General features: G+C 66.9%; 100 protein-coding genes and 3 pseudogenes (1 of these 103 running past the window's edge). 59 read left to right on the forward strand and 44 right to left on the reverse strand.

Annotated features, from left to right (window positions below):
- Positions 1-67: 67 nt before the first annotated feature.
- Both IEW98_RS16165 and IEW98_RS10050 read left to right on the forward strand, forming a co-directional pair.
- Entirely contained in the window at positions 68-418 is a 351-nt protein-coding gene (locus IEW98_RS16165) for an NAD(P)/FAD-dependent oxidoreductase (protein WP_207792551.1), read from the forward strand.
- Positions 349-1587, forward strand: coding sequence for an NAD(P)/FAD-dependent oxidoreductase (locus tag IEW98_RS10050; RefSeq protein WP_207792552.1), 1239 nt, complete (start codon positions 349-351; stop codon positions 1585-1587). Before IEW98_RS16165 ends, IEW98_RS10050 begins: the two co-directional genes overlap by 70 nt.
- A 35-nt stretch (positions 1588-1622) precedes the next feature.
- Here IEW98_RS10050 and IEW98_RS10055 read toward each other — a convergent pair whose 3' ends face one another.
- Both IEW98_RS10055 and IEW98_RS10060 read right to left on the reverse strand, forming a co-directional pair.
- Positions 1623-2438, reverse strand: coding sequence for an SDR family oxidoreductase (locus tag IEW98_RS10055; protein ID WP_188762813.1), 816 nt, complete (start codon positions 2436-2438; stop codon positions 1623-1625).
- The gene (locus IEW98_RS10060; protein ID WP_188762814.1) at positions 2435-3649 is read right to left on the reverse strand and encodes an LLM class flavin-dependent oxidoreductase; all 1215 of its coding nucleotides are present in this window, start codon (positions 3647-3649) and stop codon (positions 2435-2437) included. Before IEW98_RS10060 ends, IEW98_RS10055 begins: the two co-directional genes overlap by 4 nt.
- Before the next feature lie 186 nt (positions 3650-3835).
- Between IEW98_RS10060 and IEW98_RS10065 the strand changes: the two genes are divergently transcribed.
- A complete protein-coding gene (locus IEW98_RS10065) occupies positions 3836-4504 on the forward strand; it encodes a TetR/AcrR family transcriptional regulator (RefSeq protein WP_188762815.1) in 669 nt (222 codons plus the stop codon).
- A gap of 73 nt (positions 4505-4577) precedes the next feature.
- Here IEW98_RS10065 and IEW98_RS10070 read toward each other — a convergent pair whose 3' ends face one another.
- The 4 genes from IEW98_RS10070 to IEW98_RS10085 all read right to left on the reverse strand — a co-directional run bounded on the left by IEW98_RS10070 (position 4578) and on the right by IEW98_RS10085 (position 11226).
- The gene (locus IEW98_RS10070; RefSeq protein ID WP_243450682.1) at positions 4578-7541 is read right to left on the reverse strand and encodes a TonB-dependent receptor; all 2964 of its coding nucleotides are present in this window, start codon (positions 7539-7541) and stop codon (positions 4578-4580) included.
- 466 nt (positions 7542-8007) lie between these two features.
- Positions 8008-9225 (reverse strand): amidohydrolase family protein, encoded by a 1218-nt coding sequence (locus IEW98_RS10075; protein ID WP_188762817.1) that lies wholly within the window; start codon positions 9223-9225, stop codon positions 8008-8010.
- A gap of 20 nt (positions 9226-9245) precedes the next feature.
- The gene (locus IEW98_RS10080; RefSeq protein WP_188762818.1) at positions 9246-9707 is read right to left on the reverse strand and encodes a DUF2147 domain-containing protein; all 462 of its coding nucleotides are present in this window, start codon (positions 9705-9707) and stop codon (positions 9246-9248) included.
- Positions 9708-9726: 19 nt separating this feature from the next.
- Entirely contained in the window at positions 9727-11226 is a 1500-nt protein-coding gene (locus IEW98_RS10085; protein WP_188762819.1) for an ABC transporter substrate-binding protein, read from the reverse strand.
- Between the two features lie 79 nt (positions 11227-11305).
- Here IEW98_RS10085 and IEW98_RS10090 point away from each other — a divergent pair, with 79 nt between their 5' ends.
- The 18 genes from IEW98_RS10090 to ftsZ all read left to right on the forward strand — a co-directional run bounded on the left by IEW98_RS10090 (position 11306) and on the right by ftsZ (position 31703).
- Complete coding sequence (locus IEW98_RS10090) at positions 11306-12271, forward strand: cysteine synthase A (protein WP_188762820.1); 966 nt, start codon at positions 11306-11308, stop codon at positions 12269-12271.
- Between the two features lie 172 nt (positions 12272-12443).
- Positions 12444-12755 carry a hypothetical protein gene (locus IEW98_RS10095; RefSeq protein ID WP_188762821.1) on the forward strand — a complete coding sequence of 104 codons (312 nt, stop codon included), beginning with the start codon at positions 12444-12446 and terminating at the stop codon, positions 12753-12755.
- A gap of 509 nt (positions 12756-13264) precedes the next feature.
- Entirely contained in the window at positions 13265-13753 is a 489-nt protein-coding gene (locus IEW98_RS10100) for a division/cell wall cluster transcriptional repressor MraZ (protein ID WP_188762822.1), read from the forward strand.
- Positions 13750-14745 carry a 16S rRNA (cytosine(1402)-N(4))-methyltransferase RsmH gene (gene rsmH, locus IEW98_RS10105; RefSeq protein WP_188762823.1) on the forward strand — a complete coding sequence of 332 codons (996 nt, stop codon included), beginning with the start codon at positions 13750-13752 and terminating at the stop codon, positions 14743-14745. Before IEW98_RS10100 ends, rsmH begins: the two co-directional genes overlap by 4 nt.
- Complete coding sequence (locus IEW98_RS10110; RefSeq protein WP_188762824.1) at positions 14742-15461, forward strand: hypothetical protein; 720 nt, start codon at positions 14742-14744, stop codon at positions 15459-15461. The genes rsmH and IEW98_RS10110 overlap by 4 nt, the downstream gene beginning before the upstream one ends.
- A 9-nt stretch (positions 15462-15470) precedes the next feature.
- Positions 15471-17219 carry a peptidoglycan D,D-transpeptidase FtsI family protein gene (locus IEW98_RS10115; RefSeq protein ID WP_188762825.1) on the forward strand — a complete coding sequence of 583 codons (1749 nt, stop codon included), beginning with the start codon at positions 15471-15473 and terminating at the stop codon, positions 17217-17219.
- 4 nt (positions 17220-17223) lie between these two features.
- Positions 17224-18633 (forward strand): UDP-N-acetylmuramoyl-L-alanyl-D-glutamate--2,6-diaminopimelate ligase, encoded by a 1410-nt coding sequence (locus tag IEW98_RS10120; protein ID WP_243450683.1) that lies wholly within the window; start codon positions 17224-17226, stop codon positions 18631-18633.
- Positions 18630-20015, forward strand: a complete 1386-nt coding sequence (locus IEW98_RS10125; RefSeq protein WP_188762827.1) for a UDP-N-acetylmuramoyl-tripeptide--D-alanyl-D-alanine ligase — start codon at positions 18630-18632, stop codon at positions 20013-20015. The genes IEW98_RS10120 and IEW98_RS10125 overlap by 4 nt, the downstream gene beginning before the upstream one ends.
- A 71-nt stretch (positions 20016-20086) precedes the next feature.
- Positions 20087-21085, forward strand: a complete 999-nt coding sequence (gene mraY, locus IEW98_RS10130; RefSeq protein WP_243450695.1) for a phospho-N-acetylmuramoyl-pentapeptide-transferase — start codon at positions 20087-20089, stop codon at positions 21083-21085.
- Between the two features lie 103 nt (positions 21086-21188).
- A complete protein-coding gene (gene murD, locus IEW98_RS10135) occupies positions 21189-22445 on the forward strand; it encodes a UDP-N-acetylmuramoyl-L-alanine--D-glutamate ligase (RefSeq protein ID WP_188762829.1) in 1257 nt (418 codons plus the stop codon).
- Positions 22442-23644 carry an FtsW/RodA/SpoVE family cell cycle protein gene (locus IEW98_RS10140; RefSeq protein ID WP_188762830.1) on the forward strand — a complete coding sequence of 401 codons (1203 nt, stop codon included), beginning with the start codon at positions 22442-22444 and terminating at the stop codon, positions 23642-23644. Before murD ends, IEW98_RS10140 begins: the two co-directional genes overlap by 4 nt.
- Positions 23641-24738 carry an undecaprenyldiphospho-muramoylpentapeptide beta-N-acetylglucosaminyltransferase gene (gene murG / locus IEW98_RS10145; RefSeq protein ID WP_188762831.1) on the forward strand — a complete coding sequence of 366 codons (1098 nt, stop codon included), beginning with the start codon at positions 23641-23643 and terminating at the stop codon, positions 24736-24738. Before IEW98_RS10140 ends, murG begins: the two co-directional genes overlap by 4 nt.
- A complete protein-coding gene (gene murC / locus IEW98_RS10150; RefSeq protein ID WP_188762832.1) occupies positions 24735-26171 on the forward strand; it encodes a UDP-N-acetylmuramate--L-alanine ligase in 1437 nt (478 codons plus the stop codon). Before murG ends, murC begins: the two co-directional genes overlap by 4 nt.
- The gene (gene murB, locus IEW98_RS10155; RefSeq protein WP_243450684.1) at positions 26168-27076 is read left to right on the forward strand and encodes a UDP-N-acetylmuramate dehydrogenase; all 909 of its coding nucleotides are present in this window, start codon (positions 26168-26170) and stop codon (positions 27074-27076) included. The genes murC and murB overlap by 4 nt, the downstream gene beginning before the upstream one ends.
- 2 nt (positions 27077-27078) lie before the next feature.
- Entirely contained in the window at positions 27079-27990 is a 912-nt protein-coding gene (locus IEW98_RS10160; RefSeq protein ID WP_371870770.1) for a D-alanine--D-alanine ligase, read from the forward strand.
- Positions 27987-28910, forward strand: a complete 924-nt coding sequence (locus IEW98_RS10165) for a cell division protein FtsQ/DivIB (RefSeq protein WP_188762834.1) — start codon at positions 27987-27989, stop codon at positions 28908-28910. The genes IEW98_RS10160 and IEW98_RS10165 overlap by 4 nt, the downstream gene beginning before the upstream one ends.
- Positions 28910-30181: a cell division protein FtsA gene (gene ftsA / locus IEW98_RS10170; RefSeq protein ID WP_243450685.1), complete on the forward strand. Its 1272-nt coding sequence runs from the start codon at positions 28910-28912 to the stop codon at positions 30179-30181. The genes IEW98_RS10165 and ftsA overlap by 1 nt, the downstream gene beginning before the upstream one ends.
- A 58-nt stretch (positions 30182-30239) precedes the next feature.
- A complete protein-coding gene (ftsZ, locus tag IEW98_RS10175; RefSeq protein ID WP_188762835.1) occupies positions 30240-31703 on the forward strand; it encodes a cell division protein FtsZ in 1464 nt (487 codons plus the stop codon).
- Between the two features lie 268 nt (positions 31704-31971).
- Here the strand turns inward: ftsZ and IEW98_RS10180 are convergent, their stop codons facing one another.
- Complete coding sequence (locus IEW98_RS10180; RefSeq protein ID WP_188762836.1) at positions 31972-32340, reverse strand: ArsC/Spx/MgsR family protein; 369 nt, start codon at positions 32338-32340, stop codon at positions 31972-31974.
- 102 nt (positions 32341-32442) lie between these two features.
- Here IEW98_RS10180 and IEW98_RS10185 point away from each other — a divergent pair, with 102 nt between their 5' ends.
- From IEW98_RS10185 to IEW98_RS10200, 4 genes are all read left to right on the forward strand, one after another.
- Positions 32443-33501, forward strand: a complete 1059-nt coding sequence (locus IEW98_RS10185) for a CaiB/BaiF CoA transferase family protein (RefSeq protein WP_188762837.1) — start codon at positions 32443-32445, stop codon at positions 33499-33501.
- Between the two features lie 93 nt (positions 33502-33594).
- Positions 33595-34767 (forward strand): deoxyguanosinetriphosphate triphosphohydrolase, encoded by a 1173-nt coding sequence (locus IEW98_RS10190; RefSeq protein ID WP_279380367.1) that lies wholly within the window; start codon positions 33595-33597, stop codon positions 34765-34767.
- Between the two features lie 10 nt (positions 34768-34777).
- Complete coding sequence (locus IEW98_RS10195; protein WP_188762839.1) at positions 34778-35911, forward strand: serine hydrolase domain-containing protein; 1134 nt, start codon at positions 34778-34780, stop codon at positions 35909-35911.
- Positions 35908-37293: a serine hydrolase domain-containing protein gene (locus IEW98_RS10200; protein WP_188762840.1), complete on the forward strand. Its 1386-nt coding sequence runs from the start codon at positions 35908-35910 to the stop codon at positions 37291-37293. The genes IEW98_RS10195 and IEW98_RS10200 overlap by 4 nt, the downstream gene beginning before the upstream one ends.
- Positions 37294-37363: 70 nt before the next feature.
- On the opposite strand, the gene IEW98_RS10205 is transcribed toward IEW98_RS10200, so the two are convergent.
- Entirely contained in the window at positions 37364-37699 is a 336-nt protein-coding gene (locus IEW98_RS10205) for a GntR family transcriptional regulator (RefSeq protein ID WP_188762841.1), read from the reverse strand.
- Between the two features lie 42 nt (positions 37700-37741).
- Positions 37742-38572, reverse strand: a complete 831-nt coding sequence (locus IEW98_RS10210) for a TauD/TfdA dioxygenase family protein (RefSeq protein WP_243450686.1) — start codon at positions 38570-38572, stop codon at positions 37742-37744.
- A 446-nt stretch (positions 38573-39018) separates the two neighbouring features.
- Between IEW98_RS10210 and bfr the strand changes: the two genes are divergently transcribed.
- The 6 genes from bfr (at position 39019) to IEW98_RS10240 (ending at position 44904) form a co-directional block, all read left to right on the forward strand.
- Positions 39019-39498 (forward strand): bacterioferritin, encoded by a 480-nt coding sequence (gene bfr / locus IEW98_RS10215; RefSeq protein ID WP_188762842.1) that lies wholly within the window; start codon positions 39019-39021, stop codon positions 39496-39498.
- Positions 39499-39668: 170 nt separating this feature from the next.
- The gene (locus IEW98_RS10220) at positions 39669-40118 is read left to right on the forward strand and encodes a hypothetical protein (RefSeq protein ID WP_188762843.1); all 450 of its coding nucleotides are present in this window, start codon (positions 39669-39671) and stop codon (positions 40116-40118) included.
- A 107-nt stretch (positions 40119-40225) separates the two neighbouring features.
- Positions 40226-41413, forward strand: coding sequence for a glycosyltransferase (locus IEW98_RS16435; protein WP_243450688.1), 1188 nt, complete (start codon positions 40226-40228; stop codon positions 41411-41413).
- A complete protein-coding gene (glf, locus tag IEW98_RS16440; protein WP_188762844.1) occupies positions 41403-42560 on the forward strand; it encodes a UDP-galactopyranose mutase in 1158 nt (385 codons plus the stop codon). The genes IEW98_RS16435 and glf overlap by 11 nt, the downstream gene beginning before the upstream one ends.
- Positions 42557-43804, forward strand: coding sequence for a glycoside hydrolase family 1 protein (locus tag IEW98_RS10235; RefSeq protein ID WP_188762845.1), 1248 nt, complete (start codon positions 42557-42559; stop codon positions 43802-43804). Before glf ends, IEW98_RS10235 begins: the two co-directional genes overlap by 4 nt.
- On the forward strand, positions 43801-44904 hold the full coding sequence (locus IEW98_RS10240) for a glycosyltransferase family 2 protein (RefSeq protein ID WP_188762846.1): 1104 nt from the start codon (positions 43801-43803) through the stop codon (positions 44902-44904). The genes IEW98_RS10235 and IEW98_RS10240 overlap by 4 nt, the downstream gene beginning before the upstream one ends.
- On the opposite strand, the gene IEW98_RS10245 is transcribed toward IEW98_RS10240, so the two are convergent.
- Together IEW98_RS10245 and IEW98_RS10250 are read right to left on the reverse strand one after the other, a co-directional pair.
- Positions 44819-45406 carry an SAM-dependent methyltransferase gene (locus tag IEW98_RS10245; RefSeq protein WP_188762847.1) on the reverse strand — a complete coding sequence of 196 codons (588 nt, stop codon included), beginning with the start codon at positions 45404-45406 and terminating at the stop codon, positions 44819-44821. The two genes, IEW98_RS10240 and IEW98_RS10245, sit on opposite strands and share 86 nt — an antisense overlap.
- On the reverse strand, positions 45406-46590 hold the full coding sequence (locus IEW98_RS10250; RefSeq protein ID WP_188762848.1) for an acyl-CoA dehydrogenase family protein: 1185 nt from the start codon (positions 46588-46590) through the stop codon (positions 45406-45408). Before IEW98_RS10250 ends, IEW98_RS10245 begins: the two co-directional genes overlap by 1 nt.
- 2 nt (positions 46591-46592) lie before the next feature.
- Here IEW98_RS10250 and IEW98_RS16445 point away from each other — a divergent pair, with 2 nt between their 5' ends.
- Positions 46593-47333 carry a PIG-L deacetylase family protein gene (locus IEW98_RS16445; RefSeq protein ID WP_243450689.1) on the forward strand — a complete coding sequence of 247 codons (741 nt, stop codon included), beginning with the start codon at positions 46593-46595 and terminating at the stop codon, positions 47331-47333.
- Positions 47334-47360: 27 nt separating this feature from the next.
- On the opposite strand, the pseudogene galE reads toward IEW98_RS16445, so the two are convergent.
- Both galE and IEW98_RS10260 read right to left on the reverse strand, forming a co-directional pair.
- A pseudogene (gene galE, locus IEW98_RS10255) lies at positions 47361-48338 on the reverse strand (UDP-glucose 4-epimerase GalE); the annotation flags it as partial.
- 141 nt (positions 48339-48479) lie between these two features.
- Complete coding sequence (locus IEW98_RS10260) at positions 48480-49655, reverse strand: tetratricopeptide repeat protein (RefSeq protein WP_188762850.1); 1176 nt, start codon at positions 49653-49655, stop codon at positions 48480-48482.
- 272 nt (positions 49656-49927) lie between these two features.
- Between IEW98_RS10260 and fabD the strand changes: the two genes are divergently transcribed.
- From fabD to IEW98_RS10300, 8 genes are all read left to right on the forward strand, one after another.
- Positions 49928-50866, forward strand: a complete 939-nt coding sequence (gene fabD, locus IEW98_RS10265; RefSeq protein ID WP_188762933.1) for an ACP S-malonyltransferase — start codon at positions 49928-49930, stop codon at positions 50864-50866.
- A gap of 88 nt (positions 50867-50954) precedes the next feature.
- Positions 50955-51695 (forward strand): 3-oxoacyl-[acyl-carrier-protein] reductase, encoded by a 741-nt coding sequence (fabG, locus tag IEW98_RS10270; protein WP_188762851.1) that lies wholly within the window; start codon positions 50955-50957, stop codon positions 51693-51695.
- Between the two features lie 132 nt (positions 51696-51827).
- On the forward strand, positions 51828-52067 hold the full coding sequence (locus IEW98_RS10275; RefSeq protein WP_188762852.1) for an acyl carrier protein: 240 nt from the start codon (positions 51828-51830) through the stop codon (positions 52065-52067).
- Between the two features lie 206 nt (positions 52068-52273).
- Positions 52274-53536 (forward strand): beta-ketoacyl-ACP synthase II, encoded by a 1263-nt coding sequence (gene fabF / locus IEW98_RS10280; RefSeq protein ID WP_188762853.1) that lies wholly within the window; start codon positions 52274-52276, stop codon positions 53534-53536.
- Positions 53537-53543: 7 nt separating this feature from the next.
- A complete protein-coding gene (gene mltG, locus IEW98_RS10285; RefSeq protein ID WP_188762854.1) occupies positions 53544-54512 on the forward strand; it encodes an endolytic transglycosylase MltG in 969 nt (322 codons plus the stop codon).
- Between the two features lie 23 nt (positions 54513-54535).
- Positions 54536-55135, forward strand: coding sequence for a YdcF family protein (locus IEW98_RS10290; RefSeq protein ID WP_243450690.1), 600 nt, complete (start codon positions 54536-54538; stop codon positions 55133-55135).
- 100 nt (positions 55136-55235) lie between these two features.
- Positions 55236-55946, forward strand: coding sequence for a lysophospholipid acyltransferase family protein (locus tag IEW98_RS10295; protein WP_188762855.1), 711 nt, complete (start codon positions 55236-55238; stop codon positions 55944-55946).
- On the forward strand, positions 55943-56914 hold the full coding sequence (locus tag IEW98_RS10300) for a hypothetical protein (protein ID WP_188762856.1): 972 nt from the start codon (positions 55943-55945) through the stop codon (positions 56912-56914). The genes IEW98_RS10295 and IEW98_RS10300 overlap by 4 nt, the downstream gene beginning before the upstream one ends.
- 170 nt (positions 56915-57084) lie before the next feature.
- On the opposite strand, the gene IEW98_RS10305 is transcribed toward IEW98_RS10300, so the two are convergent.
- Positions 57085-58272: a CaiB/BaiF CoA transferase family protein gene (locus IEW98_RS10305; RefSeq protein ID WP_207792553.1), complete on the reverse strand. Its 1188-nt coding sequence runs from the start codon at positions 58270-58272 to the stop codon at positions 57085-57087.
- 276 nt (positions 58273-58548) lie between these two features.
- On the opposite strand from IEW98_RS10305, the gene IEW98_RS10310 reads away from it, so the two are divergent.
- The 4 genes from IEW98_RS10310 (at position 58549) to IEW98_RS10325 (ending at position 62252) form a co-directional block, all read left to right on the forward strand.
- The gene (locus IEW98_RS10310; RefSeq protein ID WP_188762857.1) at positions 58549-58755 is read left to right on the forward strand and encodes a cold-shock protein; all 207 of its coding nucleotides are present in this window, start codon (positions 58549-58551) and stop codon (positions 58753-58755) included.
- Positions 58756-58763: 8 nt separating this feature from the next.
- On the forward strand, positions 58764-59024 hold the full coding sequence (infA, locus tag IEW98_RS10315; protein ID WP_152576140.1) for a translation initiation factor IF-1: 261 nt from the start codon (positions 58764-58766) through the stop codon (positions 59022-59024).
- 295 nt (positions 59025-59319) lie between these two features.
- Positions 59320-61758: an ATP-dependent helicase HrpB gene (gene hrpB / locus IEW98_RS10320; protein WP_188762858.1), complete on the forward strand. Its 2439-nt coding sequence runs from the start codon at positions 59320-59322 to the stop codon at positions 61756-61758.
- 65 nt (positions 61759-61823) lie between these two features.
- Complete coding sequence (locus IEW98_RS10325) at positions 61824-62252, forward strand: OsmC family protein (protein WP_188762859.1); 429 nt, start codon at positions 61824-61826, stop codon at positions 62250-62252.
- Here the strand turns inward: IEW98_RS10325 and IEW98_RS10330 are convergent.
- From IEW98_RS10330 to IEW98_RS10350, 5 genes are read right to left on the reverse strand one after another with little or no spacing between them, the layout of a single operon-like run.
- Positions 62233-62466: a hypothetical protein gene (locus IEW98_RS10330; RefSeq protein ID WP_188762860.1), complete on the reverse strand. Its 234-nt coding sequence runs from the start codon at positions 62464-62466 to the stop codon at positions 62233-62235. The genes IEW98_RS10325 and IEW98_RS10330 overlap by 20 nt on opposite strands.
- A complete protein-coding gene (locus tag IEW98_RS10335) occupies positions 62466-63407 on the reverse strand; it encodes an autotransporter outer membrane beta-barrel domain-containing protein (RefSeq protein ID WP_188762861.1) in 942 nt (313 codons plus the stop codon). The genes IEW98_RS10330 and IEW98_RS10335 overlap by 1 nt, the downstream gene beginning before the upstream one ends.
- A gap of 51 nt (positions 63408-63458) precedes the next feature.
- On the reverse strand, positions 63459-65807 hold the full coding sequence (locus IEW98_RS10340; RefSeq protein ID WP_188762862.1) for a TonB-dependent receptor: 2349 nt from the start codon (positions 65805-65807) through the stop codon (positions 63459-63461).
- Complete coding sequence (locus IEW98_RS10345) at positions 65804-66757, reverse strand: FecR family protein (protein ID WP_188762863.1); 954 nt, start codon at positions 66755-66757, stop codon at positions 65804-65806. Before IEW98_RS10345 ends, IEW98_RS10340 begins: the two co-directional genes overlap by 4 nt.
- Before the next feature lie 33 nt (positions 66758-66790).
- A complete protein-coding gene (locus IEW98_RS10350; protein ID WP_188762864.1) occupies positions 66791-67306 on the reverse strand; it encodes an RNA polymerase sigma factor in 516 nt (171 codons plus the stop codon).
- A gap of 211 nt (positions 67307-67517) precedes the next feature.
- Between IEW98_RS10350 and IEW98_RS10355 the strand changes: the two genes are divergently transcribed.
- From IEW98_RS10355 to IEW98_RS10370, 4 genes are read left to right on the forward strand one after another with little or no spacing between them, the layout of a single operon-like run.
- Entirely contained in the window at positions 67518-69251 is a 1734-nt protein-coding gene (locus tag IEW98_RS10355; protein ID WP_308785502.1) for an N-acyl-D-amino-acid deacylase family protein, read from the forward strand.
- Positions 69251-70135: a beta-keto acid cleavage family enzyme gene (locus IEW98_RS10360; RefSeq protein ID WP_188762866.1), complete on the forward strand. Its 885-nt coding sequence runs from the start codon at positions 69251-69253 to the stop codon at positions 70133-70135. The genes IEW98_RS10355 and IEW98_RS10360 overlap by 1 nt, the downstream gene beginning before the upstream one ends.
- Complete coding sequence (locus IEW98_RS10365; protein ID WP_188762867.1) at positions 70132-70896, forward strand: IclR family transcriptional regulator; 765 nt, start codon at positions 70132-70134, stop codon at positions 70894-70896. The genes IEW98_RS10360 and IEW98_RS10365 overlap by 4 nt, the downstream gene beginning before the upstream one ends.
- A gap of 11 nt (positions 70897-70907) precedes the next feature.
- On the forward strand, positions 70908-72653 hold the full coding sequence (locus IEW98_RS10370; protein ID WP_188762868.1) for an N-acyl-D-amino-acid deacylase family protein: 1746 nt from the start codon (positions 70908-70910) through the stop codon (positions 72651-72653).
- A 116-nt stretch (positions 72654-72769) separates the two neighbouring features.
- On the opposite strand, the gene IEW98_RS10375 is transcribed toward IEW98_RS10370, so the two are convergent.
- The 17 genes and pseudogenes from IEW98_RS10375 to IEW98_RS16935 form a co-directional block, all read right to left on the reverse strand.
- A complete protein-coding gene (locus tag IEW98_RS10375) occupies positions 72770-75379 on the reverse strand; it encodes an HWE histidine kinase domain-containing protein (RefSeq protein WP_188762869.1) in 2610 nt (869 codons plus the stop codon).
- Between the two features lie 100 nt (positions 75380-75479).
- Positions 75480-75923 (reverse strand): type 2 periplasmic-binding domain-containing protein, encoded by a 444-nt coding sequence (locus IEW98_RS10380; RefSeq protein WP_188762870.1) that lies wholly within the window; start codon positions 75921-75923, stop codon positions 75480-75482.
- A 128-nt stretch (positions 75924-76051) separates the two neighbouring features.
- On the reverse strand, positions 76052-76672 hold the full coding sequence (locus IEW98_RS10385; protein ID WP_188762871.1) for a PEPxxWA-CTERM sorting domain-containing protein: 621 nt from the start codon (positions 76670-76672) through the stop codon (positions 76052-76054).
- Positions 76673-77410: 738 nt separating this feature from the next.
- A pseudogene (locus IEW98_RS10390) lies at positions 77411-78448 on the reverse strand (rhodanese-like domain-containing protein); the annotation flags it as partial.
- Positions 78445-79026, reverse strand: a complete 582-nt coding sequence (locus tag IEW98_RS10395) for a cysteine dioxygenase family protein (protein WP_188762873.1) — start codon at positions 79024-79026, stop codon at positions 78445-78447. The pseudogene IEW98_RS10390 and the gene IEW98_RS10395, both read right to left, overlap by 4 nt.
- A complete protein-coding gene (locus tag IEW98_RS10400) occupies positions 79026-79973 on the reverse strand; it encodes an ABC transporter substrate-binding protein (protein WP_188762874.1) in 948 nt (315 codons plus the stop codon). Before IEW98_RS10400 ends, IEW98_RS10395 begins: the two co-directional genes overlap by 1 nt.
- Positions 79973-80818, reverse strand: coding sequence for a class II aldolase/adducin family protein (locus IEW98_RS10405; RefSeq protein ID WP_188762875.1), 846 nt, complete (start codon positions 80816-80818; stop codon positions 79973-79975). Before IEW98_RS10405 ends, IEW98_RS10400 begins: the two co-directional genes overlap by 1 nt.
- 11 nt (positions 80819-80829) lie before the next feature.
- Entirely contained in the window at positions 80830-81768 is a 939-nt protein-coding gene (locus IEW98_RS10410) for a D-isomer specific 2-hydroxyacid dehydrogenase family protein (protein ID WP_188762876.1), read from the reverse strand.
- On the reverse strand, positions 81765-82913 hold the full coding sequence (locus IEW98_RS10415) for an acyl-CoA dehydrogenase family protein (RefSeq protein ID WP_188762877.1): 1149 nt from the start codon (positions 82911-82913) through the stop codon (positions 81765-81767). The genes IEW98_RS10410 and IEW98_RS10415 overlap by 4 nt, the downstream gene beginning before the upstream one ends.
- A complete protein-coding gene (locus tag IEW98_RS10420; RefSeq protein WP_188762878.1) occupies positions 82910-83686 on the reverse strand; it encodes an ABC transporter ATP-binding protein in 777 nt (258 codons plus the stop codon). Before IEW98_RS10420 ends, IEW98_RS10415 begins: the two co-directional genes overlap by 4 nt.
- A 6-nt stretch (positions 83687-83692) precedes the next feature.
- The gene (locus IEW98_RS10425) at positions 83693-84487 is read right to left on the reverse strand and encodes an ABC transporter permease (RefSeq protein ID WP_188762879.1); all 795 of its coding nucleotides are present in this window, start codon (positions 84485-84487) and stop codon (positions 83693-83695) included.
- Positions 84488-84591: 104 nt separating this feature from the next.
- Positions 84592-85428: a LysR substrate-binding domain-containing protein gene (locus IEW98_RS10430; RefSeq protein ID WP_188762880.1), complete on the reverse strand. Its 837-nt coding sequence runs from the start codon at positions 85426-85428 to the stop codon at positions 84592-84594.
- A gap of 130 nt (positions 85429-85558) precedes the next feature.
- On the reverse strand, positions 85559-86803 hold the full coding sequence (locus IEW98_RS16765) for a peroxiredoxin family protein (protein ID WP_188762881.1): 1245 nt from the start codon (positions 86801-86803) through the stop codon (positions 85559-85561).
- A 302-nt stretch (positions 86804-87105) separates the two neighbouring features.
- On the reverse strand, positions 87106-89343 hold the full coding sequence (locus tag IEW98_RS10440) for a TonB-dependent receptor (protein WP_188762882.1): 2238 nt from the start codon (positions 89341-89343) through the stop codon (positions 87106-87108).
- Between the two features lie 208 nt (positions 89344-89551).
- On the reverse strand, positions 89552-90658 hold the full coding sequence (locus IEW98_RS10445; RefSeq protein WP_188762883.1) for an LLM class flavin-dependent oxidoreductase: 1107 nt from the start codon (positions 90656-90658) through the stop codon (positions 89552-89554).
- Positions 90659-90727: 69 nt separating this feature from the next.
- Positions 90728-91195, reverse strand: a complete 468-nt coding sequence (locus tag IEW98_RS16175; RefSeq protein WP_207792554.1) for a 2OG-Fe(II) oxygenase family protein — start codon at positions 91193-91195, stop codon at positions 90728-90730.
- A 205-nt stretch (positions 91196-91400) separates the two neighbouring features.
- Positions 91401-91724: pseudogene (locus IEW98_RS16935) on the reverse strand (2-oxoglutarate and iron-dependent oxygenase domain-containing protein); the annotation flags it as partial.
- A 396-nt stretch (positions 91725-92120) separates the two neighbouring features.
- Here IEW98_RS16935 and IEW98_RS10455 point away from each other — a divergent pair.
- The 3 genes from IEW98_RS10455 (at position 92121) to lov (ending at position 94836) form a co-directional block, all read left to right on the forward strand.
- Positions 92121-92786 (forward strand): RBBP9/YdeN family alpha/beta hydrolase, encoded by a 666-nt coding sequence (locus tag IEW98_RS10455; protein ID WP_188762884.1) that lies wholly within the window; start codon positions 92121-92123, stop codon positions 92784-92786.
- A 145-nt stretch (positions 92787-92931) separates the two neighbouring features.
- The gene (locus tag IEW98_RS10460) at positions 92932-93708 is read left to right on the forward strand and encodes an SDR family NAD(P)-dependent oxidoreductase (protein WP_188762885.1); all 777 of its coding nucleotides are present in this window, start codon (positions 92932-92934) and stop codon (positions 93706-93708) included.
- Positions 93709-93810: 102 nt separating this feature from the next.
- Complete coding sequence (lov, locus tag IEW98_RS10465; protein ID WP_188762886.1) at positions 93811-94836, forward strand: blue-light-activated histidine kinase; 1026 nt, start codon at positions 93811-93813, stop codon at positions 94834-94836.
- Positions 94837-94958: 122 nt separating this feature from the next.
- On the opposite strand, the gene IEW98_RS10470 is transcribed toward lov, so the two are convergent.
- The 4 genes from IEW98_RS10470 to IEW98_RS10485 all read right to left on the reverse strand — a co-directional run bounded on the left by IEW98_RS10470 (position 94959) and on the right by IEW98_RS10485 (position 100786).
- Positions 94959-96881, reverse strand: coding sequence for a hypothetical protein (locus IEW98_RS10470; RefSeq protein ID WP_188762887.1), 1923 nt, complete (start codon positions 96879-96881; stop codon positions 94959-94961).
- A 90-nt stretch (positions 96882-96971) separates the two neighbouring features.
- Positions 96972-99191: a hypothetical protein gene (locus IEW98_RS10475; protein WP_188762888.1), complete on the reverse strand. Its 2220-nt coding sequence runs from the start codon at positions 99189-99191 to the stop codon at positions 96972-96974.
- 48 nt (positions 99192-99239) lie between these two features.
- On the reverse strand, positions 99240-99452 hold the full coding sequence (locus IEW98_RS10480) for a hypothetical protein (RefSeq protein WP_188762889.1): 213 nt from the start codon (positions 99450-99452) through the stop codon (positions 99240-99242).
- A complete protein-coding gene (locus IEW98_RS10485) occupies positions 99449-100786 on the reverse strand; it encodes a patatin-like phospholipase family protein (RefSeq protein ID WP_188762890.1) in 1338 nt (445 codons plus the stop codon). Before IEW98_RS10485 ends, IEW98_RS10480 begins: the two co-directional genes overlap by 4 nt.
- A 355-nt stretch (positions 100787-101141) precedes the next feature.
- On the opposite strand from IEW98_RS10485, the gene rfbF reads away from it, so the two are divergent.
- From rfbF to IEW98_RS10515, 6 genes are read left to right on the forward strand one after another with little or no spacing between them, the layout of a single operon-like run.
- The gene (gene rfbF, locus IEW98_RS10490; protein ID WP_188762891.1) at positions 101142-101954 is read left to right on the forward strand and encodes a glucose-1-phosphate cytidylyltransferase; all 813 of its coding nucleotides are present in this window, start codon (positions 101142-101144) and stop codon (positions 101952-101954) included.
- Positions 101947-103113 (forward strand): CDP-glucose 4,6-dehydratase, encoded by a 1167-nt coding sequence (gene rfbG, locus IEW98_RS10495; protein WP_188762892.1) that lies wholly within the window; start codon positions 101947-101949, stop codon positions 103111-103113. The genes rfbF and rfbG overlap by 8 nt, the downstream gene beginning before the upstream one ends.
- Positions 103104-104321, forward strand: coding sequence for a DegT/DnrJ/EryC1/StrS family aminotransferase (locus IEW98_RS10500; protein ID WP_188762893.1), 1218 nt, complete (start codon positions 103104-103106; stop codon positions 104319-104321). Before rfbG ends, IEW98_RS10500 begins: the two co-directional genes overlap by 10 nt.
- 18 nt (positions 104322-104339) lie before the next feature.
- Positions 104340-105575, forward strand: a complete 1236-nt coding sequence (locus IEW98_RS10505) for a class I SAM-dependent methyltransferase (protein WP_188762894.1) — start codon at positions 104340-104342, stop codon at positions 105573-105575.
- 26 nt (positions 105576-105601) lie between these two features.
- Positions 105602-106543: an NAD-dependent epimerase/dehydratase family protein gene (locus IEW98_RS10510; protein ID WP_188762895.1), complete on the forward strand. Its 942-nt coding sequence runs from the start codon at positions 105602-105604 to the stop codon at positions 106541-106543.
- Positions 106537-107586 carry a glycosyltransferase family 2 protein gene (locus IEW98_RS10515; protein ID WP_188762896.1) on the forward strand — a complete coding sequence of 350 codons (1050 nt, stop codon included), beginning with the start codon at positions 106537-106539 and terminating at the stop codon, positions 107584-107586. Before IEW98_RS10510 ends, IEW98_RS10515 begins: the two co-directional genes overlap by 7 nt.
- Here IEW98_RS10515 and IEW98_RS16770 read toward each other — a convergent pair.
- Genes IEW98_RS16770 through IEW98_RS10530 form a run of 3 tightly spaced genes read right to left on the reverse strand, consistent with a single transcriptional unit; the run spans position 107477 to position 111401 of the window.
- Positions 107477-108826 (reverse strand): pectate lyase, encoded by a 1350-nt coding sequence (locus IEW98_RS16770; protein ID WP_188762897.1) that lies wholly within the window; start codon positions 108824-108826, stop codon positions 107477-107479. The two genes, IEW98_RS10515 and IEW98_RS16770, sit on opposite strands and share 110 nt — an antisense overlap.
- The gene (locus IEW98_RS10525) at positions 108823-110175 is read right to left on the reverse strand and encodes a lipopolysaccharide biosynthesis protein (protein ID WP_188762898.1); all 1353 of its coding nucleotides are present in this window, start codon (positions 110173-110175) and stop codon (positions 108823-108825) included. The genes IEW98_RS16770 and IEW98_RS10525 overlap by 4 nt, the downstream gene beginning before the upstream one ends.
- Positions 110172-111401: an outer membrane beta-barrel protein gene (locus tag IEW98_RS10530; protein ID WP_188762899.1), complete on the reverse strand. Its 1230-nt coding sequence runs from the start codon at positions 111399-111401 to the stop codon at positions 110172-110174. The genes IEW98_RS10525 and IEW98_RS10530 overlap by 4 nt, the downstream gene beginning before the upstream one ends.
- A 219-nt stretch (positions 111402-111620) precedes the next feature.
- Here IEW98_RS10530 and IEW98_RS10535 point away from each other — a divergent pair, with 219 nt between their 5' ends.
- Entirely contained in the window at positions 111621-112784 is a 1164-nt protein-coding gene (locus IEW98_RS10535) for a glycosyltransferase family 4 protein (protein ID WP_188762900.1), read from the forward strand.
- Positions 112784-113644 carry a hypothetical protein gene (locus IEW98_RS10540; RefSeq protein WP_188762901.1) on the forward strand — a complete coding sequence of 287 codons (861 nt, stop codon included), beginning with the start codon at positions 112784-112786 and terminating at the stop codon, positions 113642-113644. The genes IEW98_RS10535 and IEW98_RS10540 overlap by 1 nt, the downstream gene beginning before the upstream one ends.
- Here the strand turns inward: IEW98_RS10540 and IEW98_RS10545 are convergent.
- On the reverse strand, positions 113641-114795 hold the 3' portion of the coding sequence (locus IEW98_RS10545) for a glycosyltransferase family protein (protein ID WP_188762902.1). The gene runs 270 nt beyond the window's last position; only the last 1155 of its 1425 coding nucleotides appear in the window; its start codon lies off the right edge, out of view — the gene reads right to left on this strand; the stop codon is at positions 113641-113643. The two genes, IEW98_RS10540 and IEW98_RS10545, sit on opposite strands and share 4 nt — an antisense overlap.

The raw sequence follows: 114795 nt of genomic DNA on the forward strand, positions 1-114795 counted from the left end.
AATCTCTTTTATGTTTGCCTCAAGATGCGCTATGCCGGTGACACAAGGCGAAGATCGGGACCGGGCGATGGCAGACGAAAACGCGAGCACGGTATTCGTGGTGGGGGCCGGGATCGCCGGCCTGTGCACGGCGCTGTCGCTGGCGCCGATGGGGCGCCGGGTCGTCATCCTCGAACGCGACGCCGGGCCGCCCGAAGGCACCGCCGACGAAGCATTTCGCGACTGGCAGCGCCCCGGCGTCAGCCACCTCCGCCAAAGCCACGCCTTTCTCGCCCGCCTGCGCAACATCATCCGCGACAACCACCCGGAATTGCTCGCCGAACTTACGCCGCCGGCTGCCGCGACATCGTGTTCAAGGACTTCCTGCCCGCAGCGCAGATGGCGAGCTACGCGCCGCTGCCCGCCGACGACGATTTGACGATCATCACCAGCCGCCGCATCACCCTCGAACTGATCATCCGCCGCCACGTCGAGCGCCAGCCCAACACCGAGATCCGCTCGGGCACCGTTGTCCGCGAACTGCTCACGTCCCGCGAACCCGACGGCACCATCCGCGTCACCGGACTGACCATCGAGGACGCCGATGGCCGGCGCGACATCGCCACCGGCCTCGTCGTCGACGCCGGCGGCAAGGGCGCCCGCCTGCTCGAAAAACTGATCAAGATCGGCGTGCCCATCACCGAGGAATTGGAATCGGCCGGCGTGCTCTATTTCACCCGCCACTACCGCCTGCTCCCCGGCGTCACCGAGCCGCCGCGGCAGGAAGTCCCCGCCTCGGGCGACCTCGGCTATCTCAAGTTCGGGGTCTTCCCGGCCGATGGCGGCTGCTTCTCGATCACGCTCTGCGTTCCCGAAATCGAGCTCGAACTGCGCAAGGCGGTCAAGGAACAGGCCAGCTTCCACGCCATCTGCCTCGAGCTTCCCGGCCTGGTGCCGTGGCTCCGACCGGACGTCTCCGAGCCGGTGTCCAAGGTCATCGGCATGGGCGACCTCAGCAGCCGCTGGCGCGCCTTGATGGCGGACGGCAAGCCCTGCGTGCTCGGCTATATCCCGCTCGGCGACGCGCTGATCCGCACCAATCCGCTCTATGGCCGCGGCTGTTCGTTCGCCGCCGTCAGCGCCGGCATCCTGGGCGATGCGCTTGCGGCCAGCGACGATCCGGCGACGCAGTTCAGGCTGTTCGCCACCGGCATCGACACCGGGCTACGGCCGTTCTTCGATCATATGCGCGAGCAGGACCGCACCGCCATCCGCCGCGCCCAGGCCGTCCTCACTCTCGATTATCGCCCCCGCCTCAAGGCCCGGCTGGCCAAAAGCTTCGTCGACGACGGCATCACCATCGCGCTGCGCTCGGACATCGGCCTGATGCGCCAGGCGCTGCGCGGCTTCCACATGCTCGAACACCCGTCGGCGTGGCTGAACAAGCCCGGCAACATGCTGCGGGTCCTCGGCTATTGGGCGCGCGGCAAGAAAGCCAACGCCGCCGCCTACTCACCCAAGCCCGGCCCCGATCGCGCCGAGATGATGCACGCCATCGGCATCTCGCCCGACACCGACATGCGGACCGACTGGAAACAGGCCGCCTGACGCGCCTTCCCAAAGCGCCGACGCGGCGCCGGCGATCAGCCGGCGTCGCGCCCCTCGGTCTCGAGAAACGCCAGAATCCCCCCGCTCGCCAAGCTGTCCCGGGTCTTCTCCGGCTCCAGCGTCGCCATCCGGTCAAGCGCCGCGATTTCGGGCGGCACATACCAGTGCAGCTTGTCCGAATGATACGCCTCCCAGACCGCCTGCGCGACTTCGATCGGCGGGATCGGCCGGAACATGCCCTCCTTCGACGCCGCGCCGATCGCCTCGCGCGGGATGATCGGCGTGTCGATCAACCCCGGCAACACGTCGGCAACCCGAATGCCGAGCGCCTTGAACTCGATCGACAGCGCCTCGCTCAACCCCTTTACCGCATGCTTGGTCGCCGAATAGACCGCGATCCCCGGCATGCCGAAGGTCGCCGACGACGACGATGTCGTGAAGCACATCGAGTTTTCCGTCGCCTTCAAAAGCGGCACCGCGAGATGGATGCCGTTCAATACCCCGACGAAATTGACCTGCACCAACGCCAGCACATCCTCGAACGGCTGGTCGGCGAACGGCCCGCCCTTGCCGATGCCGGCGTTGTTGTGGAGCATGTCCATCCGGCCGCCCGTCGCCGCCGAAAACGCCGCGATCGCCGCCGCATAATCAACCCGGTCGGTGACATCGAGCCGGCGCACCAGGCAATTCTCGGCGCCGATCTCGCCCGCCAGCTTGGCTAGCAGATCCTCCTGCACATCGAAGCCCCCGACGAACCAGCCTTTGCCGGCGAACAACAGCGCCACCTGCCGCCCGATGCCCGACGCGGCGCCGGTGATGAATATCGATTTACGCCCGTTTGCAGTACTCATTCGGCTGCCTTTGCCTTCCCGATGCCCATCGCCTCGAGGATCTCGGGCCGGATATTCTCGGTGCCCTCAGCCTGGATATGCTGCGCGATCCGCACCCCCACCGCCGTCCGCGCCTCGCCGATGAAGCGGTCGCGATTGCCCGCCGCCCATTCCAGCGACGACTTGCGACCGGCGTTGAGCTGCTGGAACTGCGGCGCCACATACCGCGCGATCAGCTCATAGGATTTCTTCTTGTTGTCCCATTCGGCCCAGTTGGTGTCCATCGACAGGAACGCCCCGAATCCGCCCGATTCGTGCTGCAACCGCTCGATCTGCGCAATCGCATCGTCGGGCGTGCCGATCACCGCCATCCCCGAAGCAATCAGCGATTTAACCGGGTCGCTGCCGTCCTCGGGCGCGAGCGGCAATGCCGCCACCTCGCGGAAATAATAGAGCCATTTCTCCAGCCCAAAGCGCACCTGCGCCCGCGCTTCCTCGCGCGTCGCCGCGATGTGCATCGGCCCCACCAGCCGCCACTGGCTGCGGTCCATCACATGCCCATTGGTCGCCGCATTCTTCTCGGCAATCGCCCAGTTCGACGCCAGCGCGTTGAACCCGCCCGCCGAGGTCGCCCCGATCGACAACAGCCCCAGCCCATGCTTGCCGGCCGCGGTCGCGCCGCTCGGCGACACCTGGCTGGCGACCGAGAACTGCACCGATGGCCGGCTGAACGGCATCATCTGCAGCCGCGCTTCATTCAGCTCGAACCAGTCGGTCTTCTTCGTCACCACCTCGCCGCGCAGCAGCGGGATCAGCACCTCCAGCGCCTGGTCCATCCGGTCGCGCTGCGCCGAAACCGGGATGCCCATCATGAACGCATCGGAGGGCAGGGCGCCCGGCCCGACGCCGAGCATGACCCGCCCGCGCGTGATATGATCGAGCTGGTTGATCCGCCCCGCCAGCATCAGCGGATGGTGATACGGCAGCGAGCTCACCCCGGTGCCGAAGCGGATCGTCCGCGTCCGCTCGGCGGCGGTCGCGATGAACAGCTCGGGGCTCGATATCAGCTCGTAACCCGCCGAATGATGCTCGCCGATCCAGGCTTCCTCGAACCCCAGCCGGTCCATGTGCTGGACCAGCTCGAGATCACGCTCGAGCGCCTGCGTCGGATTCTCCTCGAGCGGGTGGAACGGCGCAATGAACGCCCCGAAACGCAATTTCTCGACTGCCACGGACTCGACTCCCCAGAAACCTGTCTCTTCGCTTGGCGGAAAGTCTATGCGAGGTTGCACGCCTGTTCCACACATTATTCATACGTGTTATGATTATAGGGAGGATGGCGACCAACCGCGCCAGCCTTGCTTTTGCCCGATATTACCTCGATGCGAAGCCGGCGAACCAACCACCGAAAGCCCTGAATGAGCCAGCGCGAAGATGCCAAGGCCGAACGCAGACGACGCATCGTCGCCGCCGCCCGCGACCTGATCCGCGAAACCGGCGACGCCGGCCTGTCGATGCGCGCCATCGCCGCCCGCGCCCATGTCTCGCTGACGACGCCCTACAATTTGTTCGGCTCCAAGCGCGCCATCGTCATCGCGGTGCTCGAGGACGTCCGCGAGTTCCACGACCGCTTCTCGAACCTGCGCCACACCGACCCCATCGACCGCATCTTCCACGCGCTGCGCCTGTCGCTCGGCTATTATGCCGAGGATCCCGATTTCTACCGCACCCTGTGGAGCGAGGCGCTCAATCCCGGCGGCAAGGAGTTGCGCAGCGAACTCATCACGCCGCAGCGCTATGCCTTCTGGTGGGCGTTGCTGGTCGAGGCGCAGCGCGACGGTGCCCTGCTCGCCGACCTCGATCTCGACCTGCTGCTGCGCAGTCTCGATCTCGTCTTCGGCGCCACCATGCTCGCCTGGGTCTTGGGCGGCCTGCAGGTCGACGAGCTCGAGGCGTCGGTCGGCTTCGGCTATGCGCTGGCGCTGCGCGGTGCCGCCAACCCCGATAGCCAGCCCGGCATCGAAAAGCGTTTGAAGACCTACCAGCGCCAACTCGTCCGCTCGCGCAAAAAGGCCCAGGCCGCCTGAACCCCGCGCCAACCCCGCATAAAAAGAGGGCGGGGGACACGCCCCCGCCCTCAGGTATCGCTCCTGGTGCGACCTAGAACCGGAAACCGATGGCGCCGCCATAGCGCCGCGGTTCAAGCGTGAAAATGTTGGAGAACAGTCCCGACGACTGGTCGGTCACGTACAGTCCGGTGATCGCGTTGTTGGCGAACAGGTTCTGCACGAAGGCCCGGGCGTACCAGCGGTCGTTGTTGCCGTTGACCTGGATCTGGCCGTTGACGACGGTATAGCTCGGCACCCGGTTGATGAAGGTGTTGTGGATGCTGCCATAGCTTTCGCCGGTAAAGGCGAGGTCGAGCCGCGGCGTGACCGACAGGCCGCTGGCCAGCTCGATGACATATTGCGCACCCGCCGAGAATTTGTACGTCGGCGCCTGCGGTACGTTGTTGTCCTTAACGTTCGTCCGGACGCCGTTATAGGCGACCGATACCCCGGCTGCCGCCGCAGAGGCGGCTAGCGAATTACAGATGCTGTAGGCACCGGTAACGCCGGTCGGGATGCCGTGGCCCGACGGGAAAGCGACGGGTGACCGCAGGTCGGTGCCGGTCGCGGCATTGATGCCGGAATTGACCGCGGCGACATAGCCGTTGGCGAGCGCCGAATTGCCCCGGACGTTTGGTACCACGGCGCAGTTGGCGGCGTTGGTGATATCCTTGATGATCACCACATCGTCGCGGCCGCCCGATGGATCGGCGGGGTTGATCAGGAAAGTGTCGTCGGCGACCGCGGTGTGAAGGTAGCTGGCGTTCAGGTTGACGGTGAACTCCCTGGTCGGCTGGATGATGAACTCGCCTTCGACGCCGTAGATGGTGGCGTTGATGTTCTGGTTGACCGAGGTCCGCTCCTGGATGCTGCTCAGCTGCAAGCCTTTGTACTTGTAATAGAATGCCGTGAGGTTGGCGCGGAAAGTACCATCGAGGAAGGTGTTTTTGCTGCCGACTTCAAAGGCATCGACGAATTCGGGCGAAAAGTTTGTCGGGATCGACGAGTTCGGGCTGAGCGGCGGGTTGATGCCGCCCGATTTATAGCCGCGCGAGTAGAAGGCATAGAGAAGGTTCTCGTCGGTGATCTTGTAGTCGACGACAAAACGCCCGGTGAACTCGCTGAACTTCACTTTCTGGCGGGCAAAGTCCTGCTTGCCGGGGGTGTTCTGGTCGAAATCGGCGCAGCCGAGATTGGCGACCGCGGTTCCGATGGCGTTGGGGCAATTGAACAGCGTGGTCCGCGCCGTCACCGACTTGTCGTCGTTGTTGTAGCGCAGCCCGGCGGTGAACTTGAGCCTGTCGTTGACCTCGAAATAGGCCTCACCGAAGAGGCCGTAGGACTTGAGGCGGTATTCCGGCGTATTGCTGCGGAAGAACGGTGCGGCGAGGAAGGCCGGGGTTCCGCCAATCGAGCCGAGCACGCCGGCGGCATAATCGAGCGCGAAGGTGTTGACGTAGTAAGCGACGTCATTGGCCTTGGTGTCGATGTAGATACCACCCAGCAGGAAGTTGAACTTGCTGTCGAAGTTGCTGGTGATGATGCCTTCACCTGTAAACGACCGGCTGCCGCCGCTCGAACGATCGAAGCCGAGTGGCACGGAGGCGCAGATGCCGTTGCCGGCGGCGCCAAAGATGCCGCTGTTATTCGGCTCGGGCTGCGAGCTGCAATAGGGACCATTGGGGCCGTTCGGGATCAACAGGTTGGCGACCGGCTTGAGCGATGGAACGCCATTGTTGGCGAGGAACTGCAGGCCGGTCAGACCGGCGACATAGGCCTTGGGGTTCGACGCCTGGCTGTTATAGTCCTGCTGCGAACGGGTCGAGTTTTTCTGATACATTCCAGAAACTTGCGCGGTTATTGAGCCGAAATCATGCCGCACGCGCGCCATGTATTGCTGCTCTTCGGACTGAAACTGCGGTTCGTAACCGGTGTTGACCGTCCGCAGGTCGGCCGGGTTGACCTCGCCGGTGAACATGTTGCTCGTGCCGTTTAGATTGTTCAGTGCGAGGAGACCGGCAGCCGGACCAAAGCCGTTGAGAGCGAGGAACTGCTTCGAGGTCAGGATGGAGCCCAATGTCGAGTTGCCGTTGGTGATGCCGTTTCGCAACTGGCCGGGAAGGCAGCCGAGGACGCCGGTCGGATCGGTGTCGCAAAGCTGCTTCTGGATACGGGCGCGATTGTCCTTCTCATGGAAATAATAGCCCATGAGGTCGACGGTCGTATTATCGGTAGGTTCCCACCGGACCGAGCCGCGGAACGAATACAGGTTGCGGTTATCGAAGCTGGTGTCGTCGTAGGTGTTGTTGGTGAAGCCGTCGCGGTTGAGATAGACGCCGGCCAACCGCACGGCGAGCGTATCGGTCAGCGGCATGTTGATCATGCCCTTGACCTTGATCGAGTTGTAATTGCCGTATTCGCCTTCGCCGGCCGCGTGGATGCCACTGGAATCGGGCTTGGCGGTAATGAAGTTGATGACACCCGAGGTGGCGTTGCGGCCATATAGCGTACCCTGCGGCCCGCGCAGGACTTCGACGCGCTCGAGATCGTAGAACTCGGTTTCAAACAGCCGGGTGCCCAACAGCGGCATCTCGTTGAGCGCGATGCCGGTGGCGGCATCGCAGGTCGTGCCGACGCACAGATTGCCGATGCCTCGGATGGTAAAGCTCGGCGACCCGAAATTGGTCTGGGTAAAGGTGATGTTGGGCAGGGTCAGCTGCAGGTCCGAGGTGTTGTTGATCTGCTGCTTCTGCAGCGCCTCGGCGGAAAATGCCGTCAGCGCGATCGGCACGTCCTGCAGGCTCTGCGCGGTGCGCTGCGCCGTGACGACGATTTCCTCGAGGCTGCCGCCGGTCGATGCAACCGGTACCGGGCCCGTATTCGCCGGCCCGGCGAGTGCGGCCGAAGGCGCTCCGGCCGGCGCGGGCGTCGATCCGGCGGTCTGTGCGGACAACGGCGCTGCAAACAGGCCGAGCAACGAGACGCCGCCGATCAAGCCCGCACGGTATTGTGACATGGTGTTCATTGTAGCCCTCCCCACATATCCGCCGCGCTCCTCTTGTTCGGGGAGTCAAGGCAGTCACAAAGGCATATTGCCCGGGTGATTTGTGCAGTTGGACGTAGTTTTTCCGACTTGTCTAGCTCCCAACATGCCCGTAACGGGCCGCCGCCGGACCTCTCCCCTTGTGATTATTCCACAACACTATCAAAACTATGGTGTCGGTCACACATTCGCAGCCAGGCTGCTTGAGTCTTCTACTAATCAACTCGCTAGGGTGCCCGCCACCCGCGGCGATACCGTCGTTGTCGCACGCAACGATGTCCGGCGTTGCCTGGGCGTGGATCGAACCGACTCGCCTCACGCTCTTTCCCGTCACCCCCTTTTTCCCCGTCACCCCGGCGAAGGCCGGGGCCCATCTCGCACTCTCTCAAAACAAAACCACCACGCAACCACCCGAGCTCACCCCCCCCGCACCCACCCCTCAAGGCCGCACAAAAATCACCCGCCCCCCGCGCATCACCAGCTGCACATCCGCCAAATTCTCCACCCCCACCGCCGGGTCACCACCCACTACAACCAGATCAGCGACATATCCCCTGGCCACCCGCCCGCGCCGATCCGCCTCGCCGAATGTCGCCGCCGGCGCCGTCGTCATCGCCGCCAGCACCCCGCGCCAATCCAGCGCCTTGCCCATCAGCCGCAACTCAGGCGCCGTATCGAACAATTCGGTAAAACCCGCATCGGTGCCGAACAAAATCGTCCCGCCCGCCTTGTGCAGCGCCGCCGTCTGCTGGACCGCCGCGCTGGTCGGCGTGCGCGCGTCCGGCGACGCATCGAACAGCGACAGCGTCGGCACCATCGCCACCTTTCGCGCCGCGATCGACGCCGCGTATTCCGCCGTCCAGTCCTCCATCAACGGCGCCGAATGCGCCAGGATATCGACGCCATTGGCCACCGCCAGGTCGGTCCCCTCGCGGTCGGTGCCATGCGCAAACACCGGCTTGCCGAGCCTGTGCGCCGCGTCCGCCAGCGCGCGGATCGTCGCTGCCGGCATGTGCACCACGCCTTGCGGCCCGCCGACGATCGATCCGGTGAACAGCTTGATCCCCGCCGCCCCCGCCGCCACCTGCGCCCGCACCCGCCGCTCGGCATCCGCCACCAAGACGATCTCCGCCGACGGCAGCTTGAAGACGCTGTAGAATTCCCGCGCATATATCGGCGTCGCGCCGGTCGGATAAAACGGCTCGCCGACGCTCAACACGCGCGGCCCGGCGATTTTGCCGGTCGACACCCGCCCGCGAACATTCGCCGAAACCGCCGTCGTCGACGCAAGATCGAAGATCGTCGTGAACCCCCAGCGGGTAAAATTCTTCTCGAGCTCGGCCCCAAGCGCCGCATCGGTCGTGGTCACGGCATTCAGCAGCACCGGCGTCGTCAGATGGACATGGTTGTTCCAGAATCCCGCCACCAGGTACCGCCCCGCCTGGTCGATCACCCGATAGCCCTTGGGCACCGGCGTCGACGCGCGCGTCCCGACGCGCGTTACCCGGCCATCGACGACCAGCACCACCGCATCGCGGATCACCGCCGCATCGGGCGACGCATAAACCGCCGCCCCGATGATCGCCGTATTTTCGGCCGCAGCCGGTCCCGCCGCCAACGCCAGCGCAGCGACAACCGCGCGTGCTATCCCGATCATCGGCAAGCTCCCCAATCGTCTCAGCCCCTGATCCGCGTCCACACCTGGTTACGGCAGATCACCTGCGCCGCACAGCCTTCGACCCGGATGCTGTTGCCATCCTCGAGCAATCGCGCCGTCCCCGTCACCCGCCGGTTCATGTCGGGCACGAACACCCGCCCCCGCCACTCGCGCGGCCCACGCGCCGTGAATTCCTCGAACAATTGCGTACCGACCAGCGGATCGGTGCCGCCCCGCCGCGCATCGCCCCGCGCCTTTTCATCGGCATATACGATCGTGCCGCAGACCAGCTTGCCGCACCTTGCCGCCCGGATATGCACCGATCCCGACGGGTTCTGCCACGTCCCCAGATACGCGCCATCGGGCAATCTCGCCACCGCCGCCGCCGGATCGGGGCTGTTCGCCGGGCTGTTTGCGGGGCTCTGGGCCATCGCCGAACCCGCCAGCAACCCCAGCGCGATAATCCCCAGTCGCATCTTCATCCCAACCCCCATATCGACCCTAGCGCCGCCGCACCCCCACCGTCAGCCGCGCCAACGGATGACTTGCCCCGGCATTCGGCACCCAGCCATCGACGTTACGCCCCACCAGCGTCCATTGCACCGGCGTTATCAGCGGGATCATCGGCGGCGCCGTCATCATCCGCGCCTCGACCGCCGCCAGCATCGGCGCGCGCCCCGCTGCCGGTGCCCTGCGGGCGGCTGCCAGCATCGTATCGGCTTCCGGGTTGCAATAGGCGCCCGCCCCGCACCGCCACCGCATCAGCAACGCCGCGCTGTCGGGCACCGGCACGCTCGCCTCGGTCACCGCCAGGTCGAAATCGCCCCGCGCCAGCAGCTTGTCGCGCTCCACCGCGCTCACCTCGGTCACCGCCAGCAACACCCCGACCTGCGCCCAGTCGTCGGCAACCCGCTCGGCGATACTGCGATGCTCGCGCCCCGGCGGTAGCAACAGCACCAGCCGCAGCGGCTGGTCCAATGTCCACCCCGCGCCCGCCAGCAGCCGCCGCGCCTCTGCCACCCGCGCCGCCGCACCCAGCCGGCGCCAGTCGCCTTCCTCCAGCACCGCACCACCCGCCAGCAGCGGCGGCAACAGCCCGTCGGCAGCGACGATCGCCCCGATGCCCATCGCCGCCGCCAGCCGCCCCCGGTCGACCGCCATCGCCAGCGCCCGCCGTATCGCCGGATCCGCCACCGGCCCGCGCAAGCCATTGGCGACATAGCCATAAATGCCCCACAGCGGATCGACTTGCAGCATTTCGGGCCGCACCGAGGCCCGCACCTCGCCCAGCCCCGCCAGCCCGTCGCCGAACACCAGATTGGCTTCGCCCCGCATGAACCCGGCGATCGCCGCGCGCAGATCCGGGCTCGTCGCCACGCTGATCTGCGCCGGCCGCGCCGCCGGGCTCGCCGCCATGCTCTTGCGCTGCAAAACCCGCCGCTCGGCGGTCCCACCGACGCGATACCGGGCCAGCGACACGTCCGCCTTGTCCGAAACCAGCCCCAGCGCCGGCTCCGCCAGCCACCCGAGCAACAGCGGCGACGGGCTCTCCAGCCGCAACTCCACCACCCGTGCGATCGGCGCCGACACCCCCAGCTTGCTCGCCGGCGCGCGCTTCGCCGTCACCGCTTCGGACCCTACAATGCCCGCCATCACAAGCACCGGGTCGCGCCGACTACCAGCGCGGCGAAAGGCTGCCACCACGTCGCGCGCCACCAGCGTCTCGCCATTGCTCCACTGCGCCGGCCGCAACCGCAGTATAAGACTGCGCCCGTCATCGACGAACCGCCAGCTCGATGCCAGCCCCGCCACCGTCTGCCCGGCCTCGTCACGCGCCACCAGCCCCGGCTGCACCGCCTCTGCCACCAGCCGCTGCGCCAGTCCCTCCGGCTGCTCGGAATCGCCGATCACCACCACCGACAGCTTCGCCCCCTCGGGCGCGTCCGGAGAGCAGGCCGCCGCCGCCAGCGCCAACAGGCACACCAGGTTTCGCCATATCACCGCCAACCTCTAACCCGGCTTCCCCTCCACAAACCAGAGCTTCCTTGCCCACGCCCCCGCACATCGGTAAGTCCGCCCCATGGCAATCGCCCCCGACATCATCGCCCTGATCGGCAACACGCCCCTGGTAAAGCTGCGCGGCCCCAGCGCCGAAACCGGCTGCACCATCCTCGGCAAGGCCGAATTCCTCAATCCCGGCGGCAGCGTCAAGGATCGCGCCGCGCTGTTCATCATCGACGATGCGGAGGCGCAAGGCTTGCTCAAGCCCGGCGGCACCATCGTCGAGGGCACCGCCGGCAACACCGGCATCGGCCTCGCCGTCGTCGGCGCCGCGCGCGGCTACAAGACCATCATCGTCATGCCCGACACCCAAAGCCGCGAAAAACAGGACACATTGCGCGCGCTCGGCGCCGAACTCGTCCTCGTCCCCGCCGCGCCCTATTCGAATCCCTGCCACTATGTCCATAATTCGCGCCGCATCGCCGGCGAGACTCCCGGCGCCGTCTGGGCCAACCAGTTCGACAACATCGCCAACCGCCGCGCCCATATCCAGACGACGGCACCCGAAATCTGGGCGCAAACGGACGGCAAGGTCACCGGCTTCACCTGCGCCGTCGGCACCGGCGGCACGCTGGCCGGCGTCGCCATGGGCCTTCGCGCCGAAAACCCCGCCATCCGCATCGCGCTCAGCGACCCCGAAGGCGCCGCGCTCTACAACTGGTTCGCGCACGGCGAGCTCAGCAGCGAGGGATCGAGCGTCTCCGAAGGCATCGGCCAAAGCCGAATCACCGCCAACCTCGAAGGCCTCGCTGTCGATGCGCAGTTCCGCATTCCGGACACCGAAGGGCTCGGCTGGGTCCGCCGGCTCAATGCCGAGGAGGGCCTGTGCCTTGGCCTGTCGTCGGGAATAAATGTCGCAGGTGCCGTCCGCCTGGCCCGTGAAATGGGCCCTGGCAACACCATCGTCACCATCCTCTGCGACAGCGGCCTGCGTTATCTTTCAACGATTTACAACGACGACTGGCTTGCCGCCAAGGGCCTCTGACCGGGTAAAATGACACCGGCTGCGCAACTATGTCGACACGGACGCTGTTAACGATTATATCGTTCCCCTTACGCGCAAACGTCACGCGCCGTGTGTAGCCCAGTGTCCCGGGCCGCATCGGCGCACCACCCCGGCAACGACCGGCGGCGGAACAACGGAAAAGCGAGGGTCAATGTTATTGCTGAGACAGACGTTCGGCAAACAGGATGACGGCACGGCTGCGGAAGCGTCCCGCTGCGAGGGCCTTCTGCGCCAGTCCGCGGCGCATCGCATCCGGCTCGGTCTGACCGGGCTCGCGGCAATCTTCCTGGTTGTCATGATCGCCGCTGCCGGCTTGCGTCCGACCGCATCGGTCGCCGCCACCGGCCCCCAGGCCGAACCGCTCGCCGTTCTCGGCGTCGCGCCCGGCGCGCCCGCCAGCATGGCGGTATCGAGCAGCCAGCCCCGGCCAGCCGAGCTGCCACGCCAGCGCGCCCGCATCTAGGCGCGTGCTCTTACCGGAGCGCAACTCCGAGTCATTTTTTAACGAATCGCAAATCGCGCCCGGCAATCAGCGCCGCGCGCGGCAGCTCGATTCGGCTGATATGCCCGAACTGGTTCTTTCTCCAGCGCCCTGCCAAATTTGGCCCAACCCCCGCAACGCATTAACCTTTGTTTGATTTGGCAACCCAGGCAGGCCCGATCCATCGCCTTCCAGGCCCTCGAAACAGCAAATATCCCGTCCGCCACGCAAGTTCATCACAGACTTATCCACAGGCAAGTAACAATAGAACAAGCCAAGAACACATTAAGTTGTCCGGTTGTTTTACCATGGATATCCCCATGAATTGGACCCTTCGACCATGATTACCCATTGAGGCCCATGATATCCCATGGTAGATACTGTCCACAACATGGGCGGTAACGTCGCTGCATGGTCAGGTCGAAGCGTCCATCCGGATTAGCCGGTAACGTTGCAGCCAGGCCACCGCCCGCGTTGAGGGGACAGCACGGGTGGCCGACGATTTTTTCCATGGCTATGCGCTGAATGCGGTCGACGCCAAGAGCCGGCTGTCGATCCCCGCCGAATTTCGCGATGCCATCATGGCCCGCTCGGGCACCAAGGACGTCTTCATCGGCCCGGCGCCCGGCATCGATTGCCTGCTCGGCTATGACAAGTCGCACGCCGCCAAGCTCCAAGCCCGCCTCGATCGCCTCGATCATGACGAGGACACCGCCGAAGGCGCCTTCAAGTCGACCTTCCTGTTCGGCTCGGCGACGCCGCTCAAAATCGACGAAGCCGGCCGCATCGTGCTCACCGCCGGCTTGCGCGATCTCGGCGACATCACCTCGCACGTCTGGTTCGTCGCCGGCGGCAACTGGTTCCAGATGTGGAACCCCTACCGCTACCTCGAACAGACCGGCATCGACGCCCGCATGTTCCGCATCCTGCGCCGCGAAATGGAAGCCAAGGGTCTTCCTGTCACGGAGGCAGCACGATGAACGCCGCCCCGCATAACCCCGTCCTTCTCGCCGAAGTCCTCGCCGCGCTGCGTCTCGCGCCCGGCGACATCTACGTCGACGCCACGCTGGGGGCAGGGGGCTATCTCCGCGCCGCCCGCACCGCAGCGCGGCTCGGCCACGCCTATGGCTTCGACCGCGACGGCACCGCCATCGCGCTCAATTCCGACATCGCCGGCGCCGACGACGTCACCCTGATTGCCCGGCCCTTCGCCGAAATGGAGGCCGGGCTCGCCGATCACGACTGCAGCCCAGTACTCGGCGGCGTCGATGCCATCGCCTTCGACATCGGCGTCTCCTCGATGCAGATCGACCAGCCCGAGCGCGGCTTTTCCTTTCAGTCCGACGGCCCGCTCGACATGCGAATGGGCCAGGACGGCATGACCGCCGCCGATTTCATCAATTCGGCATCGGAAGCTGAAATCGCCGACGTGCTGTTCCAGCTCGGCGACGAGCCCGGCGCGCGCCGCATCGCCCGCGCCATCGTCAACGACCGCCCGCTGACCCGCACTTCGGAACTGGCCCGCCTCGTCCGCTCGGTGCTCGGCCACCAGCCCGCCAAGAAAAGCGACCCCGCCACCCGCAGCTTCCAGGCGCTGCGCATCCACGTCAACGACGAACTCGGCCAGCTCGATGCCGGGCTCGAAGCCGCCGAACGCCTGCTGCGTCCCGGCGGGCGTCTCGCCGTGGTCAGCTTCCATTCGGCCGAGGACCGCCGGGTCAAGACCTTCCTGCGCGACCGTGCCGGCGGTGCCCCTGCCGGCTCGCGCCACATGCCCGCCATCGCCCGCCCGCGCGATCCCAGCTTCGAACGCCCGGCGCGCGCCATCCGCGCCTCCGAAGCCGAGATCGCCGCCAACCCGCGCGCCCGCTCGGCAACGCTGCGCGCCGCTGTCCGCACCGCCGCAACGGCATGGGCAGCAACCCCCTCCTTTTCCACCGCCCCCTCCTTTTCCACCACGAGGTCCGCATGAGGAACTATTCCAGCTCGGCGCTGATGCTGTTCGTCACCATGGCGGCGGTCATCGGCAGCTATACCGTCAACCTCAAGGTGTCGGGCGAACGCGCCGCCGTCCGCAAGCTCGAGCGCCAGCTCGTCGCCGACGCCCATGACATGCGGATGCTCGAGGTCGAGCTCCGCACCCGCGCCCGCCTGCCCGAAATGCAGCGCTGGAACGACAGCGTCCTGCAGATGTCGGCCCCCGCCGCCGGCCAGTATCTCAATTCCGCCGTCCAGCTCGTCGCCTATGCCGCTGTCCCGGCCGGCGAAGCTGCCGCACTGCCCGGCGCGATTGTCGCTGCCAATCCCGCCGTGCGTTTCGCCGTCGCCGGCGACGCTGCCCAGCCGGCCCCCGCCGCCGCCCGTATCGTGCAGGTAACCTACAGCGAGCCGGCACGAGCCCTGGTTCGCGCCGCCCAGCCGGTGGAGCATATCGTGCGCGCCGCCCGGCCGGAGCGGGCCATTTCCGCACCCCCGGCGCCGATGACCGCCCGCATTATCCGCGCCGGTTATTCGCCTGGCGCAATGTCCTCGTCGTCCGGGGCGTCGCAGCGCCGCATTGTCGACGCCATCCGCCGTCCCGCGCCGCAAGTCGCGATGCGGTCGATCGTCGACACCCTCGTCATCCCGGTCGGCGTGCCGTCATCCGGCGCCGCGCCGATCGACCTTCTGCCCGAAGGCGGACAGTAAAACACAAAAATGGCAGGGCCGCTGATCCTTCCCACCGCCGCCGCCGCTGCCGCGGCGCGTCCGTCGGCAACCGTGGTAAACCGGCCGCCGGCCCTTGAAGGCCAGCGCCTGACCGCGCAAAGTGTCGCGCGCCAACGCCTCGTCGTCCTGTTGCTGCTGTTCCTCGCCGTGCCGCCGCTGCTGGCGCTGCGGCTGACCGATCTGGCGATTTTCGAAGCCCGGCCCGAAGCCAGCCGCACCGTCACCGGTTCAGCGCCGCCGCGCGCCGACATCGTCGATCGCAACGGCGTCGAACTCGCCCGAACCATCGAGGCCTATGCGGTCTCGGTCGAACCGCGCAAGCTTGCCTCCAATCCCGCCGTCCTGGCGCACCGCATCGCCGCCGTGCTGCCCGAAACGACCGAGGCCGAAATCCTCGCCGAACTGACCCACAAGGGCCAGTTCCGCTACATCTCGCGCCGCGTGCTGCCGTCCGAAGCGAAACGCATCAACGATATCGGCGAACCCGCCATCTACCTGCGCCGCGAAGCCGAACGACTTTATCCCAATATCAGCCTCGCCGCTCACGCCATCGGCTATGCCGACGACAAGGGCATCGGCAAGGTCGGCATGGAAAAGGCCTTCGACACCCGCCTCGGCGGCAAGGACACCCGCGAGCAGCCGCTGCAACTGGCGCTCGATGTCCGCGTCCAGCAGGCACTCGAACATGAATTGCGGGCGCTTTATCTCGATCAGAGCGCCAAGGGCGCCGCGGGTGTTGTCCTCGACGTCGACACCGGCGAAATCGTCGCGATGACGTCGCTGCCCGATTTCAACCCCAACCGTCCGGGCCAATCCGACGACGACAGCCGCTACAACAAGGTCACGTTCGCCGGCTACGAGCTGGGCAGCACCTTCAAGGCGCTGACCATCGCCAGCGCGCTCAACGCCGGCACCATCAAGTCGATGCAGCAGAAATACGACGCCACCCGGCCGATCTACATGGGCGGTTTCCGGATCCGCGACGACCATGCCAAGAATCGCTGGCTGACCGTGCCCGAGATCTTCATCCACTCGTCGAACATCGGCACGGCGCGCATCGCCATGGAGGCCGGCCGCGACACCCAGCGCGCCATGCTCGAATCGCTGGGCTTCTTCAAGCAGGTCGAAGTCGAGCTGCCCGAACGTGCCCGCCCGCAATACCCGCCGCTGTCGAACTGGGGCGACCTCGCCACCATGACCATCGCCTATGGCCATGGCATCACCGTCACGCCGCTCCACCTTGCCAACGCCTATGCCACCGTCGTCAACGGCGGCATCTACCGCGCCCCGACACTGCTCAAGCGCGCCCCCGGCGACGTGCCCGAAGGCCGGCGCGTGTTCACCTCGGCAACGTCGGACACGATGCGCGCGCTGCTCCGCCTCGTCGTCACCAACGGCACCGGCCGCAAGGCGAATGCGCCGGGCTACCGCGTCGGCGGCAAGACCGGCACCGCCGAAAAGATCGCCAACGGCCGCTACGTCCGCGGCGCCAACGTCTCGACCTTCGCCGCTGCCTTCCCGATGGACAAGCCGCGCTACGTCATCGTCGCCATGGTCGACGATCCGCGCGGCTCCAAATCGACCTATGGTTTCAAGACCGCCGGCATGGTCGTCGCCCCCGCCATTTCCCGCCTCGTGCAGCGCATCGGACCGATACTCGGCGTGCAGCCCGATGCGTCGAAGGACATCGACGTCGCCAGCCTGCTGGCGAACGCCAACGACGCTCCGACGGAATAGCGGCGTGCGCCTGGGGGACCTTGTGGACGGCGGAAGCGCCGAAACCGTGACCGGATTCGCACTCGATCACCGCAAGGTCGCCCCCGGCACGATCTTCGGCGCCTTCCGCGGCGCCCGCGTCAACGGCGAGGACTATATCCCGCAAGCCATCGCTAACGGCGCGATCGCAATCGTCACCCGCGCCGGCGTCCCCGTGACGGGCGCGCAGGCGATCACCGCCGACGAACCCCGCGCCGTCTTCGCCCACCTCGCCGCCCGCTATTTCGCGCCGTTCCCATCGACCGTCGTCGCCATTACCGGCACCAACGGCAAGACTTCGACCGCGGAACTGACCCGGCAGCTCTGGCACCAGGCCGGCCACGTCGCCGCCAGCATCGGCACGCTCGGCGTCACCACCGCCCACGATCAGGTCAGCACGGGCCTTACCACCCCCGACGTCGTCACCTTCCTCGCCAACATGGCCGGGCTGCAGCGCGAGGGCGTCACCCACGCCAGTTTCGAAGCCAGCAGCCACGGTCTCGACCAATTCCGCACCGAGGGCCTGCCCGTCGCCGCCGCCGCCTTCACCAACCTGTCCCGCGACCACCTCGATTACCACAGCACGATGGAGGCCTATTTCGCCGCCAAGCTGCGCCTGTTCACCGAAGTCGTCGACCCGGCCGGAACCGCGGTAATCTGGGCCGACGACGAATGGTCGGACCTGGTCATCGCCGCCTGCCAGGAACGCCATCTCCGCACATATACCGTCGGCACCCGCGGCGAGGGTTTGAAACTCCTCTCGCGCACCCCCACCATGCTCGGCCAGACCCTGCGCCTGACCGCCGGCGGGTCCGAAATCACCGTGAATCTCCCGCTCATCGGCGCCTATCAAGCCGCCAACGCGCTTTTGGCGGCCGGCCTCGTCATCGCCGTCGGCGGCGACGTCGCCACCACGATTTCGAACCTGTCCCGCCTGCAACCCGTCCGCGGCCGCCTCGAACGCGCTGTAATCGCTCGCTCCGGCGCCGCCGTCTATGTCGACTACGCCCACACCCCCGACGCCCTCGAGGCCGCTGCCGCCGCCCTCCGCCCCCACACAAAGGGCCGCCTCATCCTGGTCTTCGGCGCCGGCGGCGACCGCGACCAGGGCAAGCGCCCCCTGATGGGCCAAGCCGCTGCAAACATTGCGGATTACGTCATCGTCACCGACGACAACCCGCGCTCCGAAGACCCCGCCACCATCCGCGCCGCCATCGCATCCCCCGGCGCCACCGAAATCGCCGACCGCCGCCAGGCCATCGCCGCCGCCATCGCCGCCAGCGGTCCCCAAGACATTGTTCTGATTGCCGGAAAGGGCCATGAACAAGGCCAGATCGTCGGCGACCAGGTCCTGCCTTTCGACGACGTCCAGGTCGCCCGCGAGTCCGCGCAATGACTCCGCTATGGACCGCCGCCGAAATCGCAACCGCCTGTAACGGCACGCAGAATGGCGACTTCAGCGTCGCCAACGTAACCTTCGACAGCCGCGAAGTCATCGGCGGCGAACTCTTCATCGCCCTCAAAGGCGAGGCCATGGACGGCCACCGCTTCCTCCCCCAGGCTATCGAACGCGGCGCCGCCGGGCTGCTCGTCTCGCAACCCACTGAAATCCCGCACGTCCTCGTCGCCGACACCACCGCCGCCCTGACCGCCCTCGCCATGGCCGCCCGCGACCGCGCCCCCGCGCTCCGCATCGGCGTCACCGGCTCGGTCGGAAAAACCGGCGTAAAAGAAGCCCTTCGCCTCGCCCTGACGCGCTTCGCCCCCGACGCCGTCCATGCGTCGGTAAAAAGCTACAACAACCACACCGGCGTCCCCCTCAGCCTCGCCCGCATGCCCCGCGAAACCCGCTTCGGCGTGTTCGAGATGGGCATGAACCACAGCGGTGAGCTCAACGCCCTGACATCGTTCGTCAAACCCGACATCGCCATCGTCACCTGGGTCGCCTCCGCCCACCGCGAATTCTTCGCCGCCGAAACCGACATCGCCGACGCCAAGGGCGAGATCTTCGCCGGCCTTCAAACCGGCGGCACCGCGATCATCCCCCACGACAGCCGGCACCGCGACCGCCTCCTGTCGCACGCGAAAAACGCCAGTAACATCATCACCTTCGGCCTCGAACCCGGCGCCGATGTCCACGCCGAAACCTTCGTCCTCCATCCCGATTGCTCGTGCGTCACCGCCCGCATCGGCGACCACCGCCTGACCTTCAAGATCGGCATGGCGGGCCGCCACTGGGTCAACAACGCCCTCGCCGTCCTCGCCGCCGTCCACGCCGCCGGCGCCGACCTTGCCCTCGCCGGTCTCGCCCTCGCCGAACTCTCCGACCTCCCCGGTCGCGGGCAACGGTTGCGCGTCGAAGCCGGCAAGGGCCACGCCATCGTCATCGACGAAAGCTACAACGCCAACCCCGCCTCGATGGCCGCCGCGCTCGCCGTCCTCGGTGAAATCGCCCCGGCAGGGCAGGGGCGCCGCGTCGCCATGCTCGGCGCCATGCGCGAACTGGGCAGGCTTTCGGACCAGTTCCACGCCGAACTGGCACCACATATAGTGGCCGCCGGCATCGAAAGCATAATTCTTGTGGGTAACGAGATGAAACCGCTGGCGGCGGCCCTGTCGCGGCGGCTAGATGTCCGCCACGTCGCAGACGCGCCTGCCGCCGAGTCCGAGATCGCTCGATTGCTCGCTCCGAACGATGTCTTGCTGGTCAAGGGCTCGAACAGCCTGCGGCTCGGCGATGTTGTATCGGCGCTACGCGGCGGGGAGGGCTCGAGTTGATCAACGCTTTGGCCAATCTGGCCGGTTTCGAAGGCATTTTCAATGTCTTCCGCTACATCACCTTCCGCTCGATGGGCGCATTGGTAACCGCGCTGATCATCGCCTTGCTCATCGGGCCACGCTTCATCGGCTTCCTTCGCTCGCGCCAGGGCAAGGGCCAGCCGATCCGCGAGGACGGCCCCGCCTCGCACCTGCTCACCAAAAAGGGCACCCCGACAATGGGTGGCCTGATGATCCTGATCGCGCTGACGATTTCAACGCTGATCTGGATGGACATGGGCAACGGCTTCGTCTGGGCCAGCCTGTTCGTGACGCTGGGTTTCGGCGCGATCGGCTTCATGGACGACTATGACAAGGTCACCAAAAGCAGCCACAAGGGCGTCTCCGGCCGCACCCGCCTGCTCATCGAGTTCCTCATCGCCGGCCTCGCCTGCACCTGGATCGCCAGCCAGACCGGCACCCTCCTGTATTTCCCCTTCCTCAAGGACGTCGGCGTCGATCTCGGCTATGTCTATATCCTGTTCGCCGCCTTCATCATCACCGGCTTCGGCAACGCGGTAAACCTCACCGACGGCCTCGACGGCCTCGCTTCGATGCCCGTCGCCATCGCCGCCGCCTCGTTCGCCGTCATCGCCTATCTCGTTGGCAACATTCGCTTTGCCGATTACCTCGGCGTCCACCACGTCCCCGGTTCGGGCGAACTCGCGGTCTTCGCCTCTGCCCTCATCGGCGCCTGCCTCGGCTTCCTCTGGTACAACGCCCCGCCCGCTGCGGTGTTCATGGGCGACACCGGCAGCCTGGCGCTCGGCGGCGCCCTCGGCAGCATCGCCGTCATCACCAACCACGAGATCGTGCTCCTCGTGGTCGGCGGGCTATTCGTGCTCGAAACCGTCAGCGTCATCGTCCAGGTCGCAAGCTTCAAGACGACGGGCAAACGCGTCTTCCGAATGGCCCCCCTCCACCATCATTTCGAGCAAAAAGGCTGGGCCGAATCCACCGTCGTCATCCGCTTCTGGATCGTCTCCATCGTCCTGGCCCTGGCCGGCCTAGCCACCCTAAAACTGAGATGAGCACAACCCCCTTTTCCTCCCCCTCAAGGGGGGAGGCGAGAGGCGCCGCTCTTGCGGTGCCCCGGGTGGGGGTGTCTCCCTGCGCCAAAAACAGCGCCCAAAAATGATCACCTCCCCCACCTTCGCCAACAAAACCTACGGCGTCTTCGGCCTCGCCCGCAGCGGCAAAGCCACAGTCGCAGCCCTGACCACATCCGGCGCCGCCACCCTCAACTGGGACGACAGCGAACCCGCGCGCACCGCCTTCACCGGCCCCGTCACCAACCTCCACCAGACGGACCTCACCACCCTCGACGCCATAATCGTCTCCCCCGGCGTCCCCCATTCCGCGCCGCTGTTCGTCGCCGCCGTCGCCGCCAACATCCCGGTAATCGGCGACATCGAACTCTTCGCCCAGGCCCGCCCCAGCCTCCCATCCCACAAGGTGGTCGGCATCACCGGCACCAACGGCAAATCGACCACCACCGCCCTCATCCACCACATCCTCATCCACGCCGGCCGCCCCGCCACCATGGCCGGCAACATCGGCCTCCCCATCCTCTCGCAGGACCCCCTCCCCGAAAACGGCGTCTATGTCCTCGAGCTCAGCAGCTACCAGCTCGACCTGACCTTCAGCCTCGATTGCGACATCGCCATCCTGCTCAACATCACCCCCGACCATCTCGAGCGCCACGGCACCGTCGAAGCCTATGCCGCTGCAAAAGCGCGGCTCTTCGCCATGCAGTCGTCCGGCCAGATCGCCATCATCGGCACCGCCGCCCAGACCGAATTCGCCATGGTCACCGACCCCCAGCTCATCGAGGACACCGACGCCGGCGACCAGTCCGCCTGGCCCGCCCTCCAGGGCCCCCACAACCTCCAGAACGCCCGCGCCGCCGTCGCCGCCTGCGCCGCGCTCGGCCTCACCCCCGCAGAAATCGCCACAGGCCTCGCCACCTACGCGGGCCTCCCGCACCGCATGGAGCGCATCGCCGAAAAATCCGGCGTGCTCTGGGTCAACGATTCCAAGGCCACCAACCCCGACAGCAGCGCCCCCGCGCTCGCCGCCTTCCCGCGCACCCACTGGATCGCCGGTGGCCGCGCAAAGGGCGACGACCTGTCCGCGGTGCTGCCCTATCTTTCCGGCGTCCGCGCCGCCTACCTCATCGGCGAGGCCGCCCCCATCTTCGCCCCCATCCTCGCGCCCCATATTCCCGTCACCCAATCCGGCACCCTCCAACAGGCCGTCGCCGCCGCCGCCGCCGCTGCCATCCCGGGCGACACCGTGCTCCTTTCCCCCGCCTGCGCCAGCTTCGATCAGTTCCGTGATTTCGAAGCCCGCGGCGACGCATTCCGTACCCTTGTCGAGGCGCTGGCATGACCGACACCATCCGCGCCCGCCCCTGGGTTTCCGCCACCAGCGCGCCGTTCTCGCGCGGCGACAAATCGTGGCTCGGCCGCTGGTTCTGGACCATCGACAAGCTGCTGCTGACCTTCGTCTTCGCGCTCATCGGTTGCGGCATCATCGCCGTCGCCGCCGCATCCCCCGCCGCGGCCCAGCGGCTGTCGGGCGCCGCCTTCAAATACGGCGACCTGTATTTCCTCAAGCGCCAGGTCTTCTGGGTCGCCATCGGCCTGCCGGTGATGTTCGGCGTCTCGATGCTGCCGGTGTCCTGGGCCAAGCGCGCCGCCCTGATCGGCACCGCGGTCTTCCTCGCCGCGCTCATCCTCGTGCCCTCCTTCGGTGCCGCCAAGAATGGCGCCGAGCGCTGGCTGTCGATCGCCGGCTTCGAGGTCCAGCCTTCGGAATTCCTCAAACCGATGTTCGTCGTCACCACCGCCTGGCTGCTGGCGCTGCGTTTCGAGGACCGCAGCCTGCCGACGATGCAGCTCAGCTTCGGCGTGCTGGTCCTGATCGCCTTCCTGCTCGTCAAGCAACCCGATTTCGGCCAGACCGCGCTCATCATGACGGTCTGGCTCGTCCAGGCCGTCCTCGCCGGCATGTCGCTGTGGATGCTCGGTATTCTCGCCGGCATCGCGACTTTGGGCCTCGGCCTCGCCTATCTCACCGTCGATCACGTCAGCCAGCGCATCGACAAGTTCCTGACCGGCGGCGGCGACACCTACCAGATCGACAAGGCGCTCGACTGTTTCCGCGCCGGCGGCCTCTTCGGCGTCGGCCCCGGCGAAGGCCAGATGAAATTCCGCCTGCCGGAACCGCACACCGACTATATCTTCTCGGTCATCGGCGAGGAATTCGGCATGATCGCCTGCCTTGTCATCGCCGGGCTGTATATCGCCATCGTCGTCCGCGTCTTCCTGATGATGCTCGATGAAGACGACCCCTTCATCATGCTCGCCAGCGTCGGCCTCGCCACCCAGTTCGGCCTCCAGGCGACGATCAACATGGCGGTCAATATCAAGCTGTTGCCCTCCAAAGGCATGACCCTGCCGTTCATCAGCCACGGCGGTTCGTCGTTCCTCGCGCTGTGCCTCGGCATGGGGCTGCTGCTGTCGCTGACCCGGCGCAATCCGTTCCTCAAGGCCTCGCCCTACGTCGAACGCTGGCGCGCCGGATGACGGCAAATCGGCCTTATATCCTCGCGGCAGGCGGCACCGGCGGCCACATGGTCCCGGCGCACGTCCTCGCGCTCGAGCTCAAGGCGCGCGGCCACGCTGTCCACCTCGTCACCGACACCCGCGGGCTGCGTTTTCCCGGCCTGTTCGAAGGCGTCCCGCGCACCGTCGTCGACAGCGGTTCTCCCGGCCGCTCCGGCTGGAAATCCGCGCCCGGCGTCGCGCTCAGCATCTGGCGCGGGCGCTCGGCAGCGCGGAAACTGTTCCGTGATCTCAAACCCCGCGCCGTCATCGGCTTCGGCGGCTATCCGGCGCTGCCCTCGCTGCTCGCCGCCGTGTCATTGAAGCTGCCGACGCTCATCCACGAACAGAACGCCGTCCTCGGCCGGGTCAACCGCTTCCTCGCGCCGCGCGTCCGCGCCATCGGCACCAGCTACGCCAGCGTCCGCCGTTTGATCCCCGGCTGGGCTGCAAAGACCACCCTGACCGGCAACCCGGTCCGCGCCGAAATCATCGCCGCTCGCGCTATCGCCTTCGACGCCGACGCCCCGCGCCTGCTCCTGCTCGTCACCGGCGGCAGCCAGGGCGCCGCCATCCTCAACACGGTCGTTCCCGCCGCCGTGGCGCTGCTCCCCGAAACCCTGCGCGCCCGGCTCTCGGTCGTCCACCAGGGCCGCGACGAGGATGCCGCGCACATCGGCGAGACCTACCGCGCTGCCGGAGTCGCCGCCCAGACCCAGGCCTATTTCACCGATCTCCCCGCCCAGATCGCCGCCGCACACATCGTCGTCGCCCGCTCCGGCGCCTCGACCGTCGCGGAGCTCGCCGTCGCCGGCCGCCCGGCGATTCTGGTGCCGCTGCCGATCGCGACCGACGACCACCAGACCGATAATGCGCAAGGTTTGGCGGCCGCTGGCGGTGCTATCGTCATCCCGCAACCACGATTTAACGCAGAGGTCGTCGCACAGGCCTTGACCGCGTGGCTATCCGACCCGAAAGCGCTCGCAGCAGCGGCGGCAGGCGCCCGCAGCGCCGGCCACCCCGACGCAGCAGCCCGCCTCGCCGACCTCGTAATCTCGACCGGATACCCCTCATGAGTCCCGCCACCCGCACGTCCGGTTTCCGCACCGATATCGGCGTCATCCACTTCATCGGCATCGGCGGCATCGGCATGTCGGGCATCGCCGAAGTCATGGCCAACCTCGGATTCACCGTCCAGGGCAGCGACAGCGCCGAGGGCTATGTCATTGCCGGCCTTCGCGAAAAAGGCATCAAGGTCTTCATCGGCCAGGATGCGGCGAACGTCGCCGATGCCGCCGTCGTCGTCACCTCGACCGCCATCAAGCGCGACAATCCCGAAGTCGTCGCCGCCAAGGCCAAGCGCATCCCCATCGTCCGCCGCGCCGAAATGCTCGCCGAGCTGATGCGTCTCAAGTCCTGCGTCGCCGTCGCCGGCACCCACGGCAAGACCACCACCACCTCGATGGTCGCCGCATTGCTCGACGCCGGCGGGCTCGACCCGACGGTCATCAACGGCGGCATCATCAACACCTATGGCTCGAACGCCCGGCTCGGCGAAGGCGAATGGATGGTCGTCGAGGCCGACGAATCGGACGGCAGCTTCCTGCGCCTCGGCGGCACCATCGGCATCGTCACCAACATCGACCCCGAGCATCTCGATCACTGGGGCGACTTCGAAAAAGTCCGCGACGCCTTCGCCCAGTTCATCCACCACATCCCGTTCTACGGCGCCGGCGTGCTCTGCATCGACCACCCCGAAGTCCAGGCGCTGCTGCCCAAGGTCCAGGATCGCCGGATCATCACCTACGGCTTTTCGGCAACCGCCGACATCCGCGGCGAAAACGTGCGGCCCGTACCCGGCGGCAATAACTTTTCGGTCATCGTCCGCACCCGTGACGGCGAACGCACGATCGAAAACCTGACCCTGCCGATGCCCGGCCGCCACAACGTCCTCAACGCCCTTGCCGCCGTCGCCGTCGCCGTCGAACTCGGCATGGCCGACGACGAAATCCGCACCGGCTTCGCCCGCTTCGGCGGGGTAAAACGCCGCTTCACAAAAGTCGGCGAAGTCGACGGCATCACCATCATCGACGACTACGGCCACCATCCCGTCGAGATCAAAGCCGTCCTCGCCGCCGCCCGCGAAGGCATTGCCACGAGTTCTGGGGCCCGCGTCCTCGCCGTCGTCCAGCCCCACCGCTTCACCCGCCTCCGCGACCTGATGCCCGAGTTCCAGGCCGCCTTCAACGACGCCGACGCCGTCTATGTCGCGCCCGTCTACGCCGCCGGCGAATCCCCCATCCCCGGCACCGACGCCGAAGCCCTCGTCACCGGCCTCCGCAACGCCGGCCACCGCGTCGCCCAATCGGTCACCGGCCCCGAAGACCTCGCCCAGCAACTCGCCGCCGACGCAAAACCCGGCGACATGGTCGTCTGCCTCGGCGCCGGCGACATCACCAAATGGGCTGCCGGTTTGGCGGACGCGATCGCAAAGATCCGCGCCGAATGATGCCGGCTCACGCCTCGACACCTGCTGCACTTCCCCCCCTCGCCGGCAGCCTCGAAACAAACGCGTCCTACGCCGATTTCATCTGGTTCCGCACCGGCGGCGCCGCCCAATACCTCGCCCGCCCCAAAGACCCCGCCGACCTGGCCCAGTTCCTCGCCGCACTCCCCCCCAAAACCCCGGTTTTCCCCGTCGGCGTCGGCTCGAACCTCATCGTCCGCGACGGCGGCCTCCCCGGCGTCACCATCCGCCTCCCCAAATCCTTCGCCCGCGTCACCACTGAGGGCAACCTGATCCGCGCCGGCGCCGCCGCCATGGGCATCACCGTCGCCTCCGCCGCCCGCGACGCCTCGCTTTCCGGCCTCGAATTCCTGCGCGGCATCCCCGGCACCACCGGCGGCGCCGTCCGCATGAACGCCGGCGCCTATGGCCGGGACATCGCCGACATCCTCGTCGAAGCGACCGTCATCCGCCGCAACGGCACCACCGAAACCCTCCCCGCCGCGGCCTTCGGCTTCAGCTACCGCCACTCCGCGCTCCCCCAAGGCGACATCGTCATCGAAGCCGTCTTCCGTGCAACCCCCGGCGACAAGACCGTCATCACCGCCGAAATGGACCGCATCGCCGCCGAACGTGAAGCCTCGCAGCCGCTCCGCTCACGCACCGGCGGCTCGACCTTCAAGAACCCCCCCGGCCACAAGGCCTGGCAACTCGTCGACCAGGCCGGCTGCCGCGGCCTGACCATCGGCGGTGCCCAGGTCAGCGAAAAACACACCAACTTCCTCATCAACACCGGCACCGCCACCAGCGCCGACATCGAGGCGCTCGGCGACGAAGTCCGGTCCCGCGTCCTCGCCCACAGCGGCATTGCGCTCGAATGGGAGATCGAAAGGGTGGGCCACAAGTGACTCTGCACGTCGTCGTCCTGATGGGCGGCTGGTCCGCCGAGCGCGAAGTCTCGCTAACCTCGGGCAAGGGCATCGCAGCCGCGTGCCGCGCACTCGGCCACCGCGTCACCGAAATCGACATGGACCGCGACATCGCCGCGCGCCTCGCCGAAGCCGCGCCGGACGTGGTCTTCAACGCCCTCCACGGCACCCCCGGCGAAGACGGCAGCGTCCAGGGCCTGCTCGACCTGATGGGCCTCAAATACACCCATTCCGGCGTCAGCACCTCGGCGATCGCCATCGACAAGGAACTGACCAAGCTCGTCCTCGCCCCGCACGGCATCCGCATGCCCGCCGGCACTATCGTCGCCTCCGAAACCCTCTACGCCGGCGACCCCCTGCCGCGCCCCTACGTCCTCAAGCCCGTCAACGAAGGCTCCTCGGTCGGCGTCGCCATCGTCACCGACGCCTCCAACTACGGCAACCCGATCTCGGCACAGGCCAGCGGTCCGTGGCAAGTGTTCCCGTCATTGCTCGCCGAACCGTTCATCGCCGGCAAGGAACTCACCGTCGCCGTTCTCGATGACGAAGCCCTGGCTGTGACCGAACTTCAGACAGACACCGGCTTCTATGACTATGAGGCCAAATATACCGAAGGCCGCACGCTCCACATCTGCCCCGCCGACCTGCCGCCCGAAATCACCGCAGCCTGCCTCAAAATGGCCCTCGACGCCCACCGCGCCCTCGGCTGCAAGGGCACGTCGCGCTCCGATTTCCGCTATGACCCGGCGCAAGGGGAGGGCGGTCTCTATCTTCTCGAAGTCAACACCCAGCCCGGCATGACCCCGCTCAGCCTCGTCCCCGAACAGGCCCGCTACCGCGGCATCGACTATGAATCCCTTGTCCAACGCCTCATCGATGCAGCCCTGAAATGACCACCTCGACCCTCAAGCGCGGCGCCGCCCCCCCCAAACGCAAACCCACCCCCGCGCGCAAGCGCGAACCCGCGACCGTCGCCCTGCCGGTCAATGCCGCCGTCCTGCGCCGCAACGTCATCCGCATCAGCCTCGTTGCCGCGGTCAGCCTCGTCGCCCTCACCCTCGCCGGCATCCCGCAGCGCCTATGGACGCAGTTCATCCATAACACCGCCGACGCCGGCTTCGAAATCCGCCACGTCGAAGTCACCGGCGCCAAGGAAAGCGATCGCCTGCCGATATACGAAGCCGTCCTCTCGGGCGACACCAACGCCATGCTGACCGCCGATCTCGGGGCCATCCGCGCCCGCCTGCTGGCGCTGCCCTGGGTCGCCGACGTCAGCGTCGCCCGCCGCCTGCCCGATACCCTCGCCATCCAAGTTACCGAGCGCCGTCCCGTCGCCCTCTGGCAGCATCGCCGCCGCTTCACCGCCATCGACATCACCGGGCAATCGCTGACCGGCACCGATCTCAAGCGCTTCGCCAGCCTGCCCGTCGTCGTCGGCGCCGGCGCCAACACCCGCGTCCGCGAAGTCCTCGCGCTCACCGCCTCGGCCCCCACGCTGGCGCCCCAGGTCGATGCCGCCGTCCTCGTCGGCGGGCGCCGCTGGGACCTGAAATTCAAGACCGGCGAGACCCTGGCGCTGCCCGACACACCCGCCGCCGCCCGCGCCGCCTATCGCAAGTTCGCCCGCATGGAGGCAGCGCTCGCCGACGACCAGAAACTCCTCGGTGGCCGTTTCGAGCGCTTCGACATGCGTCTCCCCGGCCAGATGACGGTGCGTGGCCCGGCCGTTGCACAGGCCCTTGAATCCGCTGCCAAGGCTGCTGCAACCGCCGCCGCCGCCGCCGCCAAAGCGCAGAAGCCGACGACAATCTGATGGTCAACAAGATCCCCCTCACCCCCAAGGGCGCCGAGCGCATCATCGCCGTGCTCGATGTCGGCACCTCCAAGGTCGCCGCGCTCATCGCCCTTGTCGGCGCCGACGGCGAACCCCGCGTCATCGGCACCGGCCAGAAACCCTGCGCCGGGCTCCGGCGGGGCCTCGTCACCGATTTCGAAAAGACCGAGGCCGCCATCCGCGGTGCCATGGACCAGGCCGAACGCGCCGCCGGCACCCAGGTCGAATTCGTCCACGCCTCGATCTCGGCGGGCAACCTCGGCTCCGACGTCGCCACCGCCGAAATCGATATCGCCGGCGCCAGCATCACCGGCGCCGACATGACGCTGCTGCGCGAGGCCGGCCGCACCCGCATCGATCCGCGCGGCCGCACCGTCGTCCACGCCCAGCCGGCGCTCTACGCCCTCGATGGCCAGCCCGGCGTCGAAAGCCCGGTCGGCTTCCACGCCGATCGCCTCGGCATGGATATCCATGTCGTCACCGCCGATACGCCGCCATTGAAGAATCTCGATCGCGCCATCAAGCAGGCGCATATCGGCCTGCGCAGCCTCGTCGCCTCGCCGCTCGCCGCCAGCCTGTCGACGCTCGAACGCGAGGAACGCGAACTCGGCGTCGCCCTCATCGAGATCGGCGCCGGCGTCACCACCATCGCCGTCCACAGCATGGGCATGCTGGTCGGTGTCGCCGCGATCCCGATGGGTGCCGACGACATCACCTATGATCTCGCCGCTGCCTTTGCCACCCGCCGCAGCCATGCCGAACGGCTCAAGGCGCTCGACGGCGCGGCGGTCGCCGTTCCCAAGGACAATCACGAAGCCGTCGAGATCCCGCCGATGAGCGACGACGGCCTCGCCGAACCCTTGCGCGTGCCAAAGGCGCAGATCATCGGCGTCATCCGCCACCGCCTCGACCTCCTGTTCCGCGAAATCGCCCTCAAGCTCGATTCGCTGGGCTTCACCGGCCCGCAGGCGCGACAGGTCGTTTTGACCGGCGGCGGCGCCGAATTGCGCTCGATTGCCGATTTTGCACAGGGGTCGCTGGGCCGCAATGTCCGCATCGGCCGGCCTCGCGGTCTGACCGGCTTGCCGCCTGCACAGTCTGGCCCGGCCTTTGCCACACTCGCCGGTTTGGTGCTGTTCGCGGCGCACGAAGTGCCCGATATCTGGCACATGACGGCGCCGGCCAAGAAACACGGCGGAAATGGTGGTCGCCTCGCCACCATGATCGAAAAACTTCGAGGTAGTCTGTGATGCGACTTGCGGCGTCGCATAGCTTATATAGTATGAATCCTTGAAGGGGAGACACGAAATGCTGGAATTCGAACGTCCCGAACTGACCGAGCTGAAGCCCCGCATCACGGTCATCGGAGTCGGTGGTGCGGGCTGCAACGCCGTCACCAACATGATCAACGCCGATCTCCAGGGCGTCGAGTTCATCGTCGCCAATACCGACGCGCAATCGCTTGCCTCGAGCAAGGCGGAAACCCGCATTCAGCTCGGCATGAAGATCACCCAGGGGCTCGGCGCCGGCGCCCGTCCCGAGATCGGCCGCGCTGCCGCCGAAGAAACCCTCGACCAGCTCGAAGCCAGCCTCGAAGGCGCCCACATGTGCTTCATCGCCGCCGGCATGGGCGGCGGCACCGGCACCGGGGCAGCCCCCGTCGTTGCCCGCGCCGCGCGTGAAAAGGGCATCCTGACCGTCGGTGTCGTCACCAAGCCGTTCACCTTCGAAGGCAACAAGCGCATGCGCGCCGCCGAGGAAGGCATCGCCGAGTTGCAGAAGGTCGTCGACACCCTCATCATCATTCCGAACCAGAATCTGTTCCTCATCGCCAACGCCAACACCACGTTCAAGGAAGCGTTCGCGATGGCCGACCAGGTCCTCCACCAGGGCGTCCGCGGCATCACCGATCTCATGATCATGCCTGGCCTGATCAACCTCGATTTCGCCGATATCCGCACCGTCATGTCCGAAATGGGCAAGGCGATGATGGGCACCGGCGAAGCGACGGGCGAGCGCCGCGCCATCGAGGCCGCCGAAAAGGCCATCGCCAACCCGCTGCTCGACGAAGTCTCGATGCGCGGTGCCAAGGGCGTCATCATCAACATCACCGGCGGCGACGATCTCCGCCTGATGGAAGTCGATGAAGCCGCGACGCACATCCGCGACATGGTCGATCCCGACGCCAACATCATCGTCGGCTCGGCCTTCAACAAGGACCTCGACGGCGTCATGCGCGTCTCGGTCGTCGCCACCGGCATCGATGCCGCGACGCGTCCGTCCGCCGCCGCGCCGCGCCCACGCCCAAGCAACAGCTTCGCCAGCCAGCCGAGCATCTTCACGACCGCACCGATCACTGCGCCGCAGCCGGTCCCCGAAGCCGCGGCAACCGTGCCGATCCTCGAGGACCTGCCGGTAGCCGCGATGGTTGCCGCCGATGCCGACCTGCCCGAAATCGAGCCCGAAGCCGAAGACATCGACCTCGCCATCGCAGCGGAACGCATCCCCGACATGTCGCCGGCCGAAACCTTCCGCTTTACCCCGAGCGAGACGCCGGCCGCAGCTGTTCACGTGCCCGCACCCGCCCCCGTCGCCGCGCCGCCGGTCGAGGAAGAGCGCCCGATGACACTGTTCGAAAAGATGATGAACCTGTCGCGCGGCCCCCGCAACAAGCCCAGCGCCCCGAACCCGACCAACCTGGCGCCCGAGCCCCAACCCGGCTCCCCCGAAGTCGACATCCCGCCGTTCTTCAAGCGGCAGGTCAACAACTAGAACTTGACTAAAGCAACCAAACAGGTTAACAAGGCGCGCCTCCCTCCCCCCTGCGGGGAGGGCGACTCGCGCCCTTGCGCGAGCGGGGCGGGGGTCCCGCCCAACCCGATGAAGCCTCCACAAAAACCTACAAAATTCGCGTCCCAGTGAACTTGACGGGGTCAACCCACCGCAATCACTCAACTATTCCGCAAACCACCCGACGCCACTTTTTTTCGCGCGCCGAGATCGCCCAATAACAAGCTAACCGACTGACAACACCCACAAACTACCCGGAAACCGGCACCCCGCCGCCCAAAACAGCCACCACCGTCTCCGCCGGCCGCGCCAGCACAATCCCCCCCGGCGCAATCACCACCGGCCGCTCGATCAACCCCGGGTCCGCCGCCATAGCCGCCAAGATCGCCCCATCCTCCGCCCCAACCAACCCCAGCGCCTCGGCCCGCGTCCCGCGCACCCGCAGCAGCTTCGCCGCGCCGACCGCCGCCGCGACCCGCGCCAGCACCGCCGCATCCGGCGGCGTCTTCAGATACTCAATCACCACCGGCTCGATCCCCGCCGCCCGGATCATCGCCAGCACAGTCCGCGATGTCCCACAGGCGGGATTGTGCCAGATCGTCGTTTCGGCTGTTTGCATCGCACCACCATATCGCCGTGACCCTCCCGTCTGCAACAGCTTGACGCTCGCCGCCAAGCTGGCAGGGATGGCGAAACATACATCGCAACGGGGATCATCATCATGGCCGGACCACTCGCGGGCCTTCGCATCATCGAGCTCGCCGGCATCGGCCCCGGCCCGTTCGCCGCCATGATGCTCGCCGACCACGGCGCCGAAGTCATCCGCGTCGACCGCCCCGGCGCGCGTATCGATGCACGCGATCCGCTGCTCCGCTCGCGCCGCCTGATCGGCGTCGATCTCAAGTCCGACGAAGGCAAGGCCAGGGTCCGCGAGCTGGTCAAATCCGCCGACGGCCTCATCGAAGGCTTCCGCCCCGGCGTCACCGAACGCCTCGGTCTCGGACCCGAAGTGCTGCTCGCTGACAACCCCAAGCTGGTCTATGGCCGCATGACCGGCTGGGGCCAGACCGGGCCGTACGCTGCCGCGGCAGGCCATGATATCAACTACATCGCCCTTGCCGGCGCCCTCCACGCCTATGGCCGCGCCGGCGAAAAACCGACGCCGCCGATCAACATGGTCGGCGACTTCGGCGGCGGCGGCATGATGCTGGCTTTCGGCATGGTCGCGGCGCTCCTCCACGCCCAGAAAACCGGCCAGGGCCAGGTCATCGACACCGCCATGACCGACGGCGCCGCCGTCCTCATGAGCATGATCTGGGGCTTTCGCGCCAACGGCATCTGGACCGACGAGCGCGGCACCAACATGCTCGATACCGGCGCGCATTTCTACGACACGTATGAAACCTCCGACGGCAAATGGATCTCGATCGGCAGCATCGAGCCGCAGTTCTATGCCGAACTCCGCCGCCTCGCCGGGCTGGCCGACGACAAGGATTTCGACGCCCAGATGGACCGCGCCGCCTGGGGCCCGTTGAAGGACAAGCTGACGGGCTTGTTCCTGTCGAAAACCCGCAACCAGTGGTGCGCGCTGATGGAAATGACCGACGTCTGCTTCGCCCCGGTCCTCAGCATGGCCGAGGCGCCATCGCACCCCCACAACGCCGCCCGCCAGACCTACATCGAAATCGGCGGCGTCATGCAACCCGCCCCCGCACCGCGCTACTCGGTCACCACCACCGACACCCCCCGCATGACCACCGCCTTCGACAAGGACCTATAATGCCCTTGTCCTCCCCCTCGAGGGGGGAGGCGAGAGACGCGCATCTTCGCGCGGCCCGGGTGGGGGTGTTCGCCCCACAAGCAAAACCATGCCATTGAATCGCAAATGACCCCCTACGCCACCAACCCCGCCCAATCCCGCGGCCGCCGCCACCAAGAATCCCCCTCCGCCACGCGCACCGCCTTCCAGCGCGACCGCGACCGCATCGTCCACAGCAGCGCCTTCCGCCGCCTGCGCTACAAGACCCAGGTCTTCGTAGCCCCCGATGGCGACCATTTCCGCGTCCGCCTCACCCACAGCCTCGAAGTCGCGCAGATCGCCCGCACCCTCGCCCGCGCCCTCGGCCTGAATGACGACCTGACCGAAGCCCTGGCCCTCGCCCACGACCTCGGCCACCCGCCCTTCGGCCACTCCGGCGAGGACGCTCTCGAAGCGGCGCTCGCCCCCTATGGCGGCTTCGACCACAATGCCCAGACGCTGCGCATCGTCACCAAACTTGAAACCCGCTACCCCGGCTGGGACGGCCTAAACCTGTCATGGGAGACCCTCGAAGGCCTCGCCAAGCACAACGGCCCGATCCACCTGCCGACCTGGGCCATGGCCCAGGCCGACGCCGACTACCCCCTCGATCTCGCCAGCCACGCCGGCCTCGAGGCGCAGGTCGCCGCGCTCGCTGACGACATCGCCTATGACAACCACGATCTCGACGACGGCATCCGCGCCGGGCTTTTCACCCCGGAGGACGTCGCCGCCGCCGTCCCCTTCACCGCGCAAAGCTGGAGCGCCGTCATCGCCCGTTGGCCCGCGATCACCGCGCGCCGGCGATTGGTGCCCGAACTCATCCGCGACCAGATCGGCCGCATGACGGACGACCTGCTCACCGAAACCCGCCGCCGCCTCGCCGAGGCAACTCCGCAATCGGTCGCCGATATCCGCGCCGCCGGTCGACCTCTCGCCGGCTTCTCCCCCGAAATGGCCGCGCAAACCGCCGCCCTCAAAACCTTCCTGCGCAACAGCATGTACCGCCACCCCCACGTCGCCGCACTCCGGGATCCCTCCAAGCTCGTCGTCGCCGGGCTGTTCGCCGCGCTCCAGGCAGACCCCGCCGCGATGCCCGCCGACTGGGCCGCCGCCACGCCCGCCGAACAACCAGGCCGCGCCCGGCATATCGCCGATTTCATCGCCGGCATGACCGATCGCTTCGCCCTGAACACCTACCAGCGCCTCGTCGGCGCATCGCCATTACCCGCTGAAATCATCATCTAAGGAACATTCGATGACCGAAATCCATGGCACCACCCACCCCCGCTTCGCCGCCGTTCGCGACGCCTTCGCCGCGAACTTCACCAATGGCTCCGACATCGGCGCCAGCTTCGCCGCCACCCTCGAAGGCGAACCCATCGTCGACCTCTGGGCCGGCCACGCCGACGAAGCCCGGACCCGCCCCTGGGAAAAGGACACCATCGTCAACGTCTATTCGACCACCAAGACGATGACCGCGCTCACCGCCCTCCTGCTCGCCGACCGCGGCGAACTCGATTTCGCCCAGAAGGTTGCGCATTACTGGCCCGAATTCGCTGCCGCCGGCAAACAGGACGTCACCGTCGCCCACCTCATGGCGCACAGCGCCGGCCTGTCGGGCTTCCACGAAAAAATGACCAAATCCGACCTCTACGACTGGGAAAAGGTGACCACCTTGCTCGCCGCGCAGGCGCCGTTCTGGACCCCCGGCACCGCGCCCGGCTATCACGGCATCACCCAGGGCTATCTCGTCGGCGAAGTCATCCGCCGCATCACCGGCCAAAGCCTCGGCACGGTCTTCAAGACCGAAATTGCCGAGCCCTTGGGAGCCGATTTCCATATCGGCCTCGATGCCAGCGAGGATCACCGCGTCGCGGATCTCATTCCGCCGCCGCCCGGTGGCGGCATCACCGATTCCGCCACGTCCGAGTTGGCGAAAAACATGTCGACCAACCCCGCCATCAATCCGCTCGAGACCCGCACCCGCGAATGGCGCGCCGCCGAAATCCCCGCCGCCAACGGCCATGGCAATGCCCGTTCGGTCGCCCGGATCCAGACCCTCGTCGCCAACGGCGGTTTCGCCAATGGCAAGCAGATCCTTTCCGAAGCCGGCGTCCGCCGCGCTCTCGAACCCCAGATCAAGGGCGACGATCTCGTCCTCGGCATGCCGATCAGCTACGGCCTCGGCTATGGCCTGCCCGGCGCCGCCCTGCCGCTGCCCAACGCCGACAGCGTCTATTGGGGCGGCTATGGCGGCTCGCTGGTCATCGCCGACATGAAATCCCGCCTCTGCCTGTCCTATGTGATGAACAAGATGGCGCCCACCACCGTCGGCGACACCCGCGCCGGCGGCATCGCCGCTGCCCTGTGGCAGGCCCTCGCCGCATGAAGGCGCTGCTGGTTGCGCTGCTACTTGCGGCAGTCCCCGCTGCTGCGGCGGATACGCAGCGCGATCGCGCCTTAGCGGCGGGCTACAAGGCCGCCTTTCTCTGCTCGGGCATCTTCAACGCCGGGCAGACCGAGGCGCAAGTCACCGCCGACGACCTCAACGGCATCTACCCCGAATACCAGTCGCTCATCGCCGCGCTTCCCGCCAAGATCGACCGAACCGCCCGCACCGTCAGCGTCACCTTCGACCCAGCGCTGCCGCCGCGCATCGCCGCCTGGCGCCCGCTCCTCGGCTGCGCCAGCCTGCCCATCGGCGGCACGAACACCGAGGTCATTCCGCGTCTAACTCCCGATTTCCGCAAGCCCGACCTCGCCGCCGTCGACGCCGCGCGCTGGCCGCTCGGCGACCGGGGCGCCGCCGTCCGCCCACCTCGCGCGGCGGCCAAGGCCCTTGCCGCCGTCGTCGCCCGCGCCTTCGACCCGGCAGCCTTTGGCGGCAAGAACAACGACACCAGCGCCACCACCGCCGTCATCATCCTCCACAATGGCAAGATCGTCGCCGAACGCTACCGCCCGGGCTTCGATAGCCACACCCCGCAGCGCACCTGGAGCGTCGCCAAAAGCTTGACCGCCGCCCTCATCGGCCGCGCCGCCGAACTCGGCCGCATCGACATCGCCGCGCCCGCCGCCATCCCCACCTGGTCCGCCTCCGGCGACCCGCGCGCCGCCATCACCACCGAGCAACTGCTGCGCATGAACTCAGGCCTGTGGACCGCCGGCCCCGGCAACCGAACCGACGCCATTTACATCGGCGGCGCCACCGTCCCGCAAGCCGCCGCAACCATGCCGCTCGAATACGCCCCCGGCGCCCATTTCAACTATTCGAACAACGACATCATGCTCGCCGCCCTCGGCCTCGAAGCCCGCGTCGCCGATCCGCTCGGCTTCCCGTTCACCGAACTCCTGTGGCCGCTCGGCATGACACGCACGACGCCCGAAACCGATTGGCAGGGCCATTTCATCCTATCGAGCCAGGTCTGGATGACCGGCCGCGACCTCGCCCGCCTCGCGCTCCTCTACAGCCGTGACGGCATCGCCCCCGACGGCCGCCGCCTGCTCCCCGCCGGCTGGATCGCCAGAAGCACCACCCCCAGCGGCATCCAGCCACCCCCGGGACGCGGCGGCTACGGCCTCGGCATCTGGCTATACGGTCCCGCCGACGGCTTGCCCGCCGGCACCTATGGCTTCATCGGCAACCGCGGCCAGTTCGCCATCATCGTCCCCGCCCGCGACCTGATCATAATCCGCCGCGGCTTCGACGCCAGCGGCGCAGCGTTCAACCCGTTGGCGTTCACAAAGGAAGTTCTAAACCTGCCCCTCTAACCTCCTGCCCCTCTCCCGCTTGCGGGAGAGGCGAGAGACGCCGAAGGCGGCCCGGGTGAGGGTGACCGGCCTACACTGTCTCGAGCAAATCCCGGGCCGTCAACCCCAGCCGCTCGATCCGCGCTTGCACCCGCGGCCATTCCTCATCGAGAAACCGCGACCGCTCGGCCTTGAGCAACGCCCGCGCCGCGCCCTCGGCAGCAAACAGCCCGACGCCCTTCTTGGCGACCACCAGCCCGCTCGCCTGCAACTCGTGATACGCCTTGGCCACCGTCAACGGGTTGACGCCCGCCTCGGCAGCCAGCGCGCGCACCGAAGGCAGCAGCGCGCCATCGCCGGACCCAAGGATCCGTTCGACGATCACATCGCGAATCTGGCGATAAATGGGGCGTTCGGTCGAAAACATGACTGTCTTATGGCGATGGGACACCGGCAGGTCAACTGTACGTTAGAACGCTGTCCCGCCGATCGTCGTCCGGTGCAGCAACCGCGCCTCGCCATCATAACCGCCGGTCGCCTTGTGCAACACGGCGCGGTTGTCCCACATCACCAGCATCCGCGGGCGCCATTGGTGTCGATAGACGAAGCGCTCCTGCGTCTGCCATGCATATAATTCCATCATCAGCCCCTGCGGGTCGTCGACTCCTTCAAGCGCCACGATATAGCCCGGCGCGCCATAGATCGCCGGCACGCCGGTCTCCGGATGCCGCCGGATCAGCGGATGCCGCTGCAATGCCAGTGCCGATTCGGACGGCCGGATGTCCATCGTCCGGCCCTTGTCGTTCGCCCCGTACATCCCGTCCGGCGCATAGCCCGCCCGCGCCGAATGCACGGCGACCGCGTCCCTGACCCGGTCGAGCAGGGCAGGGGGCATCGCCGCCAGCGCCGCCTGCTGGTTGGCGAACAGCGTGTCACCGCCGCGCCCCGGTATCGTGATCCCGTACAGGCAGGTCCCATCCGGCGGCACCACCTGGAAACTCCAGTCGGTATGCCAGGCCTCGGCAAAGATCGGCGCCGTCTCATCCGCCCCGCGCGCCACCGCGATCACATGCTCGCGCCCGGCAATCGGCGCGATGAACGGGTCCTCGCCGAACGCCCCGAATGCCAGCGTAAACCGCTCGAGCGCGTCGTCGTCCAGGTCCTGGTCCGGGAATGCCAGCACCAGGTGCCGCGTCCATGCCGCCCGCAGCGCCGCGACGTCCCCGGGCGCCAACGGCTGCGCCAGGTCGATCCCCGTCACCTCGGCCCCGCAGGCCATGCCGCTCGGCTCGATCCGCATCGCGATACTCCCCGACCTGTTCGCTAGCCCGGTCGCAAATTTGCGACAAGCTGGTCTTTCTGCGTCTGCGAACGACTTGCATTAGCTTCGCGGATGCGCGATAGCGATTCGCGATAACAGTCCGTGCCGTGGGGTGAATCTCTTGATCGTCTGCGTTTGCAATGCCCTTCGCGAAAACCAGGTTCGCGAGGCCGTGCGCGTCACGCGCAGTGATTGCCCGGTCACGGCCTTTGCCCAGCTCGGCTGCAAGCCAAAATGCGGGCAATGCCTGCCCTTCGCCCGTGAAGTCGCGCGCAGCGAATCGGTTTTCGCCTAGCCCGTCCAAAGCCGCAACTGATAGCCATACTCAATTTCAACAGACTGTTTTCATTCGGCTTTTCTTGCCCGGCCATTGACCGCGGGCGATTCCCGGTGCATCCGCCCCTGGCAAGTTTCAGGAGGCCCTTATGCGCGGCGACACCAAGGTCATCGAATTTCTCAACGCCGTGCTCAAGGGCGAACTGACTGCAGTCAATCAATATTGGCTGCACTACCGCCTTCTCGACAACCTCGGCATCAAGAAGCTTGCCGCCTATGAGCGCAAGGAATCGATCGAGGAGATGCAGCATGCCGACCGGCTGATGGAGCGCATCTTCTTCCTCGATGGCCTGCCCGGCATGCAGGCGCTCAACCGCCTTCGCATCGGCGAAAACGTCCCCGAAATTCTTGACGCCGACCTGGCCCTCGAATACGAGGCGACCGGCTTGCTCCGCGATGCCATCGCATATTGCGAAACCGTCCGCGACTATCCCAGCCGCGATCTGTTCGCCGAAATCCTCCGCGCCGAGGAGGAGCATATCGACTTCATCGAAACCCAGAAAACCATGATCGCCCAGATGGGCCTGCAGAACTACATCCAGCTCCAGTCCGAACCAGCCGGCAGCTGACCAATCCTTGTCCTCCCCCTGTAGGGGGGAGGCGAGAGACGCGTCTTCGCGGCCCGGGTGGGGGTGTCTCCCTTGCCAAATGAAGCCCACCCCGCGGCATAATGCCCAACGCGCCCCCGGAACCCACCCCCGCTCCATAGGTTGACCTCAAAGGCCAATAGGGGTGCCCCATGTCCGAAGACCCCGAGACCCCCTCCGACGACAATGTGTTGGGCGTGCGCAAGGGTTCTGGGCCAGACCAGTACGGCGGCAGTTTCGCCGGCGGTCAGTCCGGCGGCGGCGCCTACGCCAACCCTCACATACCCGGCGAAAAATCCGACAAACCCTCCCCCGGCGGCCAAAGCCAACAAGGCTATTATGGCGGCGGCCAGGCCGGCGAAGACGGCGCTGCCGAATACGACCACCATGCCGCCAGCGTCCGCAACTCGCCCAGCGACGACACCGGCAAATACACCGATCACCCCAGCCAGAAATCCGGCTCCGACCGCGCCGACTTTGACAAGGCCGTCACCCGCAAACCGGGCAACCCTGATCATGGCCCGGACCATGCCGAAGAAGCCGCCGCCCCCGGCGATCTCGTCCAGGGCAGCGACGGCGAGCAGGTCACCGGAAAACCCTAGCAGAGCGGCACCACATACCCCTTCCGGGAACCGCCGGCCCCGTAACGCATTCACCAATATAGTTTCTGCCAAATCGCTGTAACCTGCCCTCCAACTGAGGAAACGCCATGAGCGTAATGCCGAGGCACGACCACATTCCGGCTGCCAGGCCATTACTTATTGTTTTTTCGCATTTGCGTTGGGATTTTGTCTATCAGCGTCCGCAGCATTTGCTTGGCCGCGCAGCCCGAGACTTCGACATCTGCTTCATCGAAGAGCCCTTGTTCGACAGCAATGCCAGCGGCTTCCGCGAAATCGGCACGCCCGAAGGCGTTTGCGTCATTCAGCCATTGCTCGCCGACGGCGTCGACCACCAAGCTGCGATCGAGCACCAGTGCATGGTCGCGAGGACCATCGCCGCGCGCGCCGGCACGCGGCCGCTTTACCTGTGGTTCTACACCCCGATGGCGCTCGCCTTCGCCCGCGATATTTCCGCCGACCTCATCCTGTTCGACAAGATGGACGAGCTTTCGGCCTTCGATTTCGCACCGCCCGAACTCCACGCCGCCGAGGCCGATCTCATGGCCCGCGCCGACCTCGTCTTCACCGGCGGCGCCTCGCTCCAGCGTGTTGCCGAAGGCCGCAATCCCGAAGTCCATTGCTTCCCCTCGAGCATCGACGCCGCCCATTTCGGCCAAGCTCGTACCGCCGGTCCAGCCGACCCTCATCTCGAAAATATCCCTCATCCGCGCATCGGCTTCTTCGGCGTCATCGACGAGCGCATCGACCAGCCGCTGATCGCCGCCGTCGCCGCGCTGCGTCCGGACTGGCAGTTCATCATGATCGGCCCAACCGCGAAGATCGATCCGGCGCAACTGCCGAACGCTCCCAACATTCATTGGCTCGGCATGCGGGGCTATGCCGAACTGCCGTCGTACATGGCGCATTGGGACCTCGGCTGGATGCCCTTTGCCCGTAATAGCGCGACGCGCTTCATCTCGCCGACCAAGACCCCTGAGTTCCTCGCCGCCGGCCTGCCGCTGATGTCGACCTCGATCACCGATGTCGTCGAACCCTATGGCCGTCTCGGCCTCGTCCAGATCGCCGACGAAGCCGCTGCCATGGTCGCCGCCGGCGACCGCCTGCTTGCTGCAAATGATCGCACCGCGCGCCTCGCTGCCGTCGATGCACGGCTCGAAGGCAATAGCTGGGACACCACCTGGGCCGCGATGCGCGCCCTTATCCACAACGCCGCGGCGCCTTCGGCGCGAAGCGCCGCCGCGCCTGCCACCAGGGAGGTCATGAATGCCAACTAGTCCCAAGAAGTTCGACTGGCTGATCGTCGGTGCCGGGTTCGCCGGCGCAGTCCTCGCCGAGCGCCTCGCCAGCCAGCGCGGCGACCGCGTCCTCGTCGTCGATCGCCGCAATCACATCGGCGGCAATGCCTATGACCGCCACGACGACGCCGGTGTCCTCATCCACCAATACGGCCCGCACATCTTCCACACCAATTCCGACATGGTCTTCGATCACCTGTCGAACTTCACCGATTGGCGGCCCTATGAACATCGCGTCCTCGGCATGGTCGACGACATGCTGGTGCCGATCCCGATCAACCTCGATACCGTCAACAAGCTCTATGACCTGTCTTTGACCAGCGAGGAGTTGACCGAGTGGTTCGCCGCGCGCGCCGAGCCCGTCGAGACCATCCGCACCTCCGAGGACGTCGTCGTCTCGGTCGTCGGCCGCGAGCTGTATGAGAAATTCTTTCAGGGCTATACCCGCAAGCAATGGGGCCTCGACCCGTCGCAGCTCGACAAGTCGATCACCGCGCGGGTGCCGATCCGCACCGACCGCGACGACCGATATTTCACCGACAAGCACCAGGCCATGCCGGCGCAGGGCTACACCCGCATGTTCGAGGCGATGCTCGACCACCCCAACATCTCGGTCATGCTCGGCACCGACTTCCGCGACATCCGCGAGCTGATCCCGCACGACCGCGTTATCTACACCGGCCCCATCGATGAATATTTCGATTATCGCTTCGGCGAGCTGCCCTATCGCTCGCTGCGTTTCGAACACGAGACCATCGACAAGGAATTTGCCTTGCCGACCGGAACGGTCAATTATCCGCAGACCGAGGCCTTCACGCGGATAAGCGAATACAAGCACATGACCGGCCAACTCCATTCGCGCACGGCGATCACCCGCGAATATCCGTCGGCGGAGGGGGACCCCTATTACCCCATCCTCAATCCTGACAGCGCCGAGCTCTTCAAGCGCTACGAGGCACTTGCCATGCAGACTCCCGATGTCTGGTTCGTCGGCCGGCTGGCAACCTTTCGCTACTACAACATGGACCAGGTCACCGGCCAGGCGCTCGCCACCTTCCGCCGCATCGACGAGATGCTGCCGCGCGCGATGCCGACCCTGGCAACTGCGGCCGTCGCTGCCGAATGACGATTGCCGGGCATCCGGACGCGAGTGCACAAGCCGAGCAGGGGGCGTTTCGCCCCCTGCTCGGTTCGATGCTGCTCGGCGGCTTCGAATGTTCGGCGCATAAACTGCGCAGCGGTCGCCGGCTCGATCTCATCGCCTCCACCGGCCACGACCTGCGCGCCGCCGACGATTATGCGCTTCTGCAACATCACGGCATGGCCGGCGGCCGCGATGGCCTGCGCTGGCACCGCATCGAGCAACGCCCCGGCCGCTACGACTGGTCGAGCTTCCTGCCGATGCTCCACGCCGCGCGCGACAGCGGCTTCACCGTGGCTTGGGATCTTCTTCACTACGGCCTGCCCAACGGCCTCGACGTCTTCTCGCCGGCGTTCATCACGCGCTTTGCCGCCTTCGCCCGCGTCGCCGCCGTGCTGGTCCGCGCCGAAACCGACGAACCCCCGACCTGGACGCCGATCAACGAAATCAGCTTCTGGGCGTTTGCCGGCGGCGAAAAAGGCGGCCTCAACCCCTTCGCCCGCAATCGTGGCCCCGCCCTCAAAAAACAGCTCGCCCGCGCCGCGCTGGCCGCCATCGACGCCGTGCGCAGCGTCGATCCCCGCGCGCGAATCGCCGTCGCCGAACCCCTCATCCACATCTTCCCCGCCGACGATACGCCCCGGTCGGCGGAGCTGGTCCGCATCCACAACGCCAGCCAGTTCGAGGCGCTCGACATGCTGCTCGGCCGGCGGGCGCCCGAACTCGGCGGCTTCGCCGGCGCCGTCGATATCATCGGGCTCAACTATTACAACAACAACCAATGGGTCGATCACGGCCGCCCGGTCCACCTCGGCGACCATCTCTACCTCCCGCTACGCACCCTCCTTGCCGGCGTCGCCGCCCGCTACGACCAACCGCTCTACATCGCCGAAACCGGCACCGAGGGCATCTTCCGGCCCTATTGGTTGCGCTATGTCTGCGACGAAGTCCGCGCCGCCATCGCCGCCGTCGCCAATATCGGCGGCATCTGCCTTTACCCCATCGTCAGCCACCTCGGCTGGGACGACGACCGCCATTGCCACAACGGCCTGTTCGAAGGCCATGGCCCCGATTGCGCCCGCAGCGTCGACGCCGCCCTTGCCGCCGAACTCGCGCTCCAGGTCGCCGCCTTCGGCGGTGTCCAGCCGGCCGCCGCCCCGGCGCACATTCCCCTGTCGCCGCGCGCGCCCTGGCCCCGTTACGCACCCGCGCTGACCTTGTCGGCATGACCGGTCCGGTCTTCGCCGTCGCCATCCCCGCGCACGACGAGGCCGAGCGCATCGCCGCCTGCATCGCCGCTCTCGCCGCCCAGCCGCGCGCCGCCGACCGCATCGCCGGGGTGATCGTCTATGCCAACAACTGCCGCGACGACACCGCCGCCATCGCCCGCGCCTGCCCGGCGCCATTTCCGCTGATCGTCGTCGAAGCCGAGCACCCCCCCGAACGCGCCCATATCGGCTGGGCCCGGCGCGGCGCCACCGATGCCGCCATCGCCCGCCTGACCGAAATCGGCCGCCCCGATGGCATCGTCGCCGGTACCGACGCCGACTCGCGCGTCGCTACCGGCTGGCTTGCCGCAATGCACGCCGCCTTCGCGGCCGGCGCCGACGCCGTCGCCGGCGCCATCGACATCGATCCCGACGATGACGCCTCGCTCGGAGGCGTCGCCCGCCGCCGCGACGAGGCCGCCTATGCCAACGCCGTCGCCCGCGTCGCCGCCCACCTCGATCCGCTCCCCCATGATCCCTACCCCAACCATATCTGGGCATGGGGCGCCAATCTGGCCGTCCGCGCCCCAGTCCTCGCTGCCGTCGGCGGCATACCCCTCGTCGATCTCGCCGAGGACCACGCCCTCCACCGTGCCTTGCTCCACCACGATGCCCGCATCCGTCACACTCTCGATGCCCGCGTCTGGACGTCGGGCCGCAGCGACGGTCGCGCCCCCGGCGGCTTTGCCGACCTGCTGACCAGCTACGCCGTCGAACCCGGCGCCCTCGCCGATTTCGAGCTCGAACCCGCCGCCATCGCCTGGCGCCGCGCCCGCCTCCGCGGCACCGCCCGCCGACTATGGCAGGGCGGTGAACTCGCGCCCCTTGCCGCCCGCCTCGGTGCCGAAGCCGCCACCACCTTCGGCGCCGCCTGGGATTCCTTCTGCGAAACCTGCACCTTGCTGCAAAAATCGCGTGTCCCGGTAACCGCGCTCGCCGCCCAGACTAGCCTGCTGAACAGCCGCCTTACCGCAATCAAACCCGCCGCAGGCGATCGATCCGATACTGCGGCGTCGCTGCATGAAATTCCGGTTCGGCAATTCCATTCAGCGCAGCCATGAAGCCTTCCGCCGCCTCGTTGCCATTGAGCGGATAATCCGGCGTCTCGCCCAGCCAATGCACCAGCACGATATCCGCGCCCGGCCGCGCCATCCCGACCGTGACGGCCGCCGCCTGCTCCAGCGTCGGCGCATCGAGATAATACAGCACTTCGGAAAACACCATCAGGTCGAAATCGCCCCTCAAACCGTCGCCCGACACCTCGCAGGGAAACTGCCGCAGTTCGAACCGCACCTGCGGCTGGTCGGCATTCAGCGCCCGCGCTTCGTCCAGCGCCGCCGCCGCCACATCGGTCGCCAGCAAGTCGTCGCACCGCGCCGCCAGCATCCGCGTCAACATCCCGATCGAGCAGCCGATCTCCAGCCCGGCCGCATACCGGCCCCGGGGTATCGCATCCAGGGTCGCTGCATATTTTGCCGCTTCATATTCGCTGCCGCGAAACTTCCACGGGTCGATGTCCTGCTTATACAAATCGTCGAAGTAGGCCGGCGGCAGGCTGTCCATCAATAATCTCCTATGTCGGTATGCATGTCGCCACCCGCAGCCATCGACCACCCCGACGCCGCATCGAGCGCCGCATCCGGAAACGGCTGCCGCAGGTACGTCGACAGGTCGCGCACGATCCGCTCCACCGGCGACGGCCGCAGCATCGCCGACAGGCCGATGCCCCGCTGCACCCGCTCGATCACCTCCAGCGCCGCGCGCTCGAATCCATGCCGCGCCAGATTGACGAACGCATCGACCGCGGCCGCATCGCGCGCCGGGTCCTCGGCGATCGCTGCCGCCCGCGCCGTCCACAACCGCGCCGCCTCGCAGCGCGCCAGCGCCTCGCCGAATCGCGCCCGCTGCACCGGGTCGCCGCTCCGCCCGCGAACATTCATCGCCTCGCGGTGCAGCCCGACCAGCCGCTCGACGGCACCCAACTGCACCGCCAGCACCCGCCACGCACCACCGGCAAACAACGGCGTCCGGTAATAATCGCCCGGTGCCCCGACGATCTCGCTCGCCGCCACCACGATCCCGGTCATCTCGGTGCCGCCCGTCGCCGACGCCGCGATCCCCGTCGGCAACCATTCCGACAAATCGCCCACCGCGCCGCTGATGTCGGGAATCGCCATCACCATGCCCGCGGGCGTCATCGCCGTTACCAGCGGCCGCCGCACCATCCCGGTCCCCGACGTGTAGCGTTTCGCCCCGACCAGCCGGCCGCCGGTCAGCACCAGTCCCGGTGGACTCTCGGCATTCCACACCGCCGAGATCCGCCCGGCGTTGCACTCGGCCGCGAGCAGCGCCATCTGCGCCGCAGCGCCGCATCGCCGCATCGCCGCATCGCCGCATCGCCGCATCGCCGCATCGCCGCATCGCCGCATCGCCGCATCGCCGTATCGCGCCGTCAGCCGCACCGCATTGACATGCCCCTCGTACAGCCGCCCCAGCGGCAGCGACGCCCCGCCGATGATCCGCAGCACATCGCGCAGCACCGGCGCCGTCGCCGCGTTCAGCCCCGTCGCGGCACCGCCCAGCCGCAGCGGCAGCGGCGCGTGCAGCAATCCGTACCGGTGCAACGCGGCGACCTCGGTGTTCGGCAGGCTGGCATCGTGATCGCGCCGCGCCGCCAGCCGGTCGGCAACACGCGCCGCCCGCCGCGCCGCTGCGGGAACCAGATGCGGAACGGGCAGGTTGCGCATCCATGACAAACTCGCCAGCCGCGCCGCTGTTCCAACCCCGCAACAGTCCGTCGCCGCATGCAGAAACGCTGTCCCGCTGGCACGCCGCCGCCGCGCCCGTCACCATCGACGCACTACTCGGCAACGCTCGCTCGCTGGGTGTCGTGGTGCCCCATGCCGATGATGAAACCCTTGGTTGTGGCGGGCTGATCGCCGCCGCCGCCGATCGCGGCCTCGCCGTCCATGTCACGGTCCTGACCGACGGCGCCGCTTCGCACCCCGGCTCGGTGCAATGGCCGCCGGCCCGCCTCCGTGCGCACCGCCGCACCGAAGCGGCCGCCGTCGCCATCCTGACGCGCGGCCGCGGCACCATGGGTTTCGCCGACGCCCCGGACGGCGCGCTCGCCGACTATCCCGAAACCGCCGACAAGATCCTTGGTGCCGACCTGCTGGTGACCCGCTGGCAGGGCGATCCACACCCCGACCACCAGGCCGCCTTTCGCATCGCGCGCGCCGCCGCCGAGCGCCTCGGCGCCCAGCTCATCGCCTTTCCCTTATGGGTTCTCACCACCGTTGACGGTCCGCCGGCCCATCGACTTGTAGCTTGCGACGTCGATGCCGCGCTGGCGCTCAAGCGCGCTGCGCTTGCTGCTCATCGCAGTCAGCTCGGAAACCTCGTCGAGGATTGTCGCGGCTTCGTCCTCGACGACGAGCTTCAGGCGCTGTTCGTCCGCGCCGAAGAGCTTTATCTGGTCATTCGCTGACGCCATCGCGGCGATCCGCGTCCGCTCCCACGCCAGGGCATGGCCGACGATCGTCTCGAGGTCATCGTATTGCGGCGTCCAGCCCAGCGATTTCGCCGCATCGGCATTGGCCACCAGCCGTGCCGGATCGCCCGCCCGCCGTGGTCCCATGACCCGCGGCACCGCGCCGCCCGACACCCGCTCGAGCGCATCGATGACCTCGATGACGCTGTTGCCCTGCCCATAACCAAGGTTGAACAACCGGCTGCACCCGCGCTCTTCCAGGCACGCCCGCAGCAGCAGCACATGCGCCTCGGCGATATCGCTGACATGCACATAGTCCCGCACCCCGGTGCCGTCGTGCGTCGCATAATCGTCGCCATAGACGGTAAAGCTGCCGCGCTTGCCGGTGACAACCTGCGTCGCGATCTCGATGAGGTGATGCGCGTGGCGGCTGTTCTGCCCTGAACGCCCCTTGGGATCCGCCCCGGCAACGTTGAAATAACGCAATATGCCCAGCGACAACCGGCCGTCCGCTGCCGCCAGGTCGCGCAGCATCTGTTCCGCCATCATCTTCGACCAGCCATAGGGGTTGATCGGCTGCAGCGGCGCTTTTTCCTCCAGCGCCGCGCCGTCGTTCTCGGCATAAACCGCCGCGGTCGATGAAAACACCATCGCCGACACACCCGATGAAATCGCCGTTTCGGCCAATGCCAGCGTCTCGACGAAATTGTTCCGGTAATAGTCGCCCGGCTGGGTCACCGAATCGCCAACGCTGATCGACGCGGCAAAATGCATGATTGCCTCGATGCCGTGGCTGGCGATCACCCGGGCGACCAGCGCCCGGTCGCCGGCGCGGCCCCGAACGAATATCGCGCCCTTGGGGATGAGCAGTTCCGATCCGGTCGACAGATCGTCGATGATAACCACCTTGCATCCGCGATCGAGCAGCGCGAGCGCCGCGTGACTGCCGATATAACCAGCGCCGCCGGTTACGAGGACGGGAGGTAGGTCAGTCTCGCGCATGATCGGCTCCTGATGTTGCCGACTGCAAACGACGCCGCGCGCCGATCCGTTCCTGCACCATCGCGGCAGCGACGATTTGCCCTCATCTCCCGTTCATGTTGAAACCCCGGCTGCGCCATTTCGCGCAGCCGGGGCCCATTATCAGACGGCCTTGGCTACAGCCGGTGCCGCCACCGGCGCCTTCACCGCACCCGGCGTGCCGGCATACAACGCCCACAGATCGGCGATATCGCGCAGGCCGCCACTGGCGCTCACTGCGGCAAAGCTGGTCTTGGCCACTGCCGCATTGCCGCCCTTCAAAGCCGCGATGCCCTTGAACAACCGTGCCTGGTCGGCATCGGCGCCATTGGTCGCGATCGCCTTGTCATACGCCGCGACCGCCTGCGGATAGCGGCCCAGTCCGAAATAGGCCTGCCCGCCCTTGAAGGCCGTCGCCGGATTGGCGGCCAGTTTCGGCGCGTCGGTAGCGGCCTTGGCATTCATCTGCCCTGCCGCCTGCAGCAACCGCATCGACATCGCATCGGTGCCGGTCACGCCGCCCTTGGTCAGTGCCTGTTCGGCCGTGCCGGCCTGTCCGGACACCAGTGCCAGCTTGGCGAACTCCTGGAAATCGGCCGGGCGATCGATGGTGTTGGTCGCGCTCATCAGGTGGAACAGCGCCAGCTTGGCTTCGGGACGCATCTGGTTCTGGCGCAGATTGACCAACAGCGTCTGCCAGCGTGCCGGCGATGAATCGATCTTGATCAGCTTCTGCGTGGTCGCCAGGTAACCCTTCTTGTCGCCCGACCGGAACTGCGCGCCCGCCAAATTCTCGAGATACACGGGTTTCGGCCCGTTCGACGCAATCAGCTTGTTGTAAGCCGTCACCGCATCGGCGCTCTTGCCCTGCTTCGAATAGGCCTGGGCGATCAGGATCTGCATGTCCTCGCCGCCGCCCTTCTTGGCTTCGGTCACGGCGCGATCATATTGCCCGGCGCGATAATATAGCGGTGCCAGCTGCTTGGGGCCGGCACCGGCGGACGACAGCGCGTTCGCGGCTTCGCCATAACGCCCTGCCTTGGTGTAGACATAGCCCGCCATCTGCGCGGACTTCTGCTTTTCCTCGGCGGTGCTGGCGGCGGCCTGCGCAGCCTTGACGGCATTGATCGCGGCGGCGGTGTTGCCGGACTTGGCAGCGGCGGTCGCCTGGTTCAGCGACTTGCCGACTGCGGGCGAAACCGCGGCATTGACCGGCAATGCCGGCAAGGTCGCCACCATCGCCGTCAGGGCGATGCGGGCAACAGTCGAACGGGCGGCAATACGAGCGGTCTGAAACATGTACATCCTCATTGAACTAGAACAGGATTCCATCGGGCTGCAGTGTAGTCCGATCCTTATGGCGCACTGGCGCTGGCCCTTACATTAACACTCGGGTGGTGCAACCTCTCAGCTACACTTATCCAAACCGCTGCGCCGTGCAACGGCCCATGTTGCACCTGCAAACAACAAGCCGTCTGCACCCGCGTTCCCATCGATGTTGCGCCGCCTCGTCCAAGCGCTTATTCGCCCGCTAAAGCCATATACGGCGCAATACGCAGGGGAGCTTCACCATTCGCGCTTTCATCTTTCCAGGCCAGGGCAGCCAGGCCGTCGGCATGGGCCGCGGCCTCGCCGAAGCCAGCCCCGCCGCCCGCGCCGTCTTCGAGGAAGTCGACGAGGCGCTCGGCCAGCACCTGTCGAAGCTGATGTGGGAAGGCCCCGAGGCCGAACTGACCCTTACCGCCAACGCCCAGCCGGCGATCATGGCGGTCTCGATCGCCGCACTGCGCGTCCTCGAATCGGAGATGGGCCTGCGCCTGTCCGACAAGGCCGCCTTCGTCGCCGGCCACAGCCTCGGCGAATATACAGCGCTCGCCGCCGCCGGCAGCCTCGGCATCGCCGATACCGCCCGGCTCCTGCGGCGGCGCGGCGACGCCATGCAGGCCGCCGTGGCACCGGGCATCGGCGCGATGGCGGCGCTGCTCGGCCTCGGTTTCGACGCCGTCGCCGAAATCGCTGCCGAAGCCGCTGAACCCGGCGAAGTCTGCGCCGCCGCGAACGACAACGCTCCCGGCCAGGTCGTCGTCTCCGGCCACGCCGCCGCCGTCGCCCGCGCCATGGCCATCGCCCGCACCCGCGGCGCCCGCCACGCGGTATTGCTGCCGGTGTCGGCGCCCTTCCACTGCAGCCTGATGCAACCGGCCGCCGACGCCATGGCCAAAGCCCTCGAAGGCGCCCCGCTGCAACGCCCGTTCGTGCCGCTCATCGCCAACGTCACCGCCGCCGCCGTAACCGACCCGGGCGAAATCCGCCGCCTGCTCGTCGAACAGGTCACCGGCACCGTCCGTTGGCGCGAATCGGTCCTCGCCATGGCCGATCTCGGCGTCACCGGCTTCGTCGAACTCGGCGGCAAGGTCCTCGGGCCGATGATCAAGCGGATCACGCCCGACGCAAAAAACCAGAGCGCCGCCGACATGCCCGGCATCGAAGCCCTCGCCAAAGACCTTTAACTCGACCCTCTCCCCTTGCGGGAGAGGGCGACTCGCGCCCCTCGGCGCGGCGGGGAGAGGGGTCCCTTCCTTTCAAAGGAGCACAAGAATGTTCGACCTCACCGGCATGACCGCCCTCGTCACCGGCGCCAGCGGCGGCATCGGCAGCGCCATCGCCGCGGCGCTCGCCGCCCAGGGCGCCCGTGTCGCCCTCTCCGGCACCCGCGCCGACGCGCTGGAGTCAGTCTGCGCGCAGATCGGCAACGACACCCTCGTCCTGCCCTGCAACCTCGGCGACGCCGCCGCCGTCGACGCCCTCGTCCCCCAGGCCGTCGCCGCGCTCGGCCGCCTCGACATCCTCGTCAACAACGCCGGCGTCACTCGCGACAACCTCGCCCTGCGCATGAAGGACGAGGAGTGGGATACCGTCATCCGCATCAACCTGGAGGCCGCCTTCCGCCTCGCCCGCGCCGCCCTGAAACCAATGATGATGAAGCAGCGCTTCGGCCGCATCATCTCGGTCACCTCGGTCGTCGGCGTCACCGGCAACCCCGGCCAGGCCAATTACGCCGCCTCCAAGGCCGGCCTCATCGGCATGTCGAAGGCGCTGGCGCAGGAAGTCGCCAGCCGCAACGTCACCGTCAACTGCATCGCGCCGGGCTTCATCACCTCGCCGATGACAGACGATTTGCCCGACGCCCAAAAGGTCGCACTCACCGCCCGCATCCCCGCCGGACGCCTCGGCGAAGGCAGCGATATCGGGGCAGGGGTCGTGTATCTGGCTAGCAAGGAAGCCGGCTACGTCACGGGCCAGACCCTCCACGTCAACGGCGGCATGGCGATGATATAGGCGCAGCGCCGCTTTCGTTCCGCGCCCAGGCAATGTCTCCGGACGGTTCACCCGTTCTTGCATCATGCCAATTCCCCCGCTATCGCCATCACTCAATCACCGACACCAATACCCAAGCGAAAGAGGGCTACCATGAGCGACGTTGCCGAACGCGTTAAGAAGATCGTTGTAGAGCATCTCGGCGTCGAAGCCGACAAGGTGACCGAAGATGCCAGCTTCATCGACGACCTCGGTGCCGACAGCCTCGACACGGTCGAACTCGTCATGGCCTTCGAGGAAGAATTCGGCGTCGAGATCCCCGACGATGCCGCCGAAAAGATCCTCACCGTCAAGGACGCGATCGGCTTCATCGCCGCCAATCAAAAGGGCTGATCCAGCCCTTACCGGTCGCCCGGACATGATTCCGGACCGCCAATGAATTTCGGTGAACGGCTCTTCGTGCATATGCGAAGGGCCGTTTCGCGTATAAAGCGCTTGCGAAACAGACTGTTTTGCGGCGAAATCGAGTAAAGTCCGGGTAAAAGACGCTAAAGCGACACAGACCGGACAGCGCGACAGATGGGAAGGATGAATTGCCGATGCGGCGCGTAGTAATCACTGGTCTCGGCATGGTCACGCCGCTCGGCGCGCATGTCGAGACAGTCTGGGCCAACATCCTCGCGTCGAAATCCGGCGCCGCCACTATCACCCGCTTCGACGCCACCGATTACGTCTGCCGCATCGCCTGCGAGGTCAAGCGCGGCGACGGCTCGGGCCTGACCTTTAACGCCGATACCCGCGTCGACTACAAGGTCCAGCGCCAGGTCGACCCGTTCATCACCTATGGCATCGACGCCGCCGGCCAGGCCCTCGAGGACGCCGGCCTCACCGACATGACCGAGGAACAACGCTACCGCGCCGGCTGCTCGATCGGCTCGGGCATCGGCGGCCTGCCCGGCATCGAGGAAGAATCGATCGTCCTCCACACCAAGGGCCCGCGCCGCGTCTCGCCGCACTTCGTCCACGGCCGCCTCATCAACCTCATCTCCGGCCAGGTCTCGATCAAATACGGTCTGATGGGCCCCAACCACGCCGTCGTCACCGCTTGCTCGACCGGCGCCCACGCCATCGGTGATGCGGCGCGCATGATCGCTCTCGACGATGCCGACGTCATGCTCGCCGGCGGTTCCGAAGGCGCGATCTGCCCGCTCGGTATCGCCGGTTTCTCGCAGGCCAAGGCGCTGTCGACCCACTTCAACGACACCCCCGAACGCGGCAGCCGCCCCTATGACAAGGACCGCGACGGCTTCGTCATGGGCGAGGGCGCCGGCGTCGTCTGCCTCGAGGAATACGAGCACGCCAAGGCCCGCGGCGCCAAGATCTACGGCGAAGTCATCGGCTATGGCCTGACCGGCGACGCCTGGCACGTCACCGCCCCACATCCCGAAGGCTCGGGCGCCTTCCGCTCGATGGCGATGGCGCTCAAGCGCGCCGGCCTCGACCCGTCCGACATCGACTATATCAACGCCCACGGCACCTCGACCCCGATGGGCGACGAACTCGAGCTGGGCGCCGTCCGCCGGCTGTTCGGCAGCGCCATCGAAACCGTCTCGATGTCGTCGACAAAGTCCGCCATCGGGCACCTGCTCGGCGGTGCCGGCGCCGTCGAGGCGATCTTCTGCCTGCTCGCCATGCGCGACCAGGTCGCCCCGCCGACGCTCAACCTCGATAATCCATCCGACGCCTGCATCGGCGTCGATCTCGTCCCGCATGTCGCAAAACAGCGCAAGATCAAGGCGGTGCTCAACAACAGCTTCGGCTTTGGCGGCACCAACGCGACGCTGGTGATGCGCGCCATCTGATGCGCGCATGATCCGCAGGGCCGCCTTCGCCTTCATCGGGCTATTGCTGTTCATCGGCCTGCCGCTGCTGGTGGCGCCGTGGTTCGGCTGGGGCATGGTGCCGGGGCGCGGCGTCCCCTTCACCGTCGAAAAGGGCCAGTCACTGACCGCGGTCGCGCAGAATCTCGACCGCGGCGAGCTGATCGACGCGCCGCGCCAGTTCCGCATCCTCGCCCGCCTGCTCGGCAACGACGCCCCCGTCCAGGCCGGCCGCTATCGCCTGCGCCAGGGCCTCGGCTGGCGCCATTATCTCGAGACCCTGCAAAACGGCGACGTCGAGCGCGCCTTCATCACGATCCCCGAAGGCCTGCCCTCGGTCATGGTCGCCGACCGCCTCCTCGCCGACAAGAACCTGACCGGCGCCGTCATCATCCCAAGGGAGGGCACCGTTCTTCCCGAAACCTATGAATACCAACCCGGCGAATCGCGCGCCGCCGTCCTCGCCCGCATGCAAAGCGCCATGACCAGAACGCTCGCCGACCTGTGGAAAGCCCGCAGCAAGTCGACCGCCGTAAAATCCCCGGACGAGACCATCATCCTTGCCTCGATCGTCGAAAAGGAAACCGGCAAGGCCTCCGAGCGCCGCATGGTCGCCGGCGTCTATTCGAACCGTCTGCGGCAGGGCATCAAGCTCGATGCCGACCCCACCGTCATCTACCCGGTGACCAAGGGGCGTCCGCTCGGCCGCCGCATCCGCCGCTCCGAATTGGGGCGCGACAACGGCTACAACACCTATCTGAAGCCCGGTCTGCCGGCCGGTCCGATCGCCAATCCTGGCCGCGACAGCATCGCCGCGGTCCTCAACCCGGAACCCACCAAGGCGCTGTATTTCGTCGCCGACGGCAGCGGCGGGCACGTATTCGCCGCCACGCTCGCCGAGCACAACGCCAATGTGCAGAAATGGTATGCGCTGCGTCGCCAGCGCGGCGAAATGTGAAGGCCCAGCGCAACAGGCAACCGGTGGTCCGCGAGACACCGCGGCGGCGCAATGGGGGGCGTAACGGCAGCAAGATCGGCTTGTTCGGCATCCTCGGCCGCGTCGTCGCCATCCTTGCGCTGGTCTGGCTCGGCGGCTTCCTGTGGTTCAGCCTGACCCTCCCCGAACCAGCAGCGCTCGCCCAGAAAACCGATGCCGTGGTCGTCCTCACCGGCGGCGCCGGCCGCACCGCACGCGGGCTCGAGGTGCTGAAGGCCGGCGGCGCCGAACGCATGCTGGTCTCGGGCGTCGGCCGCTCGACCACCCGCAAGCAGCTCGCCGCCGCCGCCGGCATGCCCAAATCGCGCTTCGCCACCACCGATCTCGGCTACGAGGCCGTCGACACCCGCTCCAACGCCGAGGAAACCATGCGCTGGGTCCGCGCCAACAATTTTACCTCGATCCGCCTGGTCACCTCCGCCGGCCACATGCGCCGCGCCCGGCTCGAACTCGCCCGCGTCCTGCCCGCCAGCGTCACCGTCCTCCCCGACGCCGTCCCGACCCAACCCCAGGCCCCCAGCATCGCTGCCGAATATTCGAAATTCCTCCTCCGCCGCATCGCACTGGCGCTGGGTGCAATATGATCCCCTCAATTCGTCGCCCATTCTTATTTCGTCACCCCGGCGAAGGCCGGGGCCCATCTCCCGCTCTCCCCAAAAAGAGCCCGCGCAGCACCACCCTCCAATGACCACCACCATCGCCTTCATCCGCTCGCTGGCCTTCACCATCGCCTTCTATCTCGGCTCGATCATCATCGTCCCGCTCGTCTTGCTCAGCGGCTGGCTATTCCCCAACCACCTGCTCTTCCTGGGGCCAAAACTATGGGCCGGCTGGTTCTACTGGTGCGCGCGCTGGCTCGGCGGCATCCGCCTGCATATCGACGGCGTCATCCCCAAGGGCCCGCACCTGTTCGCCATCAAGCACGAGTCGGCCTATGAAGCGATCATGACGCTATGGCTGTTCGAACGCCCCGCCGTCGTCATGAAGGCCGAATTGCGCAAGATCCCGGTCTGGGGCGCTGCCTCGAACCGCCACGGCTCGATCTGGGTCGATCGCGCCGGCTCCGCCACCATGCTGCGCGCCATGATGAAGGCCGCACAGGCCGCCGTAGCCGCCGGTCGCCCGGTGGTGATCTTCCCTGAGGGCACCCGCAACGCCCGCGGCGCGACTCCGCCGCTCGCCGCCGGTTTCGCCGGCCTCTACAAGATGCTCAAGCTGCCCGTCGTCCCGATCGCGCTCGATACCGGCACCGTCTGGCCCAAGGCCTTCATCAAGCACCCCGGCACGATCACGCTCAAGGTCGGCGCGCCCATTCCCCCCGGCCTGCCGCGCGCCGAAATCGAATCGCGCGTCCACACCGCCATAAACGCCCTCCAACCGATCGCACCGCAATGAGCCGCCGCATCCCGCTCTGGCTGACCCTCGTCCCCCTCATCGCCGCGCTCGCGATCTACTTCTGGCTGTGGAGCGGCTGGGCGCGCGCGTTCAAGGCTGTGCTAACCCATTGGCTGCCCGGCACCGAAATCGCCGTCACCGGTTTCCCCTACCGTCTCGAATCGAACCCGGTCGCACCCAGGATCAGCCTCGGCGAGACCGTCAAGATCACCATCACCGCAGCGCAGGCCCGCATCAACCGCGGCCCGTGGCGCCCCGAACTCACCGTTATCGGCGCCGAGACACCGTCCCTGTCGGTCATCGTCAGCCCGCTGCTGTCAGCCAGCATCACCGGCAAATCCGTCCAGACCAGCGTCCACATCCAGGACGCCCGCCTGACGCGCCTGTCGAGCGTCATCACCGGCGCCGTCGCCCGCCTCGGTCTAACCGCCGCGCCGATCACCGCTGACACGCTCGAACTCCACCTGCGCGAACGTACCCCCGGCCCCAAGGCCGTCACCGGTCCCACCGAAACCCCGCGCGGGCAATTGGTCATCACCGGCAAAGCCCTGCGCCTCGGTGCCGGAGATCCTTTGTCCCTCGCCGCCGACATCACTGTCACCGGCGCCGCCCGCCTGCTCGGCTACGACGCCTGGGCCACCACCGGCACCCTCGAACTCGACAGCCTGAAACTGAGCGACCCAACCGGCGAAATCGCTTCGGCAAAAGCCACCATCACCCCCATCGGCCGCACCGGCATCCGCTTCGCCGGCACCATCGACACCGTCTGTCCGGCCACCATCGCCGCCGCCCTTCAGGCCCAACCAGCCCTCACCGAAAAACGCCTCCGCGCCCCCCTGCGCCTCACCTTCGAAGGCACACCCGCGAGCCTCCGCATAACCGGCCTCCCCGCCGACCTGGCCACCCGCGCCACCCGCAACCAACTCCCCCCCTGCCCAAAAGCCCGGGGAACGGGCGCCAAACCATAATTAGGACCTGTCATCCCGGGCTCGACCCGGGGCCCAGCTACCTTCCGCAAGCACCCACCCTCAAACCTGTCATACCAGCGAAGGCTGGTATCCAGTCCAACCGCGCGGTCAATCGCACCAGAACAGAGCATCCGTCGGCTGAGGCCGCAGCCCCAGCCGCAAAAAGCCCCTTACCCCTGCCGAGCCGCCCGACTGGCCAGCAACGCCGCAATATCCCCCGCATCGAACCCGGCCTCAGCCAGCACCGCGCTCGTATGTTCCCCCAACCGCGGCGGCACCCCTACCGGCGGCCGCTCGCCATCGAAAATCACCGGCACCCCCGGATAACGCAGCGTCCCCGCCGCCGTCGCCACATCGGCAAAGAACCCCGTCGCCATTAAATGCGGGTCGCTCTCCAAGGTCTCCAGCGCAAACACCGGCGCACACGGCACCTGTGCCGCCTCGAGCAACGAAAGCCATTCCGCCGTCGTCCGCCGCGTGATCAACTCCCCCGCAATTGCATACAATGCCCCGATATGCGTCGTCCTTGTCCCGATATCGACAAACCGCGGATCATCCACCCACTCGGCCGCGCCCGCCGCGGCAAAAAACCCGCGCCAGTGATAATCGGTATACGGCATGATGCAGACATGCCCGTCCGCCGTCGGCAACGGTTTCCGCCACGGCGCCATCGCCCGCGGATACCCCATCTCCCCCAAGGGCGGCACGAACTGATGCCCATAAAGATGCTCGACGAGGTTGAACGCCACCATCGTCTCGAACATCGGCACCTCGACGAACCCCCCGGTACCCGTCGTCTGCCGCCGCACCACCGCCGCCAGGATCGCCATTGCCGCGACCAGCCCCGAAACCTTGTCGGCGGCAATCGTCGGCAGGTACCGCGGCTCGCCCGATTGCTTCGCCATCAAATCGGCGATCCCCGACATGCCCTGGATGACATCGTCGTACGCCGGCCGCCCGCCATAGGGCCCCGCCTCGCCGAACCCGTGCAATCCGGCATAAATCAGCCGCGGGTGCCGCCCCAGCGTCTCGCCGGGATCGAGCCCCAGCGACGCCAACTTCTGCGGCCGGATCGAATGCAGCAGCACATCAGCACCCGCCAGCAGCCGGTCGAGCGCCGCGCGCCCCTCCGCCAGCTTCAAATCCAGCACAATGCCGCGCTTGCCCCGATTGACCCCGAGGAACAACGCCGACATGCCGCGCTCCAGCGCCGGCCCCGTCAGCCGCGTTGAATCCCCTTCGGGCGCCTCGACCTTGATGACATCGGCGCCGAGGTCGGCCAGCCACTGCGAACAATAAGGCCCGAACACCACCGATCCCAGGTCGATGACCCGCAGCCCCGCCAACGGCAACATCATCCGCGCCGGGTATCGCGAGCAAAATCAACGGCAGCAGGCATTTTCATGGCGTTTCCTCAGGTGAGCGCTCATTCCTAGCTGCAAATCCCGTAGCTGCGGAACGCAAAGATTGATCCCCCGCTTGCATTTTGACCGCTTTGCGTGCATTGGCCGCTGGCGCGAAGGTGCCTGCAAGCGATCCGCGGTGCTTCGGCCCCCTCTTCGATGAACGGTCCCCGATGGCATTCGGCGGACTTCTTCCGTCGAAATTCTTACTATGATGATCAAGGAACTGACATGGCCACTGGCACCGTCAAATTTTTCAACGCCACCAAGGGTTACGGCTTCATTGCTCCCGATGGCGCTTCCAAGGACGTTTTCGTCCACATTTCGGCCGTCGAGCGTGCTGGTCTTTCCGACCTGACCGAAGGCGCCAAGGTCCAGTTCGACCTCGAGAACGACCGCCAGGGTCGCGCATCGGCGGTCAATCTTTCGATGGCCTGAGGCTTTTCATGCCAAAGGAAGAAGTGATCAAGATCGAAGGCGTCATCGCCGAGATCTTGCCTGATGGCCGGTTTCGCGTCCGTCTCGAAAATGAACATGAAATCATCGCCTACACGGCGGGCAAGATGCGCAAGAACCGCATCCGCTCGATCGTCGGCGACCGGGTTCATGTCGAAATGACGCCTTATGACCTCGACAAGGGCCGCATCGTCTTCCGCGAGAAGACAGCACCCATGCCGATGAACCAGAGGCGCTTTTTCCGGCGCTAGACCACCATCGGCACTTGCCGAACGATAATGAAAAGGCGCGGGGCCAAAAGCCCCGCGCCTTTTTTATGTTTTTTCTTGTCCTCCCCCTCAAGGGGGGAGGTCGAGAGACGCGTCTTCACGCGGCCCGGGTGGGGGTGTCCCCCCGCGCCAAAAAAGCCCTCTCCACCCACATACCCCCAATCCCCCATCCCAAGGCGCAAACAACCCCGCCACAGCCCCACCACAACCCCCAAACACACCCCAAACCACCCCGCCACAAACTTGCAAACCCCCGCTTTTCCCCTAGACGCAGCCCATGTTGCCCGTCCTGGAAATCCTGCCGGCCCTAAAATCCGCGCTGGCAGCCAACGCCCCCATCGCCCTCATCGCCCCACCCGGCGCCGGCAAAACCACTGCCATCGCGCCCCAACTCCTCGCCGAACCCTGGGCCCAGGTTGGCAAGATCATCCTCCTCTCCCCCCGCCGCCTCGCCGCCCGCGCCGCTGCCGAACGCATGGCCGAACTCGCCGGCGAACCTGTCGGCCAGACCATCGGCTACCGAACTCGAATGGACAGCAAAACCAGCAGCTTGACCCGCATCGAAGTCGTCACCGAAGGCATCTTCACCCGCATGCTCGTCAGCGACCCCGAAGTCCCCGGCATCGCCGCCGTCCTCTTCGACGAAGTCCACGAACGCAGCCTCGACAGTGATTTGGCGTTGGCCCTGACTCTCGAAGTCCGCGAAGCCCTCCGCCCCGACCTGCGCCTCGTACTGATGTCCGCCACCCTCGACGGCGCCGCCTATGAAGCCATTATCCCGGGCCTCGTCCGCCTCACCAGCGAAGGCCGGATGTTCCCGGTCACCCTCCGCCATATCGGCAATAACTCATTGATCCGAATAGAAGATTCAATGGCAACCGCAATCCGCACCGCGCTTGCCGAAGACTCCGGTTCGATCCTCGCCTTCCTCCCCGGCGCCGCCGAAATCGAACGCACCGCCGAACGCCTCGAGGGACGCATCCCCGAAGACGTTGAAATCCATCGCCTTTACGGCGCCCGCGACAGCGCCGACCAACGCGCTGCCATCCGCCCCGCCCCCGCCGGCCGCCGCAAGATCGTCCTCGCCACCTCGATCGCCGAAACCTCGATCACCATCGACGGAGTCCGCACGGTCATCGATTCCGGCCTCGCCCGCCGCCCCCGCTACGACCGCGCCGTCGGCCTCACCAGGCTGGTTACCGAACGCGCCAGCCAAGCCGCAGTAACCCAGCGCGCCGGCCGCGCCGGACGCACCGCCCCCGGCGTCGCCATCCGCCTTTGGGAAGCCGGCGAGACGGCCGGACGCCCCAAGTTCGACCCCCCCGAAATCCTCGAAAGCGACCTCACCGGCCTCGTCCTCGAATGCGCCCGCTGGGGCGTCGCCGATCCGCAGGCGCTGCGCTGGCTCGATCGGCCCCCCGCCGCTGCCGTCGCCGAAGCCCGTAACCGACTGATAACGATGGCAGCCATCGACGCTTATGGCCGCCCGACCCCGCACGGCGAAGCCATTGCCGCGCTGCCGCTGCCCCCCGCGCTCGGCCATATGCTCGTCTCCGCCGCCGTCCTCGGCCTCGCACCACTCGCGGCCCGCATCGCCGTGATCATGACCGAACGCGGCCTCGGCGGCCGCAGCACCGACCTCGCCGATCGCCTCAGAATGCTTGCCCGCGACCGCACCCCCCGTGCCGAAGCCGCCCGCCGCCTCGCTGAACGCTGGGCCCGCGCCGCCGGCGGAGGCAACCGCAACGAAGGCGACCCCGCGCAAATACTCGCACTCGCTTTCCCCGACCGCGTCGCCCGCCGCCGCGGACCGCCCGGTGCCCCCTACCTCATGGCCAACGGCCGCGCCGTCACCGTCCAGCCCGACGACCCGATCGCCGCCGCCCCCTGGATCGCCGTCGCCGACGCCAGCGGCTCCGCGGCAGGCGCCCGGCTCCTCCTTGGCACCCCGATCGACGCCGCCGCGGTCGACCAACAACTTGGGCACAGCATTGAATCAAAAGCGATATTCGCCTTCGACCCCGCTACCGGCTCGATCACCGCCGAGACCGTCCGCCGCCTCGGCGCCATCGTCCTTGGCCGCTCCCCCGCCAACAATCCCGATCCCGCGCAAACATCCGCAGCGTTGCTGGAAGGCGTCCGCCAGCACGGCCTCCACCTCCTGCCCTGGGGCGAAACCAGCCTCGCCCTCCGCGCCCGCGCCGCCTTCGCCGCAACTCACGGCGACCTGCCCAGCCTGGCAGACGACCTGCTGATGAGCGATCTCGACAACTGGCTGCCGCCGCTTTTGGCCAAAAAACGGCGTCTGGACGGCATATCTGACGCCGCACTCGCGAGCGCGCTGGAGGAACTCATCGGCTGGGAAATCACCCGCCGCCTTGCCGCCTTCGCACCGATCATGTTCGAAACCCCGGCTGGCAGCCGCCACACCATTGATTATGCAGCAGAAGGCGGCCCCGCCGTCGACGTCCGTGTCCAGGCACTATTCGGCCTCGGCAAGCACCCGACAATCGCCGATGGACGCCAGCCCCTGACGCTGCGCCTGACCTCCCCCGCCGGCCGGCCGATCCAAGTTACCAAGGACTTGCCCCGGTTCTGGTCCGGCAGCTGGGCCGATGTCCGTCGCGAATTGCGCGGCCGCTACCCCCGCCACCCTTGGCCCGAAGACCCGGCCACGGCACCGCCCACCCTGCGTGTCAAACGCCCTGCCAACTAGAGCCTTGGTCTCCCGGCACCGGGCGACGTAGGAATAGCGAGGGCCCCCGCCCACGGAGCAAAGACATGCAGATTCATCGCACAGGAAGCGCCACCTGGACCGGCGGCCTCAAGGACGGCGTCGGCTCGATCTCGACCCAGAGCGGCGCGCTGACCGCCTATCCCTATGGTTTCAAAAGCCGTTTCGAAGGCGTCGCCGGATCAAACCCGGAAGAACTGCTCGGTGCCGCCCACGCCGCCTGCTTCACCATGGCGCTGTCGCTGGTGCTTGGCGAAGCCGGGATCACCGCCGAACGCATGGACACCAAGGCCATCGTCGAGCTGGCGCAAACCTCCGACGGCTTCGCCATTCCCAAGATCGAACTACAGTTGACCGCGACCATCCCCGGCACCGACGACGCGACGTTTCAGAAGCATGCAGCGACTGCCAAGGCCAATTGCCCGGTTTCCAAGCTGTTCAACGCCGAAATCACCCTCACGGCTGTGCTGGCCTGACGATCTCGTCGTCCAGCACGGCGCGCTGGACGACCCGTTCCCCCAACGCCGCCACCGCGTCACCGACCAGTTCGGCATCGATGTGGCGCCGAGCGGCAACTGCAGTGGTCAGGCTGCCGCTCGCAGGCGACGGGATCAACCAGAGCGAGAGGGTGATCCCGCCCAGCGCCAGCAGCGGCGCCAGCACACGCGTAAAGATGGAGCGCGCCACCATCAGAGCCCGAAGGTCAGGCTGACACGCGCGGCGATCGCAGCGCGGCCCTGCTGTTCCTCGGCGCTGAACTCACCTGCCATGCGGAACATCGAATTGCCGCCCACCGCGCGGATCTTGCCGACCCAGCCGTTGGTGCGCTCCTCCGGGGTCAGGGTGAAATCGGCGCCGCCTGCGAAATGTGCCGTGGTGGCCCCCAGCGCGCCGCCGACGATCTGGCGCCGGCCGCCTTCGATCTCGGTCCGGAACCAATTGTCTTCGCTTGCCTTGCCGCCGAAGTCGAGCCCGGCGGCGATCGTGCCGGAAGCCGCCAGTTCGTCGCTATTCCGCGAATTCACCATTAGATCGAACGCCTTGCCGCCACCGATCTCGGTATAGTCGCTTTCACTGAGCCGGTAATAGTCAATGGCCGCGATCGGTCGCAGCGAGAAGCGGCCGAAACGCGCTTCATAAGCGACGCCTCCGGACGCCGACCACAGCTTGCCGTTCCAGTCGGCGGTGTTCGTTCGCTCGACGACTTCACGGCCGATGGTGCCGTTGAACTGGCGCTCGCCGGCAAAGGCGATATGCGCGCCGGAAATGCGGGCATTGGCCTGGAACCCTTTCCAGTCGCCGCGCCAATAGGCGGCGAGCTCGTATTGTGCCGAATTTGCTTCGTTTTCAGTGCCGCCATCAGCATCTGTGCCGAACAACACCGCCGCGCCAAGGCCGAAATTCCCGACCCCGGTGGCAAGTTCGCCGCCGCCGGCAAGACCCCAACCGCTGACATCGAAGCCAGCCGTGCTGCCGATCGATTTGGACGTACCCCAGGCGACCTGCTGGACCCAGCCGGCGCCATTGCCGTCGGTCGCGGTTGTCAGATTGGGGTCGGCGACCATCCGCGCCGTAGCGCGCGACCCCTGGGTAACGGCCTCGAAAGTGCCGCCAGCGTGGTCGGGCAGCATCTGGAGTGAAGACGGTGCCGCAGCCACCCAGCCTTGGCGGCCGGCGATATTTTAGAAGCGCGCGTCGAGGCCGAGGCGGAAGGTGCGCGGCCGCAGTGGCGTGATCTGGCCGGCGCCATCATCGATAAACGGCGTACCGAGCGAGAAACGGTTGCCGATCGTGTCGGCGAGATTGGTGACGCCGAGCGTCAGGCCAAAGGTCGGCCAGCCGAGGCGCGCAGTGACCGAACTATCGAAATAATCGCCCTGCGTATCGCCGAGCACCGGGCCGATGCCAAGGCGCGAGCGGCCGATATACTGGGCGTTGGCGCCGAGATGGAGATCGATCCGATCGGACAGTTCGGTGCGATAGTCGACGCCGATCCGACCGGCATAGCGCGCGACATTGGGGATTTGCGACATCGGCTCCGATGCTGGGCGGAATACCGAATACATGCCGGGATCGGTCACGCGGCTGTCGTTGAAGGTCATGCCGAGATCGAAGCGCAAGCCTTTGACGGGACGCCAACCGCCGGTCAAGGCGATCGAATATATGCGGCCGTCGCCGATGTTGGCAGTGGTCGGCAGGCCGCCGGCGTCGACATAATCGGCCTGGATATCGGTCCAGCGGGTTGCCGACACACTCAGCGCCAGGTCGACCGGATCGCGGCCGGGCGTGCCGTGGCGGGTACCGATCTCCATCGTGGTGACGCGATCGTTCCGGAAGCGGCGGACGAAATCGTCGGCGATTGCCAGGCCACCCGGGCGGAAACCCTGTTGCACGCGAGCGAACAGAATGACGCCGGGCAGGGCAGTGGTGGAGATGGCGAACGATGGCAGGAAGCGGGTTTCGGTGCGATCGGCGGCAAGCGCGGCGCGAGATGCGGCAAGCGCGGCGAGGACGGCGGGCGCGATGTCCTCGCCGGCGCCCGACAGCCGGGCATGGGTGACACGTGCACCGCCGGTGATGGTCAGGCCTTTCGCCAGTTCATAGCTGGCTTCGCCGAATACGGTTGCTTCGTCGATTGTGTTGGTGACGCCGGTCACGGGCGCCGGCGAGGCCAGCGGGCCGAGGGCTCGGTTGAGGCGGGTGCGGTTGTGAAGCAGGCTGACACCGGCGACCCAGCCGTAGCGGTCCGCCATCGGTCGCCACAGACGGGTTTCATTGGCGACGAGAAAATTGTGGTTGGCCTGGGTGAAGACACGGTCGGGGCCACCGGTCTGGCTCGCGTCGAAGGATTCGGTCAGTTCCTGGGCGGCGATGCCGGTCGAAGACAGGAGTTGCAGTTCATCCCATTGCTTGCCAACAACCAGGTCGGCGAGGCCGTAGCGCGCGTCGAAGCCCTGTGCAAAGCGGCTGTTATGACTGAGCGGCGGATCGCCGCGATCGGCATACTGGCTGTCGGCACCGTCGATCGATTGGCCGGTAATGCCAAGGTCGATGGTCCAGTCGTCGCCGGCATCGAGTCGGAGCGTGGCGCGGCCACCATAGGTTCGGATCCGGTTGATATCCTCAAGATGGCGGCCGGTATCGTCGATATAACCGCCGTCGCTGACCGCGTAACCGACGACGCGGAGCGCTGCGGTCTCGCCGATCGGCAAGTTAACCATGCCGCCGAGATCGGCGCCGGGATCGCCGTGCGAAATTGCCGAGACGCCGGCCGAGATCGAAGCTTCGCTGACGCCGGGTCGCGCCGGATTGCGAACGATGCTGATGATGCCGCCGAGTGACCCTGCACCATAGAGCGTGCCCTGCGGGCCTTCCAGAACCTCGACCGAAGCGATGTCGTAGAGCCGCAAGTCCGGGTCGGGTGCATTGTACGTCAGGCGGATATCGCCGAAATACTGGCCGACCGTTGCCTGCGTCGGCCCGGTAAAACTCGAATCGGCAATGCCGCGAATGAACAGCTTGTTTCGACCGGCGCCGAGATGGGTCGATGACACGGTGGCGAGTCGCGACAGAACGGCGTCGGTCCCGCGCTCGCCACCGAAGGCGAGGTCCTGGCCAGCGAGCATGGTGACGCCGCCCTGAAACGTTCCGAGCGGCACGTCGCGCTTGCTGGCGATGACGATGATCGGTGCATCCTCGGTCACTATGGCCGGCAACAAGGCAGCCGGGGCGACCGGCTTGGTTTTCAAGCGCGCGACGCGCCAGTTGCCGGGTCCGATGGCAGTAATTTCGGCCTCTCCTCCGATTAGTCTATGCAGGGCGGTCGCGACCGACATCTCGCCGCGCACGGCCGGCACCTGACACCGCCACAATGCTGCATCGGCGACGCTGATGCTCGCCCCGGCCTGTACACCGAGCAGTGCCACTGCCTCGCCGAGCGTACCGCGCGGGACGTCGATCGGCACCGCCGCAGCAGGTGCGGCAGCGATCAGCACGGCGATGGCAGGAAAGAGGACCTTGCTACGCTTCACGGCGTCTCCGCCGCGAAGCGCCAGCCGTCGCCCTGGCGAACGACCTTCACGCCGAGCAATAGCCCAAGGCCGGCCGGGAGCGCGGTATGGTTATTGTTCAAGCTGATGACGCCGCGGAACGGACGCCCGGCAACGGCGGGATCGGCAACGATGGCGAGGCCGGTGTTGCGCGCCAGGTCGGCGGCGACATCGTCGAGGGGTGCGCCATCATAGACCAACCGGCCACTGCGCCAACCGCCAACGGCAGCGGTGGATGTCCTGGCCAGCACGATTGTTCCCAAGCCATCGACAGCGCGCAGCGAACGTCCTGCCGGCAGGTGCACCGCCTCGCGGTCGGGGTTGAACACGACCGCGCCTTCGGACACGGCGACAGTCGTCAGCGAGCCCGAGCGCGAAACGTTGAAGATCGTACCGACATCGACCAGCGACGCGCTGCCGACCCCGACGCGGAACGGCCGCCGGTCGTCATGGACGACGGTGAAGACGACTTCGCCGCGCTCGAGCACGGCTTCGCGCGGCGCCCGGCGATCGAGCCGCAGCCGCGTTCCACCATTGAGATCGAGCTTGGTGCCGTCGGCGAGGACGAGGCTGCGCGCCACGCCGGCGGGTGTCTCGACAAAATAGGGGGCGGGCCTTGTTTCGAGGACGGCATAGCCGGCAACGACGGCAAGCGAGGCGGCGATCGCGCCGCCGAACCAGGCGCGCGGGACGCGCCGGCGGGGGGCGGGCTGCAAAACCGGCTGCAGGACCAGCGCCGGCCTCGGCTGCGGCACAGCGGCCGCGATCACCGCGATGTCCTGGTCGGCAATCGCCATGGCCTGATAGGAGTCGGCGTGGGCAGGGTTTGCTTCCAGCCAAAGTTCAAAGGCTTCCCAGCCGTCGAAACTAGGATCCTGCATCCGAATCACCCAGTTAAGTGCCGCGTTGTCGATGTTCTGGTCTGGTGTCATGGCGTCCTCAAAGGCATGACGGAGACGTTGCGCTCAAACCTCATCGAAGCGCCCTCGCAGTTCGATCATGGCCCGATAAGCGCGGCGCAGGTCGCTTTCGACAGTGCTCAGGCTGACGCCCAGTTCGGCGGCGATGTCGCGTTGGGGGATGCCGTCCAGCCGGTGACGCCGAAAGATCGTGGCGGTGCGATCGCCGAGCAGCTGGAGTTCGGCTTCGACTGCCAGCAATTGCTCGCGGGCGATGAGCCTGGTCTCGCCTGGCGAAATAACGACCAATCCGGATACCGGCGCATCGCTGGCTTCGACCCAATCCTGTTCGCGGCGTTCGGTCTGGCGTACGCTGCGATAGCGATCGAGCATGAGATTATTGGCGGCGCGATACAGATACGCCAATGGCTGTGCCACCGGCCCGGTATCGACGCGGGACAGCTTGAACCATAGTTCCTGCAGCAGGTCTTCGGCGGCATCGCCGGCACCATGCGCCCGCAGGAAACGCAGCAGGCGCGCGCGATTGGCGAGGAAAATCGCCTCGAGGCCGCCCGTTTCCAAGCTACAAAAACTCCTTCCGCCGCCGAAGCGACCAGACAGTAGGTGGGCCCTAGCCCAAGGCGGCCATTGGCGCCAGTCGTTGCAGGCCGAGCGCTTCGAGCGCTAATCACATATTCTGTATGCAGAATTATATTCTGTATCGAAAAGGTCAGGTTGAGGCGGAAGAAGCATGCGGGCAAACTGGATATCTGGATTTGCGAGAGGATGGACGTTGTACGATCTGGTCTTGCGGGGCGGCACCATCATCGATGGATCGGGCGGTGCGCCGTATATCGGCGACATTGCGATTGTCGGCGATCATATCGCGGCAATCGGCGCGTTTGCCGGCTCCGGAAGCCGCGAACTGGATGCGCACGGCCTGATGGTGACACCTGGCTGGGTCGATATTCACACCCATTACGATGGCCAGATCACCTGGGGATCACGGGTTACGCCGTCGTCGACGCTCGGTGCAACGACGGTCGTTGTCGGCAATTGCGGCGTGGGGTTCGCACCGGTACGGGCGCAGGACCATGATACGCTGATCCGGTTGATGGAGGGCGTCGAGGATATTCCCGGGGCGGCGCTTCACGAAGGCCTGTCGTGGAACTGGGAGAGTTTCGCCGACTATATGGCTGCCATCGATGAACTGCCACACGACATCGACGTCGCTGTCCAGGTGCCCCACGGGGCGCTGAGGGTCTATGTGATGGGCGATCGCGGCGCCAATCGCGATCCGGCGACGGCGCAGGAAAATGCCCAGATGCGGGCGCTGACCGCCGATGCCATTCGCGCCGGAGCGCTGGGTTTCTCGACGACGCGCACGATGGTCCACCGCACGGCGGACGGCGACCTGACGCCGACCGTGGGTGCCGCGCGAGCGGAGATGGAGGCGATCGCGCAAGGCCTAGGCGATGCCGGTGCCGGTGTTTTTCAGTGGGTTTCGGACTTTCGCGACATGGACGAGGAGTTTTCGCTGATCCGCGACCTGACCCGAATCTCGGGTCGGCCGCTGAGTTTTACCATGGTGCAGGCCGATGTGGTGCCCAACCAGTGGCGCGAATTGACCAAGCGGCTCGACCAGGCGGTTATCGACGGATTCCCGATCAAGGCGCAGGTCGCCGGACGCCCGGTCGGGTTGATGCTCGGGCTGCAGGGTTCGGTGCATCCGTTCATCAGCCGCCCGAGCTACCAGGCCATCGCGCACCTGCCGTTGGCGGAAAAAGTCGCTGCGCTGCGCGATCCGGAACTGCGCCAGACGCTTATCGCCGAAGTGCCGCTACCTGACCATCCGTTCGTCAATTCGGTGGCGGGCGCCTATCACAAGATGTTTCCGATCGGTGACCGGGTCGAGTACGAACCCAATCCCGACGACAGTCTCGGGGCCATCGCGGCCCGAACGGGTGTCAACCCAGACGAACTTGTCTACGACGCGTTGCTCGAGGACGAAGGGCGGGCCTTCGTGTTTTTCCCGATGCACAATTACACCGACGGCGACCTCGAGAATGTCCGTCAGATGATTGCCAATCCGAACACGCTGGCGGGATTGTCGGATGGCGGCGCGCATGTCGGGGCAATTTGCGATGTCAGCCTGCCGACGTTCATGCTCACACATTGGTGCCGTGACCGGACGCGCGGACCCCTGCTTGAGCTGGCAGAAACAGTGAAGCAACAGACGCTGGATACGGCGCTGGCCGTTGGGCTGGGCGACCGCGGGCTGTTGGTGATCGGCTATCTTGCCGATATCAATGTCATCGATTTCAAGCGGTTGGAGCTCGGCAAGCCGTACATGGCGTTCGACCTGCCGACCGGCGCACGGCGGCTGATGCAAGGCGCGGAGGGTTATGTCGCGACCATCAAATCGGGACAGGTCATCTATGCGGACGGCCAGCCCACCGAGGCGCTGCCGGGCAAGCTGGTGCGCGGCAGCCAGTCCGTGCCGATTCAGTCGACCGTAGCGGCCTGATGCAACCGCTGATCATCGAAGTGGCATTGAACGGCGGAACGCCGAAGTCGCGCAATCCCAATGTGCCGGTGACGCCGGCCGAGATTACCGCGGCCGCGCTCGCTGCGTTCGATGCCGGCGCGGCGATCGTGCGCAGTCACATCGACAGTTTCGACATGAACGGCGATGCGGCGGTGGCGCGTTACATGGAGGGCTATGCGCCGGTGCTGGCGGCGCGGCCGGATGCGGTCCTGTGGGGCACGGTGGCCGGCGGCAAGGGCGTCGATGCGCGGTTCGGACACTACCGTGGCCTTGCGGCGGCGGGGGTCAGGATGGGGGCTTTTGATCCGGGGTCGGTCAACCTGGGCAGCGAGGGCGAGGACGGCCTGCCGGGCATGTCGATCGTTTATTCTACGTCTTTCAGGGAGATAGCCTGGCTGGCTGATATGCACAGTGAGGCGAAGCTGGGGCCGGGGATCGCAATTTACGAGCCGGGCTGGCTGCGGACCGTGCTGGCCTATGAAAAGGCAGGGCGATTGCCGGCAGGCGCGTTTGTGAAGCTGTATTTTAACGGCCGGTACAATTTCATCGATGGCAAGCGCAGCAATATCGCGTTCGGCTTGCCGCCGACGCGGACGGCGCTCGACGCCTATCTCGAATTGCTCGAGGGGTCGGCATTGCCATGGGCGGTGGCGGCGATCGGCGATTGTGTGATTGATACGGGGATTGCCCGGCTGGCGATCGAGCGCGGCGGGCATGTACGCGTCGGACTGGAAGATTTCGGCGGCGAGCGGGTGCCGACCAATGTCGGGTTGATCGAAGAAGTCGTTGCCCTGGCGCAGGCTGCGGGACGGCCGATCGCGACGCCGCTGCAAGCTGCCGAGATCTTGGGGCTACCACAATGAGTGCGACGCTGCACGCGCTGCCGGTACCGCCGCCGGTCAAGCCGGTGGGTGCGGTGGCGGCGGCGCTGCGGATATTGCGCTGCATTGGGCGGCACGCAGAGAGCGTTCGGCTTTCGGATATCGTTCGCGAGGAGGGGCTTAACCCTTCGACAACGCTCAATATTTTGCGGACGCTTGAACATGAGGGGCTGGTCGGGTTCGACGTGCGCAGCAAGCGATATGCGCTAGCCGATGGTCTTGCCGACCTTGTAGCGCCGGTGCTTGGACGGCGTGATGCCGGGCGGCGGGCCGGGCAGGCCATGACGGCGGCGGCGCAGGAACTGGGGGCAACGATCGGCATGTGGAAGCGGGTCGGAGATGAAGTCGAACTCGTTCGCGTCGGAGAATCGAGTGACGCCATGCGCATCGCCTTCACCGTCGGGCGGCGGTTGCCAATGTTCCTGGGCGCAATGGGCCGGCTGGTCGCGGCGCGCGGGGATTGGAGCGAAATGCAATTGCAACAAGGGTTTGCGGCCGTTCCTTGGGCGCGAGCACCCAATTATGGCGATTGGCGGCGGCAGGTCGAGGAGTCCCGGGCATGCGATACCGGAGTCGATCGCGGGAATGTGACTGCCGGTATCCTGGGTGTGGCGGTGCCGGTCGAGCGCGATGGACCGCTGGTTCATATCTTGGCGGCCGCGCTGTTCGATGCGGGCCAACATCCTGATCTTGTTGCTGTTGCCGAGCGCCTGCGCAGCGTTGCTGCCGCTGCTGCGAACTGAAGGACACGAAGATGCATGATATCCTGGTGAAGAATGGCATTGTCATCGACGGCACGGGCGCGCCGCAGTTTCGCGGCGACGTGGCGATCGCCGACGGCCAAATCGTTGAAGTCGGGCAGGTTTCCGGCGCCGCGCGGCGCGTGATCGATGCCGAGGGTTGTGTGGTAACCCCGGGGTTCGTCGATATCCATACCCATTACGATGGGCAGGTGTGCTGGGACAATGTGCTGGCGCCGTCGTCGATCAACGGCGTCACGTCGGCGGCGATGGGCAATTGCGGGGTCGGATTTGCACCGGCACGGGCCGACAAGCATGACTGGCTGATTCAGTTGCTCGAAGGTGTCGAGGACATTCCGGGGACCGCGCTGACCGAGGGGCTGACCTGGGATTGGGAAAGTTTTCCAGATTATCTCAATAGCTTGGCGGCACGATCTTACACGATGGATTTGGGGACCCACATGCCGCATGCGGCGCTGCGGGCCTATGTCATGGGGGATCGCGGCGGCGATCATCTGGCACTGCCGAGCGAGAGCGAAATTGCCGAGATGGCGCGGTTGACGGTCGAGGCGCTCGATGCGGGGGCGCTGGGCTTTTCGACGTCGCGGACGCATGCGCACCGGAGCCGGGACGGGCTGAATATCGGCACGTTGAGTGCCGGGGATCCGGAGTTGCTGGGCATTGCGGCGGCCATGGGTGCGCGGGGCAAGGGCGTTATCCAATTGATTTCGGACGCTTATCTGACGGCGGACGATGGCTATGCGCAGGCCGAGCTGGGGCTGATCCGGCGGTTGGCGGAGACCAGTGGGCGGCGGCTTTCGTTCACGGTCCAGCAGAGCGATGACTCGCCGGACCGGTGGCGGAGCATCTATCGCGAGATCGATGCGATGGTGGCGGATGGGCTGGAAGTCAACGCACAGGTGGCGCCGCGGCCGATCGGGGCGATTTTGTCTTTTGCTTCAACGACTAATCCGTTTGTGTTGACGCCGACTTATCGCCGTATCGCGGGTGGTAGCGCCGATATCGCCGCGCGCCTGGCGGCGTTGAGGGAACCCGAGGTGCGGGCGGCAATATTGAAGGAACACAATGACTCCCGGCCAACGGAGGGATTTGCGGCGATCCTGACCTGGGGCTTTACGCGGATGTTCCGGATGGGCGACCCGGTCGATTACGAACCGCATGAAAGCCAGTCGCTGGCGGCGGAGGCGACGCGGGCCGGGGCCGGCATGGCGGCGTTCGTTTATGACGTCCTGCTTGAGGAAAACGGACAACGTTTGCTGTATATGCCATTGATAAATTACGCAAAAGGCAATCTTGACGATGTCCATGCGATGATGACCGGGAGTCATGTCCTTTATGGTTTGTCGGATGGCGGGGCGCATTGCGGGACGATCTGTGACGGGAGTTTTCCGACGACGACGGTGGCCTTGTGGTCGAAGGGCAACAAATCGGGGTTGAGCGCGCCTCTGGAAAGCCTTGTGCATGGCTATACGCAGCGCAACGCGGCGCATGTCGGCTGGTACGACCGGGGCGTGGTCAAGCCGGGGTATTTGGGCGATATCAATGTCATAGCGCTCGATGAGCTGTCGCTGAGTCCGCCGGAGATCGTCCAGGATTTGCCGGCGGGGGGGACGCGGCTGCTGCAGCAGCCGCATGGCTATCGGTGGACGATCAAGTCCGGCGTGCCGACGTTCGAGAATGGCGAATGGACCGGGAAGACACCGGGTGGTTTGCTGCGCGGTGAGCAGCGGCGCGGGTAAAGCAGGGGATCCGGGGCTGTTTCGGAGACTGTCGGCGGCCTGTTGGCAGCACGTTTCGGGGATGTCGACGGCTTGTTTGCGCCCGCAAATCGGACTTGGCGGGTATTCCGGCGGACTCAGGCCGTTTTGGCGAAGCCCAGCCGGGTCAGGATCTGGGCGATTTGCTGGCGGCCATAGGGTTTGCCGATGACCGGGACGTCGGGATGGCCGAGGCCCCCCGGGTCGCCGTCGTAGCCGGTGGCGAAGGCAAACGGGATACCGTGCGCGGCGAGGGCGTCAGCGACGGCGATGCTGGTTTCCTTGCCGAGGTTGTAGTCGAGGAGGGCGAAGGCGAAGCTATCGGATTCGATTGCCTCGAGTGCGGCACGGGCGGTGGCGGCGGTGACGACTTCGGAGGCGCCGAAGCCGCGCAACATGTCGGCGCAGTCCATCGCGATGATCATCGTGTCCTCGACAAGCAGGACGTGGAGACCGGCGAGCAAAGCCGGGTTGCGATCGTCGACGAACACGGTTTCGGCGGCGACGTCGGTGCTCGACAGGCCGGCGAGATGGCGGCCGGGAATGCAGAAATTGGCAACGAACCCCGTCGGCAGATATTGCAGCGCCGCCGAGCCGCCGAGATCATAGGGCACCGAGCGTTCGATGATCGCCGAGCCGAAACCACGGCGGGTCGGCGGGACGACTTCGGGACCGCCGCTTTCGGACCAGTCGATGAGCAAGTCGCCGGCGCTGTCGAAGCGCCAGGCGACGGTGACGGTGCCGCCGCCGGCTTCGGCCCCGTCTTCCGACAGGGCGTCATCCGACAGGGCGTCTTCCGATACGCCGCCATTCGACAAAGCGCCGTATTTGGCGGCGTTGGTCATCAATTCGTGGAAGACCAGCGCCAGCGCGGTGAAGGCGGCCGGGCGGACCAGGACGTTGGGACCGGAGAGGCGAACGCGGTCGCGGCGGGGGCCGAGATAGGCGTCGCTTTCGGTGCTGATCAAATCCTTGAGGCGGGCGGGTCCCCAGCGGTCGCTGGTGATCTGGTCGTGGGCGCGGGCGAGCGACTGGACGCGTTTGCCCAATGTTTCGATGAAGCCTTCGGCGTCTTCGGCGCTGGTGCGGGTCTGCGAGATCACGCCGCGGATCAGCGCCAGGATATTGCGGACGCGGTGGTTGAGCTCGGCAATGAGCAGTTCCTGCCCGCTGCGCAGCTGGACATCGGGGCTGAGCAGGCCGCGCGAGCGGTACAGCCCTTCGAGAAGCGCGACCCGGATGGTTTCGGCGGCAACGAGTTCCCCCGGAGTGAAGGACAGTGAGCGCCCGGTGACGAGCTCGGCCCAGGCGTTGAAGCTTTGGCGCGGTGCCAGGCGGCCGTTGGTGCCGGGGCCGTCGCTTTTGTCGGGGTCGCCGGCCCACAGGATCGTGGTCGCCTGTTCGGGTCGGAACAGCAGGAGATAATCCTCGGGTCCGCGCATCAGCGGGATGGCGACGAGGCCGACCGCGGTGTCGGCATGATCGGCCGCCGGGGGGAAAACCGTGGACAGGGCCGCGCTGCTGAACATTCGGTGATGCGTTTCGGCGGCGAGCCAGCTGGTGATCGCGCTGCACTGGGCGGGATTGGGAACGGCGCCGGTCGACCAGATTTTACCATCGACGCGGACGGCAAGGCCGGCGGCGGGGATGATGTCAAAGATCAGTTCGCCGAGGCGGCGGGCGTTGGTGAGCAAGCCGCGGTCATGCTCCATTTCGGCGACCAGCAGCCGTGCCGCGGCATCGGCTCGGGCCTCGTCTTCGGCGGCGTCGCGGCGCAGGCGGCTTTCGAGCATCATCGAGAACATTTCGCCGAACAGCTCGGCGCCGGTGCGATAGGCGAAGCTGGGCAGGCGCGGCGCGGTGTGGTGGCAGGCGAACAGGCCCCATAGCTTGCCGTCGACGACGATCGAGATCGACATCGAGGCAGCGACGCCCATGTTGCGCAGATACTCGATATGGACCGGCGACACGGCGCGAAGGACCGACAGCGATTGATCGAGTTTTTCGGACGCGGCGCTGGGTAGCGAGTCGATCGGCACCGGGTCCGAAGCAACGTCGGCGATGATGCGGAAGGCGCTGCGCAGGTATAGCGCGCGCGCCTGTGCCGGGATGTCGCCGGCGGGATAATGCAGCCCGAGATAGGGGGTGCCGGTGCCGGCGCCGCGCAGCGCCTCCGCGACGACTTCGCCATGGCCATCGGCGTCGAAGCGATAGACCATGACGCGGGCAAAGCCGGTCAGCGCCTGGATGTGGCGGGCGCCGTCGCGCAGGAACGCCGGCAGGGCCTCGCTGTGCTTGAGGCGGGCGAGCATGGCGCGGACCAGGGCGGCGGCTTCGCGCTCGTCGAGCATGGCGGGTTCGGCCTCGATGACGATGGCGTCACCCGACCGGTGCATGGCGATGTCGAACGGCGGCCGGCCGGCGATCAGTTCGATGGCGAACAGCCGGTGTATTTCATCGGTTTCGCGCAGATAGGCGGCCTGGTTGCGCAGCGTGTGGAGCGCCTGCGGAGCGATCAGGTCGGCGGCAATGCTGCCGAGCCAGGCGGCGGGAGGCAGGCCGGTGAAGGCGGCGACATTGGCCGAGACGCGCGTTATCGCCCAATCGAGCGTGAGGGCAAGCAGGAAACCATAGGACTGTACGGTTCCGGGCACATGGATCGGCTCACTGGCACAATCGAGAAGGTCCGTGGTGGCGGCTTCAGTCATTATTGTTGGGCATGCCAATGACCATGGGCAGGATTTGTGCAATAACGTGCATTTCCTGCTCCTTTGGGGCGTGCGGATCCGATGTTTTATTGTGCGATTACTAGACGGAACAAAGCAGCGAATACTTGGGGGTGCCGCTGCGGGAATTTAAAGATTTCATCGGTAACAGTTCCTTGAGACGGGGGATATGGTTATTTCGGGGCTGGCGGTGGGGAGTCTGGCCGGCATAGACTTGCGCGGCGATGAGCTTGACGGCGACACCGGCGGCCTGGGCGTAGATGGCGGGGGTGTCGCCGACGGCGCCAAAATCGACGACACCGGCGTTCATGGCCTCGATGAGGGGTGGGCCGGAGGGGAACTGGGTCCAGGCGAGGGTGATGCCGGCGGCCTCCAGGCGCTTGTCGATGGCACCGCGGGTGCGGGCGATGAAGAGGATGCCGTTGCGCTGGAAGCCGATCGTCAGTCTGGAACCGCCATCCTTTGGCGCGCACGCTGCGACGCCGATCAGGGCGGCCGTGTGCAGCAGGTGGCGGCGATCGATCATGCCAGTCTCCGAAATTCCGGTGACCGTGGCAGGCCTGCGGCGGCGTGACAGCAAAGATTTGGTAGCGAGGCTGATACGAAAACGCCGCCGGGGGTAAGCCGGCGGCGTTCAGGTCGGCTATGCCGGGTTCAGGCGGCGACGGTGGTGCGCGAACGGCGGCGCATGGTGGCGCCGACCAGGCCGAAACCGACCGTGAGCAAGGCCCAGGCGGCTGGCTCGGGAACCGAGGCGAGGGTGTCGGAGAAGGCGAGGTTGTCGACTTCGAAGGCGGGGCTGTTGGACGTGAGCGCGAGGCCCGCGATCAGGCGGCCGTCGCCGTTGATGATGAAGCTGCCCGAGGTCGAGCCGTTGGCCTGACCGCCGGAGAGGATGTCGTCGCCCGAAATCGCTTCGAAGCCGCCATCAGCATAGTTGATGGTCAGCGTGTTGTAGCTGTCGACGGTGCTGTAGTCGAAGCTGAACGAGCGGACATCGTTGGTAAAATCGATGCTGGCTGTGCCGCTGCCGACAGCGAGGTAGGGCGTGGAGTTGCCGGGGATCGCAGCGGCCTGACCGCCCACGTTGCCCGTCGGGAAGAAGAAGCCGCTGCCGGTGACGAGCGACTGGCTTTCGACGCTGTCGAAGTCATTGAACAGCGTGTAGCCGGCCGGGGCACCGAAGACGCCAGGATTGAAGATGATGGTCGCGGCGCCGGCATTGCCGGCAAACGCTGCGGTTGCCACCGCAGCGAGAAGGATGCGCTTGATCATGAAATTTTCCCTATGATAACCACGGGTCGTGATGCGGTCGTCATAGGCTTTGCAAGTTGCATGCCATCGCTCCAACCAACTGAATTGTAAAGTTTTAACATTTTCTAAATTTTCCGATGTGTAAGCCGTGCCGACACTTTCGATATATAGGTCGATCCAACGCACTGAATAAGTTACCGAAAAATGACAGGATCGGTGCCGCAAGGGTGCGCGCGGCCTGGGTCAGATAACGACGAAGCCGTGGGTGGCGTCCTGTTTGAGCTGGTCGACGAGGCCGTATTCCCAGTCGAGATAAGCCTGCATGGCGGCGCGGGGGTTGTCGGTGCCTTCATAGGGGCGGCGGTAGACGTCGTCGAAGGGGCTGAGGGTTTCGCCGTTGCCGGGTTCGAGGGTGCCGCCGGCGGCGATGTGGGCGTTGGTGCCGCCGTTTAGTGCGCGGACGCGGCGGGTGGGAGTGGTGAGTTCGGCGGCGGTGAAGCGGGCGAGGGCGCCGCCGGGGGAGGTGAGGATGATGTCGGCTGCGCTGCTGTCGACGGCGAGGTCGGCGGCCAGGCGTGCGCGGATGGCGAACACCGCGCCGGCGATGTGGCCGCGGCGATAGGCGGGGGAGGGGGCGAGATCGATGAGGCGGGCGCCGGCGGCGAGGGCGGCGGGGATATCGGCGGGGGTGATGGTCTCGGCGTCGGGGAAGGGGGGCAGGGTGACGGGTTCGGTGCCTTTTATGGTGTTTGGGAGGCCGGTGACGACGAGGACGTCCCAGCCCATCTGGGCGAGCCACGAGGCGGTCATGTCGGCGCGGGGGCCGAGATCGTCGTGGAGGACGATGCGGGCGCCGCGGACGGGGGCGGCCATGTCGGTTTCCTGGACGAGCTGCCCGCCGGGATAGTTGCGGAAACCGCGCGGGTGGCCGGCGGCGTGCTCGGCGGGGGTGCGGACATCGAAGCGGTACAGCGTGCGGCCGCGATCGGCGATGAAGCGGTCGAGATCGGCTGGCGTGATGTGGCGGACGCCGGCGCGGTAGGCGACGGCGCGGGCCCGGGTGCGGGCGGTTTCGAGGGCAGGCAGGTCGATTTCGGGGGCGGCGGCGGTGCTGCCCTTGTCGAGATCGAGGCCCTCGAGGGTCCAGCCGATGGTGCCGTTTCTGAGGGCGTAAATCGGGTTGGGCAGGCCGGCGTTGATGAGCGATTGAGCGCCGATCAGGCTGCGGGTGCGGCCGGCGCAGTTGACGATGATGGTGGTGGCAAGATCGGGGGCGAGCAGCGGTGCGCGCAATGCCAGTTCGGCGCCGGGGACGCTGGTGCCGCCGGGGATGTTCATGGTGGCATATTCCTCGAAGCGGCGGGCATCGAGGATGACGAGGTCGTCGCCGCGATCGAGGCGGGCTTTGAGTTCGGGGGCGGGCAGCGAGGGGGTGTGGCGGCGGGCTTCGACGAGTTCGCCGAAGGCTTTCGAGTAGGAGTTTACGTCGCGGAAAACCTCGTAGCCGGCGGCGCGCCAGCCGGCGAGGCCGCCTTCGAGCAGGCTGGAATTGCTGTAGCCGAGGGTGCGGAGGCGGGACAGGGCGCGGGCGGCAAAGCCTTCGCCGTCGTCGTAGAGGACGACGGGGACGGTGCGGCGGGGCAGGCGATCGAGGACTTCGACTTCGAGGCGGGAGAGGGGGAGGTTGGCGGCGAAGAGGGGATGGGCGTTGGCGTAGGCGGCTTCCTCGCGGACGTCGAGGAGGGCGATTTCATGGCGCGCTATGAGCGCGTGGCGGACGTCCTGGGGGCTGGTCATTGGGCGTCGAAGGCCGGGGTTGCAGCGGTGTTGGCATAGCCTGAGACGAAGGGTTTGGCACCGCCGGTGGCGGGGTAGGTGTGGCGCTGGACGGCGCCGATATCGGCGCCATAGGCGTGGATGCTGACCGAGACGCGGTCGGCATGGGCGTTGGCGACCTGGTGGATGTCGCCGGTGCGCGGCGAGACGGTTTCGACTTCGCCGGTGCGCAGGAGTTCGGCGACATCGAGGGCGCGGGGCGGGCAATCGGCGCTGACGGCAAAGCGCTGCGAGCGCTCGGCTCCGCGCAGGACGCCGACGGCGCCCCAGATGGTGTGGTCATGGACGGGGGTGCCCTGGCCGGGACCCCAGACGAAGCTGACCACCGAGAAGCGCGCGGCGGGATCACGGTAGAGGAGATATTGGGTGTAGTGATCGGGGTGCGGCACGGCATAGGCATCGGGCAGCCATTTGTCGTCGGCGACGAGGGTGGTGAGGGCGTTGGCGACGCGGGGGAGGAGGCGGGCTTCGTCGGGATCGGTGACGAGGCTGTTCAGCCGGCTGATGAAGGTTCCGAGCGGGGCGGGGGCTGGCGGCATCAGGCTGTCCTGTAGTCGAAATCGTGGACCCAGAGCGGTGCGACATCGACCTTGGCAGGGATGGCGCCGGCGCGGAAGAAGGTATCGGCGACCTGCTGCTGGGTGGCGATGGCGGCATCGCTGGGCGGAATGAGGTTGGGGGCGGTGGTGCGTTCGGCGCGTTGGCCGCGGTAGAGGGATTCGGGCAGGCCGGTGGCGGCGGCGGCGAGGCGGAAGGTTTCGTCGGGATGGGTTTCGGTCCAGGCGAAGGTGTCGCGGACGCGGCGGAGGTAGGCGGCGACGGCGGTGCGCTTGCTGGGGTCGTCGAGGGCGGATTGCGCTGCGGCGAAGACGTAGTTGCCCGACAGGCGTCCCTTGCCGTTGGTGAGGATGCGCGCGCCGGTGGCTTCGCGGGCGAGGAAGCCGATGGCGCCGAAGATGACCCAGGCGTCGAGGTCGCCGCGTTCGAAGGCGGCGCGGCCGTCCTGCGGGGCGAGGGCGACGGGGGTGATATCGGCGAAGGTGAGGCCGTGCTCGTCGAGGATGCGGAGCAGGATATAGTGCGAGGTGGTGGCGCGGACGTAGCCGATGCGCTTGCCCTTGAGCTGGGCGGTCGATTTGATCGGCGAGTTTTTGGGGACGAGGACGACCTGGTTGGCGACATCGCCCTCGAGGACGGCGACGAGGCGAACGGGGGAATTTTGCCGGGCGATGAACACCGGGGGGATGTCGGACATGCTGCCGAGATCGATGGCGCCGGCGCTGATCGCCTCGGTGATGAGGTTGCCGCTGGCGAATTGGGCTTTCTTGAGGGGAAACGGGAACGCCGGGAGGCCGGCGGCGGCCATCCAGGTTTCGACGTTGCCGCGATAGGTGGCGACGCGGAGGTCGGCGGCGGGCTGGGTGGTTTGCTTGCCGCAGGCGGCGAGGGCGAGAGTCGAGGCGAGGAGCGTGCGACGGGTGAGCATCAGTCGAACAGGTCCGGTTCCTGCTGGGCGATGACGTCCCAATAGGGTTGGAAGGCGTAGAAACCGCCGATGTCGGAGCCCATCTGGTTGGCGGTCAGCCTGGCGATGTCGTCCGGGACGGGCTGGATGGTGCCGGCGGCTTCGGCGAGCAATTGCGCCTGGGCGGCGTTTTCCATGGCGTAGTAGCGCCAGACGGCAGCCTCCAAAGTCGGCGCGACGGTGAGCAGGCCGTGGTTCTGGAGGATGACGGCCTTGTTCGTCGGCCCGAGGGCCTCGGCGATCTTTTCACCTTCGGACGTGTCGAGGACGACGCCGGAGAATTCGCGGAAGAGGCTGTGCCCTTCGTAAAAGGCGCAACTGTCCTGGGTGATGGGGTCGAGCAGGCGGCCGAGCGCCGACCAGGCCTTGCCGTAGAGCGAGTGCGAATGCGCGGCGGCGACGACATCGGGGCGGGCGGCGTGGAGGACCGAATGGATGGCGAAGGCGGCGCGGTTGAGGCGGCGGATGGCGCCGCCGTCGACGATCTCGCCGGAATGGCTGACCAGCATGAGGTCGGAGACGCGGATTTGCGAGAAGGCGACGCCTACCGGGTTGACCCAGAAATGATCGGGCCATTCGGGATCGCGGACGGTGATGTGGCCGGCGCCGCCCATGTCATAGCCCCAGCGGCCGAAGAGACGGTACGAGGCGGCGAGGCGCTGTTTGCGGTAGAGGCGCTCGGCGGCGTGGGTGGGTTGCGGCGGCGAGGAGGCCCAGCCTTCGCCGCGGATGGTGGGGATGGCGCCGGCGGGGAGCGGCGGGAAGGGTTTGGCCGGTTGGGTGCTGGTGGCGAGAGCGACTGACATGGGGGAGCCTTTCAATAGCCGCGCGAGAGATCGACGATGTTGGCGAGGGCGAGGCCAGCGCGGTAGCGATCGAGATTGTCGGCGAAGCGGTAAGCCAGCGCGGCGCGGGTGCCGGCGGTGGCGACGGAGGTATGCGGGGACAGGCGGACGTTCTTGTGGGTGTAGAATGGATGCCCGGCGGGGAGTGGCTCGGGGTGGGTGACGTCGAGGGTGGCGGTGACGGTGCCGGCATCGAGCGCGGCGAGCAAAGCGGTGTCGTCGATGAGGCCGCCGCGGGCGATGTTGATGATGTGCTGGCCGGGTTTGGCGAGGGCGAGGCGGCGGGCGTCGACGAGGTGGTGGGTGTCGTCCGTCAGCGGGGCGGCGAGGACGACGTGGTCGGCGGTTGCGAACAGCGTGTCGGTATCGACGCGGGTTACGCCGGGGATGGAGAAGGGCGCGTCGGTGCGGCGGACAGCGATCACGTTCATGCCGAGGGCCTGGGCGCGGGGGGCGAGTTCTTCAGCGATCGAGCCGAAGCCGATTATGCCGAGTGTCGTGCCGGCGACGGCAGCCAAGGGCGTCGAGGTCCAGCGGTCGGGGGAGTCGATCCAGATTTCGGGGAGGCGCTTGGCGTGGGCGAAGATCGCGGCGAGGGCGAATTCGGCGAGGGCGATCGAGGATGAGCCGCGCGCGGTAGTGACGACCGGGCCTTCGAACAGCCAGGGTGGGTAGAAATCGATGCCGACCGACACCAGCTGGATCCAGTCGATATTGAACGGCCAGCCGCTGGGTTTGCGGGCGGGGAGTTCACCGGGGCGCGAGAAGGGCGCGGCGATGAGGATGCGGGCGTCGCCGGGCAGGTCGTCGGGGACGCCGCGCGGGATGTGGGTGACGGCGAGACCGGGAGGGGTGCCGGTTATGGATGCCGTGAAGGGTTCGGGGAGCTGGCTGATGAGGTGGAGGGTCATTTTGCGAACGCGGCTCGGCCGGCGGCGCGGAGTGCGGCGTCGGCCTGGGGGGTGTGGACGCGGCCGCAGAGGACGTCGCGGAGGTGGCGTTGGAGGGGATTGTGGCGCGACAGGCCGGGGTTGCCCGATAGCGCAACGAGGTCTTGGGTCAGCTTGATGGCGTTTTCGGTGACGGCGTATTTGATCAGGCTGGACTCGGCCGGGCTGATTTCGCCGCGGACGGCGCTGGCGAGGAGCGCGCGGTTGGCCAGCAGCAGCGCATCGGCGGCGCCGACGGCTTCCTGGTAGCGGGGCAGCGACGACAAAGGCGCGCCGAGGTTGGCGGGAATGCGGTTGGCGGCCCAGTGGACGAACCAGTCGCGGGCGTTTTGGGCGATGGCGTCGTAGATGCCGGCGGTGAGCACGGCGTTCCAGGCGAGGAAGCTGGCCTCCGGCGGGGTCGAGGGCGTGCCGACTTTGGTGAGGCCGGTGGCGTGATCGAGCGGGGTGGGGGTGGATTCGAAGATGACGTCGTGGCTGGCGCTCGCACGGAGGCCGGTGTGGTCCCAGGTCTCGTCGATGCGCCAGCCGGGGGCGGAGCGGTGGACGAGGAAGGCGCCGATGCGGGGGGTGGGCTCGTCGGTGACGGCCCAGACGTTGAACCAGCTGAGGACGGGGACGCCGGTGGAGAAGATCTTGCGGCCGGAAATAAGCCAGCGGCCGCCGTCACGGCGCGCGATTGTCGCGGGGACGCCGCCGCGGGCGGGGGTGCCGAGCTCGGGTTCGACGCGGAAGGCGTTGATGAGGGCGCCGTTGCGGACGGAATCTTCGGCGACGCGGCGGCGCGGGCCGTCCAATGGGCCGCCGCGGGTGAGGCCGTTGAGGTGGAGGTAGGTCATCACCAGGATGAGGGCGGTGGCGGGTTCGCCGCGGGCGACGGCGCGGACGACCTTCAAGGTGGTGGCGAGATCGGCGCCGCCGCCGCCGATTTCGGTGGGGGCGGTGAGGCCGATAAGGCCGGCGGCGTGGAGGCGGGCGAAGTTTTCAGCCGGCAGGCGCCCGGTGGCGTCGGCTTCGGCGGCTGTGGCGGCGAAGGCGGTGGTCAGCTCGGCGAGGATTGCGTCGAGGCCCTTGGGGGCGGTGTGGGTGACGACGATAGCACTCATGCCACGGCCTCCCGGCGCTCGACGACGCGGAGCTGGGGCGGGGTGCGATCTTCGGTTCGCGGTTCGGGGATTTCGACGCCGAGGCCGCGGAGGAGCTTGGCGCGCAGGCGCTGGAAGGCGGGATCGGCGGTGTCGCGCGGGCGGGCGATTTCGACGCGCTCGTCGATGGCAATGCGCCCGGCTTCGAGGACGAGGACGCGGTCGGCGAGGAGCACGGCTTCGTCGACATCGTGGGTGACGAGGAGGACGGCGGGTTTATGGGCCTGCCACAGGCTTTCGACGAGGCGGTGCATCTTGATGCGGGTGAGGGCGTCGAGGCTGGCGAAGGGTTCGTCGAGGAGGAGCAGCGCCGGCTCGCGGACGAGGGCGCGGGCGAGGGCGGCGCGCTGGCCTTCGCCGCCGGAGAGGGTGGCGGGCCATGCGTCGGCGCGGTGGGCGAGGCCGACTTCGCCCAGTGCAATGTCGACGCGGGTGGCGCGCTGGACGTTGGTGAGGCCGATGCCGACGTTCTGGCGGACTGTTTTCCAGGGGAGGAGTCTCGCTTCCTGGAAGGCGATGGCGCGGCCGGCAGGGGCGGCGATCGTGCCGGTGTAGCAATTGTCAAGATCGCCAAGGGCGCGGAGGAGGGTGGTTTTTCCCGAGCCGGAGCGTCCGAGCAGGGCGATGAATTCGCCGGGGGCGATATCGAGGTTGAGGTCGGTGAGGATCTGGGCGTCGCCGAAGCTGCGGCTGAGATTGCGGACGGTGACGGCGGGGGTGTCGGAGCGCGACATGAGGAACTATCCTTTTATTAGCGACGGGCGCCAGGCGAGGGCGCGGGATTCGAGGGCGCGGACGCCGGCGTCGGCCGTCAGGCCGATGGCGGCATAGACGAGCAGGCAGACGACGATGACGTCGGTCTGCAGGAAGTCGCGGGCGTTGTTGATGAGATAGCCGAGGCCGGCGGACGCGTTGATCTGCTCGGCGATGACGAGGAGCAGCCAGGAGACGGTGAGGGCCATGCGGAGGCCGAGGAGCAGGCTGGGCATGGCGCCGGGCAGGATGACGTGGCGGATAAGGGCGGGACCCGACAGGCCGAAGGTGCGGGCGGCCTCGATGAGCTTGGGGTCGACGCCGCGGATGCCGTTGTAGAGATTGAGGTAGATCGGGAAGCTGACGCCGAGCGCGATGAGCAGGATCTTGGGCGTCTCGCCGATGCCGAACCAGACGATGAACAGCTGCACCAGCGCGAGGACGGGTAGGGTGCGGAGCATCTGAACGGGCGGATCGACGGCGAGTTCACCGCGCTTCGATAGCCCGGCGATGATGGCGAGGCCGCCGCCGATGAATCCGCCAAGCGCCAGGCCGGTGAGGGCACGGCCGAGCGAGACGACGAGGTTGGACTGGAGCTCGCCCGAGGCGATCATGTCGAACAATGTGGCGACGACCTGGCTGGGAGCGGCGAGGATGCGGGCGGGGATCAGGCCGATGCGGCTGCCGATTTCCCACAGGGCGATGAGGATCAGCGGCGAGACGGCACGGCGGGGCAGGCGAAACCGGCTCGGGGCGTTCGGAATGGCGGCGGCCGTGGTCATGGTCGGAGGCCTTTTTGGTGAGAGTCAGGAATGCGGGTTGGCGGCGCCGGGCACAAACGAGACTATCTGATACGACTGTGAAGCGGTGTTGATAGGAACGAGTCCTACAGCGTTTCCAGGACGTTGCGGGTCAGGCCGGCGAGGCGGTCGACGGCCTTGGCGTGGGCGTTGGTGCTTTGCATGATGCACGAGACTTGCGGCAGGGTGGGCAGCGCCTGGGTATCGAGCGGCGAGAAGCCCTTTAGGAAGAGATCGGTGCGCGCGGTGAGGCCGAGGCCGGCTTCGACGGCGCTGCGCAGGGTCGAGAGATTGGGGGTCTCGACGGCGATGCGATAGGGAATGTCGCGGGCGTCGAGGCTGTTGAGGGCGGCCTCGCGGAAGCGGCACGGCTTTTCGAGGACGGCGAGCGGGAGTGGCCGGCGATCGAGCAGGGCTTCGTCGCCGTACCAGCGCATCGGGGCGGTGCGGATGGTGGCGGGATCGTCGGTGGCGGAGAAGCCGACGAGGACATCGAGTTGCCCGCGCTCCAGCAGGGTCTGAAGCTCGGCGGTGCCGGCGACGCGCGCATAGACATGGCTGTCGGGGTGAAGCTCGGCGAAGCGGGCGAGGATGCCGGTGAGGAACGTTTCAGCGAAATCCTGGACGGTGCCGAAGCGGACCGGGCCGGAGAAGCCGCCGCCCTTGACCGAGAGCAGGGCCTCGTCGTGGAGGCTGAGCAGGCGGCGAGCATAGCCGAGCAGGACGTCACCGGGGGCGGTGAGGACGAGCTTGCGGCCTTCGCGAACGAACAGCGCCTGCTGGACGAGCTCCTCGAGGCGCTTGATCTGCAGGCTGAGCGCCGACTGGGTGACGAAGACCTGCTCGGTGGCCGAAAGCATCGAGCCCGATTCGACGATGGCGACGAAACTGCGGAGCAGCGATGTCGGGAGATTGACCGGCATCAGTTTTTGATGCGCTGACGCGGGGTCGGTGCCAGCCCGCTCCCCCACCCGGCCACCCACATCATATACTTGCGTGGGATGGCCGGGCGGGGGAGCGGGCTGACACCGACAGAGCGCATCGTCCGCTCCTTCAGGCTTTTTCGCGCAGGAGGCGGGAGACGGTTTCGTCGAATTCGCGCTTGGCCTTGACGTTGAGCGCACCGGTGGCGGGGCCGGCCCAGCCGACATGGACTTCGCGGACGCGGCCATCGCGGCCGATGAAGATCGTCGACGGGTAGACCTTGACCGGGCCGAGGGCGCCGAGCGCGGCCTTCGAGCTTTCGGGGGTTGGCTGGCCGGCGAGGACGAGGGGGTAGGTCAGTTTGTAGCGTTTCGAGAAGCTGTCGAGCTGCTTGAAGGCGCGGGGTTGGTCGTCGCCATATTCGAATTGGAGGCCGATGACTTCGAGGCCGTCCTTCTGGCGGCGGGCGGCGTAAGGGCCGATGAACAGCGCTTCGTCGTGGCAATTGGGGCACCAGGCGCCGCCGAGGGTGACGACGACGACCTTGCCCTTGTAGCGGGGGTCGGTGAGCGAGATGAACTTGCCGGTGCTGGTGGGGAATTTGAAGGCGAGGCGGTCGGCGACGGGCTTTTCGACGGCGACGGCTTCGAAGCTGGGGTCTTTCGAGCGGACGGCTTTCCAGCCGCTGGGGGCGGTGCTGGTGGCGCCGTACTGTCCGCCGGTGAGGGTGGTGCCGGCAAGCGTGCCTTTCCAGATCGACGAGCTGTTGCCGTCGAAGGTCGAGAGGGCGAGGGCGTTGCCGGAGATCTCGCCGGCGAGGTAGCGGGTGTCGCCGGTGGCAAACTGGACCGAGCCGCTGACCTTGTTGCCGACCTGCTTGAGCTGGGCGAGGCCCTTTTTCGGGCTGTCACCGCCGGTTTCGACGACCCAGGCGCCGGTCAGGTCGGCGGCGGCGCGGGCGGGGGATGGGGTGAAGCGATAGGCGCCGCGGCTGCCGCTGGCGGCGAGGGTGACCGGGCCGGAGCGGCGGGTAAGCTGGGCTTCGCCGGTGAGTTTGTCGTCGGCGCCGCGCTTGAGGATGATGCGCGAGCTGTACGATGGAAAGGCGAGGGTGATGGTGTCGCCGTCGACGCGGATGCTTTCGACGCGCAGGCGTTCTGGCGGGTTGAGGATATATGCGGTGGGGCCGGCTTTGCCGTGGGCGATCTCGAGGCCGAAGGGCAGGGGGCCGCCGGGGTGATCGAGGGCGATGCGCCAAATGCCATAGGCGCTGGGGGCGGCGCGGACGGGGCTGACGAAGCACATGGCGATGGTGCCGGCGAAGACGATCGCGGTCAGGCCGCGCCAGAACCAATAGTCGAAACGGCGGTGCATCAGGCGGTGAACCGGTGGGCGGCGATGGTGTTGGCCATATGTCGGGCTCCCTGCGGATGGACCGCGTTTGATGGGAGAGTGACGCAGGGCGCGGGCTGCGCCGAATCAGGGATTCTTTCGGTGGGTAAAGTCCTACTTGTTTAATAGGTTTAATAATTGGGTGGAGCTTGGTGGGTCTGTTAACGCTTTGCCGGAGAGCGCGGGACTGGACCCCAGCCTTCGCTGGGGTGACAGGTTGGGAGGGTAGGGGCCCTGTGGCTGCAGAGGAGTAGCTGGGTCCCGAGTCGAGCCCGGGATGACAATCAGATGCGACAGCCTAGCGTGAGGAGGATGGTGCGGGGGTCGTTGTAGTTGGTGGTGCGGAACAGCGGTGTGCCGTTGGTGGCCGGGGAATAGCCGGGGGGGAGGGCGTACTGCGCGTTGGTCAGGTTGCGGACGGCGAGGCTGGCGTTCCAGCGGTCGTTGTCGGAGGCCCAGCGGAGTTGGCCGTTGATGTAGGTCTGGTCGGGGAGCTGGGCGCTGGGATTGTTGTTGGCGTCGGTGTAGCTTTTGGATTGGAAGTTGATGTCGGAGTGGAGGCTCCAGCGGCCGGGTCCGGGGGCGGGGAGAATCCAGCTGGCGGCGGCGCGGGCCTGGAACTCGGGGGCGTTGGGGAGGACGGCGCCGGGGAAGGGCGAGGTGTTGAGGGTGAAGCCATTGGGGAAGACGCTGCGGGTGACGGTGCCGCTGAATTCGTCGAGGCGGGCCTTGAGGTATGATGCCGAGGCATCGACCTGAAGGTTCTGGCTGGGCTGGAGATTGGCTTCGAGCTCGACGCCGCGGGTCGAGCCCTTGCCGGCGTTGTAGCGGCGGGTGACGAGGGCGACGGGGTCGTTGGTGCTGAGCTGGATATCGTCGAAGTTGATGTAGAAGGCGGCGGCGTTGAGGCGCAGCTTGTGGTCGGCGGTGGCGAACTTGAAGCCGACTTCGTAGTTGGTAATTTTTTCGGGGTCGAAGGGGATTTCGGCCTGGCGGAAGCCGGTCGGGGTCGGGGTCTGGGCGCGGTAGTCGAAGCCGGCGGACTTGTCGCCGCGGCCGATGGTGGCATAGACCCGGGCGTCGTCGGTGAACGCATATTCGGCGGCGACCTTGGGCTGGAATGTCGTCCAGCTGTGCGAGGCCTGGGTCGACCAGACCAAGGCCTGCGGCGGGGCGTTGAGGATTGCCAGGAAGTTGGCGGCGGTCGACTGGAAGGGCGCGGCGGCGACGAGGTTGTAGAGCTGGTTGCCGTTGGTGCGGTGTTCCCATTGCAGGCGGGCGCCGGCGGTGAGGGTGAGGCGCGGGCCGACGCGGGCGACGCCCTCGGCGAAGCCGGCCCAGATGTCGTTGTTCTGCTGGATCAGCGTGTAGACCGGGCGGTAGCGGATGAGCGCCGGGTCGTTTGTCGCGTTGGCGGCGGTGTTGGCGCGGCGGTTGGTGAACCATTCCTCGCGGTAGCCGAAGACGCCGGCGGAGACGTCGAAACTCTCGGAAGTATGGCTCAGCTTGAGCTCGGTTTGGTATGTGCGGTCCTCGTAGCGGGCGAACTGGCTGCCGCGGCCGTGGAAGTCGCCGCTATTGTCGAACCAGGCGGATTGGTCGAAGCCATAGGCCGACAGCAGCAAGGAAATGCGGGTGTTGTCATCGACGCGCCAGTCGGCGTTGAGCGATGCGTTGAGCTGGTCGAAGCTGTTTTCGGGGAAGACCTGGTTGCGCGAGGTCTTGTCGCCGGTGAGCAGGTCCTGGACGCCGCGCGAGGTGCTGCGATCGCGGATGCCGCCGACGGTCAGCTTGAGGTCGAAATCCTCGGTGACGGCGAGGCGGAGCTTGGCGCGACCGGAGAAGTAATCGACGTCATTAACGTCGCGACCGACAGTGGTGTTGCGGTTGAAGCCGTCGCGGCGGTGGTAGCCGGCGGTGAGGCTGCCGTAGAGATTTCCGGTCAGCTTGCCTGCCGCGAGGAACGACAGGCGGGCGTCGTTCCAGTTGCCGTACGAGGCCTGGACGCGGAACTGCGGGGTGTCGCCGGGGTCGATCGTGGTAATCGAGAGCACGCCGGCGGGTGCGGCGTGGCCACCATCCTGGCCTTGTGGGCCGCGCAGCACCTCGACGCGATCGATATCGAGGAGTTCCTGGTTGAGGCCGACGTTCTTGGGGAGATAGACGCCGTCGATATAGACGGCGACCGAGGGCTTGCCCTGGGCATCGGGTTCGCCGATGCCGCGGATGAAGAGTTGCGTGTTTAGGTAGGAGACGGCGACGCGCGATTGAAACAGGTTCGGCGCGATGTTGCCGAGCTCGCGGACGCTGGTGATGCCTTGCTGTTCGAGCTTGAGGCCCGACAGGCTGGTGATGGCGATGGGGGTTTTCTGGACTTCGGTGTCGCGGTTGTCGCGGCGGTCGGTGACGACAAGCTCGTCGGCGGCGGTGTCGGCTTCGAGGGCGGCGATTTGCTGGGCACGGGCGGGGGTGGATAGCGCCGCGAAGGCACTAGTGGCGAGGAAGAAGCGGCGGAAGACCATGATGAACCCTTGCGGTGAAGTTGGTGCAAGGGTGGTGAAGGTTGTCGAGCGCGAAGAAAAACGAGAGTTTCCGATAGTCTTATTTCAGTTGGTCATCGGCGGTTATCAGGGAAGGCAATGCGGTTTCCCTTCGACGATGTTGTGTTGTCGACGACCATTGCTGCCGGCTGGAGGCGTTTTGGGGAATTGATCCAGCCGGCGTCATGGGTCAGGCTGCCTTGGCGGGGCGTTGGGTGGCGCGTTCTGCCACCAGCGTGCGGACGCGGGGGATGAGGTTGCGGCCATAGTCGATGGCGTCGTCGAGGGGGTCGAAGCCGCGGATGAGGAAGGTGGTGACGCCGAGGTCCCAATAGTCGAGCAGGGCGTCGGCGACCTGGTCGGGATCGCCGACGAGCGAGGTCGAGTTGCCGGCGGCACCGGTGAGTGCGGCAACGCCGGTCCACAGGCGCTTGTCGAGGCGTTCGCCTTGCGCGGCGGCATCGAGCAGGCGCTGCGAGCCGGCGTTGGGCGGGGCATGGCCGGCGGCTTTCAGGCCGGCGGCGTCGCGCAGATCCTTGACGCGCTGCTTGATCGATTCGGCGCGGGCCCAGGCCTTGTCCTCGGTATCGGCGAGGATGGGGCGGAGGGAGAGCGAAAAGCGCGGGGTTCGGCCATGAGGGGCGGCGGCGGCGCGGACGCGGGCGATGGTCTCGCGGACCTGGGCGTGGGTTTCGCCCCAGAGCGCATAGACATCGGCGTGCTTGCCGGCGACGGGGTAGGCGGCGTCGGACTGGCCGCCGAAGAAGATCGGGATGTGCGGCTGTTGCAGCGGCTTGATGCCGCCGAAGCCCTGGCGGACCTGGTAGAATTTGCCGTCGTAGTCGAAGGGTTCGGCGCTGGTCCATTCCTGGCGGACGATGTCGAGATATTCGCTGGTGCGGGCGTAGCGCTCGTCCTTGGTGGTGCGGTCGCCGTCCTGCTGGAGCTCCTCGTCGCTGCCGCCGGTAATGATGTGGACGGCGACGCGGCCGTTGCTGAGGTGATCGAGGGTGGCGAGCTGGCGCGCGGCGATGGTCGGGGCGGTGAAGCCGGGGCGATGAGCGATGAGCGCCTGGAGGCGGGTGGTGGCGCCGAGCGCGTGCTGGGCGACGAGGATGGATTCGGGCGAGCGCGAGCTGAACGCGGTGAGCACGCGGTCGAAGTCGCCGTCTTCATGGGCGCGGGCGACGCGGACGAGATAGTCGGGGTCGAAGGCAGGACCTTGCAGGGGGCGGATCTCGCTGGCCTCGTGGGGGGCGATATAGCCGATGAATTCGATGGGGGATTTGTTGGTCATGTCGGGACTCCGCAGGAGAGGATGCCCGTAGAGTGGGCCGCGCCGCGCCTTGCGACCAACGCGATTTGCTCAACTGCTTATTAGCGGCGCTATCCGGTCGTGGTGGCGGCGAGGTCGGGGAAGACCTTGCCGACCTTGGCGAGGAGGTAATCTCTGTAAGTGCCGATGGGGTCGTGGACGCTGGCGCCGTCCCAGCGCTGGTCGTCGCTTTCGGGGGGGGAAGCCGGGGAGGGGCTCGACGACAGCGTCGAAGGCGGGATCGAAGAACAGCGGCCATGAGAGGCGCTCGTGGCCGGAATTGTTGACGACGCGGTGGGGGGTCGAGCGCCAGACGCCGCCGGTGAGGCGATCGAGCATGTCGCCGATGTTGACGATGAGGGCGCCGGGGATGGGCGGCGCCGACAACCAGCCGGTGGGGGTGCGGATTTCCAGGCCGCCGTGCTGATCCTGGGCGAGGAGGGTGAGCAGACCGTAGTCGGTATGCTCGCCGACGCCGAAGCCGGTTTCGCCGGGTGGGTAGCGGAAGATGCGGAACAATCATGGTCGGGTCGGCGGTGTAGTGGCGGGTGAAATAGTCGGGATCGAGGCCGAGGGCTTGGGCCATGCCCGATGCGAGGGCGTGGGCGGCGCGGGTGGCGGCGGCGGTCCAGGCTTCGACGGCGGGACGGAGCTCGGGGACGGCGGCGGGCCAGAGGTTGGCGCCGTGGAGGGGCCAGTTTGCGGCGACGCGGCGGTCTTCGGGGCCGAGTTCCTCGCCGAGGTAGAGGCCTTCCTTGCCGTCGGGGGCGCCGGAGGTGAGTTCGCCGTGGAGGGGGAACCAGCCGCGCCAGGCGCGGCCGCCGAGGGGCATGGCGATGCGGGCTTTTTCGGTGGGCGGCAGGGCGAAGAAGGTGCGGGCGGCGGATTCCAGGGCGGTGAAGGTGGCGGGAGTGATGCCGTGGCCGGTGATGTAGAAGAAGCCGTGGTCGCGGCAGGCGGTGTCGATGGCGCGGGCGATTTGGGCGCGGGATGCGGGGTCGGTACCGAATAGGGGCGACATGTCGATCTGGGGAAGTTTGGGTGTCATGGGGAGGAGTGTAGGGCAGGTTGGGGCTTGGGTGAAATGAGGCGAGATCGGGGCGTTGCTTTGGAAGGGGCGGGAGATGGGCCCCGGCCTTCGCCGGGGTGACGATCAGGAGTTGGGCTGTTGGGGAGAACGTTGGCGTGGTTAGTCCGGCTATGCACATTGACGAGAAGTTGCTGTTAAGTTTGATTAAAACTGGTGAACTGCACCGACTCGGCATGCGGTGTGGGACATGCTGGCAGCCCGGCGCCCGGGTTTTCAGTGGTGCCGGAGAGCCACAGTCAACTGTAAATTCGTCATGCCGTAGTTTCGCCTCATTTTGTCGCCTCGGCGGTTCCGGGGTCTTTGCCTAGTGAATAGGTTGAGTTATCTTGAGGGTCCCAGGCAAGGAGAGCGACAATGGCTTCATTGGATCCCCGATTGGCAACGACGCCCCTGATTCTCATTGTTCCCGACATCGATGGCAGCGGCCCCGGCCATTGGCAGACGATTTGGGAATCACAGCATAGCGATGTGCGCCGGGTCGAGATGGGCGGGTCGCCCACGCCCGACCGGCTGGACTGGGTGTCGCGGCTTGCGGCGGCGATCGATGCTGCCGACCAGCCGGTGGTGCTCGCGGCACACGGGCTGGGTTGTCATGCGGTCGCATGGTGGGCGGCGCTCGAGCGGCCGGCGTTCGGCTCGAAGATTGCCGGGGCATTGCTGGTCGCGCCGCCGAACCTCGATGCCGGGATTGCCGATCATAGGATGGCGGGTTTCGGGCCAGTGCCCAAGGGCATGTTGCCGTTCCACCTTGCCGTAGTGGCGGGGCAGGACGACCCTAGTTGCGGCTATTACCATGCCCAGTTGCTGGCGCGATTCTGGGGCGGCGAATGTGTCGATGCCGGGCGCAGCGGGCATCTGGGAGCTGATTCCGACCTTGGCGCCTGGCAGGAGGGCTGGGCGTTGATGGCCAAGGTCGCGGCGCCGCTGAGGCTGGATGGTGGTCGCCGCGAGGGCGCTTTCGATCACGCGGTGACACGCACGGCGGCGGTCGGGGTGAATGTGGTGCCGTTCGCGCGTTAGAGCGGTGCTGCGGGTGCAGCATTTTCCAGTTTTCGTTGCGGGACGGGCTGTGCCGTTATGTCGCTTGGCATTCCGGGCAGGGCAGGAACCGGGCTTCGCGGGCATGGGTTTGGAACGCCGAACCTTTGCTTGACTGGAGCCCTTCATGTCCAAACTTGCGATTATCACCGGCGCCTCGACAGGTATCGGTTTCGAGCTTGCGCACCTTGCCGCCGACGACGGTTATGACCTGATTATTGCGGCCGACGAGGGCCTGATCGAAGACGCAGCGGCCGACTTGCGGACGCGCAACGTCGATGTGCAGGCGTTGCAGGTCGACTTGTCGACGCCGGCAGGTGTCGATGCGTTGCTCGAGTGCGCGGCGGGGCGGACGATCGACCTTGTCTGTGCCAATGCCGGGCGCGGGCTGGGGCATGGTTTTCTCGAGCAGGATGTCGATGACTGGCGAGCTGTCGTGGACACCAATATCACCGGGACATTGTACCTTCTGCACAAGGTGCTGCCCCCGATGGTGGCGCGCAACGCGGGCAAGGTGCTGGTCACGGGCTCGATTGCCGGGTTTATCCCGGGCAGCTTCCAGGCCGTCTATAACGGCAGCAAGGCGTTCATCGACAGTTTTGCGGACGCGCTTCGCAACGAGTTGAAGGAGAGCGACGGCGTCACCATCACGACGCTGATACCGGGGCCGACGGAGACCGAGTTCTTCGATCGCGCCGACATGCTCGATACCAAGGTCGGGGTGCAGGACAAGGCCGATCCGGCCGACGTGGCCCGCGACGGCTGGTCGGCGTTGATGGCCGGCGACGCGCATGTCGTGTCGGGCTGGAAAAACAAGCTGCAGGCAGTGGTGGCGCATGTGACGCCGGCGGCCGTGCTCGCCGAACAGCATCGCAAGATGGCGGAACCGGGCAGCGCCGAGTGACGCCCCGGTCGGTTGCGGCGCACCGGATTTTGTCGGTGCGCCGAAATTATGCAGCCAGATCAAGGAGCGGCGGGTTAATTCGCCGAGGAGCTGAGACGGCTTATGGCGGAAATTCGAGAACAGGCCGCGGGCGTCGATGCCGGGTTTCCGGCAGCTGCATCGGCGCAGGGGCTGGCCGACCGCGCCAAGCTGGCATTGATCGCAGTCGACCGGACGCATATGCCGATGATGGTTTCCGACCCGCAACAGCCCGATGCGCCGATCATCCTCGCCAACCAGGCGTTTCTTGATTTGACCGGATATTCGGCTGACGAGGTGATCGGGCGTAATTGCCGGTTCCTGCAAGGACCGGGTACCGACCCCGCCGACGTGGCGGTCATCCGGGATGCGGTAGCTGCGGGCGAGAACGTCATCTGGCAGCTGAAGAATTATCGCAAGGACGGCAGCGCGTTCTGGAACCAACTGCACATCAGCCCGATCCGCGACGATGGCGGGGTGATGCGGTATTATTTCGCCTCGCAGCTCGATGTCACCGATGCCCGGCGGGCGCGCGAACTCGAGCAGGCCGAACATGCCTTGCTGAAGGAAGTCGATCATCGGGCGCAGAATGCGCTGGCGCTGGTGCAGGGTATCGTGCGGCTGACGCGCAACGACGACGCCCGGGACTATGCGCGGATGGTGATGGGGCGGGTCGAGGCGCTGGCCGACGCCCATTCGATGCTGGCGGACCATCGCTGGCTACAGGTGCCGCTGTCGATGCTCATCCGGCGGCGGTTGACGCCGTGGACGGCGCGGCAGGTGCGGCTGTCGGGGAGCGAAGTCACCATCGACCCGGCGCAGGCGCAGCCGCTGGCGCTGCTGCTGCACGAACTGATGGGCAATGTGGTGGCGCACGGCGCGCTGTCGGTGCCGCAGGGCGGTCTCGATGTGACGTGGCAACGGGATGAGAAGGCGACGACGATCCGCTTTGCGGAGACTGGCGGGCCGAAGCCGGTCTTGCCAGCGCAGAAGGGGGTCGGCATCCGCTTGATGGAAGCGATTGCGGTACGCCAGTTGCGCGGGTCGCTCGAGATGGATTGGCGCCCGGAGGGTCTGACGGTGTGCCTGGCGGTGCCGGCGATAGCCTGACTTAGTCGGCGCCGGTCTGCGAGTCGGGCGCGCCGACCTGACCTGGGTGTAGTGCTTCGGGACGATCGGCACGGCCTTGGTGGCGACGGTGCGCAGGGCCGGGCGATCATTTAGAACTTGGGTCAGGAGCGCCTGAAAAGATTGGCGAATGTCGTCGTCAGCGCCGGTGCGCCGGCAGCGAGCAGAGGGACCATGGCGGCGAGGTTCTGGTCGGAGCCGATGATGAAGGCGAGGGCGACGACCATGGCGGCAAGGCCGATGCCGATCGGCAGGCGGGCGGCGGCCCAGCCGCCGTCGGGTTGCTCGACGCGCCAGGTGGCGAGGGTTTCGGGGCGCTCGGCCTGGCGGACGAAGGCGGCAAAACTGGCGTTCATCAGCCGCGGGGCGGGGTCGAGGACCACCAACCCGCGGCGGACGAGCGATTTCAGCGCGAGGGCAGCGACGAAATTGACGAAGCGGCCCTTGGCGAGAGCATCGAGGACCAGCCGTTCGCTATGGGTCGAGGACGACCAGCACTGCTGGTAATATTCGATGACGGCGCCCCAGGCGTAGTCGATGGCGGCTTCGGGGGAGGCGGGTTGCATCTCGCACGCCCAGCGGGTGACCGGGGCGGTGTAGGCGTTGCGATACGCCTTTGCAGCGACCGGGAACCGGCCGCCATGGTCCTCGAATTCCAGATCGCGAAAGGTGGCGCCGGCGATGACGCTGCCGGGCAGCCAGCGCATTTCGTCGATAAGGACGGCGATGCCCTGGCGGGTGGCGCGGGGCCATTTCCGAACATGTGCCAGGCGCTTGACCATCAAGGTGGCGGCCTTGTTGTCAATTTTGTCGACGGGGGCGAAATTGAAGGTAGCGAAATCCTGGAACAACCGCGCCCAGCGCAGTTCCTCGCGGGCCTTTTGCGTAGCTGACGCCTCGGTGTCGCTACGCTGTTTTTCGATATCGAAGGCGTCGAGTATGCGATCGAGCGGGGCGCGGTCGCTGATGACGACGAGGCTTTTGCCCGAGCGCTGGGCGCCGGCATCCGCCGCCAGTCGTTCGAGGATGGCCAGCGCGGCGCGGCGGCGTTCGGGATCGCGCAGGATGAGCTCGAGCCCGAAGGCGACGATCCGAGTCCTGTTGTCCCACTCGGGGGGCGGGGGCCATCGTTCGATGCCGTCCGCGCCGGCCGTCTTGCCGGTGGCGCTGACAAGATCGACGAGCTTGGCCTTGTCGCCGTTGAGGACCCATTCGCGCAGCGCGCGTTGCGGGGCGACAAGGAGGGACTTGGCGCCGAGCTCATTGTATTTATGAGGGTCGGGATTGGCAGTGGTGCCGAGCCACAGCATCGGCAGTTGGGCCGGGGCAAGGGCGACTTCGAAGCCGAGCAGCGAGCGGAATATGCGGCGGGTAAACCAGGCAAGGCCGGCGACCATGCCGAGCGCGAGCGCGGAGATGGCGATGAGGCGCAGCAGCATTGCCGCCGAGGGCGCCAGCCCGGCGAGATAGGCCCGGGGCAGGTGGCGACCGGTGATGGCAACCGGGGCGGCGTTGCAGATGGCGCCGGTCGTGTCGGCGTCGCAGAGCACGGCGACCGGGTCGGAGAGGCTGTCCTGGAGCGATCGGATCGCGGCACTGACAAGGACCAGCGGTTTTGAAGCGGCGGCGGGAGAATCGCCAACCGGCGGAAAGACGCCGGCGCCTTCGTCGGCCGAGGGGCGGCGATGATCATGGTCGAAGCCGTAGAAGGCCTGCTGGATCGCGGCGGTCTGGCGGTTGCGCTCGTCGACGGCCTCGACGGCGGCGCGGTAGGCGCCGGCGTCGCGCCCGGCCGAAGTCAGTGCGAGGGCGTCGGTCCAGAAGGCGAAAGTGGGGGCGACGGCGGTGCACATCAGCAATGCGGCAGTAAAGTGAGTGAAACGCCGCTGGGTGAGCGGCGACAGTGGCGCATCGGCCGAATCGATCGTGCCGAGACGCCGGGCAGTGACGACGAGGACTGCGATCACGATGGCGACGACGATGATCACGCCGAGGCCGGGCACGCCGGCAAGGCCGGACAAGGCCACGGCAGCGACCATCGCCAACGCAGCGCCGGCGAGTTTGGGGACCAGTTCGGCATAGGTATTGCCGGCGGCTTCGTGCGGCCAGAAGCGGCGCTAGCGGCCGCGTGCGGTAGCCGCGCCGACGCGGATCGGGGTGGGTTGCCACGGCTTGTACCAGTGCTTGGCGCCGCTGCGCCGGACGGTGATGATGATGACGACGAGCGCCGCGGCGCCGACCGCGACCCACAGGAACAGGGTCCAGCGCCCGGCTTGCGCGGCGATGATGTCGATATCGTCGGCGGCGTGAAAGACGACGACCGCCCAATTGGTGCCGGGCACGGATTGCGCGACGAAATGCTGGCTGCGGCCGTCGTAGGGGATCGTGAAGGCGAGCGGCGTCGGCTCGGGCGCCTCGGCGTAACGATCGGGCAGGGTGCGCAGGCGGTTGCGGATATCGCTGCGGTTGCCGAGCTGCACGGCGAACTGATCAACGCCGCCGCGTTCGCGTTCGGTGTGAAACAGCACCGGAAGGTCGGGCCGGCTGCGATCGACGACGAGGAAGCGATACGGGTACGGCAGCACGGGAGCGAGGAAACTGCGCACCAGCACCGGCAGGCGGTAGGCGCCATCGAGTGCACCGCCATCGAGGAAGGTGTTGGGCGTGCAGTCGGCAGGCGGAGGGGTCTTGCGGACAGGAGTTTCCGCCGGGACACCATAGGGTCCGGGGGCGGAGCGTGCGTCGACCGCCATGATGGTCTTGTCGATGCCGTCGGTCTGCGAGCGAATGACATCGATGGTGTAGATGATCCGGGTACAGGCATGGGGTGATGGCGCGAGATCCTCGCCGCGCTGGAGGTCGGTGAAATAGGCGCGGCGTCCGATGTCGGGACGGACGGCGGAATTGCCGCGGTAGCTGATCAGGGGCGACTTGGGCGCCTGGCGGCCGCTCCAGTCGAAGAAGGCGATCGATTCGACGCGGGGCAACGCGGCGTCGGATTCCATCTCGTCGGGGCGCGTTATTTGTGCCCAGGCATTGGGGTCTATCGCGGGGTATGTGGGGGCCGGCGGGGGATTTCTATTCGGAATCGTGGGTCGCAGCTGCGCGGCTTTTTCCTGCACGATGTCGACGGCGCGGCCGATTTCGCTGCCAGCCGATGTGCTCATCATGTTGACCAGTTTCGTCGCCTCGACACGGGCGGCATTGCGTTCGGTGCTGATCTCGATTGCGAACAACAGCAGCAAGGCAGCGAGTCCGGCGGCCATCTGGAGGCCTGCGACGACGCCTGCGACTTCGATCCCGTGGAGCGATTCATTGGCGCCGATGAGCGTCAGGCGCAGCGCCGGGAACAGCGCCAGCGCCGTCAGCACGGTGATGGCGAAGCCGAAGATCAGCGCCGGAGGCGGCGAGAACCAGCGGGCGCGCACCTTTTCGGCCGGCATCAGCGTGACGGCGTAGCAGGCGGTGGTCAGCCGATCGCTGTCAGTGGCGGTATCGATGCATGGCGGCGGTACGCCGGGCAGGCTGAAGGCGCGGGCGTAGACGGTGTAGCTGGTGTTGCCGATCTCGATCTCGCCGGGACGACGCAGCAGGCCGACGGAGAGCGGCGACGCCTTGGTGCCGGCAGTGTTGAAGAAACCGAGCGTGCCGAGGCTCGAGAAGCGGAGGTCTTCGAGCTTGCGGATCGGCAGCTCGCCGGCGCCTGTGGACGCGAAGATGTGGCCTTGGGCATCGGTGACGAGCAGGTGGGAAAAGTCTTCGCCGCTGCGTTCGAGGGCGACCAGGCGATCGAGCGGTACGGCGACGCGGAAGCAGATGCGGGGCTGGGTGGCGAGTGGCTCGGCGTTTGCGGGGCTCGCGGTGGCGGTCGCGGTCGCAGTGCCGGCGGTTGCGGTGGCTTTCGTGGTCGCAGACGGGGATGGTTTTGCGGCCGGGGCGGGGGCGGGGGCAGGGGCAGGGAGGGCACCGGCGGGCGGGTTGGTCTTCATGACGGCAGCAGCGCGCGCGGTGGGCGATTGCTGGTCCAGCCTGGCACCGTCGGGCATGTCGCCGGCCCAGATTTCATCAAAGCTAAGCGCCGAGGCGACGATGAAGGCCTGGCCGGCACCGGGGCGCGACGAGCGGACGAAGGCGCGGCGTTCGTTGACTGCGCGGCCGGTGTCGGGGTCGACCTGGCCTTGCGGGCAGTTCGCGCCGGCGATGGCATAGCGGATGCGCAGCGTGCCGAGATCGGGATGCTGCAACTGCGCCGCATATTGCCAGCCTTCGGCCTGTTCGGCGGCCGTCGCCGGCCTGGCGCGATTGCGGGCGAAATTGGTGCGGGCGAGCTGCCGCACGTCCGTCGGCCAGGTTTCGAGACCGCGCGCCGCGACGGCGAGATCGCTTTAATTGCGGCGATGGGTGTCCTCGACGACGCCGCGGCTGAAGATCAGCACATAGGCGGCGGAGAACAGCATCAACGTCAGCAGGATCATCGCGGTGGTGCGCGCCCAGCGCGCGGCGCGTGACCATTTGCCGGTCTGGCTGCGGACGGCGGGGCCGAGCTCGCCGACGGCCTTGATGGCGGTTCCGACTGCCGAGGCCTCGGCGGGGGTCATGGTGTGGTGGCCGGCGGGCTGACGAACTCCCAGTTCGGCGCAGCACCGGCGGCGCGGCCATAAGCGATCAGGCACTGCATGAATGGCGGCGGGAACGGGTTGCCGGCGGCGGCGTCGAGGAGCGCTTTGCAGGTGCTGCTGTTGTAGGGCTGGTCTTCGAAGCCGCGAGCGGTGCGCAGCCGGACGATGCCGTTGTCGCTGCCGAACTCGCGCACCCGGCGCACCGAGAATTCGTAGATCTGGTTGACCAGCATGTCCTTGGTGCGCCCGACGAGCGAGAGCAGCGACCATTCGCTGGCCCATTTGGCGTTCGGATCGAGTGTGCGGTCCTCGATTGCCAGCGGGCCGTTGACGATGACGCTGGTGTTGAAGCGGGGGCGGCGGGGCGCGGCGGTTTCGGGCGTGCCGTCGGGACGCAGGATTTCCTGGAGAAAGACGCCGTTGCGCAGGCCGGCGTCCATGTACATTCGGGTCGGAAAGGGTTTGCCGGGCTGGCTGGCGATGAACACCGGGAAGGCGGCCAGAGGCTCCGAGGAGGCCGCCAGCATGACGTCGATATAGCATTGGCGATAGCGTTCGGCATCGGCCGGCTCGGCGAGCGCGCGGCGCCCGAGATCGGTCATGTCGACGGCATAGGCACGGCCGTCGTCCATATCGACGACCCCCACGAACAGCGCGCGGCCGGTGGCGCCCTGGGTGCCGACGCGGCGCAGGGTCTCGGGGTCGATCATGGCGTCGAGGCGGCGGCGCAGCGGGGCGAGATCGGCAGCCGCCCCCTTGCGGACGGCGGTAAGCTCGTTGCCGAGGATGGTGACGATCGCATCGGAGGAGGCGAAGGTGTAGGCGAGCGGCAGGTCGTCGATGTAGCGCCGGCCCTGGCCGGGTTGGGGCGCGCCCGGCGGCAGGGCTAGATCGAGGGCGGCGGGATAGGCGCGGTCGGCGGCGACAGGCTCGTTGCCGAGGAAGGCGAAGGTGCTTTGCAGGGCGCCGGTGCTGACCCCGGTGACAGCGACGAAGCTGGGGCGGTTCGGCCAGGCGATGAGGAAACCGGCGCCGAACGCGCCCCATTTGCCGCCGCCCGACAGGACGAGGTTTTCGGGAGTAGCGGCGGGGGTGCTTTCGTTTTGCCGGTCGCGGTCCGGCTGGAGGGCTGACTGGGCAGCGGCTTCGACGGCGGCGCGGTAGGTGGCGGCGGGGGCGCCTTCGCTGCTGTCGCCGAGGGCGTCGATCTCGACGGGGAGCGTGCGCAGCGGGCAGGCTCGCCCGGCAAGGCGCTGCTGGGCGCAGCCGGTGGCGGCCAGCAACGCGGCGATCATGATGAGGCGAGGGCTCATGGCATTTCTCCGGTTGCCGGGTTGATGAACCTGGGGCATCGCGCCGCCGCACACAGTCCTGCTGCAGTCGATCCTGCCATTTCGGCATCCCCTGTAAAGTGGTCGCGAGCATAGTCCGGCAGCGCGCGCCGGCGCTGCGGCGCGGTCGTGCGATGATTGCTATTTTGCGCCGATAGAAGCGGAAGCGGTCCGACTATTGTTGCTATGTTCGCATTTGCCGACCGGGCCGGGCCGATCCGCATCCCAAAGTATCATGTCCTGAATCGGCTTTTGGCCTGACATCGCGTTCGACTAGCGTTTGTCTTGCAGGGGGAATTCGAGACTTTGGTGGCAGTTCCCGAACGGGAGGTTTTCGATGCAGGTCGTTCTGCTCGCCGGGGGGCTGGGTTCCCGGTTGTCGGAGGAAACCGTGAGGGTGCCCAAGCCGATGGTCGAGGTCGGCGGGCGGCCGATCATTCTGCATGTCATGGATATCTACAGCCATTGGGGCCACCACGACTTCGTCGTCGCGTGCGGTTTCAAGGCGATGCAGATGAAGGGGTTTTTCCAGGGCCTGCACCTGCTGAACAATGATTTCACCGTGGCGCTGTGCGACGGCGCGCTCAAGCTGGCGCCGAACCGGGTGACCGACTGGAGCGTCTCGGTGGTCGACACCGGGCTGTCGACGATGACCGGCGGGCGGTTGCGGCGGCTGCGGACCTGGCTGGCCGACGAAACATTCATGGTCACCTATTCGGACGGCGTCGGCAATGTCGACATCGATGCGCTGCTGAAGTTTCACCGCAGCCACGGCAAGCTGGCGACGGTGACCGCGGTGCAGCCGCCGGCGCGGTTCGGCAATCTCGAGCTGGATGGCGACCAGGTGACCGAGTTCACCGAGAAGGTGCAGAAGCACGAGACCTGGATCAATGGCGGCTATTTCGTCTTCGAGCCGGGGGTGCTGGATTATCTTTCGGCAGATGACGAGCCGCTGGAATCGGCGCCGTTGGCGCGGCTGGCGCAGGATGGCCAGTTGATGGCGTATAAGCACACCGGATTCTGGCACCCGATGGATACGGTGCGCGATCGCGATACGCTCGATGGGCTGGCGTGCGATGCAGTGCCGCCGTGGTTGGCGTTTGCTGGCGCGCCCGAGCGCGTGGTTCAGCCGGGCCTCGTGCATGCGTGATCAGTGGCAGTCCGGGTGCGACGAAGCACGCATTCGCGAGGCCCTGGTGGGTCGGCGCGTGCTGTTGACCGGGCATACCGGGTTCAAGGGTGGCTGGCTGGCGCTGTGGCTGACGCGGCTGGGCGCGCATGTCGTCGGCGTGGCGCTGCCGCCGGAGCCGGGGTCCTCGATGTTCGAGGCGGCGGGCATTGCCGATGCGATCGATAGCCGGTTCGGGGATATCCGGTCACCGGAAAGTTTTGCGGCTGCGGTCGGCGATTTCGATGCGGAGGTCGTCTTTCATCTGGCGGCGCAGGCGATCGTGCGGCGGTCGCATGCCGATCCGGTCGATACGTTCCTGACCAATACGGTTGGTACGGCGGTGGTGCTCGATGCGGCGCGGCGGATGCCGTCGTTGCGCGCGATCGTCGTGGTAACATCCGATAAATGCTATGAAAATCGCGAATGGGCTTGGGGATATCGGGAGAGTGATGCTCTGGGCGGCGCCGATCCGTACAGCGCGTCGAAGGCCTGCACCGAGATTGTCGCGGCCTGTTACCGGCGGTCGTTCTTTGCGGGTGCCGAGGGTCCGCAACTGGCGACGGTGCGCGGCGGCAATGTCATCGGCGGCGGAGACTGGTCGGCGGATCGGCTGCTGCCCGATATCGTTCGCGCCGTGCTCGCCGACACGCCGGTGCTGATCCGCAACCCGGGCAGCGTGCGGCCGTGGCAGCATGTGCTCGATGCCCTGTCGGGATATCTGACGGTGGCGGCGCGGTTGCTCGAGGACGGCGCCGATGTGGCCGAGGCCTGGAATTTCGGGCCCGATCCGCGCGGCTATGTCGATGTCGAGACGATTGCCGGGATGACGGCAAGGGCCTGGGGTCCGGGTGGGCCGCGGTTCGGTTTCGGCAGCGATGGCGGGCCGCACGAGGCGAGTTTGCTCGGGCTGGACAGTGCCAAGGCGGCGGCGCGGCTCGGCTGGCGGCCGACACTCGACCTTGGCCAGGCGATTGCGATGACGACCGACTGGTATCGCCATTGGGCGGACGGTCGCCACGACATGGGCGCGCTGAGCCGGGCGCAGATCGCGGCGTTCATCGATGCGGCTGCGCTCGCCGACCGCCCGCGCAGCCATTCCCGTTTTGAATTTGCAGGAGATCGTCAGCAATGCGCGTGAACTATGGCCAGACCGTCCACGGCGAGCCCGAGATCGAAGCCGTGGTCAATGTGCTGCGCACGTCGACGCAATTGGGCGCCAGTGTCCGCGAGATGGAGCGCCGTGTCGCGCGGCTGTTCGACAAGCGGCACGGCATCATGGTGAACTCCGGCAGCTCGGCGAATTTCCTCGCCGTGAAGCTGCTCGATTTGCCGGCGGGCAGCGAGGTCATCACTCCGGTGCTGACCTTTGCCACGACGGTGGCGCCGCTGATCCAGAACGGCCTGGTGCCGGCCTTCGTCGACGCGGTGCCCGGGACGTACAATATCGATGTCGACAAGATCGAGGCGATGATCGGGCCGCAGACGCGGGCGATGATGATCCCGTCGCTGATCGGCAATCTGCCCGATTGGGACCGCATCCGCGCCATTGCCGACGCCCATGGGCTGACCGTCGTCGAGGACAGCGCCGATACGCTGGGGGCGACGCTGCATGGGCGGAGCACCGGGTCGCGGGCGCATATCAGCACGACGAGTTTTTACGGCAGCCATGTCATCAATGCTGGCGGCACCGGCGGCATGTTGTGCGTCGACGACCCCGAGCATCTGCGGCGCGGGACGTTGCTGCGGTCGTGGGGGCGAAGTTCGTCGCTGTTCAGCCAGTCGGAGACGATCGAGAACCGCTTCAACGTGACGCTCGACGGGATTCCGTACGATGCGAAGTTCGTTTTCGAGGAGCTCGGCTATAACCTCGAGCCCAACGAGATGGGGGCGGCTTTCGGGCTGGTCCAGCTCGACAAGCTGGTCGCCAACATCGAGGCGCGCGAGGCGAATTTTGCGCGGCACCGGGCATTTTTTGCCGAATACGAGGAATGGTTCATCCTGCCGCAGCAGCTGCCGGCGGCACGGACCGGGTGGCTGGCGTTCGCGCTGACGCTGCGTGACGGTGCGCCGTTCAGCCGGCGCGACCTGCAGATCTTTCTCGAAAAGCAGGATATCCAGACGCGGCCGGTGTTCACCGGCAATATCCTGCGCCAGCCGGTGATGAAGAACGTCATTTCGCGAGCGTCGCCGGCGGGGTATCCGGTCGCCGATGCGGTCATGCGCGGCGGCATCTTGCTCGCCTGTCACCATGGACTCGAACCCGAGCAGATCGATTTCATGCACGAATCCTTTGCTGGTTTTGCTGCCGGATACCGGTCGGCAAGCCGGCTTCACGCCGCCGAATAGGACAGGAGCATCATGACAATGACCGGCCCCCATCGCTGCCGCGCCTGCCTCGCACCCGATCCCTATGGGTTCCTGCCGATGGGCGATCATCCGCCGGCGAACATGTTCGTGCCGCACGCCGACCTGCACCTGAAACAGCCGGTGTTTTCGCTCGATACCGAGGTCTGCCTCGAATGCGGGCTGATCCAGGTCGAGGACCAGATCCCGGCCGATTTCTTTCGGCATTATCTGTACGTGCCGTCGGGCGCGGCGACGATGCATGGGCATTTCGCCGGGCTGGCCGAGCGGCTGGCGGGCATTGCCGGGACCGGGGAGGGTGCCGGGCTGATCGTCGATATCGGCTGCAACGACGGGCTGATGCTGATGGCGGCGAACGCACTTGGCTGCCGGACGCTGGGTGTGGACCCGGCGGCGAATCTGGCGGAGATCGCGGCAACACGCGGAGTCAATGTCCATGTCGGCTATTTCGACTCGGCGAGCGCGCGCGAGTTGAAGGCGCAATATGGTGCGGCGAAGGTCATCGTGACGACCAATACCTTCAACCATATCGGCGATCTTCATGCCTTCATGGCGGGGATCGACACATTGCTGGCGCCCGACGGGACCTTCGTGATCGAGGTGCCATGGGCGAAGGACCTGCTCGCCAAGAACGAGTTCGACACGGTCTACCAGGAGCATCTGTCCGAATTCAGCCTGCGCTCGATCGCGCTGCTGGCGCGGTTCGTCGGCATGGAATTGGTCGATGTCGAGCGGCTCGGAGTCCATGGTGGATCGATGCGGGTGTTCCTGCAACGGAGTTCGGTCGGTGCCGTGGCTACGAAAATGGTCGGCGAAATGCTCGAAGAGGAGCTGTCCGAGGGGATGCTCGACGCCAAGACCTATGATGATTTCGCGCTGCGCATCGGCGATGTTCGGCTCGAACTGATGGCGATCCTCGATGATCTGAAGCGGCAGGGGCTCAAGATCGCCGGCTATGGCGCGCCGGCGAAGGGCAATACGCTGCTCAATTACTTCAACATCGGCACCGGGCACCTCGATTTCCTTGTCGATCGCAACCCGTTGAAGCAGGGCCTGTATTCGCCGGGGATGAAGGTGCCGGTGCGGCATACCGATGCGATCAGGTCGGAGCGGCCGGACGTGCTGCTGGTGCTGGCGTGGAACTTCTTCGACGAGATCCGCGAGCAGCAGCATGCCTTCGAGGCCGGCGGCGGGCGCTTTTTGGTGCCGTTGCCGCGGCCGGTGCTCGTGGGCTGATGGCCCCGGGGCGGTCGCCATCGCGCGTGTTGGTAGCCGGCGGTGCGGGCTTCCTCGGGGCGCATCTGATTGCCGTGCGGCTGGGGCGCGGCGATGTCGTCCATGTGCTGGTGCGGCCGACGACCGACCTGGCGCGGCTGGCGCGTTTCGGCGATGCCATCACCGTGCATCCGCTGGCGCTGACCGACCGGGCGGCGGTGGACCGGGCGGTGGCGGCAGCGTGTCCGGACAGCGTCTTTCACCTGGCGGTCGGCGATCGCCGGGCAATGCGGCCCAACCTTGCCGATGCGCTGGGCAGCGTCGATGACGATCTTGCCGGGTTGCTGGTTTTGCTGGCGGCGTGTGCGGCGGCGGCGAGACCTCCGCAGGTATTCGTCCGGGCCGGGTCGCTGGCCGAATATGGGCCGATTGCGGCGCCGTACGAAGAGACGCAGCGCGAGCATCCCGAGAGCGCCTATGCGGCGGGGCAGGTCGCGGCGAGTCACTATATGGCGATGCTGGGGCCGCGATTGCCTTTCGCTGCGGTCACGGCGCGGCTGGCGCTGGTCTATGGCCCGGGCCAGTCGCAGCGATTCCTGCTGCCGGGCCTGATCGAGCACTGCCTCGCGGGCGAGCCGAGCCGGATTGCCCGGTCGGGCGATCGCCGCGATTTGATCCATGTCGATGATGCAATTGCGGGGCTGGAGGCGTTGGCGGCGCGTCCGGAAGCGCCGGTGGTCAATATCTGCACCGGCATTGCCCCGGCGATGGCGGACGTCGCGGCGCTGGTTTGCGAGGCGACCGGCGCCGATCCTCGCCTGGTCGAGCTGGCAACGGCATCGGCGCAGGGCGGCGTGCCCGATCTTCGCGGCTCGGGAGCATTGGCGCGCCGGGTCTGCAGATGGTCGGCGCAGATCCCGCTTGCCGAGGGTATCGCGCGCACGGTCCAGTGGCACCGGGTGCGCGCCCGGCAGGTCGAAACATGCTGACGTCCGCACCCGTCCCGGTGCTGGTGTCGGTGCTCATCCCGGCGCTCAACGAGGAGGCCAATGTCGAGCGCGCCTATCGCGCCGTCACGGCGGTCTGCGACGATCTGCCGGGGCATGAATGCGAGATCATCTTCACCGACAATCATTCGTCGGACCGGACGTTCGCCATACTGCAGGACATCGCCGCCGCCGATCCGCGGGTGCGGGTGATCCGTTTCTCGCGCAACTGCGGCTACCACCATTCGGTGCTGGTCGCCTATCAGCGGGCGCGCGGCGATTGCGCCATCCAGGTCGATTGCGACCTGCAGGACCCGCCGTCGCACATCCCGTCGATGCTGGCGCTTTGGCGGCAGGGCCACAAGGTCGTCTATGGCGTGCGGCGGTCGTTGCCCGATGGTCTTGTCGTGCGCAGCGCGCGACAGCTGTTCTATCGGCTGCTGCGGGCGATGAGCGACGATGATTTGCCGCTCGATGCGGGGGAATTCCGGCTGGTCGATCGCCGCATCCTCGATGAATTGCGCGAGGTCGAGGACACCTCGCCCTATGTGCGCGGGCTGATCAGCGCGATGGGATTTTCGCAGGTCGGCTTTGTTTATGACCGCGCCGACCGCGTTGCCGGCGACAGCAAATTCCCGTTCCGCAAGATGCTCGCCATGGCGGTCGACGGCTTGCTCAATCACTCGCTGGTGCCGCTGCGGATCGCGTCGGGGATCGCGCTGGTGGTCGGTGCGCTGACCTTCTTCCTGATTTGCGGCTACCTGGTGGCGCGGCTGGCGTTCGGGCAGGAATGGCCTGCCGGGTTCGCGACGACGACGCTGTTGCTGCTGCTGTCGATCATGCTCAACGCGATGTGCTTCGGTATCATCGGCGAATATGTCGGGCGGATCTTCATGCAGGCAAAAAGGCGTCCGCGGCCGATCATCGAGGACAGCATCAATTTCGGCGAACCAGCGATGGCGACGCAGCTTTGGCGCGAACCGTCAGCCGACGCTGTGTTGCCGTCAGGCGACGGTGACGCGCGTCGAGGAAATTCTCGAGGTTGAGCCAGCCGTCGCGATTGGCATCGTCCCAGGCGTCGGCGGCGTTCGGGTCAGTGCCGTTGCGGGCTTCCCAGTCGTCGGGCATTCCGTCGGCGTCGGTGTCGGGCTCGGCGAGGCCGCCGGCGATTGTCGGCAGGATGCCGGGGGCGCGGACGATGACACCGCTACGACTGCGGACTTCGCCGATAATGCGGGCGTCGACGGCGTCGCGGGGTTGGGCACCGGCGCCGGCGAGAACGGCGGCATAGGCGGCGGCGGCGGGGGTCGGCGTAGTTGCGGCCGGGCAGGACGGCGACGCGGCGATCGCGAGCCGCGCCGACGGGGTGAACAGCGCGGCGACGCCGTCGAGGCTGTTGCCGGCCTGGTAGATCCGCGCCATGCCGGTGGCGCCGATGAGTGGGCGATCGATCGCGGCGGCGGCGGCGATGGTGTTAGGACCGCGGCGATAGGTGTTGCCGATGACGCTGGCCGGGGTGCCGCCCCAGCTGCCCCAGATCTCGGTGAACTGCGATTCGGCGTTGTAGAAGACGTTGTTGACGATCTCGACGCATGATCCAGGCATGAAATTGGCGTCGGGATTGCGGTCGCCGTTATGGGCACAAAGGTTGCGGATGAAGCTGAAGCGCTGCGGCTTGCCGGGATGGCTGGCCATCAGGGCGCATTTGTCGTGCGGCGGGATGCCTTCGGCGAAGATCGACCACGACACGGTGACGCGATCGTTGAAGGCATAGGCGCCGAAGTTCTGGTCGAGCGCCCAGCTGGTGCTGACATGATCGATCATGATGTTGCGGGCGCTTTCGAGCGAGACGCCCGAATTGCTGCCGCGGTTGTCGCCGCGCCGGTCCATGCGGACGCGGATGTGGCGGATGACGATGTCGTGGGTCTTCTTGAGAGCGATCGGCGACAGGCCGGTCGGGCCGCCGGCATGGGTGAGCAATATGCCGTCGCCAGGGGCGGATTCGCCGGCGATGGTGAGGTAGGGATTGCGGATGATCGGGCGTTCGGTGGTGAAGCGGATGACGCCGGCGACGCGGAAGATGCAGACGCGAGGCCCGGCGGCGTCGATGCAGGCACGCAGCGAGCCGGGGCCGGCATCGGCGAGGGTGGTCACCGCGATGACGGCGCCGCCGCGGCCGCCGCGCGCCTCGCGGCCATGGCCCTCGGCGCCGGGGAAGGATGGTTTTGCAAGCAGTGGTGCGGCGCCAAGCAGCAATCCGGCGGTCAGTGTCGATATGCTCTTCACAGCGCCGGGCCCGTCCTGGTTTGCCTCCGGAAGTCGATCACCAGCAGCCCTGCCACGATCGTCCCCATGATGATATGCGCGATATTCGCTCCCATCGCGCCGATTTGGGGCACCAGCAGCAGCGCGCTGACATGGAATGCGGCGGTGCCGAGCAGGACCGCGTGGAGCGCCTGGCGCTGGCGGCCCATGGCGAGCAGCGCCGAGCGCGACGCCGATCCCATCATCATGATCGTCACGGCGATCATCTGGACGATGAGCAGCGGCGTCGCGGCAACGAATGCGGGCCCGGCGGTGAGGCGCAGCAGCGGCTCGGCAACGAACCACAGCATGATGGTGGCTATCGCTCCGAAGCCGAAGACCAGCCATTCGACCTGCATGACGGCAAGGCGCAGCGCTTTCGTCTCGCCGGCGGCCCATAGTCGCGCGGCATCGGGGTAGAATACGGTCTGGATCTGGGCACTGGCCTGTTCGGCGAGTTTCCCGACGCGCTTGGCGATATGGTAGAGACCGGCGGCGGCAGGGCCGGCGAGGGCGCCGACAATCAGCACGTCGAGCTGGTTGGCGCTCGAGCGAACGCCGAGCGAGAGGTTCGTGGACCAGGCAAAGCCCCAGATGCCCTCGAAGCGGGTGGTCACGCCGGACAGGGATGCACCGAGGACGTTGGTGACGCCGTGCTGGCGCAGCACCCGGTACGCCGTTGCCAGCAGCGCCAGCGCGCTGATTGCCTGGGTTCCGGTCCAGATCGCGGCGAAGATGATGAGGTCGAATCCGGCGACCAGCCCGGCGGCGCACAGCAGCACGCGGACGAGCGTGCCGAGCGCCGGGCCATAGGCGGCGACGCGGAAATGGCCGAAGATGCGCAGCACGGCGGTCGGGGTGCCGCCGAGGTTGAAGGGCAGCACGGTGCAACAGACCAGCACTACGGCGATGAAGTGATTCGGCCAGCCAAACCACGGCGCGCCGATGAGGACGATGGCGATTGCGACCGCAGCAGCGGCGAGCGCGCCGAGGATGTCGAGCATCAGCCCGAACTTGAGGAGCGAGCGGAGGTCGTCCTTCTGGGCGACGGGGTCGAGGGTGGCGCCGTAGCGGATCAGCGGCTGCCACGACTGGAAGGTGACGAAGCGTTCGACAGCGTGGACGAAGGTGAGCGCCAGCGCGAGGACGCCATAGTCAAACGGCCCGAGGGCGCGCGCCGTGAGTGCGGCGGCGGCAAGGCCGAAGGCGGCGCTCGCGGCGCTGCCGGACAGGAGATGCCCGGTGGTGACCAGGCGTCGGCGGAAGGGGGCGTCGAGCGAGCCGCGGGCATGGCCGACGAGTTTCTGCCAACCCGTCGCTGGCGTCGTCATGTTCGCAGCCTTATGCCGATCCCCGCCGTGGTGCGGTCGAACTGGTCGAGTGGCGACGTTGCCGTGCGCGATTCATGCGAGGCGGCGACGAAAATCGAGATGGTGCGCGAGACGAGATATTCGAGCTCGGCGTCGGCGGCGATGATGCGCAGCCGCCGGTCGGTGTTACCGCGATAGCTCGTGCGCTGGTACCCGGCGCCGGCATTGAACAGCAAATTGTGGCGGATCTCCTGGTCGATCCGCACCCGCATGCGCGAATCGATACGCCCGCTGGCCCCCGACTGGATCGTCGCGACATCGCCCTGGAAGGCGTTAAATGAAATCTGGGTGCGGACAGCGGGCGACCAAGACAGCTTGCCGGCGAAGGCAAGGCCGGTGAACGATTCGAGGGTGCCGGCCGGGTTGGCCTTGAAAGCACCGGCGCCGACTTCGCCGCGCAGGCGATCGGTGATGTCGAAAGTGACGCCGGCCAGCGCGCCGAAGGTCTTCATGTCGCGGTCGACGCCGTTGCGATCGACCGGCAGGCGGGTGTTGCGGTAGTTGGCATAGGGCTCGAGATAGAAGCCGATGCGGGGCGAGACCGCATAGCCGACACGCAGCGCGCCGCGCCAGGTCGTCAGGTCGCGGTCGTCCTCGCTGACGTCGAGAAAGTTGACGGCCTGCACGCTGCCGTTCAGGCCGAGCAGGATGTTGTTGCCTTGCCAGCGGAAGCCGGCGTTGGCGGCGAAAGTGTTGAACAGGGCAGGTTCGCGCAGGACCGGGTCGGCCTCCGGGTCGGACCGGCGCTGGTAATCGCGGTCGAAGCGCAGCCCGGCGAGGAGGCTGGTCTGCTGGTTGAGGATATAGCTGCCGCTGCCGCCGGCCCCGAAGGCGACCATGTCTTCGGTCGTCTGTTCGGCAAGCAGCCGGGCGTTGACATAGGCATCGGCGTTGAACTTGAGGTCGCTGCCAAGGCCTTGGGCTTCGATGCGCGGGCGAATGTCGAACACCGCGTCGCTGATGGAATTAACCGATGTGGCAAAGACATTGCTGTCATAGGTGGTGCTTGCCGACAGCGTCGGCAGCAGGATGACGTTGCCGACCCGCCAGCGGCCGGTTTCATAGCCCGGGCGCGGCAGGTCGCGGATCGACTGGCCGGGCTGGATGTCCTGTGCGCCGGCGGTGATCGGCATGGCAAACGAGGCCAGCAGGATCGTCACCGCCCGTGATCGATGTCCCTGATTCATGATCGTCCTGTTCGTCCCCCGGATTGTCGTCTGCGCGACCAAATCATAAGCGGCGGCCGGTGTCCGACAAACCCCACTTCGGGTTCGGCCAGCGGGGCATCGGGGTAATTACCCGGCGCGGCAATATTGTTGTCTGTCGGGATATTGTCCGGAATTGCAGGAGGGGCAGGCGAGCGCAGCGACTATCTATCGGGCGAGAACGATTGAGCGGAGCGCGTCTTGGCAACCAGGGCTGAACAGGTCACGCACGCTGCACCCGTTGCCGGCGATCGGCCGCTGACGATATTGTTTCCGTTCGTCGGCGGGCTGGTCGGCGGCAGCCATATTTCGGCGGCGATGTTGATCGAGAGCCTCGATCGTGCCGAGTTCCGGCCGCTGGTGCTGATCCACGGTGACGGCGGCGCGGTTGCGGAAATGCTGACAGGGCGCGGGTTGGCGTTTGAAGCAGGGCCGCCGGCGCTGTTTCCGATGGGCGGTAATCTGCTGATGAGCTTGCCCGAACGGGTGCGGTTCCTGAAAGCGCGGGGCGTCGATATCGTCCACACGAACGAGGGCCGGATGCACGTCGCCTGGGGATTGGCAGCGCGCGCCGCAGGGGTGCCGATGCTGTGGCATCACCGCGGCAATCCGGGAGCGCGGGGTTTGCGGTACCTGGCGCCGTGGGTTGCCGACCGGGTGGTGTCGGTTTCGCGCTTTGCAGCACCGCCGGCCGGGCTGGTGTCGGCGGCAGCGCGAACGACGGTAATTCACAGTCCGTTCGAATGGCGCCGGGGGCAGGACTATTCCGCGGCTGCAGCGGCGGCGCGGCGCGAACTGGGCGTGCCGGCGGATACCATTGTGCTGGGGTTCTTCGGGCATTTCGCTGCCCGAAAGCGCCCGCTGGTGTTTATCGAGACGGTGGCGGCGCTGCGGTTGGCGATGCCGGGGCGGCGCTTTGTCGGACTGATGTTCGGCGCGGAACTCGACTCCGGGCTCGAGGCGCGGATGCGGTCGGCGATCGACCGGCTCGATCTTGGCGACTGCGTGCGCCTGATGGGTTTTCGCCGGCCCATCGAGCCGTGGATCGCCGCGTGCGACGTCAATGTCGTCACTGCCGTCGACGAGCCGTTCGGACGGACGCTGATCGAGGCGATGCTGATCGGGACGCCGGTGGTGGCGGCAGCGTCCGGCGGAAATATCGAGGCGATCCGTGACGGCGAAACCGGGATTTTGGTTGAACGCGACAGCCCGGCGGCGTTTGCGCGGGGTATTGCCGCGTTGCTCGAGCCTGGGCGGGCGGCGGCGATGGCACGAATTGCGGCCGACGAAGCCCGCAAGCGATTCAGCGTCGATGCCCATGCCGAGGCGGTGGAATGCCTTTACCGCGACCTCGTGGCCGCCTGATGGCACATATCCACAGCCTTGCCGCCGCTGTTCCCGCGCTGTCGGACACTGCGGAGCGGGCATTGTTCGCGAGCCTGCGGTTGCCGGGCGGTATCTTCAAGACGACGAGTGCGCGGCGCTTGCCCGATGTCGATCGCGCTATCGTCGCGGCGCTGCCGCCGGGCATGGCGGTAACGGCGCTCGATGCCGGCGCGTCGTCGGGGACGACGACGCTCGAGCTCGTCGAGGCGCTGGATGCCGCCGGGCACCGGACGGCGATGACGATGACCGATATCTCGCTGACCGCGCGGCTGGTGTGGCTGTCGCCGCGCTATGCGGTCCTGCTCGACGGCGATGGCGCGCTGCTCCAGCATCTTGTCGCCGGGCGCGCGGTGCGGCCGTGGCGGCGGCGGCTCGATTATGCGACGCAATTCTGGCTGGTCACCGCCGCTGCCAACCGCTGGTTCGAACGGGTGCGGGCCCGCGGCGACGTTGAGCGCGCCATGGCGTCGGCGTCGGTGATCCAGCTGGTGGCGCCGCAAGTCGCCGCCCACCGCGGGATTTCGTGCGAGGAGGGTGACATCTTTGCCGCGCCGCCGCAGCATCACCTGTGTGCCTTCGATGTCGTGCGCGCCGCCAACGTGCTGCTGCCCGACGTGTTCGGGGAGGAGCGCACCGCGCTCGGGATAGCCCGGTTGATCGAGCGCCTGCGCGGGCCGGGCGCCCTGCTGGTGCTGGCCCGCAGCCCCGCGCCGGGATCACGCGGCGTCAACCGCGCCACGATTTTCCGCATGGGCGGCGATGGGCAACTGGCGGTGCTGCGGCGGATCGGGGCTGGCAGCGAGATCGAGGCGCTGGTGCCCGGCCAACGGCGGAGCTAGGGCCGCACGTAAAGCTCGAGTTCGGGGCGTTCCAGCGGTTGCCGGACATAGCCCCTGGTCGACGCATATTCGCGCAGCCCATCGTCGAGATGCTCCTCAAGACCGACGAGCACCGCGCCCGGCGGGTTGGCGTCGAGCAGCGCCGGCAGCGCCGCCGGCGAGACGAGGCGATAATGGCGGCGATCCTTGACCGGTATCAGGTCGGCGACGCGGTAGACGAACGGCCCGGCGGCAAGCTCGGGATAGATCGTGCCGCCGGCCTCGAGGGCGTATACCGGCGATAGCGTCGCAATCGGGCGACCGCGCGCGGCGGCGACGATGGCCACCGAATCGCGGTGGACGCTGTTGCCTGTCCATTTCGCCGGGCGTGCCAGCAGCGGCAGTTCGGCCAGCAGCCGCGGCCCGCCGGTGACGATCGCGAGCACGGCGACGGCGACTAGCAGCGGCGCCGCGGACGTGCGTTCCCCAGGACCGAGTTCGCCGAGCAGGAGCAGCATCAGCACGATGGCAAACGGCAGCGGCGGGGTGAAATATTGCGGGAACGAGGGCGTCGGAACGAACGCTACCATGATGCCGGCCAGCACCAGCCCGGCGGTCAGCATGACGGGCCAGCGTGGCCGCCAGCCGCGCCGCAACAGCTGCAATCCGGCAACGACGATCACCAGCGCGGTGAGCAAGGTCGCGCCGCTGCCCCACACCGACTGCGCCAGCAGGAACCGGTCCTTGAACGACACGACAAGGTCTTCCTGCTGCATCGCCCAGGCGTGGTGCGGCCCGCGATGATAGCTGAAGACATGCGCGGCGAAGCCGGCGGAATCGACCGCAAAGGCGTAAAGCGTCGGTAGGCCGCCGATGATGCCGCCGGCGATAAGGGGCAGCGTGACGAGGCGCAGCCGCCGGGCGAGGCCGATCCTTTGGGGCACCAGCAGGGCTGCCACGGCAAAGGGCGGCATGATGGCGACGAAATTGGCCTTGAGGCCGATCGCCACCGCCAGCAGGAACCCCGACAGGAACAGCAGCGCGGCGTGCGGGCGTTCGCGGTCGGCACCGGCGAGGAACGCCAGCAGGCCGCCGAGCGCAAACGGGATTGGCAGGAAGTTGTTGGTGATCAGCGTCCCCGAGCGGTCGATCAGCAGCGGGTTTGTGACCAG

Origin of the sequence: Sandarakinorhabdus glacialis (genome assembly GCF_014643455.1) — a bacterium.
GTDB classification, from domain to species: domain Bacteria; phylum Pseudomonadota; class Alphaproteobacteria; order Sphingomonadales; family Sphingomonadaceae; genus Sandarakinorhabdus; species Sandarakinorhabdus glacialis.

Excerpts from the sequence above, each read along its gene's own strand:
- IEW98_RS10360 (WP_188762866.1), top strand. The coding sequence starts at position 69,251 with ATGCAACCGCTGATCATCGAAGTGGCATTGAACGGCGGAACGCCGAAG.
- IEW98_RS10310 (WP_188762857.1), top strand. The coding sequence starts at position 58,549 with ATGGCCACTGGCACCGTCAAATTTTTCAACGCCACCAAGGGTTACGGC.
- IEW98_RS10200 (WP_188762840.1), top strand. The coding sequence starts at position 35,908 with ATGAAGGCGCTGCTGGTTGCGCTGCTACTTGCGGCAGTCCCCGCTGCT.
- IEW98_RS10235 (WP_188762845.1), top strand. The coding sequence starts at position 42,557 with ATGACGATTGCCGGGCATCCGGACGCGAGTGCACAAGCCGAGCAGGGG.
- IEW98_RS10480 (WP_188762889.1), bottom strand. The coding sequence starts at position 99,452 with ATGACCCCCGCCGAGGCCTCGGCAGTCGGAACCGCCATCAAGGCCGTC.
- murB (WP_243450684.1), top strand. The coding sequence starts at position 26,168 with ATGATGCCGGCTCACGCCTCGACACCTGCTGCACTTCCCCCCCTCGCC.
- IEW98_RS10115 (WP_188762825.1), top strand. The coding sequence starts at position 15,471 with ATGGCAGGGCCGCTGATCCTTCCCACCGCCGCCGCCGCTGCCGCGGCG.
- murG (WP_188762831.1), top strand. The coding sequence starts at position 23,641 with ATGACGGCAAATCGGCCTTATATCCTCGCGGCAGGCGGCACCGGCGGC.
- IEW98_RS10460 (WP_188762885.1), top strand. The coding sequence starts at position 92,932 with ATGTCCAAACTTGCGATTATCACCGGCGCCTCGACAGGTATCGGTTTC.
- fabF (WP_188762853.1), top strand. The coding sequence starts at position 52,274 with ATGCGGCGCGTAGTAATCACTGGTCTCGGCATGGTCACGCCGCTCGGC.
- bfr (WP_188762842.1), top strand. The coding sequence starts at position 39,019 with ATGCGCGGCGACACCAAGGTCATCGAATTTCTCAACGCCGTGCTCAAG.
- IEW98_RS10075 (WP_188762817.1), bottom strand. The coding sequence starts at position 9,225 with ATGATCGGGATAGCACGCGCGGTTGTCGCTGCGCTGGCGTTGGCGGCG.
- IEW98_RS16765 (WP_188762881.1), bottom strand. The coding sequence starts at position 86,803 with ATGCACCGCCGTTTCGACTATTGGTTCTGGCGCGGCCTGACCGCGATC.
- IEW98_RS10165 (WP_188762834.1), top strand. The coding sequence starts at position 27,987 with ATGACCACCTCGACCCTCAAGCGCGGCGCCGCCCCCCCCAAACGCAAA.
- IEW98_RS10090 (WP_188762820.1), top strand. The coding sequence starts at position 11,306 with ATGGCAATCGCCCCCGACATCATCGCCCTGATCGGCAACACGCCCCTG.
- IEW98_RS10485 (WP_188762890.1), bottom strand. The coding sequence starts at position 100,786 with ATGAGCCCTCGCCTCATCATGATCGCCGCGTTGCTGGCCGCCACCGGC.
- infA (WP_152576140.1), top strand. The coding sequence starts at position 58,764 with ATGCCAAAGGAAGAAGTGATCAAGATCGAAGGCGTCATCGCCGAGATC.
- IEW98_RS10080 (WP_188762818.1), bottom strand. The coding sequence starts at position 9,707 with ATGAAGATGCGACTGGGGATTATCGCGCTGGGGTTGCTGGCGGGTTCG.
- IEW98_RS10300 (WP_188762856.1), top strand. The coding sequence starts at position 55,943 with ATGAGCCGCCGCATCCCGCTCTGGCTGACCCTCGTCCCCCTCATCGCC.
- IEW98_RS10395 (WP_188762873.1), bottom strand. The coding sequence starts at position 79,026 with ATGCCGCCAGCCCCCGCCCCGCTCGGAACCTTCATCAGCCGGCTGAAC.
- IEW98_RS10070 (WP_243450682.1), bottom strand. The coding sequence starts at position 7,541 with ATGTCACAATACCGTGCGGGCTTGATCGGCGGCGTCTCGTTGCTCGGC.
- IEW98_RS10440 (WP_188762882.1), bottom strand. The coding sequence starts at position 89,343 with ATGGTCTTCCGCCGCTTCTTCCTCGCCACTAGTGCCTTCGCGGCGCTA.
- IEW98_RS10515 (WP_188762896.1), top strand. The coding sequence starts at position 106,537 with ATGCTGACGTCCGCACCCGTCCCGGTGCTGGTGTCGGTGCTCATCCCG.
- IEW98_RS10540 (WP_188762901.1), top strand. The coding sequence starts at position 112,784 with ATGGCACATATCCACAGCCTTGCCGCCGCTGTTCCCGCGCTGTCGGAC.
- IEW98_RS10405 (WP_188762875.1), bottom strand. The coding sequence starts at position 80,818 with ATGTCAGTCGCTCTCGCCACCAGCACCCAACCGGCCAAACCCTTCCCG.
- IEW98_RS10275 (WP_188762852.1), top strand. The coding sequence starts at position 51,828 with ATGAGCGACGTTGCCGAACGCGTTAAGAAGATCGTTGTAGAGCATCTC.
- IEW98_RS10055 (WP_188762813.1), bottom strand. The coding sequence starts at position 2,438 with ATGAGTACTGCAAACGGGCGTAAATCGATATTCATCACCGGCGCCGCG.
- IEW98_RS10500 (WP_188762893.1), top strand. The coding sequence starts at position 103,104 with ATGCGCGTGAACTATGGCCAGACCGTCCACGGCGAGCCCGAGATCGAA.
- IEW98_RS10425 (WP_188762879.1), bottom strand. The coding sequence starts at position 84,487 with ATGACCACGGCCGCCGCCATTCCGAACGCCCCGAGCCGGTTTCGCCTG.
- glf (WP_188762844.1), top strand. The coding sequence starts at position 41,403 with ATGCCAACTAGTCCCAAGAAGTTCGACTGGCTGATCGTCGGTGCCGGG.
- rfbF (WP_188762891.1), top strand. The coding sequence starts at position 101,142 with ATGCAGGTCGTTCTGCTCGCCGGGGGGCTGGGTTCCCGGTTGTCGGAG.
- IEW98_RS10295 (WP_188762855.1), top strand. The coding sequence starts at position 55,236 with ATGACCACCACCATCGCCTTCATCCGCTCGCTGGCCTTCACCATCGCC.
- IEW98_RS10065 (WP_188762815.1), top strand. The coding sequence starts at position 3,836 with ATGAGCCAGCGCGAAGATGCCAAGGCCGAACGCAGACGACGCATCGTC.
- IEW98_RS10530 (WP_188762899.1), bottom strand. The coding sequence starts at position 111,401 with ATGAATCAGGGACATCGATCACGGGCGGTGACGATCCTGCTGGCCTCG.
- ftsZ (WP_188762835.1), top strand. The coding sequence starts at position 30,240 with ATGCTGGAATTCGAACGTCCCGAACTGACCGAGCTGAAGCCCCGCATC.
- fabG (WP_188762851.1), top strand. The coding sequence starts at position 50,955 with ATGTTCGACCTCACCGGCATGACCGCCCTCGTCACCGGCGCCAGCGGC.
- lov (WP_188762886.1), top strand. The coding sequence starts at position 93,811 with ATGGCGGAAATTCGAGAACAGGCCGCGGGCGTCGATGCCGGGTTTCCG.
- IEW98_RS10400 (WP_188762874.1), bottom strand. The coding sequence starts at position 79,973 with ATGCTCACCCGTCGCACGCTCCTCGCCTCGACTCTCGCCCTCGCCGCC.
- IEW98_RS10410 (WP_188762876.1), bottom strand. The coding sequence starts at position 81,768 with ATGACCCTCCACCTCATCAGCCAGCTCCCCGAACCCTTCACGGCATCC.
- IEW98_RS10330 (WP_188762860.1), bottom strand. The coding sequence starts at position 62,466 with ATGGTGGCGCGCTCCATCTTTACGCGTGTGCTGGCGCCGCTGCTGGCG.
- IEW98_RS10345 (WP_188762863.1), bottom strand. The coding sequence starts at position 66,757 with ATGACACCAGACCAGAACATCGACAACGCGGCACTTAACTGGGTGATT.
- mraY (WP_243450695.1), top strand. The coding sequence starts at position 20,087 with ATGGGCGCATTGGTAACCGCGCTGATCATCGCCTTGCTCATCGGGCCA.
- IEW98_RS10240 (WP_188762846.1), top strand. The coding sequence starts at position 43,801 with ATGACCGGTCCGGTCTTCGCCGTCGCCATCCCCGCGCACGACGAGGCC.
- IEW98_RS10110 (WP_188762824.1), top strand. The coding sequence starts at position 14,742 with ATGAGGAACTATTCCAGCTCGGCGCTGATGCTGTTCGTCACCATGGCG.
- IEW98_RS10335 (WP_188762861.1), bottom strand. The coding sequence starts at position 63,407 with ATGCTGCCCGACCACGCTGGCGGCACTTTCGAGGCCGTTACCCAGGGG.
- IEW98_RS10180 (WP_188762836.1), bottom strand. The coding sequence starts at position 32,340 with ATGCAAACAGCCGAAACGACGATCTGGCACAATCCCGCCTGTGGGACA.
- murD (WP_188762829.1), top strand. The coding sequence starts at position 21,189 with ATGATCACCTCCCCCACCTTCGCCAACAAAACCTACGGCGTCTTCGGC.
- IEW98_RS16435 (WP_243450688.1), top strand. The coding sequence starts at position 40,226 with ATGAGCGTAATGCCGAGGCACGACCACATTCCGGCTGCCAGGCCATTA.
- murC (WP_188762832.1), top strand. The coding sequence starts at position 24,735 with ATGAGTCCCGCCACCCGCACGTCCGGTTTCCGCACCGATATCGGCGTC.
- IEW98_RS10415 (WP_188762877.1), bottom strand. The coding sequence starts at position 82,913 with ATGAGTGCTATCGTCGTCACCCACACCGCCCCCAAGGGCCTCGACGCA.
- IEW98_RS10375 (WP_188762869.1), bottom strand. The coding sequence starts at position 75,379 with ATGACTGAAGCCGCCACCACGGACCTTCTCGATTGTGCCAGTGAGCCG.
- IEW98_RS10370 (WP_188762868.1), top strand. The coding sequence starts at position 70,908 with ATGCATGATATCCTGGTGAAGAATGGCATTGTCATCGACGGCACGGGC.
- hrpB (WP_188762858.1), top strand. The coding sequence starts at position 59,320 with ATGTTGCCCGTCCTGGAAATCCTGCCGGCCCTAAAATCCGCGCTGGCA.
- IEW98_RS10380 (WP_188762870.1), bottom strand. The coding sequence starts at position 75,923 with ATGATCGATCGCCGCCACCTGCTGCACACGGCCGCCCTGATCGGCGTC.
- IEW98_RS10365 (WP_188762867.1), top strand. The coding sequence starts at position 70,132 with ATGAGTGCGACGCTGCACGCGCTGCCGGTACCGCCGCCGGTCAAGCCG.
- IEW98_RS10185 (WP_188762837.1), top strand. The coding sequence starts at position 32,443 with ATGGCCGGACCACTCGCGGGCCTTCGCATCATCGAGCTCGCCGGCATC.
- IEW98_RS10210 (WP_243450686.1), bottom strand. The coding sequence starts at position 38,572 with ATGCGGATCGAGCCGAGCGGCATGGCCTGCGGGGCCGAGGTGACGGGG.
- IEW98_RS16445 (WP_243450689.1), top strand. The coding sequence starts at position 46,593 with ATGACAAACTCGCCAGCCGCGCCGCTGTTCCAACCCCGCAACAGTCCG.
- rsmH (WP_188762823.1), top strand. The coding sequence starts at position 13,750 with ATGAACGCCGCCCCGCATAACCCCGTCCTTCTCGCCGAAGTCCTCGCC.
- ftsA (WP_243450685.1), top strand. The coding sequence starts at position 28,910 with ATGGTCAACAAGATCCCCCTCACCCCCAAGGGCGCCGAGCGCATCATC.
- IEW98_RS10525 (WP_188762898.1), bottom strand. The coding sequence starts at position 110,175 with ATGACGACGCCAGCGACGGGTTGGCAGAAACTCGTCGGCCATGCCCGC.
- IEW98_RS10430 (WP_188762880.1), bottom strand. The coding sequence starts at position 85,428 with ATGCCGGTCAATCTCCCGACATCGCTGCTCCGCAGTTTCGTCGCCATC.
- rfbG (WP_188762892.1), top strand. The coding sequence starts at position 101,947 with ATGCGTGATCAGTGGCAGTCCGGGTGCGACGAAGCACGCATTCGCGAG.
- IEW98_RS10325 (WP_188762859.1), top strand. The coding sequence starts at position 61,824 with ATGCAGATTCATCGCACAGGAAGCGCCACCTGGACCGGCGGCCTCAAG.
- IEW98_RS10260 (WP_188762850.1), bottom strand. The coding sequence starts at position 49,655 with ATGTTTCAGACCGCTCGTATTGCCGCCCGTTCGACTGTTGCCCGCATC.
- IEW98_RS16165 (WP_207792551.1), top strand. The coding sequence starts at position 68 with ATGGCAGACGAAAACGCGAGCACGGTATTCGTGGTGGGGGCCGGGATC.
- IEW98_RS10305 (WP_207792553.1), bottom strand. The coding sequence starts at position 58,272 with ATGATGTTGCCGTTGGCGGGGCTGCGGGTCATCGACCTGGGATCGGTG.
- IEW98_RS10195 (WP_188762839.1), top strand. The coding sequence starts at position 34,778 with ATGACCGAAATCCATGGCACCACCCACCCCCGCTTCGCCGCCGTTCGC.
- IEW98_RS10455 (WP_188762884.1), top strand. The coding sequence starts at position 92,121 with ATGGCTTCATTGGATCCCCGATTGGCAACGACGCCCCTGATTCTCATT.
- IEW98_RS10245 (WP_188762847.1), bottom strand. The coding sequence starts at position 45,406 with ATGGACAGCCTGCCGCCGGCCTACTTCGACGATTTGTATAAGCAGGAC.
- IEW98_RS10420 (WP_188762878.1), bottom strand. The coding sequence starts at position 83,686 with ATGTCGCGCTCCGACACCCCCGCCGTCACCGTCCGCAATCTCAGCCGC.
- IEW98_RS10250 (WP_188762848.1), bottom strand. The coding sequence starts at position 46,590 with ATGCGCAACCTGCCCGTTCCGCATCTGGTTCCCGCAGCGGCGCGGCGG.
- IEW98_RS10140 (WP_188762830.1), top strand. The coding sequence starts at position 22,442 with ATGACCGACACCATCCGCGCCCGCCCCTGGGTTTCCGCCACCAGCGCG.
- IEW98_RS10220 (WP_188762843.1), top strand. The coding sequence starts at position 39,669 with ATGTCCGAAGACCCCGAGACCCCCTCCGACGACAATGTGTTGGGCGTG.
- IEW98_RS10125 (WP_188762827.1), top strand. The coding sequence starts at position 18,630 with ATGACTCCGCTATGGACCGCCGCCGAAATCGCAACCGCCTGTAACGGC.
- IEW98_RS10505 (WP_188762894.1), top strand. The coding sequence starts at position 104,340 with ATGACCGGCCCCCATCGCTGCCGCGCCTGCCTCGCACCCGATCCCTAT.
- IEW98_RS10385 (WP_188762871.1), bottom strand. The coding sequence starts at position 76,672 with ATGATCAAGCGCATCCTTCTCGCTGCGGTGGCAACCGCAGCGTTTGCC.
- mltG (WP_188762854.1), top strand. The coding sequence starts at position 53,544 with ATGATCCGCAGGGCCGCCTTCGCCTTCATCGGGCTATTGCTGTTCATC.
- IEW98_RS10095 (WP_188762821.1), top strand. The coding sequence starts at position 12,444 with ATGTTATTGCTGAGACAGACGTTCGGCAAACAGGATGACGGCACGGCT.
- IEW98_RS10205 (WP_188762841.1), bottom strand. The coding sequence starts at position 37,699 with ATGTTTTCGACCGAACGCCCCATTTATCGCCAGATTCGCGATGTGATC.
- IEW98_RS10445 (WP_188762883.1), bottom strand. The coding sequence starts at position 90,658 with ATGACCAACAAATCCCCCATCGAATTCATCGGCTATATCGCCCCCCAC.